This is a genomic window from Tolypothrix sp. FACHB-123, from assembly GCF_014697075.1.
Lineage (GTDB): Bacteria > Cyanobacteriota > Cyanobacteriia > Cyanobacteriales > Nostocaceae > Aulosira.
Genome location: NZ_JACJRE010000003.1, coordinates 1 through 115,343, shown reverse-complemented (window position 1 = coordinate 115,343; position 115,343 = coordinate 1). Strand labels below are relative to the sequence as shown.

Here is a 115,343-nt window from a genome sequence, read left to right as displayed (position 1 = left end):
AATCAAGAATTTAATCGACTTCCACCAGAAAATATCAAAGATCCCACTTGGTTACAATGGCGAGCTGATATTCTTTCTAATTTTTTAACCCGCTTCTACCGAGAAATTATTAATATCAAACCTGACTTAATTATTTCCATGTCTCCTAGCGTTTATCCTTGGGGTTATGAAAACTATCTCCAAGATTCTCAAGCTTGGGTTGACTTAGGATTAGTGGATTTAATTCATCCCCAGGTATATTGGAAAGATTTTGATACTTATAAGCGAGATATAGATAGATTTATCGCGAGTAATTTTACCAAGCAGCAATTACCCCAACTCGTTCCTGGTGTGCTCATAAAACAAGGCACATATCGAATTTCTCCAGAATATTTAGTCCAGGCGATCAAGTATAATCGTTCCGTTGGTTTGCAAGGAGAATTGTTATTTTTCTACGAAGGTTTACGAGAAGATAATAATGCTTTAGCAAAGTTGCTTAAATCTGAAGTTTACTCAAAGCCGCCTGGTAAATTTGACTCCAAAGAAATCAAAAATAATAGCTTTACCCATAGGCGGGTAAATACTCATTATATTACCAGAAATATCTCGCAAGAAATCATTCTTAAAGCTCAATTTGACTGGGTTGAACCCTTTTCTCAAGGTATCGCTGCTGTCAAAATGGGATATAAATACGCTTATATTAATCAAACGGGTAAACTACTAACTCGCTTTGACTTTGATATTGCTAAACCTTGCTCAGAAGGACTAGCACTAGTAAAATTCAAAAATTTATATGGCTATATCGATCCAACTGGTAACCTAAAAATTAAGCAACAATTCAATGATGCCAAATCATTCTCAGAAGGATTAGCAGCAGTTAAAAAAGCTGATAAGTGGGGTTATATTGGACAAGGATATATTGGAAACAATGTCCCCTTAGTTATTCCTGCCAACTTTGAAGATGCTAAATCATTTTCTGAAGATTTGGCAGCAGTAAAAATGGCAGATAAGTGGGGTTATATTGATAAACAGGGAAATGGTATTATTCAATTTAATTTTGATGATGCTAACAATTTTTTCCAAGGTTTAGCATTAATAAAATTTCAGGATAAATTAGGTTATATAGATAAAAACGGCAATTACGTTATTCCACCCCAGTTTGATGATGCTAATAATTTTTCAGAAGGTTTAGCTCCCGCGAAATTAGGAAATAAATGGGGATATATTAATCAGTATGCTGAATTTACCATTCCCCCAAATTTTGATAGTGCTAAACCTTTTGTTGATGGTATGGCATTAGTGAATGTTGGGGGTAAATGGGGATATATTCGGAAATTGTAAATATTGAATTCTTCAACAAAATTATCTCCCCAATACCCCATGACGCCAGTTTCTTCAAGTCGGCAAAGCCGCCCAACGCACTGGCTCCCCCATACCCAATACCAAATTCACTTCACTAAAACTTTATATATTTCTGTGCTGATTTTATAAAGAATTTATTTAATATCCGTTCTTATACTTAAATTTTGATTACATTAAGACATATAAATCACATTTAAAATAACAAAAACTTAATTCTATTCATAGATTGATAAGAATCATAGAGGGAGCATCACCAATTCACCACGCCCACAGACTAGAAACCTAGGGCGAATATTTTTGTATTCCTACCGACATTCACCAACTCAATCTGACAATGAATATTACTCATCTAAAATCAGCCAAAATCCTCAAAACTGAACCCTTCTGGCTTTTAAGCATTGCTGCTGGGTTAGCTGCAATTTGTCTTACCTTAGTTTGGAAAGCTCATGATGTCGGCCATTTAGGCATGAGTATTTTATTTTTCTTCGCTATTGGCTCGATATTGTGGGATAAACGCCATACATTTAACTTTGAAAGTGATGTTTTCTCTAGTATTCTCGGTTGGCTAATAATTAGTTGGGTATTATGGCAAAGTACAACTCATAATTTAGGATATGTTATTCGTCTTTTCCCCTTAGCTTCGGCTGTGGGTGTGGGTTTATTAGCTTCTGGCTTTAGGGGGTTAAAGCAATATTGGGAAGCATTTACTATTCTATTTTTTCTAGAAATACCTAGCGTACTTGCTGAGTTATTGTTAGATATTTCCCCTTTGAGTGCAAAATTTGCTAGCCTGCTTTTATGGTATTCAGGCTTTGATGTTACCCTGAAGGGGGTATATATTCATCTGCCAACAGGTAGTGTCAAAGTAGTTCCAAGTTGTTCTGGTATCGACACTATCAATTATCTCTTAGGTATATCAATTATTGCGTTGGTGATGTTCCCGATCGCTAAATACAAGCGAGTATTTGTGTCGCTGTTTGCGATGTTTTTAGGCTTTTTTCTCAATGCAATTAGAATTGCTATATTAGCCGTGATGGTAGGCACAAATGAGGCGGCTTTTCATAGTTGGCATGGTGGAAATGCTTCCTATTCTTTTGGTGTATTTGGCATTTTAATTTTTGGTGTAATCTATATGTTGATTTTGCGACAAGAAGAGCGACAAATGCAAAAGACGGAACAATCTTGATGGGGTTGACGGTTGACCCTTCGACTTCGCTCAGGGTTGACTGTTGACTGTTGACAGATAAATTTATTTTTTGGAGTTCTCTGAGTAGAAGCTTGCGGTGCATTGCGCTAGGCGACAACACCCCTACTCAAAGTCATACCAATTTGAAAAAAGAATAGGACAGATGGTAGTGGCATGGCAATGCCATGCCCTCTAGAATATAGTGATGTGCCGCTTGAGTGAAAATTAATTAAGCTCTTGCTAATAAGGGTGCAGCAGCTAATAAAGTTTTTGTATAAGGATGCTGAGGATTAGCAAATATTCGTTTTGTCGCACCTATTTCGACAATTTTACCGCCATTCATTACGGCAATGCGATCGCATAAAAATCTCGCTAACCACAAGTCATGGGTGATAAACAGATAGGTTAGCTCAAATTCTTGCTTTAACTGCAACATTAAATCCAGTACTTGTGACTGAACGCTAGCATCTAACATACTCACAGGTTCGTCACAGATTAATAGTTTAGGACGAGTAATCAAAGCACGAGCGATCGCAACTCGCTGCTGTTGTCCCCCAGATAAATCAGAAGGATAGCGCTGATAATAAACTTCTGCGGGTGTTAAACCGACTTTTTCTAACATCCACAATACTTCTTCTTTAGCTTTAGCCGCATCCGCGAGATTGTGAATTAATAAAGGATCGCCTATACTTTGCCCTACCGTCATAGCTGGGTTAAGACAAGCATGGGGATCTTGAAACACCATCTGCATTTGTCGCCGGGAAGAACGTATTTGTTGACGGGATAATTTAGTTAATTCCTGTCCTAAAAATTCGACTTTACCACCAGTAGGTTTAATTAATTGCAAAATTGTCCGTGAAAGGGTGCTTTTACCACAGCCAGATTCCCCCACTAATCCCAAGATTTCCCCAGGATACAATTCCAAATCAATTCCATCGACAGCTTTTATTGTTTGACTTTCTCTTTTAAATAATCGCTCAATAAAATTCGGTTCAATAGTGTAATGCTGCTTGAGTTCGCTGATACGCAAAATTGGCGATTCTGCTTCTGGGTTGGGAACTTGCTGCTGTTCATCATTAGCGAGAATTAATTCCCCGCTATCATCAACCGCTTGGATATGTAAAGCTGCTTGTAAAAGCGATCGCGTATATTCGTGTTCTGGATGACGAAATACCGTTTGCGTTGCCCCCATTTCCACCATTTTACCTTGGTACATCACGCCAATGCGATCGCAGTATTCCGCAACCATTGCTAAATCGTGGGAAATCAACAGCAAACCCATGTTTTCCTCCCCGCACAATCTAGTTAATTCCTGCAAGATTTGGGCGGAAACCGTAACATCTAAGCTGGTAGTCGGTTCATCAGCGACAATTAACTTGGGATTGAGAAGTAAAGCTAAAGCGATCGCTACCCTTTGCCGCATTCCCCCGCTAAACTCATGGGGATACTGATTCCACCGACTCGCCGGAATTTTTACCTTTTCTAAAGTTGCGATCGCTTTTTCCTTGGCTTGTGCTGCTGATAATTCTGGTGCGTGCGCTTGGAGTGTTTCAACACAATGTTTACCAATAGTCATCAATGGATCGAGGCGCGTCATCGGATCTTGGAAAATTAACGCCACCGCTTCCCCGCGAAACTTGCGCATTTCTGGCGGTGTTAAATCAAATACGTTCTTCCCCTGGAATCTTGCTGTCCCTTCAATCCTACTAGAGCCAGGTAGCAACCGCATGACAGCCCGCCCCAAGGTTGATTTCCCACAACCAGACTCCCCCACCAAGCCCATTCTTTCACCAGCTTGCAGTGTAAAAGATACATCATCTACAGCCCATTTAAGTTCTTCTCCACTCGGCTGAGGATAAGCAACGCGCAGATTTTCTACAGAAAATAAAGCTTCACTCATAGTTTTTTATCGGCTTGCGCCATGAGTTTTTATATTTGCAAATTTAGGCTAGTCTAGCAGATTAGTAAAACTCGTTTGCGGTTCATACTCTTCGGGTATTTTAAATTTCATAGTTGGGTTTCATCCGGTTCCAGCAATTCCAGAACCAGAGATGAAAAACTCAACTCATCACGAGAAAATCACACAACCAAGCATGAAAATTTCTCTCCCCCCTAGTCCTTAGTTCCTAGCCTCTTAAATTAGATTTCTTTGTCGGCTGGTTTAGTTTATTATCTCTTTCTGGTGCTAAAGTTTTGACTAACTCAGTCATGGACATAATTACCGTTGCGATTCCTCCTATACATAAGGAAGTTAAAATTGCTGTTGCGAGGATGATTTCAGTCGGGCTGTAACCGTCGCGCATCCAAGCAGAAGGTTTTTCTATTGTTGGGGAAGATGTGGTAATTAATTGTGAGGTTTGGGTAGATGGTTGAGAGTTGGTAGAAGTTTGTAAAGAAGTAGTCATGGCGTGAATCTCCGCTCGGTTAACTGTTTTTATGGTATTTCTGTCCTTAAAGCCGGAAATTCCTGACAAATAGAGATAAGGTAGAAATTAAGTAGAAGATAAGTAGAATCAACCTCTTTTCCGAATGCAAAATTTGCCCTCATCCCCCAACCCCTTCTCCCTCAGGGAGAAGGGGAGTGAATTTCAAAGTCCCTCTCCCAAGCTTGGGAGAGGGATTTAGGGTGAGGGCAAATTATTCGCACCAGAAGTCTAAATCAAGTAAAATTTTTCAGGCTGTCTATGCAATGGGATGAGTTTTTAAAACAAGAAGCTGCTACTCATGAGTTATCCCCAGAGCAAACAGCAGCCTTTTTAGCCAGGTTACAGGCTGAAAACTCAGGTAAAAGTGAAGCGAAACTCGCAAGCGAGATTAATATTGGTGCAGCTGCTTTCAAAAAGCGGATGACTGAGGTGTATGACAAGTTTGCTCAGAGTTGTGCTGAGTTAGCTAGCTCTAAACGTGGAAAGCTAGAAACATTAAAGGCTTACCTAACAGCAAAATATAACGGTAACGATATTCCCCGTGCTCAAACAACAAAAGAAATTCATCATAATATTCCCTTGAGTGGGGTAACAAAGTTTGTCGGACGAGAAACGGAATTGCAAAACCTCCATCGATTGTTGCAGGAAAATCAACAGGTAGCTATTGCGGCTATTGCAGGAATGGGTGGAGTCGGAAAAACAGAACTAGCACTGCAATATGCGAATTTGCACCGCGTCACTTATCAAGGCGGAATTTGCTGGTTGTCTGCATTACAGGATGTGGGGGTGCAATTGGTGCAGTTTGCGCGTAATCAACTGCAATTAAACCCCCCAGATGATTTAGATTTAGTTGGGAGAGTGCAACACTGTCTAGAAAAATGGCATCAGGGTGAGGTTTTACTGGTAATTGATAACGTTACAAACTATCGAGACGAAGTTAGGTGTTATTTAGAGTCTGTTCCTTCTCGGTTTAAGCAGTTAATTACCACGCGGGAGAAATTACAACCGCCAATAGTGCGATTAGATTTAGATGTGCTGACACCACTAGCGGCGATGCAGTTATTAAAATCTATAGTTGGTAGAGAAAGACTGCGGCGTGAGGCGTTAGTTGCGAGAAAACTTTGTAAATGGCTGGGATATTTACCCTTAGGTTTAGAATTAGTCGGGCGTTATTTGTTAGGTGATGAAGAATTAACCCTAGCAGAAATGCTGCAAGACTTGGAAAAAGAGCGTTTAAAGCATGAGGCTTTAGAAGAAGTTCCCCAAGAAATGGTTGTGAAGTTGGGTGTTGCGGCTGCTTTTGAGTTAAGTTGGCGACGGTTGCGAGAAAATGCTCAACATTTAGGCTGTCTTCTGAGTTTATTTGCTTTAGCTCCGATTCCTTGGGAATTGGTGGAGAGTGTAACAATAAATAATGCGGCTCAAGATTGGAAAAAAGCTAGACGAGATTTGTTACAGTTGCATTTACTCCAGCACAAAGGTGAGGGAATTTATCAACTACATCCCCTGCTGCGGGAGTTTTTCCAAGATAAGCTGACAGGTTTAGAACAAGCAGAGGAATTTAAGCAAAGTTTTTGCTGGGTAATGGTAGCAGTTGCTAAAGATATTCCTGACACTCCCACACTTCAGCAAATTAAGGATGTAGCCCCCGCTATACCTCACTTGGTAGAAGTAGCGGATAATCTCATTCAGTATGTAAGCGATGATGATTTAATTTGGGTATTCGTTGGCAACGCTCGATTTTATAATGGTCAAGGATTGTATGATCAAGCAGCACCTTGGTTTGAGCAGTGTCTAGAATCTACTAAAAAACGCTTGGGTGCAGAACATCCAGATGTTGCAACTAGCCTCAACAACCTAGCGTTACTCTACGCTTCCCAGGGACAATACAGCCAAGCCGAAGCGTTGAACATCCAAGCTTTGGAATTAATGCGACGCTTGCTCGGTGAAGAACATCCTGATGTTGCAACTAGCCTCAACAACCTAGCATCACTCTACGATTCTCAAGGAAAATACAGCCAAGCTGAAGCCTTGAACATCCAAGCTTTGGAATTAAGGCGACGCTTGCTCGGTGAAGAACATCCTGATGTTGCACAAAGCCTCAACACTCTAGGGGGACTGTACTCTTCCCAAGGAAAATACAGCGAAGCTGAACGCTTGTTTATCCAAGCTTTGGAATTAGTGCGACGCTTGCTAGGTGAAGAACATCCTAATGTTGCTATTACCCTCAACAACTTAGCGGGACTCTACCGTTTCCAAAGAAAATACAGCCAAGCTGAAGCTTTGTGCATCCAAGCTTTAGAATTAAAGCGACGCTTGCTAGGTGAAGAACATCCTAATGTTGCAACTAGCCTCAACAACCTAGCGGGACTTTACCGTTTCCAAAGAAAATACAGCCAAGCTGAAGCTTTGTGCATCCAAGCTTTAGAATTAAAGCGACGCTTGCTAGGTGAAGAACATCCTAATGTTGCAACTAGCCTCAACAACCTAGCGGGACTTTACCGTTTCCAAAGAAAATACAGCCAAGCTGAAGCTTTGTGCATCCAAGCTTTAGAATTAAAGCGACGCTTGCTAGGTGAAGAACATCCTAATGTTGCAACTAGCCTCAACAACCTAGCGTTACTCTACAATTCCCAAAGAAAATACAGCCAAGCTGAAGCGTTGAACATCCAAGCTTTAGAATTAAGGCGACGCTTGCTCGGTGAAGAACATCCTGATGTTGCACAAAGCCTCAACAACCAAGCGTTACTCTACGCTTCCCAAGAAAACTACAGCCAAGCTGAACCCTTGTTCATCCAAGCTTTAGATATTTGTGAGCAACGGTTAGGAGTAAATCATCCTAATACTGTAACTGTGCGTAAAAATTTAGCATATTTGCGCGACTCTTTGAAATCACAACAGTAAAATTCAAGTTCCGAACCTCATTATTCAAGCTTCTATCTCCAAGTTCCGAGTTCCGAACTCGAAGTTTCATGTTCTGAACTCAAAGTTTCGTGTTCCGAACTCGAATGTTCAGGTTCCAAACGAGAACGTTCTTGTTCTGAGGTGAAATCATGGTGTTCTGAAGGCGAAAGTTTGTGTTCTAAACGAGAACGTTCGTGTTCTAAGGGGGAATAATGATGTTCAGAGTGCGATCGCTCCTGTTCTGAGGGAGAATCATGGTGTTCAGAGTGCGATCGCTTTTGTTCTAAGGGAGAATCATGGTGTTCAGAGTGCGATCGCTTTTGTTCTGAGGGAGAATGATGGTGTTCAGAGTGCGATCGCTTTTGTTCTAAGGGAGAATCATGGTGTTCAGAGTGCGATCGCTTTTGTTGTGAAGTTAGAAAATGGGTAGGTTGGGTTGAGGAACGAAACCCAACAAGCCCTCGCAAATGTTGGGTTTCACTTCGTTTAACCCAACCTACTATTTATCTTTTCAAACATTCTCTAAGAATCAGAATTTGAACTTTGATTTTCTGAAGTTACTGTTGATTGTGCATCCTGATTTTTAACTTGATTTTGTAAAGCTTTACCAAGAACGTAAGAAGTACTGCTAATACCTAATAAACCTAAAATTTGATCGGGAATATTTGTCGGGAAAGCTGGTGGCTGACTGCTAGTAATAATTAGGACTAAACTCATGGAGATTACAAAAGTAAATATTAATAACTGAAAACGTGCGAGGCTAGCATCACCTGAACTGTCACTAATCAGATTATTCAGATTAATTCCTCTTTTTTTCTCAGCATTATAATTCCAAGTACCTTCCCAAATAAATATGAGAATGAAGACTTCTAAAACTACCAAAAAAAATGTCAGAGTAAAACCAATAACCAGCGCCAAAATTATAAAGTCTTTTTGCACCTCAAACACGCTCTGACCTCCGCTGTTTCAAAACTGTAGAGAACTTACTCCAAAGGTAGACAAAATTACTTCCTCCTAATGCAAACAAAAATTCTAAGGGGATTGGCGGCATAGTACAAGTTACATGCTTCAATTTGCAAATATTTACGCTATGCAATACATTCAACAGATAGTAAGCCGCAAATATCAAAGTAATTAACAATAGCTGCAATCTTTCTAGACTATATTGATTATTAGTTTTGTTAGCTAATATTTTTTTGAAATTAATCTTATTTTTGCATATAAAAAAACTAATTGAGGAAATTAATCCTAGCATAAACAGCCAAAATGCTAACTGAATCAACTGAGATAGAAAGTTGAATCCCCATTGAATTTCCAAAATAAACCTCTTCTAAATTGCTTTGAAGACAGTTAATCACGAAAAAATTTCACGACCAAACATGGAAATCTCGCTTTCCCATGCCCAATACCCAATGCCCATTTTCAAGCTAGTTAACATACTAAGGGCTGAATTATATTTTTATACAAAAGGTCAGATAAAATTTATTTTTAGATATAAAAGTTAGCTAACCTTAAAAATTATTCACTTAAACTTCTAGCAAAATAATAGCGATCGCATACCCAAGAAAACAACACTAAGGCTTAAATACTCTTATGCAAAGGTTTCTACAATTTCTCATATTTAGTTCCTGAAGATACATCTTGCAATATCTATTATGTATTAGCGTTTACATTACTTAAAAATTTGCTATGTAAAGTCTTAGAAATTACAGAATTCAACTATCATCAACAATCTTAGAAAGCGGTATTTTCGCAATTTTATCTGTGAATAAATCAGTGAATTGAGCAGTAATATTTACTTTATTACTCCCCTATTTCGCTTAAATATCAAAATAAATCAATCAGTGCTAATTTTTAACTAATCGTTAAAACCTATATTTATCAGTGTTTGTAGCTATAAAACAAGAATTACAAATAATTAATATTGTAATTTCTTATCATTATTTTATACCAATAGACATAGTCCAAAATCAGGAAATATTGCACAAAAGTCAGATATTTAGGCCAATTCTGCGCAAATTTGTCAGAATAGAATTTACCTGCAAAAGTACGTTTTGCAAGGAGTCTCATCTCTATTTCACTACAGAAAGGTAAAAGTATCATGCAGACAACTTTAGAAGTAGTTCAGGCTGCTGTGAATGCGCATCAAAATGGCACCAAAACCCTCGACCAAGCCATCAAAGAAGCTATTAATGAAGCGCGGACAACCTGCGATCGCACAGGCGATAATTCCCCTAATTGTGCTGTAGCATGGGAAATTGTGGAAGAATTGCAGGCTGAAAAAGCCCATCAACAGCAAGCCAAAAAACGCAAAACCGATTTAGAAAGCTACTGCGAACAGCATCCAGAAGCAGTTGAGTGCTTGATATACGATGTTTAATAGTTTGTTAATTTTCTCTCAAATTAGCGATCGCTGATTTAGTGATATGCTGAATTGCTTCTAAATTAGGCGATGGTGTTTCGCCATCCATTCTCAACCATAAAAGATACTCGATATTCCCCGCAGGCCCGGTAATTGGCGACCAAGTTAAACCTTGATATTTCCAGCCTAACGCTTCCGCCGCTTGCAAAACCTGGAAAATTGCGTCTGCATGGTCGTTTGGGTCGCGCACCACGCCTTTTTTACCAACGCGGGATTTACCAACTTCAAATTGTGGCTTGATTAATAATACTGCTTCCCGTGGTGCTTGGGTGAGTTGCCACAAAGCTGGCAAGATTTTCGTTAAGGAAATAAACGAAACATCAACCACTGCTAAATCGGGAATTGCATCGGTTCCGCCATACAATTGCTGTGGTTGTAGTTGGCGTAAGTTGGTACGTTCCCGCAAAATTACCCGCGAGTCATTGCGCAATCGCCAGTCAACTTGTCCGTAACCGACATCAATACCGTAAACTTGTTTAGCTCCAGCTTGTAGCAAACAATCGGTAAAACCACCTGTAGAAATCCCCCCATCTAGACAAATGCGTCCTTCTACAGGAATTGCAAAGTTTTCTACAGCTTTCGCCAGTTTTTCACCGCCTCTAGAAACAAAGCGCGATCGCTCTTTAAGCTGAATATCAGCAGTAATATCAACTTCTGTACCCGGTTTATCTACAACCTGTTGATTCACGCTGACTTCCCCCGCCTGAATGAGTCGCTGTGCTAAGGCGCGAGAAGTACATAAATTTCTTTCTACTAATAGTGTGTCGAGTCGTTGTTTAGCCAAATTAACTAGATTGTCATGAGCATTTTCTATTGTGCCGGATTTGGGACAATCGCAGTTATCTTCATCTGTGTTCCTTTAGGTTTCCCAGAAACGTCACTATAATGACAAGGCTAAGATATGGGGACAGAACATGGCTAAAACAAATTCCTTCGCGATTCTGGCACCTGTTCCGGAGATGCACTTGCTGTCTGCCTTGGAAACAATGGAAAAGCTAGAAAATGAACTCAACGATGAAACAATTAAAGTCGCTTTTGGTAGCATGGCTTTTGAAGTTTTTCGGAAGGCGGATGAATTACGTGGAGATAAAGAAGTAGAAGTATTAATTTATGCTTCTAACTGTGTTAATCAACCGCTAAACTCAGAAGCTGCTTGGCAAGGTTTATATATTGGTCATGGAAATTCGCGCAATGGGAGATATGCAGGTAAATCTCAGTTTCGTCCGCCATCGACTTTAACTGATAAACCGACTTGGGCAATTTTTTGGGAAGTCAAAGAGTTAAAACCTTTAAAATCACCCATCGCTGTAGCTGCTTTAAAAGCTTTAGGTAAAAAAACTAACTTTACCTCTCGATTCATTCCCGAAGGGCCGTTACTGATTGAATATTATTAATTTTTGTAACTAATTTTCCTCGCCACAATATTCACTCTTGGGGAATTCAAAATTTTACAATTCAAAATTGAAGACCCCCATTGATATTTTTTTATCAGCAAAATTGCTCATTGACAAAAGCAGATTAATTAGCAAATCTGCAAATGTTAATTTATGCTTTAATTTTTTAAATAAATCGCGGTTTTATGTATTACGAAAAAAGCGATCGCTCTTGCCAAAAGTTTTGTAGAGCGATCGCTATTGATATTATTAAGGGGTGGACAATTGCCCGCCCCAGAGAGTTAGATATCGGTTTCGCTTAATTCACGAGTGATATGGTCAAATGGCTCATCAACAAAGGCAGTATTAGCCACACCTGCTGCTGCCACTTGTGCCTTGACAATATCCTTCATAATTTGCACGCCACGCACTGTAGGGCCGATGGGTACGCCTAAAGAATTGTAAGTTTCGCGCAACCCTTGCAGTACCCGCTCATCCAATACATTGGTATTGCCAGCCACTAGCGCGTATGTAGCATAGCGCAAGTAGTAATCCATATCGCGCAGACAAGCTGCATAACGACGAGTTGTATAAGCGTTCCCGCTAGGGCGAATCAACTCTGGCAATTCTTCAAATAATTTAGCACCAGACTGCTTGACAATTGCAGCTGCGTTGGAATTGATCACTCCCGCAGCTTGAACTCGTGCAGTACCACTATCAAAGTAGGATTTAAGGCTGTCGAGCGCATTCCGGTCAAAATACCGTCCAACTACGTCATAATTCTTAATTAAAGTTGTTACTGCATCGCGCATTCTGGTTTCTCCCAATCATTAGTATCTATGGTTTGATATTTATCTGGCTGCTTTTATGCACAGTCATTTTTGTGCCAATTACAATATAGATTTCGGCACAAAACAATCTATCCGCTACTTAAGGATTCTATGCCAAAGTTGCCCCCTATGAGATGATATGTTTGAGTTTTGTACAGATGTTACAGAAAGGTTAAATAACTCCCAAACTAGAAGAACTGTAACAAAAACTACAAATTTTCATAATCTCCTATCCTTAGGATATTCCAGGTGTGTCACAATTGGGTTCAGCTCAGCAGGGTCAGCAAGCTTTGAAGATTCTAGATTGAGTTTATTTAATTGGCAGAGAAGGAGTAACAATGACAACCCCACAAGAAGTCTTGAAATTGATTCAAGACCAAAAGATTCAGATGATTGATCTGAAATTCATCGATGCACCAGGGACATGGCAGCACCTCACTGTGTACCACAACCAAATCGATGAAAGTTCATTCACTGATGGTGTACCTTTCGACGGTTCCAGTATTCGGGGTTGGAAAGGCATCGAAGAGTCAGACATGACAATGGTTCTCGATCCAAACACTGCCTGGATCGATCCATTCATGAAAGAGCCAACACTAAGTATAATTTGTAGCATTAAAGAACCTCGCACAGGCGAATGGTATAACCGCTGTCCCCGCGTTATTGCTCAAAAAGCCGTAGACTACTTAGTCTCTACAGGACTTGGTGACACAGCCTTCTTTGGCCCTGAAGCCGAATTTTTCATTTTTGATGATGTTCGTTATGACCAAACTGCTAACGAAGGCTACTACCATGTAGATTCTGTAGAAGGTCGTTGGAACACAGGTAGAAAGGAAAGTCCTAACCTAGGTTACAAAACACGCTTCAAAGAAGGCTACTTCCCAGTACCGCCAACTGATAGCTTCCAAGATATCCGTACAGAAATGCTGTTAACAATGGCAGCTTGCGGCGTACCCATTGAAAAGCAGCACCACGAAGTTGCCACCGGTGGTCAATGCGAACTGGGTTTCAGATTTGGTAAGCTAATCGAAGCTGCTGACTGGCTGATGACCTACAAATATGTCATCAAGAACGTCGCCAGAAAATATGGCAAAACCGTCACCTTTATGCCAAAACCAATTTTTGGTGATAACGGTTCGGGTATGCACTGTCACCAGTCTATCTGGAAAGATGGTAAACCCCTATTTGGCGGTGATAAGTATGCTGGTTTGAGCGACATGGCACTGTACTACATCGGTGGTATCCTCAAACACGCACCAGCATTATTGGCAATCACCAACCCCACCACCAACTCTTACAAGCGTCTAGTACCTGGTTATGAAGCACCAGTTAACTTGGCTTACTCCCAAGGTAACCGTTCTGCTTCTGTCCGCATTCCTTTGTCTGGTAGTAACCCTAAAGCTAAGCGTTTAGAGTTCCGTTGTCCAGACGCTACCTCTAACCCTTACTTAGCATTTGCTGCTATGCTTTGTGCTGGTATTGATGGTATCAAGAATAAAATCCATCCCGGTGAACCTTTAGATAAGAACATCTATGAACTATCTCCAGATGAACTGGCGAAGATTCCTTCAACTCCCGGTTCTCTAGACCTGGCCTTGTCAGCGCTGGAAAATGATCATGCTTTCTTAACAGACACTGGTGTATTCACAGAAGACTTTATCCAAAATTGGATTGAGTACAAGCTAGTTAATGAAGTTAAGCAGTTACAACTGCGTCCTCATCCTTACGAATTTTATTTGTACTACGATTGCTAATTTTGATAACTAGCATCAGTACGCACAAGGAAAGAAAACTGAAGAGATAAGTTTTCTACCTTTTGCACCTGAACATTTCTTGCTGCTAATTTTTAAGCCGCCCTCAGGGGTGGCTTTTTTTTGAAGTTAATCACTATCAGGATGCAAAACCCCCTTTCAAATAAAGGGGGTTTTTTATCAAAGCTGAGACACCTGATTTATCAGTCATGGTGTATTTTTTTCTCCTTCAACTCAGCTAAATTCCACTTGCAACCTAACTCATACCTGCGTGGCTGCTGCCATAAAGCGTACGGCTAGCTTGGTCTACCTTACCTTGAATGGGGTTCCAGTAGTGAGACATTTCTTCAGGAAGACCGAGTTCTTGTGCACTACGCATCAGCATGGATTGTTGACGTTTCTTGACTTCTTGATATTGACGCACCATAATTGCACGAGATTTTTCTTCAATAGACATAACCTAGTCCTCCTAGTGTTTAGTTATAAATAAATAATTTGGTTTCGTCTTTCTTTAATTAATATAGCAAACAATTCTGTAACAACAGCTACAAAATAGCTTTTAGCAATAAATCTTAACATAAAATATTACTTTGTCGGGGAAAAAAATCATCTTGACTCAGTCCCAAAAGCCTATTGTGCCTGAACATCTGGCTTGGGGATGTTCTCAAAAACAGATGTAGACCTGCCTTAAGAGCGATCGCTTATTCATTACACTTATTTATATTTGAGGGGTAAATTCTCAGAAAGCGCAAAACCGCCCTTATCCAGCTGTTCCTGGGGAGGAGATTTTTCTCAAGACTAAGATTGCATCGAAAGTTATCTTGATCCAGATCGCCGGTTTCTTGCCTCAGGTAACTAGGTTACCATCAAAAACAGATGAGAACGTATTTAACAAAAGTTAATAAACTATGACAGTCATTTACCCACGGAAATTTCAGAATGCGATGAGTGCGCGAGATATCCTCAAAAGGGTAGTAAGCGATCGCGAAGTTCATCTAATTGTCCTCAATCGCTACCGTTACAGCGAACAGCGCAGTTGTAAAGACTTGACTGATGTTATTGAACAACTAGATGGACAGCCCAAGGAACTGATTAAAGATTTATCGCACCATATATCTGATGAAGCGCGTCATGCTATGTGGTTGACCGATTTACTAGTAGATTTGGGGGCAAATATTGGCAAACCACCAGGTTCTTCCTATATCGATGAATTCGATCGGCTGATAGACCGAGACTACTTTAATACCAAAACTGACTTAGAAGACGCTGTAATTTCTGGGTTAGCAGCAATTAACATTACCGAAAAGCGTGGTTGTGAGTATTTCTCTGCTCACATCTATGCATTAAAGCAAGCACCACAAACTGAAGAAAATATTAAAATTCGTGAAACCATTGAAAAAATTCTCCCAGAAGAAGCCGGACATGTGCGCTGGGGTAACCGTTGGTTAGCACAAATAGCCGATAAAAGCCCAGAACATCGGCAAAAAGTTGAGCAAGCCAAGCGCAAGTATGCGGCTATTGAACAAGCGGCGTTTGAGTCTGGTATGGATATCACCCTTGGCGCAGAACTGCGGCGGGTTGCCAAATTAGTAGAGGTGGCTAATACTATGCCAGTGTGGCAACGTCCCCAATACCTAATGGAACGTTTACCCCAAACATTGCTAGCGCCTGAATTACAATTTACGAGAATTCAAGCAGCACAAAAGGCATGGGAGCGAGATCCGCAAGCATTTATGGAGAAATTTGTGCCCATGTTCCTCAATGGCATAGGGGCTAGGGGTTAGAGGCTAGGGGCTAGAGGCTAGGGAGGCGGAGAAATAATAATTTACCAATGCCCAATGCCCAATGCCCCATGCCCAAATATATATTAGCGGTGAGACTAAACCAGATGCAGCAATTTGTACTAGCCTAATACGTAAATTTAGCCAGTCTCCCCAAAAAATTGTCAGACTATCAGCTAGGAGAATTTGCAATTGCGAAGTTTTTAACCTTTTGCCTTTGAGTAGCAGTTGGGGAGAACTAACTTTTTTTAGTTATTTTTTAAACTTATTTTAAGTATTACTTAATATTTCTTTATATAGACTTAGCAAGTCTATATGATTGTAAAAATTGGCGTTTTTTGCAGTCAGGACTTCAGCCCGCAATCAAAGAGAATAGAGAAATTCCCATCAATAATGCTTCAACTTCGCAGCAGTTGAGCGTATTTGAATTATTGCTTTATGGCTGAGAATTATGTCGGGAATACGCAGCAATAAGCTGAATTTTAGTTACTTCAGCCTTAGTAAATATAACGAAAGAAAATAGTTGTACTTATCTGCAAACTTAGCTATAAACCTGCCTCTGAGATACTTTAAAAAAAATAAACAGTCTATGAATCTGGTCAAAAGACAAGATAAAGTTAGACGCAGTATACATCCTTCAATCAGGATTGAAGTAACTTTAGAAGAAAGTTTATGGAGATGTATAATTAGCGCGTCTCCTGTTTAATCACATATAAACATAAAGTTAAAGGCTGGCCGAATTTCTGTATTTCTGTACCCTGATAAGGAGCATATGTGGCAAAAAGAAAAACAAGATAGTGCAATAGTCCGTTTGGCATTACTGCTGACTTTGGGAACTATGCCTATGGCAGTAAATCTCTTAGTGCCAAAACAGATACTGGCACAATCTGCAACTGATGCTCCCGCTTTTCCCTTACCAACAACAGTGGAAAATGGGACTACAGTGCGGATTGATGGCTCAAGTGGCTTGAATGCAATCAACCAAAATCTCAAACAAAGTTTTGAGGAGCAGTTTTCTGGGGCGAAGGTGGAAATTCAAGCGAATGGTACTGAAGCGGCACTAAAAGGTTTACTAGATGGCAGTGTAGATATAGCAGCATTAGGTCGTGGCTTGACTAAAGAAGAACAAGCAAAGGGTTTAGAGCAAGTACGTTTGTACCGCGAAAAAATTGCAATTATTGTCGGTGCGGACAATCCTTTTAAAGGCGGCTTAACTAGTAGACAATTTGCGAGGATTTTCCGAGGAAGAATTACAGATTGGTCAGAATTGGGCGGCGCTAAGGGTAAAATCCGCGTCATTGATCGCCCGACAACTAGCGACACTCGCAATACTTTTCGGACTTATCCAGCCTTTAAGGCGGCTACCTTTGCTACAGGCTCTACAGCAACTCAAATCACTGATGATAATACTGTAGAAATCGTCAAACAATTAGGTAACGACGGAATTAGCTACGCTCTAGCCAATCAAGTATCGCAAATACCAGGTGTGCGAGTTATCCCCATAGATGAAGCTGCGCCCACAGATGGGAAATATCCTTTCTCTCAACCTTTAGTTTACGTCTACAAGAAAAGTCCCAGCATCGGGACGGCAGGATTTTTAGGCTTTGCGATCGCACCTCCAGGACAGCAAGCCATAGAAACAGCTAGAACATCAGAAGCAACCGCGATCGCCCAAGGCCAATTGCCAACATTGGCTAGCACTACTACCGCAATTTCCCCAGCATCGGCGGAGGCAACAGTTGCAACGAATACCTCACCCACATCGGAGACAAACGCCACTACTGCAACTGCCGATCCTAACGAGTCATCAACAAATTCTTCTGGTGGTGACAATGGTACTGTACCAATGGACACACCATTGTTGATACTATTGCCTTTGTTGGTGCTGGGTGGTTTAGGTGGATTGTTTTTCTTGTTCCGCAAGAAACGTACACCAGAAGTGGAGACAGCAGACAAAGATTTAGGATCGGTACCCACTGCGCCACCACAAGAACCGACAATATTAGCAACATCAACTGGCACTGCTGATACAGAATTAACTGATGAGGTTAGAAATAACGGTGATACTGCATGGGATACAGAAGCACCAGCCGCAGTTGTCAATACTTCTTATCCACACATACCAGAAGTACCAGCAACTAACAGTGATTTAGCCAAGGCTGAAGCACCGTCTACTACTACCGATAATTTAGTAACATCGGATAACCAAAATTGGGAAGCAGAAGCATCTCAGCCGGAATCTAACAATCCAGACAATATCACGACAATTGGCAGTGCAGCCTTAGGAGGTGCAGCTATAGCAGCCGGTGCGGCGGCTTGGTCTGCTACTACTGAGACAGCAACAAATTCTGAAGATAACAGCAGTCCCGTAGGAAATAGCAATTATTCTATATGGGATTCACCTGATGAAGAATTGCCAGTCAATGAGACAGCGGCGACAATTCCCGATTTACCAGAAGTTCCTGCGCAAACAGGGGATGGGGATTTACCCGTTATCGAAACAGCGGCGACAATTCCCGATTTAGCAGAAGTCCCTGTACAACCTGGAGATGGGGATTTACCCGTTATCGAAACAGCGGCGACAATTCCCGATTTACCAGAATTTCCTGCACAAACAGGGGATGGGGATTTACCTGTCATCGAAACAGCAGCGACAATTCCCGACTTACCAGAGTTTCCCGCACAAACAGGGGATGGGGATTTACCTGTCATCGAAACAGCGGCGACAATTCCCGACTTACCAGAGTTTCCCGCACAAACAGGGGATGGGGATTTACCAGTTATTGAGACAGTGACGATAACTCCAGACTTACCAGAGTTTCCCGCACAAACAGGGGATGGGGATTTACCCGTCATCGAAACAGCGGCGACAATTCCCGATTTACCAGAGGTTCAAGACTTAGCCTTAGATGCAGTCGCAGACGCAGCAGAATCATCTGTAGACGATACAGAAGAAGAAATCATCGAAATAGTCTCAAATCTGCCAGAACCGACAACTGAAGAATCCTCAAATGCGCCAGAAGATGTTTCTCTGGGTAACTTAGGTGCATTAGCTGGTGGTGCAGCAGTAGCCGCTGGCGCAGGAGTTGGTGCTTGGGCAACAATTTATGACAATAACGAAGATTCGGGAACAAATACCCATACCAATGATGCACCAGTAGAAGCAGCAGAAGTTACATCTGCCACAAATGACGACGAGCAAGATAGTGTGAACCTGAGACCCCACACACCCAAATGGGCTTACGCTGCGTGGAACATTTCCGACCATCAACAGCAAGCAATAGAAAATTCAGGTTCCCGATTAGCGCTGCGACTGTACGATGTGACTAATATCGACTTGAGTTATCAGACTCCCCAACTGGTGCAGCAGTACGAATGTGACGATACAGCACGCGATCGCTTTGTCGCGATCCCAGTTAGCGATCGCAACTATTTTGTGGAAATTGGCTATCTAACAGCAGGCGATCGCTGGGTGAAAATCGCCTATTCTCAGATTGTGCGTGTCTTTAGCAATCCTGCTATACCCGGTGAAGACACTGATGATTTATCAGACAATGTCCAAGACAGCATTAACTTCACACCCCAAAGTCCAAAATCGGCTGAAGTCTCATGGCAACTTTCTGATGTTAACCAGCAAGTATTGCAGGAAACAGGTTGTCAATTATTGCTGCGATTATATGATGCCACAGGAATCGACCTCAGTTACCAAACCCCGCAGTTCATCCAGCAATATGAATTCGATCCCGCAACAGAAAACAGCCTCATCGAAATTCCCGCCAGCGATCGCGACTACATTGCCGAAATTGGCTATGCTACAGATGGCGAACATTGGGTAGCAATCGCCCGTTCTGAAAGGGTGCGCGTTTTCAGCCAACCTGACACCGAAGATGCAGATCGTTCTGGTTTCATCCAGACAGACTTAGAAACAAATGATCTAGCCATTGAAAGCAACATTACGATCGCACCCCGCACAGCCAAATGGGCTTATGTGACTTGGTACTTTGCCGATGCAGAACAGGAACTATTGCATAATAGCGGTGTTTCCCAACTAACAATCAAGCTGTACGATGTCACCAATCTCGACCTCAGTTATCAAAATCCCCAGCTAGTGCAGCAGTATGACTGTGAGGTATTCTCAAGCGATCGCTTTGTCGCCATTCCCAACAGCGATCGCGACTACATTGTCGAAATTGGCTATCTCACAGAAGGCGATCGTTGGGAAGCACTCGCACGTTCAACCACCGTGCGCGTCTTTAGCCGTCCCTATCCAGACTTCTGGTTTGTCGCTGATGCGGAAATCATTATTCACGGTGCTACAGAACCAGATGCAACCGTCAACATCGCCGGACATCCCATTAAGCTAAAGCCAGACGGTACTTTCCATTTCCGCATACCCTACTCCGACAGCTTAATCGAATATCTCATGACAGCAACTTCTGCGAATGGACAGCAAACTAGAAGCATTCATAAGAAGTTCTCCCAAGACAACCCAGAAGCATAGCTGGGAAATAGTGTTGACTGTTGACTGAGAAAAGAGATTTTCATACTTGGTTGTGCTAAAACCTGGCGTGATTGATTAGTCTAAAGCAATATTTTCATTTTTCCCCACCAAACTTACAGACTTGGTGGGATTTTTATTTCTCAAAAATCTACTTTTTGGTACAACTACCCCCAACCAAACATTAAAACTCTCTTCCCATACCCAATACCCCATGCCCCATGCCCCATGCCTAATACCTAATATTCCCTTCAGCTTGGTTCAATATGGATGTACAATACAAATAAAGGTGAATAGACTGCTCAAGCGCTTCAGGCACAGTCCTCGGAACGCCTTGAATCTGCGTGTTCTGTGCAAAACTAACAGTCAGTTTGATTGGATAAATAGCAGTCTATCCATAAATATTGGGGAAATTTCGTTAAATCTATCTTCACACCAAGTCATAATTTTTAGATATTTCACTTGTAAATCTGCACTATCAGCAGAAATCAGGTTTATTAGCAGCAAGTAACAGCATGGTATTTCCTGTTAGGATAGCAAGTGCATAAATAAACCAATTTTGAGAAATATCTGAAAACCTGGCAAAAAGATAATTACGAATTACCCTGTAGATTCAGGATTTTACCAACCCTTGCGGGAAGTCATAACAAGACAACAACGCAAACTACCAAGATGGTAAATCCCTCACAAATTACGAATTCCTCACAGCATACTAGGCTAATCAATCAGTACCGAATCTTCACTGCTAATTTGCCCAAAGACCTTTTGTACTAAAGAATTTAGAGGTATCGGACAATGAATATTAATACATTTACCACAGAAAAAGATAAGGATAAACCTCTAAATGAGGGTATATCTTATAAAGATAAAAATTTCATCAATAATGAGCCAGAACTTTCCGAAATAAGAAAACCAAATTCTACAGTATCAAGCTTGCTATTTCAAGGCATTCATCGTGGGAGAGTAGCTATTTTTATTGATGGAATTAACTTATTTCATGCGGCTTTGCAAGTGGGTTTAGAAATTGATTATCTTAAATTACTCTGTCGATTAACAGAAAATTCGCGGCTATTGCGGGCTTTTTTCTACACTGGTATTGATATGTCCCGACCACCTGCAATTCGTCTGCGTTCCCAAGAAAAACAACAGGGTTTTCTGTTTTGGATGCGTCGTAATGGTTATCGTGTAGTCACTAAAGAATTCCAACCAGTAGAGAATTACAAAAAACCAAATTTGAATGTAGAAATTGCTGTAGATATGATTAATTTAGCACCCTACTACGATACAGCAGTTTTAGTAAGTGGCGATGGAGATTTAGCTTATGCAGTCAATGCTGTCACTAGCACAGGCGCTAGGGTAGAAGTTGTGAGTTTACGCGCAATGACCAGCGATATCTTAATTGATGTAGCTGACTATTTTATAGATTTAGATAGCATTAAACAATATATCCAAAAAGATGCTAAACCTGGATATAATTATCGCATTTTGTCTAATTCTGGCGTCTAATTTTCAAGATAAATAGTGCGAATAAATTGAGGACTAAAGTCCCAATCAAAAACTCTTGCCAGAGACATATTCAGCCAATATAAAAGACCATTCATCAATCTCAATCTTGAGGTAATCTCAGGCAATATGTCAGGATATTAGCTGAAAACTATAATTTCGGAATTACTCTGCGTATAATACTCTCTTAAATCGAGATGGATATTTTAATTGTTGAAGATGAAATAGAAATTGCTGAATTAATTCAATTAACTTTAGAAAAAGAAGGATTTATGTGTCGGATTAGCCGTGATGGTATAAATGCCTTACGGATGTTCCAAGAACAACCACCAGATTTAATCATTTTGGATTTAATGATTCCTAGTTTAGATGGGTTAGAAGTTTGTGCCAGAATTCGTCAAAAACCAGGTGCAAAAGATCCTTATATTTTAATGCTCACAGCTAAAGGTGAAGAAATCGATCGCGTGATTGGTTTATCTACTGGTGCTGATGACTACATGGTGAAACCCTTCAGCCCTAGAGAATTAGTTGCGAGAGTGCGCGCCTTATTAAGGCGTAGTCTCCGCCAAGGGGGACAACATCAAGTCAATCGCAGCCAACACTTTATTGTCGATATAGACCAACGCACCGCCAGTCGCCATTTAGATTCCCAACAAGCGGAAGTCTTAGACTTAACGACTCTAGAATTTAACTTGTTAAGTACCTTTGTCAGCAATCCTGGTAGAGTCTGGAACCGTAGCCAATTAATAGACAAACTTTGGGGTGATAACTTTTTTGGTGATGAGCGTGTAGTCGATACTCACATAGCTCGATTGCGGAAAAAAATTGAACCCGACCCATCTAATCCTACTTTTATTAAAACTGTAGTGGGAGTAGGCTATAAATTTGATGACTCCAGTATGGGTTAAACAAAATGAACAAGGACTGGCGTTGGACAAAGTCCTTAGCTTTAACATCGCGCCTATTATTTTCACACTTGGTAGTGATGATAGTAGGAGTTTTTAGTCTGGTAATCATTAGTAAAATTTCCTCTCCCCGTTTCTTTGTCCTCCACTTGGAACGATTAGAAAATGAGGGAGTAGATTTAATTGATATCCGCACCGAATTAGTGCAAGGATTTGAAATAGCTTGGCAGCGCAGCACTCTTTGGTCGGTGTTAGTTGGGACTACTGCGGCTGGTGGATTGAGTTACTGGGTATCTAGAAGAATTATGCAGGGATTGACCGATATGGAGCAAATTACCCGACAGTATGCTTCCGGTCATTTTGAAGCGAGATTACCCATATCTGATATTCCCGAAATTAACCAATTAGGTGCTAGTTTTAACCGCATGGCAGATAGTTTACAAGGAGTGGAAGCAAGAAGACGGGAATTAATTGGAGACATGACCCATGAACTACGAACACCGCTAACCGTTGTTCGCGGTTACTTAGAACAACTTGCTGATGGCGAAATTGAACCATCGGCTGATGTTTATCGACGGCTAGCCAAAGAAACTAAGCGTTTAGAGCGGTTGGTTAACGACCTACAAGAACTTTCTAAGGCGGAAGCTGGTTCTTTAGCGATTAATATACAGCGCGTCAATATTCGCCCTTTGTTAGAGTCATTAGTAGAAAAATTTACAGACCAATTATTAGAAGATGGCCCGATTTTGCTTTTAGAGTGCCCTGCTTCACTGCCTTTTGTATTAGCAGATTTAGATCGCACAGAACAAATACTAGTAAATTTGCTAGGCAATGCAGTTCGCTATACTACCAAAGGTTCTATTACCATCTATGTGAGAAGTGACTCCGGGCAACTTTGGATTGCAGTTGTAGACACAGGTATTGGTATTGCGCCGGAAGAATTACCTCATGTATTTGAGCGCTTTTGGCGTGCTGATTCATCGCGCGATCGCCATTCTGGAGGCACAGGTATTGGATTAACGATTTCTCAGCGTCTAGTTAAACTGCAAGGCGGCACAATTCACGTAGAAAGCAAGCAAGGATTTGGTAGTAAGTTTGAATTTTCTCTGCCATTAGCTTAGGCAACCGCATGGAAGCAGGGAGCAGGGAGCAGGGGAGAAAAACTTACCCAATGCCCAATGCCCCATGCCCAATGCCCAATGCCTCATGCCCAAATATAGTGTTACGCCTTCCACCTTTCTGGGAAAACTACTCTTATTAAGAAATTAGTATATTCCTAGACTGTTATGGTAATTCTTCTTTTTTCCAGGGATGCTAGGCGAACGGGTAGCGATGCGGAGTCAGCTGTTGAGAGTTTTAGCTATCACCTAGAGAATGCGGTCAATGTCCCACCTGCTGTAAATGAGGTATTTCATGTCCGCAGTTAACCTCAGAAGGATTCTGAATAGATCGCAGTTGCCGTCTTTGCTGCAAAACTTCGCTCATGAGTTCAACATAGCGATCGCAGTGGAACTAGTAGACGGCACACAAATCATCAGTGTGGGAGAGCATACTTGCGCAAACCGCTATCCCATCGAAGTATCTGGAGAAATCATCGGTTGGGTTGTGGGCGAACAACAAGCAACTTTACTTGCGAGTTTGCTCTCAGTGTTGGCAAAGCAGGAAGCTGAAAAGAAAGAACTCGCAAAAGAACTATTGGAGCGATATCAGGAAATTGATTTATTTGAGGATATCTCCACCCAGCTAACCACAAGTTTAGATCGACGGCAGATTGCTCAACTCGTGCTGCATGAAATGAGCCAATTAATGGAATCTTCAGCGGGAACAATCTTACTTTTGAATGCAGATGCTACAGCTTTTGAAATTCTGGCTGATTTTGGCGAATTTTTTGCCCAAAATCAGCCAGAACCGGGGAAAGGGATCATTGGGGATATTGTTCAGTCTGGTCGAGCAGAACTGATCAATGATGTTCAAGCCGATCCGCGATTATGGCAAGAAACAAGCATTAATTCCCTAATTTGCGTACCCTTGCGAGCTAAGGAGCGGATATTAGGCGCGATCGCTATTGGTGCGGCCAAAACCGATGCCTACAAGGCAGAACACCTCAAACTTGCCAGTATCTTTGGTTCCCAAACAGCGATCGCCATTGAAAAAGCCTCACTTTACGAACAAAGTACTCAAGCAACTGCCCAAGCTCAAGCCCAAACCGAAAAGCTTCAGCAAGCTCTCCAAGATTTGCAATTGGCACAAACCCAGTTAATTCAAAGTGAGAAAATGTCAAGTTTAGGGCAACTTATTGCCGGAGTAGCTCACGAAATTAACAACCCAGTAAATTTTATTTGTGGCAATTTAAGGTATGTTTCCGAATACGCTCAAGACCTATTGTACTTGCTGCAAGTGTATCAGAACTGTGTGACTCCACCGGATTTGGCATCAGAACTAGACAATATTGATTTGGAATTTATTATTGAGGATCTCCCTAAATTACTAGATTCAATGAAACTAGGGAGCGATCGCATTGTCGAAATTGTCCAATCTCTGAAAAACTTTTCTCGCCATGACGAATCCCAAATGAAAGCTGCCAACATCCATGATGGCATCGACGGAACGCTGATGATTCTTCGCCATCGCCTCAAAGCAGCTACTAACCGTCCAGAGATTGGAATTATCAAAGAATATGCAAAACTTCCCGCAATCGAATGCTATCTCGGACAGTTGAATCAGGTATTTATGAACATCCTAGCTAACGCGATTGATGCTTTAGAAGAGTTCATAGACCACAATCCCCAACAATTGACCCAACCCCAAATTACCATCCGCACCGAATTACTCAATTCTCAGTGGGTAGTGATTCGGATTGCTGACAACGGCCCGGGAATGGAAGAGGAGGTCATGCGACGCATTTATGACCCATTTTTTACTACCAAAGAACTGGGTAAAGGTACTGGCTTAGGGATGGCAATTAGCCACCAAATTGTCGTTGAAAAACACCAGGGAATTCTTAAATGTCGTTCTCAACCAGGTAAAGGTACAGAATTCTGGATTCAGATTCCTGTCAATCCGGCAATCGTAGAAGCTGTTGAGCAACAAAACAGTATAATTTCTGACCCAGTTATCTCAATAATTTCTCCAGATCAATCATCTCTCACCCCTGATGCCGAAGGCTTTATTCCCTCCACAACTCCCATACTCAAACCGACGGATCTGCTAACGCGCCATACCCAGCTGCTGCACCAACTTTCCCAACAGAATCCAGGCGTTGCAGCTGCAACACCGGAGCAGATTTATCAAATTTTCCAACGCCATCCCATTTCCTTAAAACTTTACGCCACCTTATTGTCTTGGTTATATTGCCCGAACCCTACCTATACCAACCATTAAGAAAACTACTATGTCTCATCAGCTATTAGAAAAATGTCCTCTGGGTTTGGTACTGTGCCGCATGAATGGGACGCTAATTTATATTAATCCCACTTATGCTGCCATTTTGGGGCGTACTGTCTCAGAAACTCTTAATTTTCCCTATCCCATTGAGCCAGCCATACTAGAAGAACTGAAACAAACTAGTCGTTACGGGCCTGTAGAACAGGAATTAATTCATCAAGATGGGCAGTTGGTGCCGGTGAGGGTTTCCGGACAGATAATTGAGCAGGATGGAGAGAAGCTAATTTGGTCGAGTGTAGAGAATATCAGCGACCTGAAGCCGCAAAAAAGCTTGAAACAGAGCGAAGCGAGATATCGCTCTTTAATTAAGACTAACACCCAAATAATTTGGGTTAGCTCCCCTGAAGGAATTTGCTTTGAACTGGAAGATTGGATCGCTTATACAGGACAAACTTTAGCCGAAGCAGAAAACGGCGGTTGGATTGAGGCTGTTCATCCTGACGATCGCGGCTACACCGCAGAAGCTTGGGGTACGGCTGTTGCCAACCTCAGCCAATATCAAATTGAATATCGCATCCGGGGTAAGGATGGTAATTATCGTTACTTTTGGGTCTGGGGCGCTCCTGTAATTGAAGAAGATGGCAGCGTACGTGAATGGATTGGCACCTGTACAAATATTCACGATCGCAAATTAGCAGAAGCCGAAAATCAAAGGCTAAAAGAAAGATATCGCTCTTTAGTCGCAGCTACCTCCCAAATTGTTTGGGGAACTACCCCGGAAGGATTGGGTATCAGTCGTGAAATGATGACTTGGATGGCTTACACAGGCCAAACGGAAGCAGAAGTTGCCGACTGGGGTTGGATCGATGCGGTTCACCCCGACGATCGCGCCCGTTCCTTTGACGCCTGGAGTAACGCTGTAGCCAAACGAGGTCTTTATGAAACCGAATATCGCCTACTGGGTAAAGATGGCAATTACCGCTATTTCTCAGTTTGTGGTGTCCCGGTCTTGGAAGCAGATGGCAGCATTCGCGAATGGATTGGCACCTGTACAGATATTCACGATCGCAAATTGACAGAAGCCGAAAATCAACGTTTATTAGATATGTTGAATCATTCCAGCGATGCGATTATTGTGCGTGACATGAGCGAGAAAATTTTGTACTGGAATCAAGGTGCAGAAACGCTCTACGGTTGGATGCGCGAGGAAATAATAGACCAATACATTTACCAATTTATCAAAAAAATCTTTCCCAAACCCAAAGAATTAATCGTAGCCGAGTTATTACAGCAAGGTAATTGGGAAGGAGAAGTAGAACACCTCACCCATGATGGTAAACATATTATTGTCCAAAGCCGATGGACATTGCAAAGAGATATCGATCGTCAACCCAGCGCCATCCTGGAAATTAATACCGATATTACTGCCCGTAAACAAGCAGAAATTGCGCTGCGGCAACTCAATCAAGAACTAGAAGCCAGAGTCGCAGAACGTACAGCAGCTCTGCAAAATACCTTAGCTGAAGCCCAAGGTTTAAATGCAATTTTGGATAACCTAGCTGATGCTTTACTAGTAACAGATATTACCGGACAAATCACTCATTTCAATCCTGCTTTTTTAGCCATGCATGGATTGACAGCCAGCCACCTCAATGGCCACTATCGAGAACTACCCATATCCGGGTTAGCAAATTTAATTGAACAAACCCAGTCTCATCCCCAAGAGGTATTTGCTGCGGAAATTGCCTTAGCCAAGGAAAAAATTGGGCAAGCAGTAGCCACCGCCATCTTCAAGAAAACAGTAGACAACGAACCTCCTACTTGCTTTGGTTCAGCTTTGCTAATTCGGGATATAACGGCAGAAAAGGAAATTGACAAGATGAAGACAGATTTCATCTCCACAGTTTCCCACGAACTGCGGACACCTTTAACTTCTGTCCTCGGTTTTGCCTCCATCATTAAGGAAAAGCTAGAAACCGATGTCTTCCCCATCCTGACTAACGAAGACCGCAAGTTGCAAAAAACTATCAAGCGAGTAGGTGATAACCTCAACATTATTGTATCGGAAGCCGAACGGCTGACATCGTTGATTAACGATGTTTTAGATATTGCCAAAATGGAAGCAGGTAAAGTGGAATGGCAAATGCAGCCTCTCGATCCTAGTGAATTACTAGATTGGGCAACCACTTCGACATCGGCATTATTTGAAACCAATGGCTTGCAGCTTATTACCGAAATGGCACCAGGACTGCCGCAAATCATAGGCGATCGCAATCGGCTGTTGCAAGTCTTGATCAACCTGATTTCCAACGCCGTTAAATTTACTAAATTTGGTGCTGTCACCTGTCGTATTAAACAACACAACGATGGTATATGTATCAGCGTCATTGATACAGGTATCGGTATTGCTCCAGAAGATCAGCCGAAAGTATTCGAGAAATTCCGTCAAGTTGGTGACACCCTCACCGATAAACCCAAAGGTACCGGTTTAGGGCTACCCATCTGCAAACAAATTGTTGAGCATCACGGTGGCAGAATTTGGGTAGAGAGTCAACCAGGCAAAGGCAGCAGTTTCTCATTCCTTATTCCCATTTATACCAACGAGCACAAAGCCAGTGCCAATCTGAACCTCGATGCATTGGTGAAACAACTCAAAGAACATGTCATCATCACCAATCCTGTATTGGAGCAAAACCGCAAAACTATTTTGGTAGTAGATGATGACATCAATATTCGCGAACTCCTGCGTCAACAACTAGAAAATGAAGGTTATAACGTTCGCGAAGCCAAAGACGGTATGGATGCGATTCAGCAAATCAAAATCAACCGTCCCGATTTAATTTTGCTGGATGTGATGATGCCGCAAATTAACGGCTTTGATGTCGCCGCCGTCCTCAAAAACGATCCGCATACAGCAGACATTCCCATTATTATTTTGTCAATTATCGAAAACAAAGAACGAGGTTACCACATTGGCATCGATCGCTATCTCACCAAGCCGATTAACACAGAGCAACTCCGCAGCGAGATTGGCTCACTACTATCTCAAGGTACTTCCAGTAAAAAGGTATTGGTTGTCGATCGCAATGCATCAACTTTAAAAACCATATCGGATGTACTGCAAACTCAAGGCTATAACGTAATTGAAGCCTCCAATCCCCAAGAATGCATTAACAAAGCCCTCTCAGTCAAACCTGACATGATTATCATCGATGCTCTCTTCTCCCAAGAAGCTGACTTGGTAAAAACTCTCAAATTTGAGAAGGAATTGGAAAATGTATTGTTCATCATGTTATGCGATCGCTAATTTTCACAGAAGACAAGGAAGATAAATATTCATCAATGCCCAATGCCCAATGCCCAATACCCAGAGAATATTATGATTCAGAAAATTTTAATTGTTGACGATGAACCCAATATCGTGACTTTGATGGAACAAGCTCTAGAAGCCTTAGAAGATGAAGGGGTGGAACTTCTAACCGCTAGAAATGGAGAAGAAGCGCTAGAAACTATTAAAACGGAAAAACCAAATCTAGTTTTTCTCGATGTGATGATGCCAAAAATGAATGGTTTAGAAGTTTGTCATACTGTAAAGCATGATTTACAAATGACTGATATTTATATCATCATGTTAACAGCTAAGGGACAGGAGTTTGATAAACAAAAAGGTATCGATGTTGGTGCCGATTTATATCTAACTAAACCATTTCGCCCCAAAGAGGTATTAGAAAAATCAATGCAAGTGTTGGGCTTTTAAATCAAGCTCTCAGTAGTTGGCGTTTGTCTTTTGTTTTCCACAGGTTACTGGTTAATTCCTGCCATCAAAAAGCTGATTAATAGCTGCTAAATTGAGAAAGCAGGATAATCTTGTAGAAGAATTGGCTGTTTTTATTAAAAATCACAAATATACTCATCAAATATCTAGCATTTCTGTGTTTACAAGATTCAGATGTAGTATCAGATATAGCATTTTTGGTTAATTTAGGGTAAAAAATGCTGCAAATACAATATATTGACACAAGGTAGTCATGACGGTGTCATATCGAATTGCTAGTTTAAGATTCAGGAAATACAGTTTTTAAATTAATTATGGATAGTTTAACATTAGACTTTTCTCTGGTGGTAAGTAAAAATTAACCTGTATCTGTATTCAATTAAAATCAGCAAATTTTTACTGTCTTTGTTAACCAACAGAATATTTCATCACAGTAAAAATTGGGTAATTACTAGAGAATTGCAACCAACTTATGATGAATATGTCCACCTTTATATTAGCTGCATTTTTGGTTAGCCTGTTAACTGCTTCTGGCTGTGCGGCGATCGCTTATCTGTTCCCGCACAATCATTCTCAAGAATAATTTAATCAAATTACTATTGCTTAAATACATGCGATCGCCAAAATTTTGATATTTTGGTCAACATCCAGCTTACTTTGCTTGGGTAGTTCCTAAACTGCGATATTATCGCTACCTTGCTGATTAATTACTAATCGCAATACTGACAAACCCAAAATTATTAAAAATAAAACTAATCCAATCGTGCAAGCATAACTAATTTCTAAATTACTAAATGCTTGCTCATATAAATAGTAAACAATTGTTTTTGACCGATTTAGTGGCCCGCCTTGGGTCATGATGTAAACTTCTTCAAATACTTTGGTAGCAGAAATTGCAGAAATTACCGCTACTAAAGCAAGATAAGGCTTCATTAAAGGAACAGTAATATCCCAATGTTTGCGGATACCATCTGAACCATCAATTGCTGCGGCTTCGTACACATCAGCGGGAATTGACTGTAAACCTGCTAAGTAAATCACCATGTAGTAACCTAAACCTTTCCACACAGTCACAGCCATCACGCTTGCTAAAGAAATAGGTACAATACCAAAAATTTTAATTGGGGGATTATTATCGGTTAACCAAGGAATACCTTCGGGAAAAATACCCACAGCTTTTAAAAACTGATTTAGTAAACCATTTTCAGCATACAGCCATTTCCAAGCGATTCCTGCAACTACCATTGAAATTATCACTGGCGTATAATACGCTGCTCTAAACCAATTCATTCCCCGTAGTTTCTGGTTCACTAAAATAGCTAAACCTAAAGGAGCAATTACTAAAATTGGCACTACACCGACAAGATAAATAAAAGTATTGGTCAAAGTTTGCCAAAAAACTTTATCTTTCCACAGCTTAAGAAAATTATTAATCCCTATCCATTGTGCTGGCTGAGCAATATCTTCATAACTTGTAAAACTGAGGTAAAATGCTTGCAATGCAGGCCAAAATACTGTTAAACCCAAAATTATTAAAGCAGGTAGCAAAAATAAATAAGGAGTTAGTCGCTGTTTAATTAACATCCAATCTTTAGCAGACAATTGATTCATAAAAGTAGATTTTGATTGTCAGTTTGGTTTTTTTGCGCCGACCAACTTAATATAAAATTTCTATATTACACAATAATTGTAGTTGAAAAGCTATTTTGAGATAAATTAATCATTTTTAGGAGAAGCAGAATTTTATGGAAGTTGCAACTGCTACCAATAGATGGATCGATACCATTGATTCTGAAAAACCAGAAATCATCCAAAAAGCGCAGAACTTGATTATCAATAATATTTACTGTACTTTATCAACTTGTTCCCCAGAGGGCGAACCTTGGGTATCGCCTGTATTTTTTGCTTATGATGAGCAGTGGCATATTTACTGGAGTTCGGCTATAGTATCACAGCATTCACAAAATATTTATCACAATTCTGGGCGGGTAGCGATCGCTATTTTTAATTCCAGCGTTGCTCAAGGTTCAGCAGCAGGTGTATATTTGTCTGGCTCTGCGGCTGAATTAGATGTAGAGAATATCGAAAAAACGATGAAACTACTAGAGAAGCGAGCTAATAAGCAACTTAATCGCACAGTAGCAGATTATTTAGATGATTCGCCCCGCCGCATCTATAAATTCCAACCTCAACAGGTTTGGCTGACAGGTAATCGTTTAGCAGTTGGTAATCAATTAGTAGACACAAAAATTCAAATTAACTTAGCTAGCTTTCTCAACTTGAAACCACATATATAGCAATCCTATTTCAGTTGCGAAAAATATCGGTTTTGGCTGTTGACTGTTGACTGTTAACCGTTCACAGTCAACAACCCTGCTTGTAATATTTCACAAATCACTTAGGATTGCTATATAAAAATTAGTAGAGTGGACAGCGCCCGCTCTACATATACTACTACTAATTACGAATTTGTACTGAGTGCAGCCGAAATATTACGAATTATAAATTACTTCCTTCGAGTAATTTGTGTGTTTTGGTGCTGGAACCATATAGTTCGACAAATCTTTTAAACAGCAACATTGTTTGATGGTTGGACGCTAAATTAACGTTAAATAAACGCTCAATATTTTTCTCGTAGAGATTGCGTAAATAAGGTAAGTCTTCAAACAAAGTTAAACAGGAAGCTAAATGCAATAAGATTTGCAGTATTGGTTTCGGCCAGTCTAGATCGCTGTAAATTTCTATAAATAGATAATGCTCTCTCTGGGATAGTGGTAATGCATAGAACATGACAGTGATTCTTTTACCATTGTAGACCGGAATACTGAGTTCAATGGTATAAGGAGTATGTAAAATTAAATCCACTTCAACTATCGGTTGTCGCCATATTCTTAAAGCGTTAAGTGGAGATTCTAATACGGTTTGAAATTTTAGCCTACCACCGTTAGCTGTAGGTTGGAAAGAGCTAATATTAATTACTCTTAAATTATTCAGACTAAATTTGTGGATTGTTTCTAAATGCTTTAAGTTCAGCAAATGATAAATTTGGCACAGATAAGGAAAAGGTAAAATATATTCCTGACTGATCATATGCCGTTTTTTCAACTCAAACCGATTATCTTGAGTAGGACAAAGATAACCTTCAGCATTTTTTAAATCCTGTTCTGGTCTTAAATACAGCCAACTCAAAAAGAAAAATGAAGCTGTAAATAGCTGGAATACTTCTAAGGAAGAGAAATAGCCATCAGCAAAAGCAGCTAAACTTCTATCGGTGATACCAAATAGCCAAGAAGGAATTCCCGCAAGCCAAACACCATTTTTGAGTTTAGTGATAAAAAGTGCAAGTTCTAATTCTAGAATTTGCGGATTATTTTTATTGACTTCAGTATCCTTTTGCAGGGAATTAATAGACATAATAATCTAAATTTTAGATATTGCTAGATTTAGCACTTAATATCTGTAATTGTTCCTATCCTAGATATATTTCCAGCGATCGCCCTCTATCTTTAGCTGGAAATGCAACAACAACTATTTCTAAAAACTAAAATTATATATTTGCTAAATTAACAATCATCAGAAGTATATCTATTAGCTATTTTTGAAATATTTAAGAGTAAATCTCAATACAATTTATGATAAAATTTGTGTAATAAAAGTGACAATATAAACAAAAAATTCCTGTAAAAGAGGGCTATATGTGCATGAATTTAAGCAGAAGAAGTATATAAATAAACAGAGAACAAGCTTAAGCGAGTAATTTGAGTGAAGCGATAAAATTGAGTGGTTAAGGTTGGTAATAGACAATTAGCAAGAGATGTTGGTAACAAAATTATTAACGATCGCTCTTTTTGAGGTAGCTCAAAAATTTATCTACTGCTAGCGGATGAATACCCAAGAGAGAGGAGATAGAGAAATATTCTCTGTTCTGGGCGATCGCTCAGCTTGCCACAGTTTTCTTGATTCGTTTATGGCTAAAATAGCGATCGCTATTCTGCTGGCATAGCCAACATCACCATTTCTACCCCAACCTATAGAATTACTCGCACTAAGGCTGTATGATTTTTAATTATTTTTGTAAAAATTCCTCTAAAAACAGCATCAATGACTATCCGCCATGCGACTGAAGTTGACTTACCTGCTATTGTGGCAATTTACAATGCTGCAATTCCTAGCCGCATGGCCAGCGCTGATTTAGAGCCAGTAACCGTAGAAAGTCGCCTGAATTGGTTCCGGGGGCGATCGCCTTCACAAAGACCGCTATGGGTGGTAGAAGAAGACGGTATAATTGCCGGATGGCTTAGTTTTCAATCTTTTTATGGGCGACCAGCCTACAGTAAAACTGCCGAAATTAGCATTTACATTCAGCCAGACTTTCAAAAGTGTGGTTTAGGACGAAAACTTTTAGGACAAGCAATTGAACAAAGCCCCAATTTAGGTTTAAAGACTTTAATTGGCTTCATTTTTGCCCATAATCAGCCCAGTTTAAAACTATTTACCACATTCGGCTTTAAACCTTGGGGACATTTGCCCAATATCGCAGAACTTGATGGTATTGAACGTGACTTAATGATTATGGGGTTGCGAGTTGGGGATTGAGGGGACGGGGGAGCAGGGAGCAGAGGAGCAGAGAGCAGGGAGCAGGGAGCAGGGGGTAGGGAGCAGGGAGCAGAGGGAGTAAATAAATACTCAATGCCCAATGCCCAATGCCCAATAACCAATGACAACTGACAACTAACGAAAGGAACTAAATATGTCATGGATAGAGTTAAGCCTCGACACGACAAATGAGGCGGTTGATTGGGTATGTACACTACTTGCTAAAAACAACGTGACTACTGATGTTCATATCAAGAGATATACAGAAGCAGACAGCGAGAAAATCACGCCAGACTGGGCGTTTACCATCAGCTTCTACATACCGGACGATATCTATGCAGATATACATGGATCGGAAATAGCCCAATTACTCGCACCATTGCAACGCACCGGACTGACTACCCATCTGGCGATGGCTGTAGTTGCAGACAAACCAACAGACACAGAACTCGCAAGCTCTCTCATCCACCGGATTGGGCAAAAGTTTGTTATTGTTTCTGCTGAGACAGCTTACAGTTCAACACCAGAGGAAATTATTTTAAGACTGAAAACCAGCCTCGCTTTTGGTAGCGGTTTACATCCAGCAACCATACTCAGCCTACAATTGCTTGAGCGTCATATTACCCCAGTGATGAATGTTCTAGATTTAGGTTCAGGTTCGGGTATTTTGAGTGTTGCGATCGCTAAATTGGGAGCAAATGTTTTAGCCTTAGATAATGACATCATTGCCGTAGAAGCAACTAAAGATGCGGTATATCGTAATGGTGTAGAGCAGCAAGTCACCGTTAAACAAGGTAGTTTAGGCTGTGGTAGCGACTTGGGACATTGGCTGGGTGGAGATTCTATTAGCAATGTGCCGAAAATTGATGTGCAAAATCAATTTAACTTAATTGTGGCTAATATCCCAGGTAGAATACATATTGCCCTGGCGGCGGATTATCAAAAAGCGCTACGTTCAACTGATAGCAATGGTGGATTAGTAATTTTAGCTGGATTTACCAATGATTATGAGGAAGATTTAGCTGTAGCATTCACCGAATTAGGATTTGAAAATGTCGATTGTGAGCGACAAAACGAATGGGTTGCACTAGCTTATCGCTTAAAATCAAAGTCATGCTGTGGGAATTAGTTGCACATCATCAGCTAAATTATTGAGTTGAACTGTTGTTTCGCCCAAATCTAGAATTAGTTGCTTTTGATTCTTACTTTTGTACGCGCCAAAATCTCCTCCTAAATTGTTGAGAACCCTGGTTAAATTAGTTAAGTCTTCTAAGTTCGTAACTCGCAGCGCCCCTAGATGTCCATAACGATTAGTCCGATCAAATCCACTATCAGTCCAAGCTTGCGCAACTGCGAAAATATTGTTGATATACAGTGCGTCATTTTGGGGATTAAAATCTGCGATCGCATCTTTACCGCCATCCCTACCATCGATATAAAAAACATCATTACCTAAACCGCCTGTGAGTTCATCATTGCCTTTACCACCCACTAGTAAATCGTTACCATTTTGACCAAATAGTTTGTCAGCACCATCACCGCCAATCAATACATCATCCTGATCTCCACCTTTTAATCTATTATTACTAATATCCCCAGAAATAAAGATACTAGATGTAAGTTTATTCGAGAAATTCTGATTACTAGCAACATCATTGATAACAATGTTGTAAATTCCTTGTTTAGCTGCTTCCGTAGCTAATTCGGGACTTGTAAAACGAGTCCAAAAATTATGATCGGCATAACTTAAATCTTCATTTCGCTGCAAATCTTGCCATACCAAATTGCCTAAATCAGTCAAAATTTCTGTGTTACTACCATTAAAATAATAAGCATGTCCTCCTATTCCAGAAGTTAAATCATTATTATCATTAGCTTTTCCTACCCAAGCAATCCGTCCAATCTCCCGTGATTGAGCAGCCAACATCATATTGACACTCGCTTGTGTAACATCTATTCCTATATTTTCAGAGCCGTATTCCCCAATCATGATCGGAATATTTTGAGCCTGGAGTTTATCAAAATAAGCACCAATATCTTTGTTGAGCCATTGGTCATAAATATGGAGTGAAAAGACTATATTTGCATTACCTGCCATAATATTTTGAGCATGACTAGCAATTGTCTGAGTATGATAGTCTTGCCCCCAGGCTTCGCCATCGACCACAATGACATTGTTAGCACCTTCGGCTCGAATTATGTCAATTAATTGACGGTGATAATCTACCCATTTTGCAGCTTGAGCTTGACTATTTCCCGGTTCATTATGTAAGTTAAACCAAACATAAGGATTATCTTTAAACTCTCGCGCCATTGCACGCCAATAGTCTTTCAGGATTTCCCATTGTTCCCCTTCATAATATCCACCAATGCGATCGTGAGCATCAAAAATGACTACTGCACCTTGACTCGTATAAATATCTACAATCTTGTGGTTTGTTTGGTAATTGTCCTCTACGGGGTGGGGTTGATTATAACTTCCTAATAAATAGTTAGGAACTCTAATAGTATTAAATCCCCAGTTTTTTAAATAAATATCATAATCCCGATCCCATGTAAAAGTATTGATTCCTTTAGCAATAAACTCTTGTCCATTGGGGTCATAGATTTTGTTCCCAATTATCTGGAAATTGGAAAATTTTAATGATGCTAACATCATATTGACATTAGCTTGCGTAAACTCTTCTCCTGGATTGTTATAGCTATATTCCCCAATCACAGTGGGAATATCCTGAGTTATACCCCGAACAACATAAGCTGGAAAATCTTTAGTTTTATCTAATCCTCCTGGAGATTCAAACATTACTACCGCATCTTGAAGCATATAAATATCTGCAATTTTATCGTCTATTTGATAATTATCTTTTGCAGATTCAGATTGAGAAATTTGTCCTAATACATAGTTGTGGTATCTAATAGCAGAAGTTCCCCAGATATCCAAATAAATATTAAAAATTTCATCCCAAGTAAATCCATAGACTCCTTTGGCAATAAATTCTTGTCCATTGAGACCATAAATTTTATTTTTAATTACCTGACTTTTTAACAAGTTTGAGTTAGTAGATGACATTTTTATGAAAAAAATGTAAATGACAACTTAATAGTTGCAGATTTAATAAGTCCGAACAATGTCAGATATACCTATATTATTTATTGATAAAATTAATGATATTTGCTGACACACTTATCTGAAAAGCTTGATATATTGTCCCTAATTAAATTCATCAAAAAATGAATATATAGACGGATATGTCCTATATTTATTGTCTTTCACAAGCAGAAAAAAAGTATTTCAATTAGTTTTAGCAAGATGAATGAATAATATCTAAGATATGGGTCAAAAAACAACAACTTTCGGACTAGCTCAAATAATAACTATCCAAAATTGTGGTTTTATTTTTTGACAGAGATAACGTTTGTAGTTTGTTCCGAGTTAAAGGAATTAAGAATGATACATTTTTAAAGAGCAAAATTTCTCAGACACAATAAATATTTATTACATTAAATATACGTATAAATACATAATAAACTTACATATATATAGCCTATACAACTATATATTTGAACATTAAAGCGGAAATAAGCTACCTCGTATTTGAGGTAAATTAAGTACATGAGTGAGCTATGACCTGATTTACCTCAGGAGTTAGTGGCTGAAAGCAAGGTAATACCAATAGCGTTTTTTGAGAGTTTCAACTGAAGCTAGATAAGTATGAATGCTCTTTTGCCATTCAGGAGTTCCATAAGTACGAAGTAATTCCAGTACAGTCTCTTCAATTTGATATACAGTTTTGGGACTGTTAATGGGGCGTTCAGGAGCATCTGGATTTGTAATTATCAAAGCTGCATCTAAGAATTGATGAACTGTTTGGCGGCGAACAGTCTCCCTTGTATTCGGTTTATATGTTTTGCCATAGTGCTGTGCCATAAATTCCATCATGGGTGTAATTCCCATTAAAGGAGATGCAGCAGCAGACCAAGGATTATTTTGCTTTAAGTCAAGTAGAGCTAGAGTTCGGTTAGTCTCTAAGTTAATCAACCTCCAGCTTGAAAAATCTGTTCGGCGGTTAAGTTCAATTCTGGAAAAGTTGGTGATTCGATGCGGTCTTGAGAGCGAAATTTCCTAATCTGATACTCACCTTCATCCAAACAGCAAACTAAGATGGTCGGTTCTTTTGGTTTACCAATGAACTCCCTACCACCTAAAGCAGCATAATCCACAATCCAATATTCAGGAATTCCCATTTCCTCATAATCGGCGTATTTTTTATGATAATCATCACGCCAATTGGTAAGGCAGTGCGTTGGACGGGTTTCCCGGCTTGAAGCAACTGCCGTACTCACTACCTCAATTACTAAAGGAATCGATGCTGCAAGGCTGACAGTAGATTCTTGCTTCCAGCGAGACTCATTTACTAAATTAGGTCGATTTAATATCAGCACATCTGGCGAGGATGCTGATTCATTTTTAATTGGTTTAACTAATGCTGTTTTTGGGATGAAATAGGGAAGATTTAAACGACTATATTCTAAAATGATTGTTGTGGTTAAAAATCCAACTACCTCTTCATGATCACCCAATGGCTGTGGCATTTCAACTACTACCCCATCATATAATTCGTAACGTTTCCCTGTGTTATTTGGATATTTAGCAACGAATTCATCAAATGTAACTATTTTGCGTAAGGTTTGACTCATAAATTATTGCCTCGCCTTTATCTAAAAGGACTTAAAATGTAGGGTGTCTTATGCCATAGGCTAACGCACCCTACACATCGCAATAAAGTGCTTACTACCCCAAAAACAGCTTGTAAGCAGGATTCTGATTTTCATCCCAATACTGATAACCTAGGGTATCTAAAAATGCTTGCCACTCTGCCATTTCCTGCGGTGGAACCTGAATACCAACAACAATTTTGCCGTAATCTGCGCCATTATTGCGGTAGTGAAACATACTGATATTCCAGTTGGGACTCATGGAACCAACGAATTTCATTAACGCACCTGGGCGTTCGGGAAACTCAAAACGGTAGAGTAATTCATGTTCTGCTAGGGGTGAATGTCCGCCTACCATGTGGCGCAGATGTAGTTTTGTCAGTTCATCATCGGTGAGGTCAATAGTTTTGAAACCGCAACCCTCAATAGTTTCTCGCATTTTTACCGCATCAGCGCGATTTTGAATTTGCAAACCGACAAAAATATGTGCTTCTTGTTCGCTGGCAATGCGGTAGTTAAACTCAGTTAAGTTACGATCGCCAATACATTCACAAAATTTCCGCAGACTTCCCCGTTTCTCAGGAATGGTGACAGCAAAGATGGCTTCTCGGCGTTCCCCAAGTTCGGCGCGTTCAGCGACAAAACGCAACCGGTCGAAGTTCATATTCGCACCGCAGGCTACAGCTATTAAGGTTTGTCCCTCAATTTGCTCCCGTTCCGCGTAGGCTTTAGCAGCTGCGATCGCTAATGCTCCCGCAGGTTCTAAAATAGATCGCGTATCTTCAAATACATCTTTAATCGCCGCGCAGGTATCATCGGTATCTACCAAAATGATTTCATCTACATATTGCTGACACAGGTGAAAGGTTTCCTCCCCCACTTCCCGCACCGCTACCCCATCCGCAAATAAACCCACCTGAGATAATCGCACCCGCTTTCCAGCTTTCAGCGATTGACTCATCGCGTCTGCATCCACCGGTTCCACACCAATAATCTTGATTTCTGGACGCAACCGCTTGACATAAGCTGCAATCCCCGCAATCAATCCCCCACCACCGATGGCGACAAAAATCGCATGGATGGGTTGTTGATATTGGCGTAAAATTTCCATGCCGATTGTACCCTGACCGGCAATTACATCCGGGTCATCAAAGGGATGAATAAACGTCAGTCCCTTTTCCGCTTCTAGTTGACGGGCATAAGCATAAGCATCATCGTAGGTATTACCATGTAAAACTACATGTCCCCCCCGTGCTTTGACAGCATCCACTTTTACCTGGGGTGTAGTCACCGGCATGACAATAATTGCTTGAGTTCCCAAACGACTGGCAGATAAAGCCACACCTTGAGCATGATTTCCAGCAGAGGCGGCAATTACTCCTTGCTTTAATAAATCCGGTGGCAAGTTTACCATCTTGTTATAAGCGCCACGCAGTTTAAAAGAAAATACTGATTGCATATCTTCCCGCTTTAGCAATAGCTTATTGTTCAGTCTGCGAGAAAGATTTGGAGCATATTCTAAGGGTGTTTCCTGGGCAACATCATATACACGGGCAGTGAGAATTTGAACCAGGTAGTCACAATACATGGGCGTTGAGGGGGTAGCAGATGCCGGATAGATGATAATTTTACGCTACTTTATGTACATATTGGGCATTCGGCATGGGGCATGGGGCATTCGGCATTGGGCATTGGGCATTGGGCATTCGGCATTGGGCATTCGGCATTGGGCATTGAGTATTTGTAATTAATGAGGCTTTTTGCTCCGTGAATGAGGCTTTTTGCTCCGTGAATGAGGCTTTTTGCTCCGTGAACGAGGCTTTTTGCTCCGTGAACGAGGCTTTTTGCTCCGTGAATGAGGCTTTTTGCTCCGTGAATGAGGCTTTTTGCTCCGTGAGCGAGGCTTTTTGCTCCGTGAATGAGGCTTTTTGCTCCGTGAGCGAGGCTTTTTGCTCCGTCAATGAATATTTAATTTGCTGCAAAGCAATCTCAGAGCTTCACTACCAAATATTTAGAACTACTTCTGGGCAGTGCATACCTGTCAAATTAACATAAAACCTATGTCAAGTCGTGACATTTGTCAGACAATAAGGTTTAGTTAAGGGACTTCCAAGTAAAAAAATATTCCATTGCTATTGTTCACAGTTGACGGTTGACTGTTAACTGTTAACTGTGAACCGTCAACTGTCAACAGTCAACGTTTAACGGAATAATTTATTTTTTGGAGTTCCCTAAGCACAGATGCAATCCCTCGTAGGGGCACGGCATCCACCATACGTGTCAACTTAAGCTAAAAATAGCCTCTGTACAAGCGCCATCCGCCTGAGAATGAATGAAGAGGCTAATAACCAAAGTAGGGGCGGGTTAAGGGAGATAGTCGTGAATTATTGAAGCATATCTGTGAACCCGCCCCTACTTCAGTAGACTCAAGATTTTGAAGATATTTAGTCATCTTGAGATGGCTTTGGCTATTAGCAAGGAAATGAAGTTCCTTGCGGTAAGCGGGTTTCACCTTAAGTTCCCTACAAAGATAGAAGATTAACTCCATGTTGAGAGTTTATGATTCGTTCTAAAAACTCAGTATGGCTTTTGATTATTCTTTGGACTTCCCAAATATCAATTTTCGCCAGCATCCTGAACTCTATCGCGTGGGGAAAGGCGAACAAGGTGTACTTTTGGTAGAACCTTACAAATCAGAAATTCTGCCTTATTGGCGATTTAAAAATCCTGATATTGCGAAAGAATCTAGCGAAAAAATCTATGGAATTTTTCTTACCTATTTAGAGCAAGATGATTTTGTTGGTGCAGATATGGCACGCAAGTTTTTACAAATGGGTTATACTCGCGCCCGCCGTTATGCTAATCATAAAAGCGGCAGAAAGTATAAAAAAACTCCACCAGATAACGGTGATAAAAAAGAAATTCTTCCTTATGAAGTAGATCCCATTAAAGCCGAATCAGCAGCGATATTTAAAGTTAAGTGGATACAAGCCAAGACAAACGAGAAATATCAAGCGCTTCTCGCCCAACATAAACAGATGTACGAACTAGATTAACAGGCTTGATATTCTTTGTTATCTAGCAGAAAGGCATAATCGTACTGTTAGTAAATTGATGATGGGATGTTGTTTGATGTCTCATTCCCTAACTGGAGTGACTTGAGTTTGTATTGGTGCGATCGCACTGAATTCTTTAGATACAATTAATCAGTGTCGATTTATACGATTTCCAGTTTTTAGAATAGTTATACTCATTTCTAGGTTCTACCTGGGAATTACGAAGTGGCTTTGCCACTTCTTTTTATTTAAATGGTAGCCTAAAAAATAATTAAAAACAAAATACGGTATTGATAGGGGCTAGGGGCTAGAGGCTAGGGGATGAGGGAGTAGTTACCAATAACAACTGACAACTGACAACTGACAACTGACTATTGACTTAATCATTCAAAGCATCTCGCCATTTATCTCTATTATCTCTGGGTTCTGGATCGCGGAGCGATCGCGCTTGTTGCCAAGTTCCCCAAGACAAAGCTGGCTGTCTTTCTAAATGATTGATGAACTGCATAATAGCCTGATCTGTCTTGACAGGTGTTCTAAAATCAAACTGAATTTTTTCAAAAATCTTGGCGTCAACTTTGAGAAAATCTTGACTTAAAACCTTACCTAGGGACAACACAACTCGATTGTATAATCTACCCAGAATTCCCTGACGTTTTTTAATCATCAATATAGTATGCCCTTCAGTCTTCCCGCCTGCAATTAGGCGTAGGGTTAACATAAAGTGCAAATGGAGAAAATTAGGCATGAATGTTACCATACTCGTACTGCCATACCAATAACAAACACTATAATTCAGGTCATTTTTATAAAAAGGACGAATGAGTTTGCTTAAATAATTACCTTTTCTACCTTGTGTATTATTGGTAAAGGCAATAGCATTTTGATTCAATTCTTGTGGTTCAAAAATATTTTCTACGGGTACTCTTTTAACTGTATTAAAATATTGAGTATCTATAGCATTAATTATCACTGCATGGGGATGACAGTTAGCTATAAACTGAGAAATAATAGTTACATCAAAATCCTGTGCTTCTAATTCTGGAATAAAAGGCAGAGGCTCTAGGGGAAATTCTCCAGTCCAAACCCAAATCATGCCATATTGTTCTGCGGTAGGCCAAGCTTTTAATTGAAGGGGAAGCAGTTCATCTAAACAAGGAATATCAACGCAAAATCCTTCACTATCAAATTTCCATTGATGGAAATAACAGCGCAGTCCATTACCTTCAACTTTACCATCTGCTAAATGAGCACCCATATGGGGACAGTAGGCATCAAAAGTAACAGCTTTTTTATCTTTACCGCGATAAATTACTAAGTCTCTACCTAATAAAGTGATAGCTTTTACTTCACCTACCCGCAAGCGATCGCTAGAAATTGCCCAATACCAACCTTCTATAAAACGTTCTGGGTTATTGAAGGTTTTAGATTTACGATTTGAGCTAAGATTCGGGGAGTTAAAATTCATTTTTAGATTTTTACGGACAGTGAAGGGCTTGATTATATAGTTCCTATTCAGCAGTCCGAAAAATGTAATGATAGTTACTCTTGATATTTTGCTATTAAATTAATTATGAGATTTTCTTTTATCGCTAAACATTTTTTACATTGGTCATACTTTAATTTAAGAATTGAGCAGATTAAAATCCTGATTTATCGCCTATTAGCAAATTAATTTTCAAAAAATTGAAAAAAACATGTGTCAATTTTATTTAATAAAATTCAGTAAGTCATGATTAAGATTTCCAACTATTTTAGTAGGGTGTGTTATCGCGTAGCGTAACGCACCTTTAATTATTCGTAGAGTCTTAGCCTACGTAATAACGTTTTTGGATGAAGATGCATATAGAGGACTTACGCAAACAAAATTTGTCATTGCGACCGAAAAGCATTGTAGCGAAGCAATCCCAGAATATCAGAACTTTTCTTAAATTTGTATAAATCTAGGTTATTGAGCTAAAAATTTTTCACGGTGCGTTAGCCTACGGCGTAACACACCCTACGATTTTTTGCAACATAATTGTCAATAACTAATCTGGTAATTGCATTCTTTTTAATATCCGACGGGCGACATTGAAAAGTAAAAATCCGAGAATAATTAGCATAAGAATGGCGAACCAAACGCCAGCCCAGCCAGTACCGCGCACGTAAGCATCGCGAGTGATTTCAATATAATAACGGGCGGGAATAATAGCGGAAAATAATGAGAGGGGGAAAGGAATATTACTCAGTGGATAAATAAAACCTGATAGTAGTAAAGCTGTTAAGAAACCTACTAAGGCGACAGCTTGCACAGCAGAATTTTGATTATTAACACGTACACCAATTAATAAGCCAAACATGACACTATCTATTAAAAATAGGAGTGTACCTAATAATAATGGTGTTGGCTCGACTACAAAGCCTAGTTGCCAAATGATAGCGCTCATGACTACGATTAATAAAGCTTCGCTGATGCCAATTAAAAGGTAAGCTAAGCCTTTTCCTAATAGTAGTTCTTCAGCGCTGAGGCTAGAAGCGTAAACTTGTAAGATTGTCCCTTTTTCTTTTTCGCGCACCATTGCGACTGCTGTTAATAATGAGGGATAAATCCAGAGGATAACTGCATAAATACCAGGTACGATATATAACGATTCTTTTCTCCCCGGATTAAACCAGAGGCGGATATGCGCCACAATTTTATCAAATGATGGTTGTAGCCCTGAATCTCTTAAAAAAAATCTTGTGGTTGCTTGAATACTATTTTTGATAATTCTGGCATTATTAACATCAGTCCCATCAACTAAAACTTGGATGTTGGTAGTTAAATCGGATTTAATGCGACGGCTGAAATCTGGAGGAATCACGATCGCAGCTTTTGCGAGTCCTTTATCTATCGCCTCTTGAGGATTGGAGATTTCATCTGGAGATTTATTGAGGGAAGTGAACAGGGGAAATTTAAAATTATGAATTGGTTCAAATTGATTAGTAGCAAATAAACGCTCAATATAGGCTCGACTGAGAGGACTGTTATCAAAATCTTGAATAAATATCGGAATATTTTTCGATTCTAGGCGAATTACAAAACCAAAAATAATTAAGGTAATCAATGGTAGGAGAAACGCCAGCGCTAAAGAAAGGCGATCGCGCCTAAATTGTGCTAACTCTTTACGACATTGGGATAATATTCTTTTCATTGGGCATTGGGTATTTGCTTTCTTTTCCCCCTACTAGTCTCTAGTCCCTTCTTCCGTGCGTTGGACTATGCCGATGAAAGCATCTTCGAGAGAAAAGGGGATTGAGCGAAGGGAGTGGATATTTATGCGATCTGTTTGCAAAATTGCGCTAATTCGGGGGATATCTGCGTCGGGATGATCGAGGACTAGGTGGAGGCGATCGCCAAAAATTGATACTCGCCAAGCAGCAAAATGTGTTTTAAGTAAATTAGAGGCATCTTGAGTTCTATCTGTGACTATTTCTATCAACTTGCCGGGTTGTGCGGCTTTAATTTCACTGGGGGAACCTTGAACTACCATTTCCCCGGCTACCATAAACCCCATGCGGTTACACTGTTCGGCTTCTTCTAAATAATGGGTGGTGACTAACACCGCTGTGCCGGTTCGTGCAAACTCGTTAATTAAGCGCCAAAATTGCCGCCGCGCTAAGGGATCTACTCCTGATGTCGGTTCATCGAGAAATAATATCTCTGGTTCATGCATTACGGAAGCACCAAAGGCTACTCGCTGTTTCCATCCCCCTGGTAGTTGTCCGGTGAGCATGTTTTCTCTGCCAACTAAGCCACAAGTTCTCAGTACCCAGTCGATTTTGCTGCGGCGTAATTGTCTCGCTACTCCATAAACACCACAATAAAATTCTAAGTTCTGAATAATAGTTAAATCATCGTAGAGTGTGAACTTTTGACTCATGTAACCAATGCGTTTTCTTAATGCACTGCTACGCAAATTCTGTGTTTCTCCTGCTAAAGAAATCTTGCCTGATGTCGGTTCTAGCAATCCACAGAGCATTTTAATGATTGTGGTCTTTCCTGCGCCATTCGCTCCTAATAATCCATAAATTTCACCATAGTGGATTTCTAAATCTACACCTTTAACTGCTGAAAAATCACCAAATATTTTGCTTAATTTATTAGCACCAATCGCCACAGATAAATTATTAACTATTTCTTCATCCCTATCCCTTGTTTTTGTGCGAGGAAAAGAAATAAATTCTGGGTCATTTCCCGATGCGCGCAGGTGAGAGACAAATACATTTTCTAAAGTTGCATCTGCTGTTTGAATGTTATTTAGTTGTAGTTGCTGCTGGGCAAAAATTTTCTCAACGGTGGCGGTAGCTGCTGCTGCATCTTTAACTAATACATCTAATCTATCGCCAAAGGTTTGGACATCGACTATTGATGTTTGAATATTATTGGTTGCATTGTGTAAAACTTGCTCTGCGGCTGCGATGTTATTGGTGCGAACTTCTAAACGCTGTAAACCTAAAGATTGGCGTAACTGGGTAAGAGTACCAATTTGCTGGATTTCGCCTTCATACATTAAAGCAATGCGATCGCATCTTTCTGCTTCATCTAAATAAGGTGTCGCCACAACTACCGTCACCCCCTCAGCCGCGATCGCCGCTAATACATCCCAAAATTCCCGCCGTGATACAGGATCTACACCTGTCGTGGGTTCATCCAATAACAAAATTTGCGGCTGGGAAATCAAAGCACAGCATAAAGCCAGCTTTTGTTTCATCCCCCCGGAGAGACGACCCGCCAAGCGATCGCCAAATTTCTCTAAACTCATCAAACGTAAGTATTTTTGGCGACGCTGGACAAAAACATCCTCAGGAACTTCACGTAAACCGGCACTATAGCGGAGATTTTCATCAATACTGAGGTCAAGATACAGAGAAAATTGCTGTGTCAGGTAACTAATAGATAAACGCGCATCGCGAGGAGGTTTACCTAATATCTGAATCTTCCCTGCTGACGCTTCCATTACCCCACCCAAAATGTGAAATGTGGTAGTTTTCCCCGCACCATCAGGGCCGATTAAGCCAAAAATTTCTCCTTGGTTGACGGTAAAATTAATTCCTTTCACGGCGACTAATTTACCGTAACGTTTATTTAAAGCCTCCACCCAAATTACAACGTTAGTCATTGGTGAGTAGTCAGTTGTCAGTTGTCAGTTGTTAGTAGGGGCGGGTTTATGCGAGATCTTCATGAATCAGTGAGGATATCTGTGAACCCGCCCGTACAGTTGTCAGTTGTAGGGGTGGGGTTTCCCCGCCCTTAACGACAATCCATAAGACAAAATCATGAATTGAATTGGTATAAGTTAGAAGTTTTATTTTCAAAGCCGCAACTTCCAAGCGCAAAGGTGCAACTTCCAAGCAAAAAGCCTCAACTTCCAAGCAAAAAGCCTCAACTTCCAAGTAAAAAGGTGCAACTTCCGAGTTCAAAGTCTCAACTTCCGAGTAAAAAGCCGCAACTTCCAAGCAAAAAGCCTCAACCTCCAAGCAAAAAGGCTCAACTTCCAAGCAAAAAGCCTCAACCTCCAAGCAAAAAGGCTCAAATAACATCCTTACTTCATCAAAAATCCTATTCTCCTCTGCTCCCTTGCTCCTCTGCTCCCCTGCTTCCCTGCCTCTTTGTCCTTTGTTGCCCTACTCCGCTGTAATATTAATCTCAGCATCTGCTGGCATTCCTGGTTTAGCAAATCCTCCTGGGTTGTCGATGGTAATTTTGACACCAAAAACTTGTCTAACTCGGTCTTGTTGAAAATAAATATTCTCAGGGGTAAAAGATGCTTGGGTATCAATGGCAGCAATTTTGCCACTTAGGGGTTGTTTGAGTGCTGAGTCTAAAAGTATCTTAGCTTCTTGACCAATACGAACTTTACCAATATTACCTTGGGGAATAAAAGCACGGAGATAAACTGTTTTCGGATCGATTAAGGTGAGCAAAGTTTTACCAGTGGTAACAACTACTCCTGGTTCTACATTCCGACTGATAACTACGCCGTTAATGGGACTAGTCACCGTGAGATCGGCAATTTTAGCTTTGATTTCTTGCAAAGCGGCTTTAGCATTGAGTACATCAGCTTGTGCTGTACCTAGTTTCAGGCGAGTTTGATCTAATTGGTTGTTTAATTGGGATAGTTGAGCGTTGCGGATAGAGGGATTTAATCCCGAACTTTTAGCTTGAGTTAATTGTCCTTGAGCAGAATTGACTAATTTTTGATAAGAAACTACTGCTGCTTGACGCGATCGCAGGTTAGCTAATGCACTTTCCCAGTTAGTTTGGGCTTGATCGAATTGTTGTCTAGTAACAGCGCCCTGTTTAACTAATTTAGCGTAGCGATCGCGGTTCATTTGCGCTAATTTCAACTCAGATTTGGCTTGTTCTACATTAGCGATCACTTGAGTTAGCTGGGCTTGGCTGGAAGCGAATGATGATTCCGCCTGAAAGATTCGCCCTTTTGCATCATCTACTGATTGTTGTAAGGTAATCCGATTTTCCAAAATCTGATTTTCTAAAAGACTGATTTGCAATCTTGCTTGTTCTTCCTGTTTTTGCATTGCATCTACACGCGCCGATGCACCTTGCAGTTGTGCTTGAATCTCTGCGTCATCTAAATTGACAATGACTTGTTTTTCACGCACTGTATCCCCTTCGCGTACAGCTACCGAGGTGATGCGTCCTGCTACTTTAGCACCAATATTAGTTTCATAGCCTTCAATGCGACCGCTAACTTTGAGGATGTTAGCTGCGGAACGCGATGATATTAAATAGGAAGTGAAAAGTCCGACACCTGTGAGTAATAAACCTAATGGGATTAATAAACGCGGTGAGAGTTTGCGTTTACTTTTAGTAGTTGCGGTAGTATCAAAAGGTTCTTGGGCTGGCGAAACTGGCTGAGCCATATTTTTTTGAGTTTAAAACTAAACTTAAACGGGAACTTACTGTTGTGCTTGCTCAGGGAATGAAACCTGAGTACCTACGTTATAGTATGTCTCTTGTGTGTTGCACAACCCAGATATGTCAAGGATATTAATATCGCAACTATTGTTTAATTTTGTAATTATTTCCATATTGAGCACAGCACCCGTCAATATTTAATCCGTTTATCTCGTGAAAATGGTAAGCGCCTGGGGTTACTTGCTTGAGTTGCTTTGTCTTCTTTGTCGCAGTTGCAATAATGCTGCCAACACATCAATATATTTTCCAGGGCACGGCATTGCCGTGCCCCTACCTATTTGTTATTTATTAGTAGTAGTTTGCTGAGGATTAGGTTGCAAGAGACTGTTTAAATCTTTTATGGTGATAGTTTGGCGATCGGATGCTGCGCCGATCAGATTTAAACCATCGGGACTAAGAACAGCATCATGTTTAAGTCCATCAACAGAGGAAATATATTTGTTATTCGTCCAATTCCATAGATTTGTAGAACAACAATCGTTAAAAATGATTGTTTGACTATCAGGAGTCACGGTTAAAGAAGTTAAGAATGTAGAATAACCAGGTAATGTTTTTAAGAGTTTTAAAGTTTGCGCATCCCAAACTTTCACCATCCAAATTGTACTTAAGTCTTGCCGATCAGAACCACCAGTGACAATAAATTTACCATCAGGACTGAGGGCGATTACCTCAACTTCACGAGAATGAGCCGCCCAGCTTTGGACAAATTTTTGTTGACGCAAATCCCAAATCTTTACACCGCCCAAGCTAGCAATATATAAATTCTGATTGTCTTTGCTAATTGCTAAAGCAAACACATAACCACGAGAATTAACTTTTTGCAGCAATTTACCATCTGCTAAATTCCAAACTTTTACAGTTGGATCGTTCTTACTTCCAGTGACTAAGGTTTGAGCATCAGCACTGATATTTAAAGCTTGAACTTCTCCTAAATGGGCGGGGTAAAAGGTTTTATCTAATGTAGCGCTTTTGTAATCCCATTTTTGAATTATGCCTGTAGATGTACCCACAACTAAAGTTTGATTATCAGGACTGACAGCAATAGATTGAATTTTGCCAGAAAATATATTCAAGGTTTGCTGTAAACTCTTTTTGTTGATATCCCAAACTTGAATTTTGTTTTCCCCACTTCCGCTGATAAGTGTTTGATTATCTGGCGCGATCGCTAAAACTCCAATATTTTCTGGTATCTTCCAAGCTGGGATAGCTGTTGTATTAGTCGAGATATCTTGTTTGGGAGTCTGTGGCTGTGAGTCAGCATAAATTTGCGGTATTTGCCAAAGCGGCGTCAGCATGTATAGCACCAGGAAGATGACTACATCGCCAATCAAAAACCACTTGCGATCGCGTGACTTTTTTACTAGTAGATTTGCTGGCTGTATCGTTTGATGGGCGCTAATAGCGGCGATAGTTTCCGCTAGTTGATTAGATATGTTTGTCGCCCCTTGGGATGTCAGTTTTAAATATATTTGCTCGCTAAATTGAATGATTCTAAATTCTAATGGAAGTTCTTGACGATGAGCGGAAATAAAACCCAACCCATGATAAAACTGTTTATCTCTCTGCCAACCAAGACAGTACATTGGTAAATTGATTTGCGGCTGAATTCGCGCTAATATCAACTTTGTCATTTCTTGAGGTTGATATTGTGCTTCGATATGTAAGTTAAATAATATGGAATAGTTATTGTATTTACCAAAGTGAATGTAACCTATTGGGCGCTTATCTTTCTCAATTAGTAACTCTTGCCACCTAAAAATAAAGCGATTCAAGATGAGGAAGAGAGAGATTAACCAAAACGCGATCGCAATTCCCGAAACTGGCAAATCTAATACAGAATAATCAAATTCAGCGAGCCATGTTAATCCTAGTAATTCTTTGATGATAATTCCAGTTAAACTAATTACTACAAAACTGCCGCCTGCTAGCAAAGCAATTATTGTGGCAATATAAATGAGAGACTTTCTAAATCTTTGTCGCTGCCAAAATGTTTGATAAATTTGCCATTGTTCTTGAAAATTTTGGCAAGGACGAATTAAAACCCCTGGTGGTAAAGGTAAATTTGTAGATTGCTGTTCGCTGATGGGAATTGGTGGTTGCAATAATACCATCGCTGGGAGTGGAGAAAACCGGAATTCTCTAGGCTTTTCGTCATTGGGGAGAGCGACAAACCCAAATCGTTCATAAAAGGATTTGAGATAAGGAATATAAATTAGATATACAGGTAAACTCAGATTTTCTAGACAATGCCAGAGTAATTGTGAACCAACACCTTGGCTGCGATGTTTCGGCTGAATATAAATGTTAGATAGGATATTATAGTTAGTTTTAACTACAATGAATGCCCAACCAACAATTTGCTTTTCATATTCAACAAACCATACTTTATCCTTGGTATAGCTGCGCGCCATTAAATATTCGGAAAGTTTGTATATAGCAAATACAAAGGCAACGGCACTGCCCATAGATAAAAACACAAGAAAATCACTTGGTTTGATGGCTGAAGAAAGTATTTGCCAATCAAAAAAGTGATTTGGTGGTTTGCCATATTCAAATAAATATGCTTTATGATTTATTTCTAATCGCTTGACAAAAGCCTCTAAAACTGTTCTGATACTGACAACTATCTCCAAGATAGATATTAAAATAATTACCCATTTAGAGTATTTAGAGTTGTGCGCTTGGAGTTCTGCAACAGTACCTTGACGGAATGAGTATCCTGACGGTGAATTTGCGGATGAAGACATCGATGAGTCAGCCTTTTAATAGTTGCACGCCTGGAAAAATATTTATGCGATCGCTCCCAGCTTTTCACGTAATTTAGAAAATAGAGAACCGCAATTACACCGAAAATCTCAATTCCCAATCTTTGACACGGGTTGGTGAGCGCAGTCGAACCAACCTCTGCCTTTATCTCAACATTTCTTAAAGAATTTCCAGAAAATCAATTATCCAATTTAAGAGAGATAATATTTTCCACCTCCCCCCTGCACCCTTTACCCTGCCCCCCTGCCAACAAAGCGATAGTATATTTTTTTAGTTGCAAATCCCCTAACTTGGAGCTTAAGTTAGCACCTTAACGCCTTTATCTTTACTGGTGGAGTTGGGAGAGTTTTCGGAAACTGTAGTTAGCAATGATGTAGCGATTAATTGCTCTACAAATATTTATTGGGGAACTCAATTTATGACTAGTTCAATTATCAACCCCGTTGAGCGTCCGGAAATTACGCAACAATTATCGGAAAATATTATTCTCACCACAGTTGACGATATCTACAACTGGGTAAAAATGTCCAGTCTGTATCCCTTGATGTTTGGTACAGCCTGTTGCTTTATGGAATTTATGGCTGCTTATGCGTCGCGCTTTGACTTAGAACGATATGGGATGATTCCCCGTGCGACTCCGCGACAAGCAGATCTGTTAATTACGGCTGGCACAATTACCATGAAGTACGCGCCGAATCTCGTGCGACTCTATGAACAAATGCCGGAACCTAAATATGTCATCGCGATGGGTGCTTGTACCATCACAGGGGGAATGTTTAGTGTCGATTCTCCTAGCGCAGTGCGGGGTGTAGATAAATTAATTCCAGTTGATATTTATATACCAGGATGCCCGCCTCGCCCGGAAGCTGTTATCGATGCAATTATTAAATTGCGGAAGAAAATTGCTAATGAAAGCATTCAAGAACGTCACCTAACCCAACAAACTCACCGCTATTACAGCATTACCCATCACCTCAAGCCTGTAGAACCTGTTAATGATGGAAAATATCTCAAAAGTGCCAGCAGGGAAGTGCCGCCACCAGAACTTGCTCTGGCTCCAGGGTTAGAATTACCTCTAGCATTACCAGAAACTCAAAATTCGCAAGTTATCCAAGACTAAATGACTTACATTAATCTGGCACAGTCTGATGCAGAAATTGAGCGTTGTTTTTCTACTATGCAACTGCTTCGTCCCCATCTTGTTGCTAATGAGTTTGTGACTCGCATTCGCAGACAAGAACAGCAAGGTTTTCACCTAGCTTATTTAGAAGATGGTGGAAGCATCAAGGCTGTAGCCGGATTTAGAATCGCTGAATCTTTATCTTGGGGTAAGTTTCTTTATGTGGATGATTTGGTAACTCAAGAGCGCAATCGCTCTGTTGGTTACGGTTCAAATCTCCTCAATTGGCTGATAGACTATGCTAAAGCTAATTCTTGCCAGCAATTACACCTGGATTCTGGGGTTCAGCGCTTCGCTGCTCATCGTTTTTACTTCAAGCACCGTCTAGAAATCAGAGCTTATCACTTTACTATCGACTTAAGTCAGATGTAGGTTGGGTTAAACCCAGTGAAACTCAACTAAGCCAAGGTTTTTTGGTGTTGGGTTTCGTTCCTCAACCCAACCTACTCCATGAAAAAGGTGATTAATTGAGCAGCGATGGAGATGATTTAAGCTTGGAACACGGAACTTCGAGTTCGGAACATGAAACTTTGAGTTCGGAACACGGAACTTCGAGTTCGGAACATGAAACTTCGAGTTCAGAACAAGGAACTTCGAGTTCAGAACACGGAACTTCGAGTTCGGAACATGGAACTTCGAGTTCAGAACACGGAACTTCGAGTTCAGAACCTAAAACTCCGAGTTCCAAGACGCTTTATTTGAGCTAGTAACACCAAAGCAGTTGCATAAAGCGTGGTATTTTAGGAATTTAAAGATATTTTGTGAGCTTCTTGCAGTAATTACCCTAAATATCTTCACAAAAAAGAGTTTTTAGCAGATTTAATCCGCCAAAATAGCTTTATCTTTCTTCTTTTTGTAATTTTGCCTTACCCTTGCGGAATCAAAATAACTGATCTTGTAGATGGAGATGTGGTGTTATCGGGCATTTTAGCAGTTCTGCACGCCTGACAAAGAGGAGGGGCTTGCAAACTCGACCTTTGAAACTAAGGAAATTTTCGGAAAATCATCAATTTACCTGTAAAAGAGTTAAGCGATCGCTAGACTATTTCAACCTTGTGCAGATCCGCAATATCTTAATCTGAAAGATATTGCTCATTTGTTAAAAGGTAAAAGCTAATGTCAGATCTAGGTTTTACTCATATCGCACTGGGAGTCAGCGACATCGATCAAAGCCTGTCGTTTTATGCAAAGTATGCCGCAATGCAAGTAGTGCATCGGCGCACTGATAAAACGAAGCACGTAGATGTGGCTTGGATTAGCGATTTAACTCGACCATTTGTGATTGTTTTAATTCAAGTTGCGGAACTAAAAAGCACCCTTGCGCCTGCATCCCATTTGGGAGTGGCTTGTCAAACTCGTGAGGAAGTAGACCGCCTTTGCCATGAGGCGCGTTTAGAAGGCGTGTTGATAGATGGGCCCCATGACTGGGGTTTTCCTGTCGGTTACTGGGCATTTTTCCGCGATCCTGATGGTCATACCCTAGAAGTTTCCTATGGTCAAGAAATTAATTTCACAGTTGAGCAAGCAATACATAAAGCTAATGACAATTTAACCATTGAAAAGTTTAGAAGATGAGGCGTTATGAATGAAACTAAGTTGCACTCCTTTGTCGGACAAGTAATTGCGGATATGGCTGCAAGTATGTCGGGGGTGATGACAAATATTGGTCATAAACTCGGCTTGTATCAAGCAATGGCGGGTGCTGGCCCTATGACAGCAATGGAATTAGGTTTAAAAACCGGGGTTCGTCAACGTTATATCCTGGAATGGCTGAATAACCAAGCCGCAGGCGGTTATGTAACTTACGATGCAGTTAATGATACCTACGAATTACCAGAAGAACACGCGATGGTATTAGCAAATCCCACCAGTCCCGTGTTTATGGTTCCGGGTTTTGATGTGATTTCAGCCATTTGGTTAGATGAGGATAAAGTGGCTGAGGCTTTTCGCACAGGTAACGGTATCGGTTGGCACGAACATCACCCGCGATTATTCTGTGGAACTGAGGCATTTTTCAGAACTGGTTACCGCACCTTTCTGACTACAGAATGGATTCCGGCGTTAGAAGGTGTGGAGGAGAAATTAAAAGCAGGTATCAAAGTTGCTGATGTGGGTTGCGGTCATGGTGCATCGACAATTATTATGGCGCAGATGTATCCCAACTCAACTTTTTGGGGTTTTGATTACCACGCAGGCTCAATTGAAGTTGCTCGTCAACGCGCCGAGGAAGCCGGGGTTGCAGACCGTGTAAAATTTACAGTGGCTCACGCTCATAATTTTCCAGGCTCGGAATATGCTCTAGTTTGTTTTATGGATTGTCTGCACGACATGGGCGATCCTGTAGGAGCCTTGAAACATGCTAAGGAAGTACTAGTAGATGATGGCACAGTGCTGTTAGTCGAACCTTTTGCGGGTAATGATATCGCAGAAAACCTCAATCCTGTAGGTCGTTTGTTTTACGCTGCTTCTTCCGCATTTTGTACGCCTAATTCTTTATCCCAAGAAGTTGGTTTAGGGTTAGGAGCGCAAGCTGGAGAGAAAAGACTAGGACAAGTAATGGTGCAAGCTGGGTTTAGTCAATTCCGCCGAGCGACGCAAACGCCATTTAACTTGATTTTGGAAGCGCGAATTTAACTCAAAAAAGCGATCGCATTACCCAAATTATGGGAGAGTCATCATGTGGAAAAAACTGCAACAATTCCAAGCCATGTTAGCTGCCAAAAATTCTGGCAACATGGGAGATTTCGCCTTACTGAAGTCTGATTTTCTCGGTGCAAAGGTTGCTCCAGAGGTGGCGGAGAAATTGCGATCGCTTGCGGGCTATTATCCAAGAATAGATTTAGAAAAACTCAGTCAATATCCTCCCGGTTCCTTTGGGCGAGAATATGCGGATCACATGCAGCTAAACAACCTCAAGCCATTGACGGTGAGTCCTGAACTGGATGAAGTTGCTAAACGCAATGTTTTTGCCCTGCGATACGTGATTACCCACGATATTTTTCATGTTTTGCTCGGTTTCGACACCAGCTATGCAGGAGAGATGGGCGTTCTAGCTTTTGCAGCTACCCAAAACTACAGTAATTCTTTAACAAACAGCCTTTGGATCGCAAGATTACTTTATCCCATATTCGCGCCCCAGCAAGCCAAAGCCATTTCTGCGAAAGAGCAAAAAGGAAAAGAGTTAGGTAAACAAGCTGCTTTCCTCCTAGCTTACCCCTTTGAAGACCATTGGCAAGAACCAATTAATGATGTGAGAAAGCATTTAGGTTTACCCGAAATTTCTCGCAGCCAATGAGGTTCACGTTCAGATAACCACTGACAACTGTACGGGCGAGTTCACAAATATCCTCAAATATCCATGACGATTTTCCATAAACCCGCCCCTACTGACTATTGACTAATAACTTAGCAATTGCGATCGCATCCACCGCACTCTCAACTATATACACATTATCCGGCGACAGCTTTTTAAAGAAGGCTTGGCTTTCGCTATCGTCAGTTAATAAAATTACTGGCTTATTTCCTTTGATAGCCAAAGCAATCTCCGAAGCCGTTCCCGCACCCATACCGCAAGCAATAACAACATTACTGGAGAGAACATTAATATTATTGCGTGCGCTTCCCATATCGGTGAAGATGGCAATATCTACATAGTTAGAGATGCTATTGCGATCGCATCCTGGAAGAATACCCAGCGTTAACCCATCCGCCGATTTTGCACTTTGATTTGCTGCATCCATCACCCCCGCATTTCTACCGCCAGTCAATAAAATCCAGCCTTGTTGAGCAATTAGACGACCTAATTCATCAGCATTATGCAAATCACGTGCTTTTGCTTGTTCTCCCGGCCCCATGATACCAATTATTATTTTTGTCATTGGTCAACAGTCAACAGTCAACAGTCAACATTATTCTTTACCACTGCTCACTCCAATAAACAATATCAGAGGTGGAACTATCAATAGCTACACCATAGCTATAACCATGATTCCATTTAAAGCCAGGTTTACCCCTATCTTGTACATCCAATACTAAGATTTCGTAGCTAGGGGGAAAAGAATCTGCTGATGTTTCGCTAGTATAAAAGAATGTGGTCGGTACTCCGTCAGGTTGGTTAACGTGGTCATTTGTATTACCACCCTTATAACGGTACTTAGCAACACTTTTATATTGGGAAAGTAATTGTTTTACCTTGTCTGGTGACTCTTTCAACCTGACTTGAAAAAAACTTCCACCCTGTAAAAACCCTGGTGAATAAGCAATTTTTACATCTTTTGAATTATTAGGAATGGTATCCGGAAAATGTTTTATTGGGTAGCTATAACCTATGAGTTCATTACGTATTGCTGCATAACGTGATGTATCGCTGACTATTTCCGGTACATTAGAACTGCTAAAAGCTTTTCTGAGCAGAAAACTCCCTCCAACCACACCAAGGCTACCAAGGGAGAATAAAACTATCATGGCGATTTTTACAAAATGCGATCGCTTCGTCAGTGTCGGGTACATAAGACATTCATCGTTATATATCCAACTACTAAACTAAAGCCGTAGAATTTCGGATATAAACACACAAACTTGATGAAAACTTTATTTATTATCTGTAAAAACTTTGTGTTTGTGAAATTCTCATGAAGCAATCTAAAGTAAATCTTCAAAGAATCCCTAGTCATACCAATTAATAATTCGTAATTTATAATTCGTAATTCGTAATTATTCAAGACTAGTTGGATATATATTTTCAAATATCCATTTGTAGGGACAGGATTTTTTCGTGCAAAAAAAAATTCATGATATGCAATCATGAATTAAATCAGTATTTAACAAAGAAATGGTGATGAATTTATACGCTAGACAGTATCTGCTGTAGGGGTTTAGCAATGCTAAACCCTAGAATTTCTTGAAAAATCATTACTAGTTACTTCTCCGTAAAACCCGTTAGGGTTTATTAATGAAAATTACACAAAACCTGCAATCATCCCTGCTAGTAATATAAAACCAATCCAGACATTTTGTCGGAACATTTCACCATAAATAGAGTTAGGTAAATCTGGCTGACTTAAACGTATTGATTGCCAAATCCAAGCTATTGTGGCAATTACTAGACTAATCCAAAAAACAATATGTAGATGGATGACAATACCTAAGTAAGTCAGTAAAGCAATTGTGCCAGCAAAGAATATACCAATAGCTAACGGGGCGTAATTACCAAAAAACAGGGCGCTAGAATTAATACCAATGCGTCGATCGTCTTCCTTGTCGCTCATGGCATAAACAGTATCAAATCCCAATGTCCATAATACAGTTGCACCCCAAAGCAGCCAAGTTGGTTGAGAGATGTTTTGTGTCACCGCACTCCAGCTAATTAATACCGCAAAACCCCAAGCAATAGACAGTACCAGTTGGGGTACGGGAAAAACTCGTTTCGCCCCTGGGTATAACAAAATGACTGGTACAGCCGCAGCAGATAACCAAAAAGTTAAGGGGTTGAGGTAAAACGCCAGAACAGCCGCACAAGCTAGCGCTACTATCCCCACCGCAATCCCGACTTTAATTGACAGTGTACGGGCTGCTAGGGGGCGATCGCGCGTTCTTTCCACCTCTGGATCGATATCCCGATCCCACAAATCATTGACGACACAACCAGCCGCACTTGTAGCGAGAGTACCCAAGATAATTACCCCTACTAAAGGTAAAGGTGGTTTACCTGCGGCTGCTAAAAATACAGCCCAAAGGGCAGGAATCATCAAAATTAACCGGCCTTCTGGTTTATGCCATCGCAAAAGCCGAATAATCACAAGCCATACCGGTTCGGTGTTGCTTAGGGGCGTTTTTACCATAGAAGTGAAGAAGAAATAAAGAAATTGCTTTGGCCAGATGAATTCACACATCTTTACATCTATAGAATATCTTTATTTGCTATTTGTAAAAACACAACCTAAACTTGCATCTTTAGATACCTCTAAAAGGTCAATTTAGTTGTGAGTACCATAGTAAATCTTCTGAAATCAGGTAAAGTTGCTAACCATGCAACTTTGATTCTCCTAAAACACCAGTTTTTAAAATTCTTCTTTAAAAGAGAGAAAATTAGATGCTCAGTTTAGTTTCCGCTAACTGCGTGAGCCTTCCGACTCAGACAGTGAAGCAAAACCGGATTATTGCGGCTATTGACTTAGGTACAAATTCTCTGCACATGGTAGTAGTAAAAATTGACGCTACACTACCGGCTTTTAGTATTATTGCCAGAGAAAAAGAAACGGTGAGATTAGGCGATCGCAATTTAGTCACCGGCGATCTCAAACCAGAGATCATAGAAAAAGCGATCGCGGCTTTAGGACGCTTTCAAAAAGTTGCCAAAACTTTCAACGCGGAAACGATAGTAGCTGTAGCCACCAGTGCTGTGCGTGAAGCACCCAACGGTAAAGATTTTCTTCACAAGGTAGTAGTTGATTTAGGTTTAAGCGTTGACTTGATTTCTGGACAAGAGGAAGCGCGACGCATCTACCTGGGTGTACTGTCGGGGATGGAATTTAACAACCAACCGCACATGATTGTCGATATTGGCGGTGGTTCCACAGAATTAATTTTGGGGGATAGCAACGAACCCCGCACCCTCACCAGCACAAAAATTGGTGCAGTGCGCTTAACTACCGAGTTAATCAAAACTGACCCCATCAGTAACACAGAGTTTCAGTACCTCCAAGCTTACGCCAGGGGAATGCTAGAACGTTCCGTAGAAGAAGTATTAGCAAACCTCAAATTTGGTGAAACACCGCGTTTAGTTGGTACATCCGGAACCATCGAAACCTTAGCCCTAATTAATGCTAGAGAAAAATTAGGTTTTGTCCCTTCCACACTCAACGGTTATCAATTAACCCTCAAAGATTTACGAGATTGGGTAAATCGCTTGCGGAGACTAACTAACATCGAACGCAGTGTCATACCTGGTATGCCAGAGAAGCGGTCAGAAGTTATACTGGCAGGCGCAGTAATATTACAGGAAGCTATGACGCTTTTGGGTGTAGAATCAGTGACAATTTGCGAACGGGCGCTGCGTGAAGGTGTAATCGTAGACTGGATGCTAGCCCACGGTTTAATTGAAGATAAACTGCGGTTTCAAAGTTCAATTCGCCAGAGGAGTGTACTCAAACACACCAATAAATACCAAATTAATTTAGAACATTGCGATCGCATTGCCAAATTTGCCCTCAGTTTATTTGACCAAACACAAAATAAATTACATTTCTGGGGCATAGAAGAACGACAATTACTATGGGCAGCAGCAATTTTACATAATTGCGGTCACTATGTCAGCCATTCATCTCACCACAAACACTCTTACTATCTAATTCGTAATAGTGAATTACTCGGTTATACCGAAACCGAAATTGAAATCATAGCCAACTTAGCCCGATATCATCGCAAATCACCACCCAAGAAAAAGCACGAAAATTTCCGCAACCTACTCACCAAACAGCAACGCCAAATCGTTAGCCAATTGAGTGCAATATTACGATTAGCAGTGGCCCTAGATCGGCGGCAAATTGGGGCAATTCAACGCATACAATGCGAATATTATCCCCATATCCAGGAAGTACAATTGCGTGTTTACCCCGCTCATCCTGACGATGATTGTGCCTTAGAACTCTGGAGCTTAGATTACAAAAAGCCTGTATTTGATGCAGAATTTAATGTCAAATTAATTACCATTTTAGAACCTTTTGCAGTTGCCGTTAGCTCATAGATTAGTCAGTTGATATTAACAGCAAAATGTGAATTTTACTCAAGAGTGCGTTAACCAGATTAATGCACTCTCTTCAGCGTATATTAAAATAATGAAATAAAGACCGTAAAATAGATGAATTATTGGCTAATGAAGTCCGAACCAGCAGTTTATAGCCTCAGTGATTTAGAAACACAAACAGAGACTATCTGGGACGGCGTTCGTAATTATCAGGCGCGTAACTTTCTCCGCCAAATGCAAATAGGAGACTTAGCATTTTTCTACCATTCAAATAGTAATCCTCCAGGGATTTTTGGGTTAATGCGTATTAGTAAAACAGATATTGTCGATCCAACGCAGTTTGAGCCAACCAGCAAATACTATGATCCAAAATCAACCCCTGAATCTCCTCGATGGCAAACAGTTAATGTAGAATTTGTGGAAAGTTTCACCCAGCCGATATCTCTAGCAACCCTGAAAGAAAAGTTTACGCCTGAAGAATTACTTTTAGTCAGAAATGGAAATCGCTTATCAGTAATGCCGGTTCCAGAAAACGTGGCTCAAAAGATTTTAGCAATCAAATACCCGACTTCTGCATAAAATCGGGTATCTGGTAGCGCAGCAAAATTCAGATTATCGTTGATTGTAGGGGCACTGGCACTGCCATGCCCCGAAGCGCGTACTTTTTAAACGCAAAGGAACGCGGAGGTTAGCGCAAAGTTTCGCAGAGTATTTCCCCAGCCAATTCGCTATGAATTAATGAAATTGTGTACTAAGTTGAGAATTATCTTGAATATCTTTCAGGAAATGTGTTATCGTCAGATGTAGATAAAGTTAAATCTAAAAACGCCTCAATTAATCTAGCTGACATGAAGTAGTCACAAAAAGTGTTGCCGAAACGCAACAGGGTCAAAAAATTTATCAAAAAATTAGCAAGTTAGCCAAATATCAGATTGTTGGGTATTCTGCTTTCTTCCTCTCTACAAATTTTTTTACCCCAAATTAGGCTGATCAATCCAGTAGGGTGTGTTATCACGCAGTGTAACGCACCGTATTCTCAAATCTAAGTATAAAAAGACTAATGATTTAACGAAACTTAACAAAATTTTGTTTATTTTATCTAGGGATAACTGATGATTTTCCCTGTTTTATGGTGTGTCATTACCATCTGTATATCCCTACTATTTCAACGTGCATTTGATTAGATGTTGCATAACTAAATTTTGAATTTATGATGCATAAAAATTCAATTTTATTAGCTGAGAATATCGGTTATAAACTCGGCTTAGATAGAACTCTATTTCAGGGAGTTCATCTCAATATCTGCATGGGAGAACAGATTGCTTTAGTTGGTTGTAATGGTGTAGGTAAATCCACTTTATTAAAGATACTTGCAGGTCAAATTAGTCCTAATCAAGGTTCGGTTTCCCGTCATGGTGTTGTTTACTATTTACCCCAAATCAGTACCATCAAACAAGCTATTACTACAGAGACAGTACTCAATTTTTTGAGTTCTACTTCAGATGAATGGTGGAATATTGAGGAAATTTTACAGACACAATTTCACACTAACCTTGATTTATCTTTACCAATTAATAATTTAAGTGGCGGCGAACTCACAAAACTATTTCTCGCGATTGGTTTAGCGCAAGAACCAAATTTACTCTTACTTGATGAACCAACAAACCACATGGATTTGTTGGCGCTAGAAAGTTTAAGTGTGTTTCTGCAAAATTTCCCTGGCGCTTATGTCATCGTTTCCCACAAGCCATTTTTCTTAGATCGGGTGACAAATGTTACCTGGGAACTTACGCCTGAGGGTGTGAAGGTGTACGGGGGTAATTATTCTGCATATCGCCAGCAAAAACAGATAGAGTTAGCAGCAGCCTTGCGATCTCATGAAGTAGCGAGAAAAGAACTCAAGCGCACTCAAACCACAGCGATGCAAGAACAGCAACGCGCCGCTCAATCCCACCGCAGTGGGCGTGCTAATTTCCTTAATGGTAGTATTGACCGCATGTCAGCAGGCTTGATTAAAACTAAAGCCGAGGCTTCAGCAGGGAATGCAAAAAAGAAACATGAAATAGCTGTAGCCAAAGCTACCGAAAAAGTAGCAGAAACTAAAGTAAAAACCACGAAAGCAACCAGCATCCAGTTAGCTGAAAAAGTTCAAAAGCGGCGTAATTTAATTGATATTCAAAATGCAAATCTTTGGGTATCAGAAAGGCTACTACTACAAAATATACAACTGCATGTGACATCAGGCGATCGCATCGCCATTGTGGGCGCGAACGGTTCAGGTAAATCGACTCTCGCCAAAGCCATCTTAGGAAGGGAAGCGCACACAGCAATTTTAGATTCTGGAGAGATTTTACTCGCACCAGCCATGAAAGCCGTCTACCTCGACCAAACCTATGAAATCGTCAACCGCCAGCAGACGATTCTGGAAAATATGCAAGCTGCAAATCCTAGCCTCAGCTATCAACTGCTGCGTCAACAGCTAGGACACTTTCTATTTAAATACGATGACGTTCACAAAAGCGCATCGGTATTGAGTGGGGGTGAATTAGCCAGATTAGCGATCGCCATTATTAGCATCTGTGAAATCGACCTGTTAATTCTCGATGAACCGACAAATAACTTGGATATTCAAACCGTTGACCAAATGGTCACAGGTATCAACGATTACCAAGGTGCCCTTTGGGTTATTTCCCACGATATAGATTTTCTCAGCCGCATCAACATTACTCAAAGTTTCAAGTTGAGCAACCAAGCTTTGCAAATGACAAATTATTTACCCAGTACACCAGAAGCTTACTATCGAGAATTACTGACACTGTAGTCAGGACTAAAATCCTCACTACGAATAGACAACTTTAATTTTTGCTAAATTCTAAAATCGCCCAGCCAATTTATATCTCCACAGTAGAAGCCGCAAAGCATACGAGCAAGTTATAATTCTCTTGCGGACAGACGTAACAAAAATTTATGAGTAACCCAATTTTGCAAGCCTTTTTTGTTGGTAGAGCTGTAGCTGAAGTAGTCAACGAACGCTTAGAAGTCGCTTTGACTGATGCTTTAAGCGAACTGGGCAAATTTGACGCCGAAGCTAGAGAACAATTACGCCAGTTTACAGATGAAGTTCTCGAAAGAGCAAATCGAGCCGCAGAGGCTGCTGGTACTGGTCAAACTACCACAGTACGCGGCCCCAGTGGATCTGAGCCTGTGGACTTGCAAGCAATGATCGATGAACTACGGGCAGAAATCGCCTTATTACGTACCGAATTGCAAAAGTATCGTAGTACTTCAGTCTAAGTGTTGAGTAAAATCCACTAGGAAGCATATTAATCATTGGTCATTGGTCATTGGTCATTGGTCATTGGTCAAAATTTATGTACAAATACCAAAAAACCCAAGACAAATGACATTAGATCGCAAACAGTTTAGGAATCAGAGTGTCTTTTCTTCCAAGTGATTCGGCTAAAAACCAACGGTACGCAAACAATATGGAAAAAGGTTATTCAGATAAGGCATACCGTTGGAATCGGGAAAATTATTCTAGTAGACGGCGCTTTATAGATATTTGGTCTTTTGTTTTGACCTTAATGTTCAAGCTTTGGCGTTATAACAAAGCTTGGAGTTATCCTGGCGGTATAACTGAGGCTAAACAAGCTGCAAGGCGGAAAGCACAAGCTATCTGGATTCGCAATACCCTACTCGACTTAGGGCCTACCTTTATCAAAGTTGGGCAGTTATTTTCTACTCGTGCTGATATATTTCCGGTTGAGTATGTAGAAGAACTGGCAAAGTTACAAGATAGAGTCCCAGCTTTTAGCTACGAACAAGTAGAAAAAATTATTGAGCAAGAATTAGGTAAGAAAATTCCGGAACTTTTCCAGAATTTTGACCCGATTCCTCTAGCTGCTGCGAGTTTGGGACAAGTCCACAAAGCTGTGCTGTATACTGGCGAAGCTGTAGTTGTCAAAGTGCAGCGTCCGGGACTAAAAAAATTATTTGAAATAGATTTACAAATTCTTAAGGGAATCGCCCGTTATTTTCAAAACCATCCCAAATGGGGACGGGGAAGAGATTGGATTGGCATTTATGAAGAATGCTGTCGGATTCTTTGGGAAGAAATTGATTACTTAAATGAAGGACGTAATGCTGATACTTTTCGGCGGAACTTTCGCGGCCATGATTGGGTGAAAGTACCGAGAGTTTATTGGCGTTACGCTTCGTCACGAGTACTGACCTTAGAATACCTCCCCGGTATTAAAATTAGCCAATACGAAGCTTTAGAAGCTGCGGGTTTAGATCGCAAGCTTATTGCTCGTTATGGTGCCCAAGCTTACCTAATTCAACTGCTAAATAATGGCTTTTTCCACGCCGATCCCCACCCCGGAAATATTGCTGTCGGCCCCAATGGCGATTTGATATTTTACGATTTTGGGATGATGGGGCGGATTAAATCGAACGTCCGGGAAGGCTTGATGCAAACGCTGTTTGGTATCGCCCAAAAAGATGGCGATCGCGTAGTCCAATCCCTGATCGATTTAGGCGCGATCGCTCCAGTCGATGATATGGGGCCTGTGCGGCGTTCTGTTCAGTACATGCTGGACAATTTTATGGATAAGCCCTTTGAAAACCAATCAGTGGCCGCCATCAGTGACGACCTGTACGAAATAGCGTATAATCAACCATTTAGATTTCCCGCAACCTTCACTTTTGTGATGCGAGCTTTTTCCACTCTTGAGGGAGTTGGCAAAGGCTTAGATCCAGAATTTAATTTTATGGAAGTTGCCAAACCTTATGCAATGCAGCTAATGACCAATATGAATGGTGCTGAAAGCAATAGCTTCCTCAATGAATTAAGTCGCCAAGCAGTACAAGTCAGTACTACTGCTTTTGGGTTACCACGGAGATTAGAAGATACACTAGAAAAACTAGAACGTGGCGATATGCGGATGCGCGTCCGTTCTCTGGAAACGGAACGCCTATTGAGAAGGCAAAGCAATATCCAAATTGGTATCAGCTATGCTTTACTGATCAGTGGATTTACGCTTTCAGCCACAATTTTATTGGTGAATAAATTTGTCTGGTTAGCAGTTTTCGCCGGTTTAATCGCCGCCGCGATCGCTTTTTTACTCATCCGCTTACTTTTACGCCTTGAACGTTCTGACCGTATGTATTAATCTTCCCAGTATCAATTGCAGTATAAATTTATGAAACTTAACTTCGCGGGTCTTAGCGATCCCGGACTTATTCGATCTAATAACCAGGATGCTTACTATATTGACCCAGAGAAGCGATTTTGCATCGTTGCTGATGGTATGGGTGGTCACGCCGGCGGAGAGCAAGCCAGTCGGATTGCAACTGAGGAAATTCAAGCCTATTTAACGGCTAATTGGGAATCTTCTCAGTCTTCTCAGGAACTACTAGTACAAGCTTTATGGCAAGCTAATGAAGCCATTTTGCAAGATCAGCAAAATCATCCCGAACGAGCTGATATGGGTACAACGGTGGTTGTGCTAATTTTTCGCGCTCCTGAGAGTCCCTGGTGCGCCCATGTGGGTGACTCCCGGCTTTATCGCTTACGAGGAGAGGAATTAGAACAAATCACAGAAGACCATACCTGGGTCGCTAGAGCCATTAAACTGGGTGATATTACTTTTGAAGAAGCACGGAATCATCCGTTCCGTCATGTTTTATCCCGCTGTTTGGGGCGAGAAGACTTACATCAAGTCGATGTTCAACCCCTAGATGTGAATGTAGGCGATCGCTTACTTTTATGTAGTGACGGTTTAACAGAAGAACTCATCGAGCCAAAAATCGCTGACTGTCTTCAAGACTCCGTTTTAGAAAAAGCCGCCGAATCTCTAGTTGAAGCAGCTAAAGCTCACGGTGGGCATGATAACATCACAGTTGCGATCGTCGCTGTTGCCGAAAATTAACAATTAATGGTTTTCAGCTAATGCTGCTAGCCACATCTGACTTGAATTCAGATGGGGTCATCATCGCTTGGCTATCCTACAGCCAAAAATAGTAACCTTTCCAGGGTATCCAAACATTGAAAAATATTTGCACAATCGAAAATTCTCTTATCTTCTAACTATTTTAGTAAATATACTCAGCAATTTGTTCAATCTGAGCATTTTTTCAATTTACAACTTGATAGAAATATTTCTAGCCTCCTATTTACCTGAAGGAGGCTAATTTTCTCTATTTTGTTAGATTGACTTCTTGCACTTAATGAGGTATAGAGAATATAATAATTTACCCACTTACTTCATCACTTCCTCTTAAGCAAATCTTAAGAGAAATTGGCATTCCCAAACCAGGCATCAACCCTCCTGGTTTAGCCAGCCATACAACTTAAAAAAACCTGTATTCCCAGACAGACTTCAGTTGTATATCAGTAGAGTGAGGCTTAACCTAAGCCAACTGGAAAATAACCCATAAGTAAGTGGGCAAAATTAATCCATAAGGATGTAGGCAAATTCGTCAAACTATTGTTATCTTTCTTAATACAGAGGAACAAAGGTCGAACGAATAGCAGTCCCAATACTATCCTTTTGGAACCTTAGTAACCTGAACCAAGATAACTTTTACACGTTGTTTTTTTCTGGAGTTAACTATGAACGGCCCAATCGAACTTTCCTTGGAACAGCAATTTAGCATCCGCTCCTTCGCTACTCAAGTGCAACATATGAGCCATGACCAAGCCAAAGACTTTTTAGTCAAGCTTTATGAGCAAATGGTCGTCCGCGAAGCAACTTACCAAGAACTACTCAAGCACCAATGGGGCTTAGATTCAGGCTCCACTTTGGCATAGATTCTATTCTAATGTCGCAGTGGGCGACCTCCTTCTCTTGCTTGGTTCCAAGGAGGAAATGAGCTGGGGATGCTGGGGCGTCAACTTCGATAGGCAATTACGCAAAATCGTCAATAAACAATCAAATTATCTATTGAATCATAGCCATTAGGCTAAATTCATTATTGCATCTAAGTATGACAGTCTACCTAAGTAAACATCTGAGTGTTAACTATATAGATAGTCAAACTGAGGCACAATTTACGCACAATCATTGAAGCTACTTCACTCAGTAATGAGTAGTTATTGTAGAAATTTCAACGGTTGCAGCTTCTATAAGTCTTACCGTAGCTAATTATATTTTTTATAAATACAAGTTACAACTAGATATAGTTTTTTATTAATAAAACTTAACTTTTTCGCCGACAAGGCTTGAATAATTCATAAGTAATGTAAACTACAACATAATACAAAAAAATCACGGAAGCCAAAAACCCTGATAGTTATGGGTTTGAGAATTGATTGATCTTAAGGCTGTTGACTGTTGACTGTCCACAGCCCTCACGATGGATTGTGCAACTTAAAAGCAGCTTATCCAGAAAGGTCAAATTGAGAATGAGTATTTACTCCTTCTAGCTTGGCTAAAATCTGGGGTTTCATTTTTTCATACTCTCGTTTGAGCAAACCTTTGCTCATTTGGGGTTCCGCAGCAGAAATCAAAACTTGACTACTTGTCGCCCATTCTTGTAGTTTTTGACATTGAGCCGCAGCGATAGTAGAACTTAAGACATGAGAACAGTTAGTTGGGGCTTCTCTGGAAAAGAATAATAGGCGATAGTGACCTGTTTGTCCTAGGAGATTAGTAATTTCTTGACCGAAACTAGTTTTGAGATCCAGGTAGTAAGGTAACCATTTAGGGCCATGCTTGCGGTTGTAAATCACCGTAATCCACAGCAGCATCGGGTGGGGAATAGTAATAAACATAAATTGGTTGTAGCGTTTACAAACCAAGCGCTTTTGTATTTCCTCTTGCGGTAGCATTATCCACAAAGATGGTATAGTGCCCCCATTAGTATTGATGATTTGGGGAAAAACAATATCCGCAATTGGTTTACCTTGCGGCCAAGAATAACTAGTAGTAATTTTCGGTTGAGAATCAGATGGTTTTGAGTCCACCTGAGGCTTTAGCGCTAACTCAGGTTTAACTCCAACGTCATTATTTTGGACTTTGCTTGGTGTTACAGTTAAACGTGTGTAGCAATGTTGTTCTATAGCAGCTAAACTATTGAGGATTTCACTGATCTTTTGCGGGCGATCGCCTGCATCTTTAGCAAGACAACTCAACACTAAATCTTCCAATTGCTTGGGTAATACCAAATGAGGCGCAGTTTCAGCAAAGGGAGTCGGTTGTTGATAACGATGTAATTTATACCATGCTCCAAAAGAGGAAGTTGTTGGTATTAATGGCATCGTACCTGTGAGCATCTCATACATCATCACGCCCAAACTATAAATATCAGAGCGATTGTCTAGTTCCTTACCCTCCATTTGTTCTGGCGAAGAATAAGCTAGAGTGCCTAAATAATAGCTAGTTACATTACCATCTGACTGGAGTAATTTAGCAATCCCAAAATCTAGAACCTTAACTAATTCTCCAAAACTGGGATCTTGAATTACCAACATATTGCTGGGCTTGATATCCCGATGGATAATGGGGTAAATTGTGCCATCAACAGGAATACCATCATGGGCAGACTGTAATCCCAGACAAATTTGACGCACCATACTCAAAAATCTGGGTACAGTCAAATTTTGCGCTCGAATTAGTTGACTTAAACTTTGGCCCTGCAAATATTCCATTACATAGAAGGGCGTGTTCTTTTCATCTACACCATAGTCCATTACTCTGACAATATGAATACTTTTTTGTCCGAGTAAAGCACAGGTTTTAGCTTCGCGCTCAAAACGTTCTTGCAAGCGCATTTTTTCATTCTGGATAGACAAAGCCAGAAACTTGACCGCGACAGGTACTCCTCCCAACAAAATATCCTTAGCACGATAAACTCGGCCCATTGCTCCCGTACCGATTAATTCTTGAAGCTGGTAGCGTTTGCTAAGTAAGCGACCAATGTTGGGATCTGACATAAAAATTTATTTGTTTTAAGTTGAAACAGTATAACTTCCAATTCCCAATTGGCGTAGTTATGCTAATAATGCCCAGTTTTATCAAAAAAAATATCGAAGTAGGAGTAAAAATTCTCTGACGGCTGTGACTAATTAATCAGCTAATGCGGGTCTAAATTGCATAAATAGTAATAAGGGCTGTTAATTGTTGACGGTTCACAGTTAACAGTCAACGATCAACAGTCAACAATAGCAATGAAATATTTTTTCACTTGCAAGATCCTAAACCCATGATGTTTGTTGTTGGGTTTGATTTCTCAACTCAACCTACCTGTCAATTTTTCACAGTTTATAGTAAGAAAGCGATTAGAGCGATCGCTTGGGGAAGGTTAACAATTTCCTTGTGATTGTTCGCAAGCGCCAATACTCACCCAACTACTAGAACCATCTTCACCATGTTCTTTTTTCCAAATCGGGGCGTTATGTTTCAGGGTATCAATAGCATAGCGACAAGCTTCAAAGGCTTCACTGCGATGGGGACAACCCACAGCTACCAACACGCTAATTTCCCCAACTTGCAATCTACCAATGCGATGATGGATCGCTACCCGATTGACATCAGGCCACAGGGAACGAATTTCGGCAGCGATTTGCGCAAATACCCGTAAGGCCATCGGTTCATAGGCTTGATACTCTAAAGAAACTACTGGCTTACCATCAGTTTGATTGCGAACCATACCACTCATTACTACTACTGCACCATTAGCTGGATCGTTAGCCTTGGTGTAGATTTCTTCCATAGACAAGGGTGCAAAAGTAATAGCAAAGCTATCTTCGGTTCTTTGGGTAACGCGCAAGTTTAGTGTGTTTGTCATAAAAGAGTTCATATACATCAATATACTTTGTTCATCCTATCGCTTCAGTGCTAGCAAACTACTGCCAGAACAATAGGAAAATTGTGGCAGAGAAAAGAGGCTCTCTGAATGCCAAAGTTTTCATCCCATATATGAAAGGAGGATGGTTGAAGGTTGACGCTTGAAGGTTGACTAATGACAAATGACTCTTTCCATCTCAAAACAACTTGCGTCCATGATCATGTCAAAAGTTCACAAAATATATGAGAATTGATCAAATTTGGATTTGAAATTTTCGCTGGAAATCGCTTGCTAGATATTTTTTGCACCAATCCATTTGTGACCACCATTGTTTAAATTTGTCTTAATCTATGGGATTACTGATGGAAAAGCAATAGGATTATTGAAGTAAATTTATATCAAATTGAAAGTTCGTAGTCATGTTTCTCAAGACACATTACTATAATTAAAGTAATTATAGTTGTTTGTGAAATTCATTAGATAATCGCCTATTCTGTGGCTTCATTTCCTGGAAATGTAAGTCTAGCTGGTATTTTCGGCAAAAATTTCCTAATTAATCCAAAAAATTAACAAATGTATATATTTTACTGGCAAGTAGGATCTCAGTAGGCAGTAATAAAATGCTGCCAGCTTTTCGTTTTCTCTGCTGGATGAATTTAAAAAATCGTGAGTAACACGAATCTATGTAATTCAATCGTAGTAGGAAAGTTGAATGAACTTTGTATTGTGTAACCCTGAATTAGCGCGGCTTGAAGCTCTGCGTAAGTATCAAATACTCGACACTGTTCCCGAACAAACATTTGACGATTTGGCGTTTTTAGCAGCGCAGATTTGTCAGACACCAATCGCCTTAATTAATTTTATTGATAGTCATCGCCAGTGGTTTAAGGCGAAAGTAGGGTTGGAGGTGGAGCAAATGTCGCGAGAATTAGGTTTTTGTCCAATATGTATCCAGCAATCCCAACCGCTAATAATTCCCGATACTTTGGCTGACGAACAGTATGCTACTTCTTTGGTGGTTACCTGTGAACCTCATGTAAGATTTTACGCTGGTGTACCTTTAATTGCACCGGGAGGAGAAGCGATCGGTACTATATGTATAGTAGATCGGGTACCGCGTCAAATCAGCGATCAGCAAATTGCATCGCTACAAGCTTTAAGTCGCTTGGTGGTTAGAGAGTTAGAAATCAGACGTAATTTGCTGGAATTAGCCAGTATTAAAGCTGAATTTAAACAGGCGCAACAAGCACAGTATCAAAGTGAAAGCACTCTCCGCAGTTTCTTCGATAGTGCGCCGATGATGATGGGAATTGTGGAGTTGGTAGATAATGATATCCGACATATTTCTGATAACCTGGCGACAGCAAAATTTTTGGGACTCACCCCCAGCGCTATGCAAAATCGCCAAGAGCGAGAGATGGGTGTAGCAGAGGAGAAAATAGTTAAGTGGCTAGGTTATTACCAACAAGCAGCAGCTAGCCAATCACCTGTGAAATTTGAATATGCTGAGGATCGTCCCCAAGGTAAAAGGTGGTTGTCAGCAACAGTCTCAGAAATTGCACAGAGTCCGACTAAGCGTCCACAATTTGCCTATGTGATTGAAGATATTAGCGAGCGTAAACAAGCCGAAGAAGAATTACGCTGGACAGAAGCACTGTTACGCTCGATGACTAGTGTTTCCCCTTTAGCATTTTATGTGGTAGATAACCGCACTGATGAGATACTGTATTTTAACGATCGCTTTTGTGAAATTTGGGGTATTAAACATCTCCAATCGCAGATGGCAACACAAAAGTTGAAGAATCGCGATATTATCCCCGATTGTGTGAAGTTGATTCTGGATATTCCGGCTTTTGCTGCTTCCTGCGCGCCGTTACAAAGTGAAGAGTACCGTTGCGTTGTGGAAGATGAGATTGCATTTAACGATGGACGAACCATCCGACGGTTCTCTACCCAAGTGCGCGATCGCGAAGATAAATATTTTGGTCGTTTATATATCTTTGAAGATATTACCACGCGCAAGCAAGTAGAACAACAAATGCGCGAGCAAGTTGCATTGCTTGATATCTCTACAGATGCAATTGTACTGCGGGATTTATCTAACAAAATTCTTTTATGGAATAAAAGTGCCGAACAGCTTTATGGCTGGACAGCCGCAGAAGCCATTCATACAAATGCTCATGAACTTTTTAGCAACGAACCTTTATCGCAATATTTAGAAATTTGCCAAACTGTAATTGCCCAAGGTTCTTGGCAAGGAGAATTAGAGAAAATTAGTAAATTGGGTAGAGAAATCATCGTTGAAAGCCGTTGGATGCTAGTACCAGACGAGCATTTACAACCTAAATCAATCTTGATTGTCGATACCGATATTACCCAGAAAAAACAATTGGAGAAGAAATTTTTACGCGCTCAACGCATGGAAAGTATTGGTACTTTGGCTAGTGGTATTGCCCATGATTTAAATAATGTGTTATCGCCCATTTTGATGTCAGTGCAACTGCTAAAAATTAAGTCTCCCGACCGACAAGTTGAGCAAATGTTGTCGATAGTAGAAAATAACGTCAAACGCGGCGCTAATTTAGTTAAACAAGTATTATCTTTTGTGCGGGGAATTGAAGGCGATCGCCGCGTAATTCAAGTTAAGCATATCATAGCTGAACTGCAACAAATTATTCAAGAAACATTCCCCAAAACAATTGAATTGACTACACAATTAGCCGCAGATTTATTTCCAGTCTACGGAGATGGCACCCAATTACATCAAGTCCTCATAAATTTATGTCTCAATGCTCGTGATGCCATGCCCGATGGTGGGACAATCACAATAGCAGCTAATAATATTTACATTGATGAAATCTACAGTCAGGTACATTTTGAAGCTCAAGTAGGGCATTACCTAGTTTTGACAATTACTGATACAGGATTTGGGATACCGAATGAACTATTAGATAAAATCTTTGAACCATTTTTTACTACTAAAGAATTTGGTTACGGTACAGGATTGGGTTTATCTACAGTTATCGGCATTATCAAAGGACATGGTGGTTTTATTAATGTATCCAGTTCCTTAGGAAAAGGGACAACATTTAAAGTTTACTTACCTGCGGTGAATACAGTGGCAATTCCAATGCCAGAAGATAGTGAAATGCCAAACGGAAATGGAGAATGGCTATTAGTTGTTGATGACGAAGCCGCAATTCGCGAAGTGACTAAAGCATCCCTAGAAAGCTATAACTATAATATTATCTCTGCTAATGATGGCATTGAAGCGATCGCACTTTATGCCCGGAATCAAGATAAAATTAAAGTGGTGATTATCGATATGATGATGCCCAAAATGGATGGCGCAACCACCATTACAACTTTGCATAGCATCAATCCAGAACTCCCTATTATTGCTGTCAGTGGATTAGCAACAAGCGAACAAGTGCCGATAGATAAAACATTTCAGCATACAGCATTTTTGCCTAAACCATATACTGTGCAGGAATTATTGAAAACTCTGTACTTGCTCTTGACGCAAAAATAATCAGGAAGTGATGCAACAGCAGCCAACTCATAATTTACCTTCCCCATGACATCTGAAATTTTAGCCGTTAATACAGCCTTTTATCGAGCTTTTGAAAAAAAAGATATTGAAGCCATGAGTGATGTCTGGTCGCAAGGAATTGGTATTACTTGCGTTCATCCCGGACGCAGTATACTGCGGGGTTGGAAGCAAGTTCGTGCTTCTTGGGAACAAATATTTAAAAGCACAGCCTACATAGAAATCAATCTAGATATTATGGCAACAGAAGTAGCTGATAATATCGCTTATGTTGTGCTGGTAGAAAATGTCTTGCAAGTTGTTAATGGTAGAAGGCTAGAAGCCCAATCAATCGCTACAAATGTGTTTCAACTGCTTGGGGGAAAATGGTATTTAGTACATCATCATGGTAGTCCGATTATGCGCTAATTTTATTAATTGTTGACTGTTGACTGACTTGAAAGGCTCTTATTGTCAGGATTTTATCTTAGCTTGATGTCCTAATTTATCTGGCTGCGGCTATATAACACACCCTACCAATTTAAAAAATCCAAAAAAATAAACCCGTTCAAACTCTAGTCGAACGGGTTTTATTGAAAATTAATTTGTAGAGTCTGGTGGATAAAATTTAATGTATCCATCAATATCTACTCTACAAATAACCTTGGAAGCGATGAATTTATCTCTGCTATGCAATTACAAATCAGGAGGTAAAATTACTTGATCGATTGCATGAATAACGCCATTGGAACCTCTAATATCTGCTTGAGTAACTTTGGCATCATTGACAGTTACGCCAGTAGCAGGATCAACTTTGACGTTAATAGCGCCACCTTCTACGCTTTTAACTTCGCCAGATTTTAAATCGCTAGATAAAACCTGACCAGATACGACATGGTAAGTTAATATCTTGACTAAAACTTCTTTATTCTCAGGCTTCAACAAATCTTTGACTGCATCTGGTGGTAATTTAGCAAATGCAGCATCAGTGGGTGCGAAAATTGTGAAATTATCTTTGCCAGCTAAAGTTTCTGTTAATCCAGCTGCTTTTAAAGCTTTGGTGAGAGTGCTAAAAGAAGCATTTGATTCAGCCAATGCTACCAAATTCTTGCCTTGGGTGTTATCGCTAGAACCACCAGCTGGTGCAGTTTGATTAGGTACGGGTGTTGCAGGTTTTGCAGGTGCTACAGGAGTTGCAGGCGCTTCTGTTGTTGGTTTGGTGGGTGTTGGTTCGGGGGTGGTGTTTGAGGTAGGTGCAACTTCAGCAGCAGGAGTACGGCTACTACGGTTGTAAGGAGGCTCATCAAAAATACTGGGTTGAGGATTGAGACCTCTGTTTTTAGGCTTCTGTGCTACTAAATTTCTGTTTGAAGTCGCACCTTTTGCTGCATCTTCTGTAGACTGAGCAGGTGCATAGTTAGCGTTAGCATTTATCCGTTGACTACGGTTGTAGGGTGCTTCAGCAAAAATAGTAGGGTTAGGATTTGTTGCCTCTTTTGCTTGAGATGGTAATGTAATCAAGAGGCTGCTTCCTGCGATTCCGACTATACCTGCTAGACTTGTCAGCAATTGGCTGTAATTTGCCTTCATAAATTTTATTTGTTTTAATTTTGCACAGGTTACATAAAGACTTATAACATTTTGCTACGCCAAAAATCTCACCTAAGAAGTAAGATGTTTTCGCCAAAATCATCGATTATTCTGGAAAATTGTGCTGCGTAGGGTTGACGGATTTAGGAAAAAATTATGGTATCAACAATTGCCAAGCATGTTGGAGATGTAAGCAATATCTATATAAATTAACTTATTATTTAACTTTCTTAAAGATTTTTGAATTTTTTTCAGGTGATTGTTTATACTGCAAATTGCGTGGATTTAAAGGCAGAACAATGATAATTATGGGTGCAAATTTAGTAGTAAGATGTTAGGTTAAGTTATGTATGACTGCCAAAACAATTTAATTATTTGATAATTGCATCATCAAATAAATCCTTTTTTGCTAAAAAAACAGATTTACTAAAAATTACCTAGAATTTTCAGGTTCTTAGCCATTACTTAGTCCACCATTAATTGAATTAGCAAAACGATAACTGAAACTAAAGATACAATTAGTAACATTGCTCAATTCACTAAATTATAGGGTATGCAAGATGTTGGAATTATACCAATGGGAATTATCTCAATATTCGGAAAAAGTGCGGTTAATTTTAGATTATAAAGGACTAAATTACCGCAAAATAGAGGTGACACCAGGAATTGGCCAGGTAGAATTATTTCGCCTGACTGGTCAAAAGCAAGTACCAGTATTGAAAGATGGTGGTAGATATATTGTTGATTCTACAGAAATTGCTAAGTATTTAGACTTAGAATATCCCGATCGCCCACTGATACCCACAGATCCGAAAAAAAGAGGTGCATGTTTATTAATAGAAGAATGGGCGGATGAATCAATCGGGATTAAAGGACGTAAAGCACTATTTGCGGCGATTAGTCAAGACCAAAATTTTCGCAAGTCTTTATTACCCACCTCGACACCAGATATCCTCAAAACTTTAATTGAAGGAGTACCCCGCGATTTCTTAACAGTGTTGGGTGTGGGTGTAGGTTATAGTCCAGATGTCATCAAGTCTGCGATCGCAGATTTAAAGCAAGACTTAGAAGCACTCACCCTACTATTAGCTGATAGTCCCTATTTATTAGGAGATGAACCGAGTTTAGCTGATTTAGCAGTTGCTGGTTTATCGATTATCTTAAAATTTCCCGAAGGGCCTTATCTAGATTTACCCGCCAGCTTACAAGGTAAAGGCGTCCCTGGATTAGCAGATAATCCCGATTATGCCCCATTCTTTGAATGGCGCGATCGCCTTTATAGCCAATTCCGTAAACCCTTAATCGGGACTTCACCATCAGCAAGCAGACCAACTTCGATTCAAATTGATTAATTAGTCATTGGTCAATAGTCAATGGTCAACAGTCAACAGATAATTGACTATTGACTCTGGACTTTGGACTATTGACCTTTGCCATTTTGTGCTAAAATTTCGTCGCAAGCTTGAACTCTACAACTAAAATGCAACATAAGTTCAGCCCAATATTGATATATCTAATCAGATGAATTCTGGACAACCTTTAGGTTCAGTTACCCAAGGCTCTCTCACTGGAGGGTTAGAAGTTAGATTACACCCGGATATTTCTGTAGAAGATATGCGGGTGGGGAAATTTTTAGTTGTGCAAGGGATGCGATCGCGCTTTTTCTGTATGCTAACAGATGTGGCGCTGGGAACTGCAAATGCACGCATTATCGCCGATCCGCCCCATTGGGAAGATACTTTTTTACGGGAAGTTTTAGCAGGGAGCGGTACCTACGGGACGATTAATCTCGCGCCAATGTTAATGTTTACCCCAGAAGAAGTAGCAGAATCTTTTTCGCCCACAAATGGTAAATCTGCTAATCCCTTTGCATCTTCAATGACTGGTTTGGCTTCATTTCAGCCACAAACCAGCACTTCAATGGAATTACTTCCAGTCAAAACCATCCCCAGTCACTTTAGCCAAGTTTACGAAGCCAGCGAGGAAGATTTTCGCCGCGTTTTTGGTTGGGAAGATGATACCCAGAGGAAAAATTTCTCCATCGGGAAACCTCTGGATATGGATGTACCTGTATGTATCGATTTAGATCGATTTGTTGAAAGAAGTAACGGAGTTTTTGGCAAATCGGGTACTGGTAAATCCTTCCTGACGCGCTTAGTTTTAGCCGGGATTGTCCGGAAAAACGCGGCGGTAAATTTAATATTTGATATGCATTCCGAGTATGGCTGGCAAGCTGTCTGTGAAGGTAAGCAATATAGTACAGTTAAAGGATTAAAACAGTTATTTCCGGGTAAAGTAGAAGTTTATACCCTAGATCCAGAATCTACTAAGCGCCGGGGTGTGCGCGACGCGCAAGAACTGTATCTCAGTTACGAGCAAATAGAAGTTGAAGATGTAAAATTATGCTCCCGCGATTTGGGACTATCGGATGCAGCTTTAGATAATGCCAATATTCTCTATGCAGAGTATGGCAAAGCTTGGATTCTTCAGTTGTTGAACATGACAAATGAAGAAATTAAGCTGTTTTGTGAAGAGAAGCGGGGACACCAAGGCTCAATTATGTCTTTGCAGCGCAAACTTCTGCGCTTAGATAATTTAAAGTATATGCGTGCCGCTTGCCCGCAGAATTATATTAATCAAATTTTGCGATCGCTCGAAGCAGGTAAGCATGTAGTTGTGGAATTTGGCTCCCAGTCGGATATGCTCTCATATATGTTGGTGACCAACATGATCACCAGACGTATTCATGGGCATTATGTCAACAAAGCCGAACGTTTCTTGCACAGTGGCAATGTAAGCGATCGCCCGACGCAACTTGTGATTACCATTGAAGAAGCCCACCGCTTCCTCGATCCCGCCATCGTTCAAAGTACCATCTTTGGCACCATCGCCAGAGAGATGCGGAAATATTTCGTAACACTTCTAGTAGTTGATCAACGCCCGTCGGGGATAGATAATGAAGTTATGTCCCAAATTGGGACTCGTATCACTGCCTTGCTCAATGATGAAAAAGACATTGACGCAATTTTTACGGGAGTCTCCGGTGCTGGTAGTTTGCGATCGGTATTAGCCAAATTAGATTCTAAGCAACAAGCATTGATTTTGGGTCACGCCGTACCGATGCCAGTAGTAGTCCGTACCCGTCCCTATGATGCAACTTTTTATGCAGAAATTGGCGATCCAGCTTGGGAAGAAAAACCAGACGCAGAATTATTTGCGGCGGCTGAACTAGCCAAAGCCGATTTGGGGTTTTAGTCAATGGTCAGTGGTTAGTGGTCAGGTGTCAGTTGTCAGTTGTCAGTGTCTCCCCTGCCCAATGACCCATGCCCCATGCCCATGTCGTAACTCCCACAAACAATCAGTTCGGTTATCTCCCTACACCTCGGCAACAGAAGCGGAGGTTTTGGCGTCACTATATATATAGTTAGCACTCTAAAGGAAGTTGATTTTTTTTGCCAAACAAACCACTATATCCTATAATTGAAAGATTTATCTGGACTACTTTACTATCTAAAACATTTGTCGTATACTAATAAAAGTAGAACTCATACTGACTTCATATTTTTACAGTTACCGCCAGTGACTGATACCAAGAAGAATTCTTGACAACCAGCCAGTGTATTTCTAAGAGAGTAGAGAATTTATCCAGGGTAGGGGAACCTATCTCCGGGGAGTACCGTCGTTTCAACGAATGTATAAATTGATTGCAGATGATAGCTTCCTATGTTCCGTGATAGATGTAGTCCCTTGCCCAATCTGACTTAATTATTAAAGATTCATTGTGTTTACGGAGTAGAGGACAACGCACCAATGCCTACTGTTAACACCCATACCGAAAACCTCAACACCAAATTCACGGCTGATATGGTGCGAACCTATCTGCGAGAAATTGGTCGTGTGCCCCTTTTAACCCGTGAGCAAGAGATTGTTTTCGGGAAGCAGGTGCAACAAATGATGACGCTAGTGGACGCCAAAGAGGCTTTGGCGAAGAAGTTGCACCACGAACCAAGTTTATCTGAATGGGCGGATCACGTTCACCTATCCGAAACTGAGGTGAAACAGACTGTAGCTCAAGGTAAACGGGCAAAGCAAAAGATGATTGAAGCGAACCTCCGTTTAGTAGTCGCTATTGCGAAAAAATATCAAAAGCGCAATATGGAGTTTCTGGATTTAATCCAAGAAGGAACTCTAGGCTTAGAACGGGGTGTAGAAAAATTTGACCCAATGAGGGGATATAAGTTTTCTACCTACGCTTACTGGTGGATTCGCCAAGCAATTACTAGAGCGATTGCCCAACAAGGACGGACAATCCGCTTACCGATCCATATTACCGAGAAGCTGAACAAAATCAAGAAAGTACAGCGGGAACTAGCGCAAAAATTAGGGCGATCGCCAAATCCGGCAGAAATTGCCCAAGAGCTAGAACTAGAGCCTTTGCAAATTCGCGAGTACTTAAACATGGCTCGTCAGCCAGTATCTTTGGATGTGCGCGTCGGTGACAACCAAGATACCGAGCTGCAAGAAATGCTAGAAGATGACGGCCCTTCTCCAGAGTATTACACCACTCAGGAATTCTTGCGCCAAGACTTGAACACTCTGTTGGCGGAACTCACACCCCAACAACGCGAAGTTCTAGCGCTACGCTTTGGATTAGAAGATGGTAACGAAATGTCTTTGGCGAAAGTAGGTGAAAGATTAAATCTCAGCCGCGAACGTGTTCGCCAGTTAGAGCATCAAGCACTAGCTCATCTACGTCGTCGTCGAGCCAATGTCAAAGAGTATGTTGCCAGCTAGCAGTCAACAGCTTTTAATTAAAAATTAGCCTCCTGATTGCAGGGGGCAATTTTTTTATTGGGCATGGGGCATGGGGCATTGGGTGTTGTATTTCGCCTCTACTTACCTCTGCTTCCTTGTGCTGTTTGTCTATTAAGAACTAGCCTGAGCATTATTAATAATTAAGTTGGTCATGGTATTAATTAAGCGATCGCTCTCCATCGGTAAAATATCTTTACCATGCAAGACATCTTGAACAATATGAAAATGCACTAATGAGCCTACAAGTATCCTAGCCAGTGCTTCTGGATCGTTGATTTTCAATTCGGGATGACTAGCAAGGTATTGAGTCAGAGTTTCTACCACTGGTTTAATCATGGCGCGGACACAAATCTGGGCTAACTCTGGAAAGCGACCAGATTCGCCAATTATCACGCGCATAAATGCTGAATGTTCTTGGTCTGTAGCCATCAGTTCTAATGCTTTGGTGGCTAACTGGCGCAGAACAATCGCTGGTTCTCCCTGTAGAGGTTCTGTACCAAAAATGGAGTTAAACTTCTGGCGTGACATCTGCTCAAACAGGACTTTAAATAATCCCTCTTTATCTTGAAAGTGGCTGTAAACTGTAGCTTTCGACACACCAGCAGCGACAGCTACCTTATCCATGCTTGTCCCAGCATAGCCATTTTTGAGGAACTCCTGCATCGCCCCTTGCAGAATTTGTTCCACTTTATCAACGGAATTCTCTTTTTCTACTTCGTCAACTTTGATCCGTGCCATGTGTTCATCAACTTTGCTTATAACCATCTTACTGGGGATTGAGGGAGAGGGGGGATAAGGGCGACAAGGAAGCAGAGGGGGAAAATTACATCAATACTCTCCCAATACCTCTTGACTAAACTACTCGGTTTAGTTTAGCATTATTTTGAACTGGACGGTTTAGTTTAAAAATGCCGCCCAAAAGAGGGGAATACTATGGCGCAAAACTGGAATTTATTAGGTTTTCGAGCTTCCCAAGGTATTTTTAAGTCACCTACCATCCTGGCAATAATTACAGCTTTGATTACAGCCGGAGCTAGTGTTTATACGGTAACTAAGTTTCAGGCGGAGTCTGGGAAAAAGCAAGAACTAGCAACGCCGATTCAACCAGTTGTCAAAACTGTTACTGCATTGGGACGCTTAGAACCCAATGGTGAAGTGATTAAACTGTCTGCACCGACGGCTAATGAAGGAAATCGGGTTGAGCAACTATTGGTGAAAGAAGGCGATCGCGTTAAAGTTGGACAAGTAATTGCAATCATGGATAGTCGCGATCGCTTACAAGCAAGTTTGGGTGAAGCCCAAAGACAAGTGGAAGTGGCTAAATCTCGTCTTAACCAGGTAAAAGCTGGTGCAAAGCAAGGAGAAATTGGGGCGCGTCAAGCTACTGTTAATCGTCTTTCCGTTGAATTAGCAGGAAGCATTAAAACCCAGCAAGCGACAATTAACCGTCTAGAAGCAGAATTGCAAGGACAACAACAAAGCTTACAAGCAACCGTCGCCCGTGTCGCCGCTGAAAAACGCAACGCCCAAGCTGACGTACAACGCTATGAGAGTTTATACAAAGAAGGCGCAATCTCCAATCAAGAAGTCGATCGCCGCAGATTAAGTGCGGAAACTTCTACACAGCAATTTATCGAAAGCCAAGCCACAAAAGCCAGAACTGTAGCCACTTTGGAACAACAAATTAACGAAGCCAAAGCCAACCGCGACAAAACCATCGCCACATTACAACAACAAATCAACGAAGCCAAAGCCACCCTGAATCAAACGGCGGAAGTTCGCCCTACAGATATCGCCAACGCCCAAGCGGAAGTAGATAGCGCCCAAGCTACCGTAGGGAAAATTCAAGCCCAACTTAATCAAGCATATATTCGCGCTCCCAAATCTGGACAAATTCTGAAGATTCATACCCGCGCTGGTGAAACCGTTGGTAATGACGGAATTGTCGAATTAGGTCAAACTGACCAAATGTATGCAGTAGCAGAAGTATACCAAAGTGATATTCATAAAGTAAAACCTGGTCAACCTGTCAAAGTTATTAGCGATTCTCTCCCTAGTGAATTGCAGGGAAGCGTCGATTGGATTGGGATGCAAGTACAACGGCAAAATGTAATTAACGCCGACCCCTCTAGTAATATTGATGCCAGAGTAGTAGAAGTTCATGTCAAGCTAGATTCTGCATCCAGCGCCAAAGCTGCCCAATTTACCAATTTGCAAGTCAAGGCGGTGATTGAACAATGATAGGATTTATCTCTCAACTACAGCGCCGCACCCCTCTGGGATGGTTGCAACTGAATAAGCAAAGGAGTCGTTTTGTAGTCGCACTATCAGGCGTGGCTTTTGCAGATTTACTGATGTTCATGCAGCTGGGCTTTCAGTCAGCATTATTTGACAGCGCCACCAGACTGCATCAAGTATTACGTGCAGATGTAGTAATTATCAGTAACCAAGCCCGTAACATTTCCTTTATGTCTTCCTTTCCCAGAAGACGACTGTATCAGGCTGCCGATGTACCTGGTGTAAAATCGGCAGAGGCTTTGTATACCAACAACGTTACGTGGAAAAATCCCCAAACTCGCCGTGAGACAGGGATGCTGATTATCGGCTTTAATCCTGACCAGCCAGCATTTAACTTACCAGAAGTTAACCGCCAATTATCGACAATTAAACTACCGGATACTGTATTATTTGATGCTGCTTCCAGAGGAGATTACAAAGAAGCGATCGCCCAAATTTCTCAAGGTAAACCTGTCACCACAGAAATAGACCGGCGGACAATTAGCATTAATGGCTTATTCTCAGTCGGAGCCTCTTTTGGTGCTGATGGTAGCTTGATCACCAGCGATCAGAACTTTTTACAACTATTTCCCAAACGACAAGCAGGTAGTGTCAGTATCGGTTTGATTCAGTTACAACCAGGCTACGACCCTAAACAAGTAGCCAGCGCTTTAAAATCTTACTTACCTAAAGATGATATCAAAGTTCTCACCCACGAAGAATTTATTGCCTTTGAGAAAAATTACTGGCAGACAAACACTGCGATCGGGTTTATCTTTACCTTAGGTGTATCGATGGGATTTGTAGTCGGGGTGATTATCGTCTATCAAGTCCTTTCCACCGATGTTAATGCCCACATGAAAGAATATGCCACATTTAAAGCGATGGGATATAACAATCTCTACTTGCTAGGTGTTGTGTTTGAGGAAGCTTTAATTCTGGCAATCTTAGGGTTTATTCCAGGGATGACAGTATCTTTAGGACTGTATGCCTTAACCCGTGGTGCTACAAATCTACCACTATATATGACCTTGGCGCGAGCTATTCAAGTGCTGACGCTAACTTTCGTCATGTGTATGATATCGGGCGCGATCGCCACTCGTAAAGTTCAATCAGCTGATCCCGCAGACATGTTTTAACCGTCAACCGTCAACCGTCAACTGTCAACCGTCATTATGAACCCAGTAATCTCTGTGCAAAATCTCGACCATTACTTTGGTCAAGGTCAACTGAAAAAGCAAGTTCTGTTTGATATTACCTTAACAATCAACGCTGGCGAAATTATCATTATGACCGGGCCTTCGGGTTCTGGTAAAACCACATTGCTAACTTTGGTAGGCGGTTTGCGTTCTGCGCAATCTGGTAGTTTGCAAGTATTAGGAACAGAACTCTGCGGTGCTAATGCAGCTCAACTTACCGCAGCACGGCGCAGTCATGGCTATATTTTCCAAGCACATAACTTGCATGGTAGTTTGACCGCACTGCAAAATGTGAGAATGGGCTTAGAATTACACAAAGATATTTCACCCCAAGAAATGAAAAATCGCTCAGCGGAAATGCTAGAGCAAGTAGGATTAGGACAGCGCCTCAATTATTATCCTGATGATTTATCTGGCGGACAAAAACAACGAGTTGCGATCGCGCGTGCTTTAGTCAGTCGTCCTAAAATTGTCTTAGCAGATGAACCTACTGCGGCGCTTGATAGTAAATCTGGTCGAGATGTAGTTAACTTGATGCAAAAACTCGCTAAAGAGCAAGGTTGTACTATTTTGATGGTGACTCACGACAACCGAATTTTAGATATTGCCGATCGCATTGTCCACATGGAAGATGGTAAATTAGCTCAGGATCGGGCTATAGTTTCTGCTCTATCGTAAATCACTTTTTCTGGCTGATAAAATTATGATTGTGATTTGTCAGCGAATATTAATTTTTATCCCTGAGTTGTGGGATTTTTTTGAGCGATCGCAATTACTAAAAATAAGAATTGAAGAGAAATAAAGTATAATTTCTACCCCCCTGAGATAATCGCTCTCATAAATAAACCCAAATATATTACAAAAAGTAAATAGGATTGAAACCCTGACAATGAGAAATTACAAATGACCAATGACAGCCCTTGTCAGTTATCTTTAAAAGCCCATCGACGTAAATCAAATTTACTTATTAGTAAAAAGCTCTTAATATCTAGTTGTAAAGTTATTAACAAAACTTGATAAGTTAAAGAGAGCGATCGCGGCAATTTCTCTTTAAGAAGATAATTTTTTGTAACTTATTAGCTTTTTTCTCCTCACAAGTTCCTCACATTTATTATCTAATTTTAATTACATAAAAGCTTTGACTCTCGAAATCAAAACCTTCATTACCTATATAGGTAATGAAGGCGAGATTTTTCTTAAATTTTGCTGCTACTGATATTTGGCGAGAGCCAGAGCATTTTTAAACATTTAATCAACACACATTAACTTGACAATATCACCGATTAACATCGCTGAACTCACCGCACACAAAGATAGGTGAAACCGATGTTTTCGTTGGTTTTGTTGTAGTTTTTTCGATGGTTTTCACCTGAACTACACAGGGGTTATCTACTATGGCTGTTGTACTAAATCCACTCTCTATTGATAAATTCACCAATCCATTACCAAATCTACTCGCTCCGGGATTCTTTATTGATGCTAGGCGTAAAGGTAAATATACAGTCTCTATGAGTCAAGGTACTCATGACTTTGGTTTGGGAAAAGGAATACCCCTAGCACAAACTTGGGGTTACCATAGCCGTTTCGCTCCGGCGTGGGATGCAGCTGGTTTAAATTACCTTGGCCCGACTATTGTCGCCCAAAAAGATACACCTATCACAATCAATTGGAAAAGCAAGCTTCCTAAACAACATTTACTGCCAGTAGATACGACAATACACTGGGCTTACACTGGCACCAAGTATAATATCAGCAAAAATGGTGTTCCAGTAGTCGCCCACCTGCATGGTGGACACACCAAATCCAAATATGATGGTCTTCCCGATGCTTGGTTCACATCTACCGGTAAAGCCGGAAAGTTAGCTATCAATAAAGGTGCGACCCAAGCTTATACCTACGACAACGATCAACAAGCTGCGAATATCTGGTATCATGACCACGCCCTAGGAATCACTCGCCTCAATGTCTATGCTGGCTTAGCAGGTTTTTACATCTTGCGAGATAAGTATGATACTGGCGTACCAGATAATCCAAAAACATCTCGAATCGAAAACTCTCTTCCAGGTAATTACATCAATTTCGATTATCAAGGTAATGGGCGAAAAGATCCTGATGTTTACTATGAATATCCGCTAGTTATTCAAGACAAGATATTTCAAGCAGATGACCCAACTACCCCCGGTATCAACGAAGCCGGTCAGTTATTTTATCCAGCCTCCCACGAAGATTTGCTTGCAGCAGGCGTACATGGGATGCTTCCTGAAAACGTACCCCATCCTACTATAATTCCAGAGTTTGGTTCTGGGAATGTCATTCTTGTGAATGGGAAAGCCTGGCCTGTATTAGATGTTGAGCCTCGTAAATACAGATTTCGCCTGCTGAATGGTTCTGACTCGCGCTTCTACAGCTTACAACTACCAACTGGTTTAAAATTTTACCAAATCGGCACAGATCTAGGTTTACTGAATGCGCCAGTGGAACTCAACCAACTGGATATTGCACCAGGTCAACGAGCTGATGTAGTTGTCGATTTTAAAGGATATAAAGGACAGACTTTGATTCTAAATAATATCGCTGGTGACCTTGAAAGCGAACCAGTTCCCAACAACCCAGAGACAACGGGTCAAATTATGGCTTTTAAAGTTGGGAATAAGGTAACCGTTGCTGATACTCCCTTACCAGAAACCTTACGCACCAATAACCCGAAAGATAAGAGTAAACCAGCTTGGATATCCTTACCGACGAGTGTCAGTCAGATAGATCGCTACGATCATACAAGTCCTGACTATGTAGGCTTCAATGGTTTTCGCAACCCTGTAGATTATGTTACTCCCACCGATCCAATTACAGGATTAGCGATCGCCAAACAACTAGCTCTATTTGAGAATTCCAACGGTAGTTTTGGACGCATGACACCCATGTTGGGTACGATTCGCGAAGGTGCTTTAATGTGGCACGATCCCATTACCGAGTATGTCAAACTTGGAGACACCGAAATTTGGGAAATTTACAATACTACCCCTGATTCTCATCCTATTCATTTGCATCAGACAGGGTTCCAACTCCTGAGCAGACAGGAATTTAGCGCGGAACAGAGAGATCCATTAACAGGAGCCGAATCAGAAACAGCACCATTAGTCAATATTGAATTTGAGGGAGCAGCAACTCCGGCTACACCTCAAGAAGCGGGTATACTCGACACTGTCACGATTGCGCCGGGGGAAGTTATCCGTGTTGTAGCTACCTACGACCTACCTGGAGAGTACGTCTGGCATTGTCATATTCTCTCTCACGAAGATAATGAGATGATGCGACCTTATGAAATCTTAGCTCCGGGTAAAAATCCGCTTCTAGGATCAATGGATCATTCTCAGACTTCTGTGCTCATTTAAACATAACTCGTAGTCAGGACTTCAACCCTGACTACGAACCTAACCTCTTGGCGTTGGTCTAATAGACTACTATAATTGCAAAAATCAACTAGAAATCTGATGAGATTGCGAAATGCGGTAAATTCAAGTTTTAGGTGTCTCTATTCTGGAAAAAGTAAGATTTAGCGATCGCGTAAAATTATAGTTATGAGCTTGAACATAGGATGACTAAGCACAAATTGACCGTAGTTACCTGTGTTGGTTGTTTATTGTTGGCGGTATGTGCAATAGCATTATATGGGAGCCAGCGGCGTGAATGTGCGATCGCATCTTGCAATGCACCTTTCCCACAGGCTGTCAGTGGGGAACCACCCCAACCGCAAACATCAACCGAAAACTTACGTTTGCAAGCTCAAGCTATTACTGTCAGAGTGATGTCACAAGAATTCTTAGGTTCTGGAATTCTTTGGCAACAACAAGACTCTATTTATACAGTTGTCACCAATGCTCATGTTCTCAGAGCAGGTGATGCTCCCTACCGCATTCAAACACCAGATGGTGAGATATATAGCGCTAACGTGCCAAAAAACTCCAAGTTTGGTACAAATGATTTAGCAATATTGCGGTTTTATAGTCCTAAAAAAATTTATCCAGTTTCATCTATTGGTTCTCAACCAATGGTAGGCGATGAAGTTTTTGCTAGTGGTTTTTATTCCGAAGAAGATGAAGAAAAAGAAACATTTAGCTTCACTACTGGTAAAGTTTCACTGTTACTACCTCAAGCTTTAGAAGGTGGTTATCAAATTGGTTACAACAATAAAATCCAAAAAGGAATGAGTGGCGGCCCGTTGTTAAATCGTCGCGGTGAACTAATTGGTGTGAATGGAATGCAAGCCAATCCTTTATGGGATGTACCTTCTGTATTTGTGGATGGTTCAGAAGCGGATAAAACCTTACACGAGCAAATTAATAGTCTGAGTTGGGCTGTACCCATAGAGACATTAGAAAAATTAGTACTTGATAATTCTTAATTCCTAATAAGACTTATATTTTATTTCCAAAATATATTTTAATTGTACAGTTTCTTTCAAAAAGAAAACAGTATTCTTATATTCTTTATTCTCTATTCCATAAATCAATACCGTTCAGTTAGCGCCAAAAACCTGAAAATGCGTAGGTTGGGTTGAGGAACGAAACCCAACATTTCCGGGGGTTTGTTGGGTTGCACTTCGTTCAACCCAACCTACAATTTATCCTTAACTGAACCGTATTGTTCTATAAACAATATTCTAATAACAACTATCTACCCATGTGCTGTTAACTAAAGTTGGATAGTTTAGAGCTTGGGTTATTTTATTTATTTCACTTGCTCTTTAGGAATGATATACGAGTAAAAAAAATAGCACGGCCATTGGAAATTTATGTATTTATTTTAACATGCTATAAGTCTGTATATTTCTTAGCGCAATTTGAAAAGCGATCGCTACAGATGTAAATTGGTTAAGGGACATAGACCCAATGCAGCTCCATCCAGGGTAAACCAATGGCTGAAAACCTTGTATATGATGAGTATGAGCGTATTCTAGCTAAACTCAGCATTTATCATATTTTTTTTAAAATTGCTATGACATTACAGATTTATAAATATCTCTTGCCATCAATATAAGTACATTATATGTTTTATTTGCATCCAAGGTGTTTAGTTAAGTTTTCGTAACATACGTATGATTTTTCATACTTAGCTACTTATAACGGAATAAGTGAAATGTACAACTCCTCCTTATTCCTACAAAAGACCATAGAACTATGAAACGTCTTGTGATTTGTTGTGATGGAACCTGGCAAAATTTAACCAGTCCTTATCCCAGCAACATTGTTAAGTTAGCTCAATCTGTCAAATCAATTGCTAGTGACGGGGTTCCACAGATTGTGTTTTACGACGAGGGTATTGGAACCGAAACCCAAAAAATATTAGGCGGCGCTACTGGATTAGGAATCGATCGAAATATAGAAGATGGCTACCGATTTCTGACTCTCAACTACATGCCTGGTGACGAAATCTATATGTTTGGTTTCAGTCGCGGTGCTTACACTGTCAGGAGTCTAGCGGGAATGATTTATTGTTCTGGACTATTAAATCGTCCCCACATCACTAAAGCACATGAAGCTTACGAGCTTTATCGCAAACGCGGTGTCAAGCCAAAAGATAAGGAAGCTGTAGACTACCGTGAAGCCTATGGCGATCGAGTTCCTATCACCTTGGTGGGTTGTTTTGATACCGTCGGTGCTCTTGGTATTCCAGGAATACCCGCCTTCAGCAAGCTGCACGACCAACTCAATCAGCGCTACAGATTCCATGACACTACTGTCAACAAATGTGTTCAAAATGCATTGCACGCTGTAGCCATCGATGAAATCCGCGAGCTCTTTGATGTCACTCCCATGACAAAGCATCCAGAATCAGAAAACCAACGAGTAATTCAAAAGTGGTTTCCTGGCGAGCATGGTTGCGTTGGTGGTGGTACAAAAGAACATAGTGGGCTATCGGATGCAGCCTTACAATGGATGATTGATTCTATCAGTGACCTAGGATTGGGATTAGACTTCGATACTAGTGTGATTCCCACAGGTGTCAATCCCAACTATGAATGTGACTTTAAGAACGATCCTGGATTCTTTAAATTGGGAGGAATCAAGCTGCGTAATGTCAGCGATGCTCTGGAAGACCTCCATGAAAGCACAATCAAACGCTTAAAAGCTCGCAAAGACTATCGACCCAAGAATCTCCAAAAGGTTATTACCAAACTAGATTAAGAGTTTTGATAAATTCCTCAGGGTCAGAATCCCGATTTCTTCAAGAAGTCGGGATTCTTGCAACCTTGCAAAATTAATGGGACAGACCATTAGATACAAAAAATTGACTAAACACAAAAATGAGAGGCATAGTATGACCAAAAGTAAAACAATTGTGGACGAATTAAAAGGTGTGGTAATGATGAAACTCCTCAACACACCACTTGCTCAACGCTTAATTGAGGAGAAAGCAGAAAAGAAAATTTCTCAATCCCGTGAAGAGAAACCAACTGCAAAGTTGCTTCCCAACTTAGGGAAGATGCATAAAGTTACAGGTCAGTTGGTTTTTAGCGATACCAAAAAGCCATTACACAATATTGGATTGGAACTGTGGGATAGAGATATTGGTACGCCTAGCGATTACTTAGCTCAAGGTTTAACTGACGAAAATGGTCGGTTTGAAATCTACTACGATCCGGAAAAAGCAGGCTTTAAAGATGCACCAGATTTGGAATTAAGAGTAATTGATAATCGCGTCACTTTTAATGCTAAAAATCAGCCAGTTTATATCAACCGTATTGCCTCCATTATTAAAGGTGGGGACAATGTTACTCAAAAAGAATATGATTTTGGCACTTTGACCGTTCCCTATTGGCCCTACAATCCCGATAGCCCTTTTGCGCGGATATTGCTTGTTGATCCCGAAGACACCCCTGATGATTATGCTGTTGGGCGGAAATTTCAAGCCTACGAAGCGGCTAATACTCTAGCTCCTATTAAGGCTAAACTGGTAATTTCTCACACCCTCAAACCGAATCAACTCTCTCTTGCAGAAATTCAATCGGCTTACCCGCCAAATTTAACAATAGAATTAGATAAAAAAAATCCAGGTTATACCAGAAGCGATGAATATTTTGTCTTGCGGGTTCTGAATGGGATGAATCCCTGCTTACTCAAGCGCCATAAAAATAATCCCAATCAGTACAAGGTAAGTTTCAATTGGGATAATTACGAAAAAGATCAAACCCACGATCTCAATAATGTCGAAGCTTTATTTGAATTGCAAGATGGCAAACTTCAACCCACCGCCATCACCGTTCAAAGTCGGTATCCTGACTCTTTTGCTCCCCATTCTCCTTTGAAAGATCCTGTAACTTATACACCCAAAGACGGGGAAAAATGGTCACAAGCAAAACGTATTTTCCGTACTAATTCCTTATTTGCAGGGGAAGTAATTGAACATTACGCTAAGTCTCATGTGCAGATGGAGCAATATGCTGTTGCTGTTTTCCGCAACTTGCGCAAAAATCCGATCCGTTTGATGTTAGTTCCCCACTTGAAAAGCTTGATTAACATCAACCGTCGTGGTGATGATTTATTAACATCACCAACTGTTGGTTTATTTACTACCAACGGCCCGTTGACTCATCAGTCATTCATCCAAATGTGTCAAGAAACGGTGGCGACTTATGATTGGAAAGGCTGGAAACCACGTCAGCCAATCTGTCAAGCTCATACTTATGCACAGGTAGCTAATCTCTATTGGCAAGTTTTAAGTGAGTATATTGATGCATATTTCCAGGAACACGAGCAGGAAATTATCCAAGAATGGGTGGAAATTCGCCGTTTATCTGAGGACTTGCTAGAGCATAGTATGGCATATCAACCAATCCAAGGTGTGATGGCGAATACAGATAATGATTACGATTGGTATGATAAAAACGAACTCGATCGACCAGATATTGAGAGAGCAAATATTAATGGTACGGTGAAGGTTGTTCGCCCCATTACCCTGACTGACGAACCCAGTGCAACAGATATCGACAACTTAAAAGAGTTTTGCCGCTATGTGATTTTCCATACCACTCTATGGCACACTTGGGTAAATGATTCTCAAACTGATGAGGGGGGAGAATTAGCCTATAATTCCCTAGCATTACGTAATGGTAGCTTTGGTAGTGAAAACGATCCAGCGATCGCACCTGATAATTTAGAAGCAACCAACCAACTTTATATTTTTAGTGTCTTAAATGGCATTAAGTACGGCTTAATTCTCAAGAATGAAGACGATGATGTTCCCGAAGTGTTGAGAACCACATTAGCACGTTACAAAGAAGACTTTACCAGGCTTAGTTATGAAGCTAGTAACATTAGAACATTGATCAATATTTAAGCTGTTGTCAGTTGTTCATTGTTGACTAGCGCTTTTCTATCTGTAGATATTGCTAATGTAAATTATGAATTAGCAATACAAAGTTAAAAATTACCAGCCCCAGGACTTTAATAGTTTTGGGGCTTTTCTGATTTTCATCTATGAATGTTTATACTAATGCAATTAATGATTGGGATATGTGGATTGTCGCCAAGGGCGGGAAAACCCCACCCCTACAAATCTATCCGTCTCATTCTGTTTTTAATTTGTATCAGTTGTGATGTTGCGCCTATTTCCTGTAATGTTTATGAGAAGGTAGAAAAAAACATATTATCTTCCTTGTGCCTCACTTCGACTACGCTCACTTCGACTACGCTCAGTGAGCGCATGTTCTCTGCCTTTGTTTCATCAACAATCAAACTCGATTCATCTATATGGTTTCTACATTCCAAACAAATCAAAACAAGATTGGCGTGGCGATTGTTGGTACAGGATTTGGTCAGAAAGTCCACATCCCTGGATTGCAAGCACATCCACAAACTGAGGTGGTGGCTATTTATCATCGAGATATCAATAAAGCTAGAGCGATCGCTAAATCCAATAATATCCCCCATGCCTGCGATACAATTGCAGATATCGTCAAATTACCCGAAGTGCAAGCAGTTACCATCGCTACCCCACCGTTTTTGCACTATGAAATGGCAAAAACAGTACTGCAAGCTGGGAAACATTTATTACTAGAAAAACCGATAGCTTTAAACGCAACTGAAGCGAAGGAACTTTATCAGTTAGCCCAAAAGCAAGGTGTAATTGCAACTATAGACTTTGAATTTCGCTTTGTCCCAGGATGGCAAAAGTTTGCTCAACTATTATCAGCAGATTATGTAGGTAACAAGCGGTTAATTAGAATTGATTGGTTAGGTTCTTCCCGTGCAGATGCTTCCCGCCCTTGGAATTGGTATTCTGCTCAAAATCAGGGAGGTGGTGCATTAGGTTCCTTAGGTTCCCACGCCTTTGATTATATTTATTGGTTATTTGGCCCGGTACGTCGGCTCAGCGCTCATTTAACTACCGCTATTCCCACACGCATTGACCCCGCTACAGGCGAAAGCAAGCCAGTGAATACAGATGATACCTGCGTGCTGACGTTAGAATTAGCCGATGGTACACCTTGCCAACTTACCATTAGTGCTGTAGTTCATGCACCGAGAACTCATTGGGTAGAAGTATATGGCGATCGCGGTACTTTAGTTTTAGGTAGTGAAAATCAAAAAGATTACATCCACGGTTTTCGGGTTTGGGGTTCCCAACCAGGTAAAGCCTTAAGTGAAATCGAAATTCCCTCCGAGTTGATGTTTCCCCAAAACCACGCCGATGGGCGAATTTCCGCATTTATTCGCGTAGTCGATCGATGGGTAAAAGGAATTTATAGCCAGCAACAAATAGTTCCATCACTGCGAGAAGGGGTTTACTCACAATTATTGATGGATTTATGTCATGAATCCCATAAAGCAGCAAGCTGGGTGGATGTACCTAGTTTGGAAAGCTTTGTTGACGGTTGACGCTTGATTAAATCATCGGTGACGAAATTCTACTTCTTTTTCCAGAATTTTGATATCATAGTTCTCAAAAAAATCGTGACCTAATAATCCGATCGCGGCTTTAGGTGCGATCGCTACTTCAATATTACTAGCTACAGCCGAGCCAACAGTAATATTCTGGACTTGGCTTGTGACAAATTGTACTTCAGTTCCATCGGCTATTTGGGCGTTGATTTTCCCTGTAGGCTGAAGTTTCAGGGCATTCGCCATTTTTTGAGTTATCAGGGTACTGCTAGCACCAGTATCCAAAATCATCTCAAAAGTATGTTGTTGATTGAAGGTGACATCAACAACCGGAGTTTTCCCCATCCGGCGCTTGATAGGAATGCGAAAAACTCTACTATCTACAGGTGTTGCACCGCAGAGGCTACCTAAACTGACAGTTTTCCCAGAAGAAGTTACCATAAAGCAACTTCCGGGATCTTCAGCCTTAGCTTGATGTAGGAATGCTAAAAATATTAACGTTGGCATTATTGCCATTACACCTAAGTTAAAAGTCATCCAACGCTTTTTAGCATTCTTCATAGGATAATCTGCTCCGCAATTCCTAATACCCTTTGTTATTAGATTACCCAATAGTTAGTAGTCAACAGTCAACCGTCAACAGTCAACCGTCAACCATCAATCATCATCTTCCGGCATAATTGCCTCTTGGAGATTAGCACCATCAAGTTTAGCGCCTCGGAGTTTAGCGCCTCGAAGATTTGCGCCGGCGAGGTTAGCACCTTTAAGGTTAGTCCATGATAAGTTTGCACCCCGCAAATCAGCTTCGCTGAGGTTGGCGCGAAACAGATATGCACCACTGAGGTGAGCTTTGGTGAGATTGGCTTTATAGAGGTTAGCTTTATAAAGATACCCTTCGATCATTTCTGCTTCGTGTAAGTTAGCTTCACTCAAATCAGCTGCAATCAAATTAGAACCCATCAGGTTAGCAAAACAAAGGTTAGCGCGAATGAGTTTAGCACCATCCAAATCAGCGTCTCTTAAGTCAGCATTACTTAAGTCTGCACCTATGAGATTAGCATTTGCGATCGCAGCATCTTTGAGATTTGCCCAACTCAAGTCACAGCCAATTAGGTTAGCATGGCTGAGATCCGCTTGTTTCAAGTTAGTACCGCTTAAGTTAGCAACACTAAAGTTAGCTGTACTCAAGTTTGCTTCAATTAACTTGGCTCTGTGGAGATTAGCACTACTCAAGTCAGCACCACTCAGGTTAGCTCGCACCAGCACAGCATAACTTAAATCTGTTCTGGTTAAATTTACCCCTTGCAGGTTAGCACCTCTGAGGTTCTCTCCGGAGAGATGTGCACTACTGATATCTGGTTCAATCTGGGGATTTTGATTTCTCCACTCAATCCATTGAACTGCACCAGCTGTCAGTAAAGCTAGATGCTCTCGATTCGCCATTGTCTCTCCTTTACTCCTGACGACCACTTTGGGGATTTGTCCGACCTGTAACATTTTCAATTGCTGTTAACGCTCCAGCTGCACCTGCAAGAATATCCCGTTCTTGTCCGCCTAAATACAGCCGTCCAAAGCTACCTACAGCTTGTACCTCCAGAATATTAATCGACGCTGCTTTTTCTGCTTCGTTTGCAGCTAATGCAGCATAAGCCGCAGGTTCAACTTCTAAAACATATAGAGTTTGTCCGGCTAATAATAACTGTCCCCGGCGGGTGCGATTAATTAATTGCGTCTGGTAAGCATCGATATTGCGGATAATTTGGCTGGAAACTACCCGTGGTTTGATACATTCTTCTCTTTTAACGCCTAAAGCTGCCAAAATCGCTTGACCAGCCGAGCGCGTTTCTCCTTGGGAGCTAGAATGAACTTCCAATAAACCATAAAGTCGTTCAACTACCTGTACACCCGGACGTACAGAGGCGGCTTTTAAAGCAATATCTGTAATTTTATTAATTTCAATGCCAGGAGAAATTTCAATCCATAGCGATGTATCCCCTGGTAATGGCAAGAAACCTTGAGCTACGGTTCCCATATATGCTGCATGTTGAGGTTGCAGATTGTCGAGAAATACGAAACTGCGTAGTTCTATTCCCAAGGTATTAATCTCCAGTCATGGGGCTAAACGTTATCGGTTGCAATATATGAGTGTAACCGATTGTTAGCCGTCATTAGTCATTGGTCATTTGTCCTTTGTCAGAGACGCGATAACCCTTGTCTGTACATTGATCTAGAAGATAACAAGGTTGTGAAACTTATTTAAACGTATAAAAAGCTACCATTTTTTAATTCTTATTGCCATAAGCAGTAAATACAGCACTGAAAAAAAATAAAACACCAATAATTAAATACCACAGCGTCAGCAGCTTACTTTTACTCCAACCGGGTTTCATTATGTCACCACCGTCGGCACCATGATACCAATTATCGGTAAAAAAGAAATCGATATATGCATTTGACCAGATGTTGGTATTACAATCTGCTATACAATTGTGACGAATTTTACAACCAGCCATAAAATAAGACAACACAATATTGGGCTGGTAGATTTACATGATCATTAATTGTTTTTGGAGAAAAATTTCTCTAGCTTTTTTTATCGCTACACTTGCTTTTTCTTGTGAATCAACTGAAACCAAAAAAATACAACAGACACAAGCAAATACTACTGTTAAGCCCACACCACAACCAAATATTAATTACGGTGAATTAATTATCAAAGAGCAATCAGAGTATTTGATGATTCCAGTTATTTCTACAGAACAGAGATCAGAGAAAAATACTAACTATAGCCTGTCCCGTAGTTATGAGAAATATAACTTAATCTATAATTTTATTTTTTATCACAAACAAGATCAGTCAACTCATCTTTTATTTAAGAAAAAAGTAATTATTAACTCTTTTGACTTTCTAGAAACAAAAGTAGCCGGGAAGACACCTACAAGATTGTGGTTATATCGAGTAATTGAACAAGATACAAACGGCGATAACAAGCTTAACTATGAAGACGCCTTAGTGGGCTATATATCTGATTTATCAGGTAAAAATCTGCTCCAAGTTACTCCTAATAATATACAAATTCAGAACTTTGTGATTATTCCCAGCCAAAATGCCTTGTTGCTGAGAATAATTAAAGACTCTGATAACGACAAAAAATTTACAGCCAAAGACAAAACAAATTTCCTGAGGATTAGTCTTGATAAACCCGCTATGGGTACGGAAATTATTAACGAGCAAATAGAGCAAGAAAGTAAATCTTATATCTCTAAATAAATTTAAAATAAGTCAGGTGGGCAATTCCCACCATAGATTGATTTCATGTATAGAAATGAGAGAAAATGCTACAGATGCTAGGAGCATGGCACTGCCATGCCCTCTAGAATATATTGATGTGCCCTCAATTGTGCTGTAATACCCAATCTCTTAAAAGTGAGTTTATGCGATCGGGTATTTCATCATGAGGACAATGACCCGCCGATAAAAAATGCTCTTCCAATTGTGGATAATATTGGCGAAACTTGCGAGAACGTTCTCTAGCATTCATCCAAGGATCGGCTTCTCCCCACAACAATAATAAAGGACAAGTTAATTGCTTGAGCAAGACATCAACTTTTTCACCTTGGGGTGTACTAAACACTGAGACAAATACATCAAATGCACCTGCATCATAAGCTGGACGATAAATTTCTTCGACTAATTGATCTGTAATTGCGCTTTTATCTAAATAAACTTTTTCTAAGGTTTGGCGAATTACCCAACGTTGACGCACGTATTGAAATAATAAAAACTGCGCTAAAGGTTGCTTAAACATCCACTTAACGCCATCACCTAATAACTTTTGTAATCCCGATTCTTGTTTGGGAGGTTGAATTTGTGTTTGTAATGCTTCTGGTTCTGCTGTTGGCTGTTCGTTAAAAGGGCCTGCACTATTTAGCAAGACTACACCAGCTGCACTATCAGGGTATTGTGCAGCAACAGACAAACAAGCATAACCACCAAGAGAATTACCTACTAAAACTGCTTTTTCACCAATGACTTCATTAATAAAATCGTGGAGTTGATCCCGCCACAAGTCGCCGCTATAGTCTAATTTAGGTTTGGCTGAACGTCCAAATCCTAATAAATCAATGGCAAATACTTGAAAATCTTGGCACAGTCCGGTGATATTCTTGCGCCAGTGGTCTGTAGAAGCACCAAATCCATGCACTAAAAGCAAAGACGGACGTTGCAGTTGTTTCTCTGTGGCTTTAACATAGTAAACTTTGTGCCCTCGCCACTGCCAGTATTGTCCGGGTATGGGGGTTGTAGAGGAGGCTGTGATTGCCTGCATGATTCTAAAGAAATGTGAAGTAGCTTTAATAATTGTACATTGGGCATTGGGCATTGGGCATTGGGCGTAGCTTTTCCTCTAATCTGTGACTAGGGGATAGCAGTCAGTGGGAAATAGAATAGCTTTTGCGATCGCATTTATAAAAAACGGGTTCACCCTCCCTCAGGGTATTACCCCTTAATTACTTAGTGAATAACGCTATATATTTAGCTCATTAATATTTTTTATTCCGCATATTTTCTGATTTGTTAAAAACATTACCTGAACTTTTTAAATATAAGATTAAATCTATTTTAACCTTATCTTAATAATTAATTAATCTAAAACATAGATTGTATTGAATACGAATAAATCGCAATTTTAATTTAGTGAAAAGCGACTTTTATGCCAGTTTAATACCAATTTAAATGAAATCGAAATAATAATTATTCTATCTAAAGCGGATTTGCTAACAATTTAAATTCTCAAATTATAAAAAACACTTAGACCTAATGTATAGATTTTTCTCTAAAGAAAATATATCCTAGATTGCATCTAAGAATATGGTCAAATCTGAAGAGATAACCACAACTGTTAGCCTGCATAACTCGCAGTATTATTTTAATCGCGAGCTAAGTTGGATAGAATTTAATCGGCGAGTTTTGCATGAAGCATTGGATCGGCGTACACCTTTATTAGAAAGGCTGAAGTTTACGGCTATCTTCAGTAGCAATTTAGATGAATATTTTATGGTGCGTGTAGCATTTCTTAAAGAGCAAGTAGAAGCGCAATTAAGTCAACGCACCCCAGATGGTCTAACTCCCGAACAACAATTAAAAGCGATCGCGCAAATTTTGCATCCAATGGTAACCCAGCAGCATCAACATTTTGAGCAGGTGCTGCGTCTAGAAATGGCATTTAATGGTATTCATATTCTTAATTACACAGACCTGAGTTTAGAACAGCGCGATTATCTGCAAAATATATTTATCCAGCGGATTTTTCCAGTACTTACACCCTTGGTAGTAGATCCCAGCCATCCCTTTCCCCGAATGGCGAATCTCAGTCTAAACTTAGGAGTAGTTGTCAAAGACCCAGTGACAGAAAAAGCCAAATTTGCCAAAGTTAAAGTACCAAATATTCTGCCACGATTTCTGGAAATACCTCAGGATTTACAAGCACAAACTAGCCAAGAAATCCACTGGATGGGTGTGCCAATAGAACAGGTAATAGCTCATAATTTAGAAGCTTTATTTCCGGGGATGATTGTGCAAGAATATCATTTATTTCGCCTCACCCGGAAAGCTGATTTAGCAGTAGCTAAAGCAGAAGCAGATGATTTGTTATTAGCAATTCAACAAGAGTTACGCAGAAGACATTTTCGCGGTTCTGTAGTCCGGTTAGAAATTCAACCATCAATGCCTGAGTCTGTGCGCCAAATATTATTATCAGAAATGGAGCTAACTGAAAGTGATATTTATGAACTAGATGGGTTGTTGAATTTAAAAGATTTAATGTCATTCCAGGATTTGCCATTACCAGAACTCAAAGATCCACCTTGGACACCAGTCATTCCACCTCAGCTACATGATTGTTCTCCAGCCATCCAAACCACTAAAGCAAATAAACTAGAAAAAACAGAGAATATTTTCGCCAAAATTCAGCAGAATGATTTGTTAGTACATCATCCTTACGAATCTTTTAGCGCTTCAGTAGAAGAATTTATCGCTCAAGCTGCTAGCGATCCCCATGTACTAGCCATTAAAATGACACTTTACCGTTCTTGTGGCGATGCGGAGATTTTTCAATCTCTAATGGCTGCGGCTGAAACTGGTAAGCAAGTTGCTGTAGTTGTCGAATTAAAAGCCCGTTTTGATGAAGAGAATAATATTAATTGGGCACAAAAATTAGAAAAATCGGGAATTCATGTAGTCTATGGCTTGTTAGGATTAAAAACTCACACAAAAATTGTGCTGGTGGTGCGGCGAGAAGGAGCAAGTATTCGTCGTTACGTGCATATTGGCACTGGTAACTACAATCCGCAAACAGCAAAGTTATACACCGATTTAGGACTTTTCAGTTGTCGAGAAAATTTAGGCGCTGATTTAACTGATTTATTCAATTATTTAACAGGCTATGCTTATCAGCCTTGTTACCGCAAGCTGTTGGTATCACCAGCAAATATGCGCGATCGCATTATCGCCTTAATTCGCCGCGAAATCGAACATTGTCACAACGGTAAACCAGGGCGAATTATTGCCAAAATGAATTCCCTAGTAGATCCGCAAATCGTTACCAGCCTCTACGCCGCATCGCAAGCTGGGGTAGAAATCAATCTCATTGTTCGCGGTATCTGCTGTTTGCGTCCGGGAGTGGCAGGAATTAGCGAAAATATCCGCGTAATTAGCATTATTGGCAGATTCTTAGAACATTCTCGCCTCTTCCACTTCCATAATCATGGACAAGATGAAGTTTACATTGGCAGTGCTGATTGGACACCCAGTAACTTAGACAGGCGTGTGGAAGCTGTGACACCAGTTGAAGATCCAAAGATTTCCCAAACTTTACAAGATATTCTCGAAATTATGCTCGCAGATAATCGCCAAGCTTGGGAGCTGCAAACAGATGGTACTTATATCCAACGCCATCCCCGCAAACATGAACCAGAACGTAGTAGCCAAAAGATATTAATGGAAATATGGCAATCGTTTAGGTAATTGGGCATTGGGCATTGGGCATTGGGCATTAAGTATTTATTTACCCGCTCTGCTTCCTCTACACCCCTGCTCCCTGCCCCCCTGCCTTTTTGTATTTCGACACCAAAGTTGTGGTAAATTTCCGAGTGGGAATCACTGACTGATAAATCAAGCATGTTGCAGATTACAGGCAAAACGAAACTTTTAGGAGTGATTGGGTATCCGGTGGAACATTCGCTGTCACCAGTGATGCACAATGCAGCGATCGCGCAATTGGGATTAGATTATGTTTATCTACCCTTTCCCATAGCACCAGAAAATTTAAAAAGTGCGATCGCAGGTTTTGCGGCTGTTGGGGTGGTTGGTTTTAGCGTCACAATCCCCCACAAGCAAGCAATTATGCCTTTTTTATCAGAAATTACTCCCATTGCCCAAGCAATCGGTGCGGTAAATACTGTCACTCGCCAAAATAATACTTGGGTAGGCACAAACACAGATATAGAAGGCTTTATTGCACCTTTGCAAACTACATATAAACAAGATTGGAGTCAGAAAGCAGCGGTAATTTTAGGTAATGGTGGCGCAGCTAGAGCAGTTGTTGCAGGTTGTCACCAGCTAGGCTTTGCCGAAATTCATGTAGTAGGGCGCAATCAGCAGAAATTACAAGAATTTTACGATAGTTGGCATGATTCTTCCCTAGCAATAAATTTACAGGTGCATACATGGGATAAATTAGCCAAACTCATTCCCCAAGCCAATTTATTAGTAAATACTACGCCAATTGGCATGTATCCAAAAGTTGATGCATCGCCTGTGAGTGCAGCGGAAATGGCTGATTTACCAACAGGAGCGCTCGCCTATGATTTAATATATATTCCTAAACCCACGCAATTTTTACAACTAGCTCAACAACAAGGTGCAATTGCCATTGATGGTTTAGAAATGCTCGTCCAACAAGGTGCAGCCGCATTAAAAATCTGGTTACAGCAAGAAACTGTACCAGTAGAAGTGATGCGTCAAGCGCTGCAAAATCACCTTGGTTTGAGCTAATACCAATTCAAGGACGCTGCAACAGCAGAATTTTTGGATTCTGATGATCGCGAGAGTTTGTAATTCCCGCTAAGAGTTTGCCATCAGGACTGACAACGAAAAGACTGAGAAGCTGTTTTTCCAGAATTGCTTCTAACTCAACTGTTTGCAAATTCCACAATGTCAGTCCTTTTGACGTACTACCAATAATTAGATTATGGCTGAGGGCAATATCAAATGGTCTAAATATCTTGCGAGAAAAGCGTTTCTGAGCCTTGAGTTTTCCTGTTGTTAAATCCGATACTTGCAGATAGAAATAGTATTTTCCTGCTCGCTTGATGCTAACTAGTGTCTGCCCATCTAAACTGATGCGTGCTAAGTTTGAAGGGCTAAAAGATTTTAGCAGGACTTTTTGTTGGTTTGTGGCGACATTCCACGCCATAAGTTTACTATCTGGTGAAGTAAAAAGCACGGTTTTACCATCTGGACTAATGTCATCGAAATGGGAATATGGCAATCTTGCTTTTTGCTCACCTGTGGCCATATCCCAGACTTTAATCTCTGGCAATTTACCCTGATCCAAACTAATAATAGTCTGACCATCAGCGGAAATATCAACATGAGTAACATTGCCAGAGTGACCTTTGAGTATCTTTTGCGGTCTATCTCTTGTAATATCCCAGATGCGAACTATGCCATCACCGCTACCACTGACAACAGTTTTGCCATCAGGAGAAATCGCTAGAGCATTAATTGCACCTGAATCACTCTGTAGTGTTTTTTTTAACTTTAGAGTTTGCAGTTCCCAGACTTTAATTGTTTTATCTTGACCGCCACTGACTAGAGTTTGACCATCCGCACTGATTACAAGGGCATTGGCTGTAGGATGTCCCTCTAAGGTGCCAACTACTCTGAAATTGCAGTAGGGAGATGTAATTGCATTATGGGAACAGTACTTCCCCCTGTATTGCAAAAAAGTGAAAAGGTCTTCAGGATCGCTACCGAGGAAACTTAAAATGATGGCTACCAGAATTAATAAGGCTTTGAGTTTCCATTTACCAGAAAAGAAATTTTTCATATTTCTTTTGATTAAATTTTTTCACTCGGTATTCTTCAAGATCACAGTTAACAATTCCGACATCTCCCACAAATCTTTATTCGGGTTCTCAAGAAAGGTAGAGGGCAGAGGGCAGGAGGCAGAAGGAGACTGCACTTTGTCCTCTGCCACGATCACCAATTTGAACAAAGAATACGACAGATGTTAGGGGTAAGGCATTGCCCTCTAGAAGATATTGATGTGTCGCAAACATTATTTGAATTGGTATGAGCAGTTTATGTGCAAAATCCAAAAATTAAGGTTCGCTGAAAATTCTCAGCGAACCTTACTTAAACTCGATTGTCTAAGTGTAACTGTAACAAAAGTTTTTAAGTTGGAATAACTTGAGCAATCAGCGATCGCTTATCAAGAGATTGAACTTTACCTGCTTCGCTGAGATCGTTAACAATACGGTCTAGTAGTTCTATAGCTTTTTCACGATATTGATGTTCTCGACCTCGTAACCGAATGGCAAACTTTACTGAATCGCCTTTTTTCAACCACCCCTGCGCTTGCTCGATGCGTAAGTTGTAATCCGCTGCACCTACATTAGGACGAAAGCGAACTTCTTTGACTGTCGGTCTAGCACTCTGGCCTTGACGCTTTTTCTTTTGATACTGTAGCTTGCCATAGTTCAAGATTTTAGCTACAGGAGCGTCTTTGCCTTCGGAGACTAAAACCAAGTCAAGTTCTAGGCTCTCGGCTAATTGTAGAGCTTCGTAGGTGTTTGTCAGACCACGATTGTTATTTTCATGGTCAATCAAGAAGACTTGAGGTGACTTGATTTGCGAGTTAATTAGTTGCTTTTGGACTACGATAACGGTTTCCTCTCAATTTTCAACACTTTGCCAATGCAAGTAATGCTAATCTAACACAATCTTTTGGTAAGTAACCTATACCTAGGAAACAATTGTTTATATAAAGTTATATAACGCTTTTGCAACATCTCTGCTAAAACTTGAGAGCTGCTGCCATAGTGGTAAGTGAGAGTTAATTCGGTGACCTCGTTTGTTTTTAGTATTTACAGGTTTTTTGTTTTTGGTATTTACAAACTTTTCTCCGAAATTTAAATCTCTACATGCTCATGATTTCGGAGACAATCTATGTCAGTTTACGTAGGCAACCTTTCTTACGACGTTACAGAAGAAGCGTTGAATGCCGTATTTGCAGAATATGGTTCTGTTAAAAGAGTTCAACTACCCACAGATAGAGAAACAGGTCGCGTACGTGGCTTTGGTTTTGTAGAAATGGGTACAGATGCAGAAGAAACTGCTGCAATTGAAGCTCTTGATGGTGCAGAATGGATGGGACGCGACCTCAAAGTAAATAAGGCTAAGCCTAGAGAAGATAGAGGTTCCTTTGGTGGAAACCGCAATAATTACGGTGGTGGTGGCGGTGGACGCAACCGCTATTAAGCTTTAGCTTGATAGATTTAATTCTTTGAATTAATCTTTTAGTCTAGTAAATTCATTGATGTATTCACAGCTCAGGCATTTTTGCTTGAGCTTTTTTGATTGGTAATTGCTAAACAGTCAATCAATTTTAGATTTTGGATTTTAGATTTTAGATTTTATATTAACTGCACCCATAAAGGGATGCAGCTTGGGGATGCAAGGATTTTAGATTTGTTCCGCCCACGTTCGCGTAGCCTCTCGGAGAGAGGGGCGGGGCTTGTACCAAAGAAATAATCCACCCATCCAAAATTTAAAATCTAAAATTGGCACGGTCAACGCTCAACTCAACCCCATCTTCAAATTACATCTGTGGAAATTGTGGATAACTGAAGCGATCATCTATTTTCCAATAATTTTGTAATTTGCTATCTGTGGAAAACTTGTGGAAAAACCCCGATATTTTTCCACAAGGTAAATATACTTATGTTAATTTTTTGCTAGAAAACTGTCACGTTTTCCCAAAAATTTTCCCCAAACAATAATTTTTTGCCCTATACTAATTAATTTTTAATATATTTTTATACTCGGCTTAATCTTGTGGCAAAATTTTTTGATTATCAAACTCAATAGCAATCCTTAGGGTTGTGGAAAACTGCTAGGTAATTATCAACTTGATGATTAGGAGCGGCTATTGATATTAATCCGATCGCTTAATTGACGGAGGGTATTTGCTACAGTGCGATCGCTATCTCGTAGTTGAGAAATCTTATCACAGCTGTAAATCACCGTTGTATGATCTTTACCACCAAACTCTTCGCCAATGCGCGGCAAACTCAAAGATGTGTGTTGACGCATGAGATACATACCAATTTGTCGCGCCCAGCTAATTTCTCGCCGTCGGGAATTACTTTTGAGGTCGTCAATGGAAATTTGATAAACATCGGCTATCACCTTTAAAATTACTTCCGGTGTTGCTGCTACTTTTTCGCTGGGAGTTTCTAAAACTGGGGAGATACTCGCAACTGACATCGGTAAACCCCAAATTGAGATATAAGCGATCGCTCTTGTTAACGCTCCTTCCAATTCGCGAATATTAGAAGTGTAATTAGAAGCAATATACTCAATCACATCTTTAGACAGGCGAATTTGTTCATACTCGGCTTTTTTTTGCAGAATCGCCATCCTAGTTTCTAAATCAGGCGGTTGAATATCAGCAATTAACCCCATCGAAAACCGCGAACATAATCTTTCTTGCAAGCGAGGAATTTGGTTTGGCGGGCGATCGGAAGCAATCACAACTTGCTTACCAGCCTCATGTAATGTATTGAAAGTATGAAAAAATTCCTCTTGGGTAGACTCGGTTCTCTCCAAAAATTGGATATCATCTACTAACAACACATCAGCAGCGCGATAATGCTCCCGGAAACTTTGCATACTATCCTGACGGATGGCTGTGATTAAATCATTAGTAAACTGCTCGGTGGAAACATAAAATATTTTAGAATCTGGGCGAATTTCCTGGCGGTAATGTCCAATAGCTTGCATCAAGTGCGTTTTACCTAAACCTACACCACCACATAAAAATAATGGATTAAACTCCCTTCCTGGAGATTCAGCCACAGCCAATGACGCCGCATGAGCCATGCGATTGTTAGCACCGACAACAAATCTAGAGAATACATACTTTACATTTAATTCGCTAGTTTTTTGTTGAGTTTGGGCGATCGCCACAGTAACAGTACTTTGGGCTGGTAATTTCCAAGGAACTTCTGACTCATCTAATTGCGAAACCTCATCACCTTTAGCCACAGTAATGTAAATTTCTACAGGATGACCTACAATATCTTGCACAACATGAGCAATAGTGTTGATGTAATATTTCTGTAACCAATTCCGCGCAAAAGGATTAGGAGTACATACCACCAAGCAATTGTTTTCTAATCGCTCTGCACTAGCAGTTTTAATCCAAGTTTCAAAGGTGGGACGGGATAATTCTTGCTGCAATCGCTCTAGTACCTGACTCCACAAATTTTCTAGGGGAATTTCCATTTTTAACACCTTTGCTGCTAATCGTCACAATCTAAATTACAAGCAAGCACTAAGTAAGGACTCATATACTCTAGGCCGGGAATGAGCTTTTAAGTTGTAATCATTTTGGGGTATACCCGGTAGGCAATATCCTACCACTCACTGACTAACACGGAGACGCAACGACACATGAAGATAAACACCTGGATTTGTGCAGCCCAAAATATTGTTACTCAAGGTTTACTCCCGCAACAGGGTAGAACCAATCTGATGGCGATGCTATTTAATGTCAGTTTTGTGGTGTACCTTGGGGGTTGCTCCCTGTTACCAGGAAAGAGTTTTGAGAGACAAAATAACGATTCCCAACCTCCGGTAATACCCCAAAACACCATTGCGCCCGCCCCAATTTTTTCTTCTTCTGGTGGCGATCCTAATTTTGTCGTGGGAGTGGTACAAAAGGTAGGTAGTGCTGTGGTGCGTATTGATTCTTCCAGAACCGTAACTTCCCAACCAGAAGAATTTGAAGATCCATTTTTCCGCCGATTTTTTGGCGATACCCCATCACAGCCCAGACAACGAGTAGAACGGGGTAGCGGTTCGGGATTTATCATTAACTCCACTGGTCAAATTTTGACTAATTCCCACGTAGTAGACGGTGCTGATGATGTAACAGTCACCCTCAAAGATGGTCGCACGTTTAACGGTAAGGTGCTGGGAGAAGATCCGGTTACTGATGTGGCTGTAATTAAAATTGATGCGAATAACCTACCAACCTTGGGAATCGGTAACTCCGACGCTTTGCAACCGGGAGAAGCTGTAATTGCAATTGGTAATCCTCTCGGTTTAAATAATACTGTAACATCGGGAATTATTAGTGCTACAGGTCGTTCTAGCAGTGATATTGGTGCTAGCGACAAGCGCGTAGATTATATTCAAACTGACGCAGCGATTAACCCCGGTAACTCTGGGGGGCCATTATTAAATGTTCGGGGTCAAGTAATTGGGATGAACACGGCGATTATTCGCGGCGCGCAAGGCTTAGGCTTTGCGATTCCCATCAACACCGCCCAAAGAATCGCCCAACAATTAATTACTAGCGGTAAAGTTGATCATCCTTATTTGGGGGTGCAAATGGTGACGCTCACTCCTGAACTCCGGGAAAGAATTAATAGTAGATTAGGCGATCGCATTACATTAAACACTGATAAAGGTGTTTTATTGGTGAATATTGTTCCTCGTTCTCCCGCTGCTGCTGCTGGCTTAAAAAGCGGCGATGTCATCCGCAGTATTAATAATCGCCCTGTGGACAAAATAGAAGATGTCCAAAGGCTGGTAGAAAATAGCAAAATTGGTGAACCTTTACAAATGCAGGTAGTCCGCAATGGACAAGTTAGTCAAGTAGCTGTCACCCCTGCGCCTTTACCAGTGCGGCGTGAAAGTTAAGCATGGGGTATTTTCAGGGTGATTGGGTATGGGCGATCCTTAATAAGCGATCGCCTTTTGGTGTCAGAATAAATATTGGATAAAAATAAGTATTAGCATCTAGGGCGTAATCAGCAGAAGCATTGATGATGATTTTCCCTAAATTTAGTTAAATTAGCGGTTTTATCAGTTGTGAACTTAATATACAATTTCTAAACTTGATTTACAAACTCTAAACTTGATTTACAAACTCTAAACTTGATTTTCGAGTTACAAAACTTGATTTACAATCTCTAAACTTAATTTACAAACTCTAAACTTGATTTTTGAGTTACAAAACTTGATTTACAAACTCTAAACTTGATTTTTGAGTTGCAAAACTTGATTTTTACTGACACAGCTAAATTAGCTGTGTTAGTCCAGTAGGGTGTGTTATCGCGTCAGCGTAACGCACCGTAAATCTCTGATGGTGCATTAGGACTAAAGTCCATAACGCACCCTACCAGATTCAAGCCTATGTCAATCGGGTTTTTCCGAGGAGTGTATACACCGTAGCGTTAAACCTTAGCCGCTGCTGGTGCGGGTAAATTTACTTTCAATCGCTTAAACATGGCTTCTCGTGCTTGCATTGCTAAGGTATCATCTAAAGGTTCTAGAGTAATTGGCTGTTGATACTTCAGCCGCAATGCTGTTTGCAATAACCAATCTGCAACAAAGGGATTTTTGGGTAACAAGGGGCCGTGAGAATAAGTAGCGATCGCATTTTGATAAAATGCTCCCTCAGTTCCATCCTCACCATTATTGCCCAAACCGTAAACGACTTTTCCTAAAGCTTCCACTTTCCCCAGCTTCGTACGTCCACCATGATTTTCAAAGCCGACTAAATAAGGCGTGCTACCTGTCATCGCTTTTAAATCTTGTGCTAAGCGGGAGGCTGTAACTTCAATTACCAAATTTCCGATGCAGCGTTTAGTATTTTCACCAGGATGAACAGAGACTAAATCTAAAATTCCTAAACCTTCAATCCGTTGTCCTAATCCGGGTTCATAATAATGTCCGAGTAACTGGGGCGAACCGCAGGTAAATACTCCTGGTGTCCCATTTTCTATTTTTTCACGCATAGCATCGGCTTTAACACCTTGCAAATCGCGCATAACAATTTCTTGCTGTCTATCTTGCGCACCACCACCGACAATCAAGTCTACAGATTTAATATCATCGGCAGTAGCATTTTGATCTAACGGTAAAACTTTTACGCTGTATCCCCGCCATTGAGCGCGGCGTTCTATAGTAATTACATTACCGCGATCGCCATAGGTACTCATCAGCGTCGGATATAACCAACCAATTGTAATTTCAAATTTTGGAGAAGTCATATAATTTGGGAAATGGGGCATTGATGTTAATACTCTGGTTGTGTGATGTAGCACATAACCATCTAACTAAAAAGTTTTTATGCTTAGTTATGTTTCTTGAATAATTGAATCATTCATATATTTTTCAATTTAGGATTGGCGAATCCGGTGTATATCTAGAGTTTGGGTAAGCATATCGCACATTTGATTTGATTGCTATGTTTATTCGTATTTTATGTAACAGTTTTGCGGTAACATTTTGCCGATAATCCCAAAAGAGTTATCAGGAAATTTCAAAAATTCAGTTTCACTTTTCCTGTTGAGTCGTAAGATTACAGATTGTCAAAGGTTTGTTTAACAACCTGAAATATTACTTTATGGATTGTAAAACTGCTACATTAGTCTACCAAACAGAGAATCATCTCGAAAAAATTCGCGATATTTTCCCCGAAGCATGGCAGTTCTTGGAAGAACAAGCTTTTGCTTATGTTCAAGGTAAGAAAGATAATTTTGATTCAGCTGTTAAAGATTTAGTAGGTGAAACCAATTTTAAATATAGAATGGTGCACCGTGATGATAAAGACCAACTCACCAAAGATTTGGGAGAATTATTAGGAGATATTACCTCCCGTTTACTTTTACAACAGCATTTTTCGCAATTAGTTGGTCAAAAAGTTTTCTTTAGTACAATTTGCTGTAGTAGCCATCTCACCGCTGACCATGAGATGACTTTAGAAGAAGTGTTACCAATTCAGCGCGCAGCTGTGAAGTTGCAGTAGTTTAGGGGCTAGGGAGCAGGGAGCAGGGAGCAGGGGAGAAAAACTTACCCAATGCCCAATGCCCCATGCCCAATTACAAAATCTTCCGCCCAGTTAAAACTTCACGTACACTCAACATGGCTGTATAGGTGGGTAAAATATGCAGGGTTTCGTTGTTGGGTGTACTTTCTAATGCTGTGTTAATGGCATCGCGTAAATCTTCTTCCACAATCAGATTAAAATTACTGTTAGGGTTAGGATTGCTGTAACGCAGACGTAAGGCCATGTCATAAGCGCGATCGCCACTCACAACTAAAGTACCTCCACGCTGGACTAATTTCTCTGTATCTACGTCCCATATCCAAGATACATCTTCACCATCTTGCACGCGATCGTTTAACACCAGCAATGTGGTTTTATCTGTGCTTTGAGTAACGACGCGAATGGTTTCATTCGTCCCCACAGGATTTTTTGATAATAAAATCCGTACCTTTTTGCCGTTAATTTCCAACTCTTCCGCCCGCCCAAAAGCGGCTTGGAAGTTGGGAATAGTATCGCGGATAGTCACCGCATCAACTCCTAATTCTTGGGCAGCGGTGGCAGCAGCTAAGGTATTGTATTTGTTATATAACCCCACCAAAATTTGCGGCCATTCGCTGCTGTTGAGGCTGGGTTGACTGCGACTAAAGCCACAATTACCACAACTATATTCGCCCATGTGCGACAGATAAACCCCTTCGTAGTTGAGAGCTTGTCCGCATCTGGGGCAATAGATAGAATCAACAGCATGGGGAATAGCTTCTAAATAATGTTCTGGTTCGCTCAAACCAAAAAACGAGACGCGCTGTTGAGTTAATTGTTGGCCGAGATAGCAAATAGTAGGATCATCAGCATTAGCAACTACGATAGTTTGGGGTGATAAAGTTGCGATCGCTTTACCCCAGCGTTTACTAATAGTATCGACTTCCCCGTACCTATCGAGTTGGTCGCGAAACAAGTTTAAACACAGAATCAACTTTGGCTGAATCGGCGCTAACACCTTGGGTAGGATATTCTCATCAATTTCTAAAATCGCGTAATCAACATCCAAGCTACCCGTTAAGCTAGCGTTATCCATCAGCGCCGTCATCAACCCATTTTCCAGATTCGCGCCTGTGGAGTTATGCGCCACACGATAGCCTTTGCGCTCTAAAATTTCTCGTAAAAGTAGGGATGTGGTAGTTTTACCATTAGTCCCAGCAATGAGAATTGTTCCTTGCTTTACCTGCTGACTCAATAATTGCAACAACTTCGGTTCAATTTTCCGCGCAATCGAGCCTGGTAATACACTAGCAGCACCAAGGCGGAGCGATCGCACCATCAAAGTTACGCTTTTCGCCACCGACACCGCCAAACCTAGTCTGAATCTATCTATAAGTTGTATTTTGTTTGTCACAGTAGTTAATAGCTTAATTAAATTTGTCAATAGTCAATAGTCAATGGTCAATAGTCAATAGTCAATAGTTAGTTGTCATTGGGCATGGGGCATTGGGCATTGGGTATTAAGTATTTATTTATTTACCCCCTCTGCTTCCTCTGCTTCCTCTGCACCCCAGCCCCTCCTTTTCCCTAGCCCCTAGCCTCTAGCCCCTAGCCCCTATATGGCGTTATCTTAAAAAATGGTGCAAGGACGTAATCATATATCCAGCGCTACTTGCTGACTTCAGCAAAAACTCACAAAATAGTAGCTCACAAGGTTTCTTTTGATGAATGGCTTAAAGTTTCCTTTTTTACAGAAAAAAACTCATTGGCAAAAATTGATTTCTAAAGCTTTGGTGCTGCTTGCGTGCTTGTTGATTATTAATGTCCAACCAGCATTTGCTGGTATTAAGGAAGACAATTATGAAGGCAACATTTTCGTAGTTTATGCTGGTAATGGTTCGCTCATTCCTCCTAGACAGACATTAGCACAGTCCCTACAAGAGCATAAACCGACCTTTTTGGCTTTTTATGTTGATGACAGCAAAGATTGTAAGGAATATGCCATTACAATTTCGCGGGTACAGGAATTTTACGGTAAAGTTGCAGAAATTATCCCCCTTAGTGTAGATACTTTCTCATCTCAAAAAACTGACGACCCTACCGATCCTAGATATTATTATTCTGGGTCAGTACCTCAAGTTGTCGTCTTTGATCAATCAGGTAAAGTAGTTTTAAATAAACAAGGTCAAGTACCTTTTGAAGAAATAGACGATCGCTTTCGTGAAGTGTTTGATTTATTACCTCGTTCCGAGTCGGTACAGTTAAAGCGGCGTTCTTTCAATGAATTCAGTAGTGAGTTAAGTAAGTAAGCTTGGGGGTAGACCAAATTGGTCTGCCCTAATTTTTAGTCATATCTGATACTACATTGTCAATTTCGTCAAGAGATAATCTGGAAATAATCTGATTTAACAAAAAAACTTAATTCATCGTCTATAGTTCAATGGCACACTAATTAAGATGGCACAAAGATGGGGAAAAATTAATAACCGACAACTGACAACTGACAACTGACAACTGACAACTAACTAATTAGAGTGTGTTCTGATGTTAAAGGTTTATACTACCGAAGAACTCATCCAAATTTTGGCAGCCGAACGTCAAGCTTGCTTGAAGGGAGAACGCCTAAAGTTAGAAGTAACAGTTTCTGGTAATCCGATAATTGACCAGTTTATCAGAACTGATGGACTGCAAAAGTTTACTGCCTATCAAGATTTTAAAGCTGCTATTCACGACTATCAAAGAGAAAATCAAGTATCAGGCATCATTTGGCATGAAGTGAATGTCAAAGGAAAAACTGTGCATTATCCTAAAATAGATAGTGAATTAATCGCTTTAAATAATGATTTAAAAATATTACAATCTGCCAAAAATTCTATCTTGGAATTTTGGTATGAAGTCACTTCAGGTATGGATTTGTACTTAAGTTTTAATAACAGCAAACAACACGAACAAATTCATAAAATTGATGTCGAAAGAATTGCCCAAAGAACAGAATGGGCTAGTTTATGGAAGTGGGAAAATTCTAACTTTTTAGAAATAATTTTGCAGTTAGGCTGGGGTCAACCACAAGAAGCCTATTATAAGCGCGGACGACCGCATTCTGGTAGCGAGTATATTCATGCGGTAAACCCAGGTAATCGTCCGATTGGTTAAATTCAAACTAAGTAAATCGGTGCAAGAAACCAAACTAGTATAAATTTGAGGATTCATTTCGTAGTCAGGACTTCAGTGCTTATTTTGAGGACTAAAGTCCTCTCTTCTCTACGAGATGCCCTTGCTGGTATCGTTAATTAACGTGCCAGAAAAGATTGAAACAACCAATATGCGATCGTCCCGAAAATAATCATTAAAGATACAGGGAGAAACCAAATGCCTAAATTAGGCGTTTCTGTATTTGCTAAGTAAAAAATCTGCCACTCAATATAAGCAAATAACCAAACCATTTCGGTTTTCAACCAATTTAGCATTGAGCAAGCAATTTGATACTGTCGTAGTGCATTTTCTTCTGTGATTTGCACTGCATAATTAAATGTTTGGGGATAGCGACTGACAACTGTCAGCATCCCATAAATTAAGAAACAGACCACCGGGAACAGCCAGAGAAAGTTTTTACTCCCCCAGCCGTTGGCTTTACCATCAAATCCAAAATGGATGGGTATAGTCTCTGGTAATGCAAACCAAGCATGAATTGCAGTCCCAAACAATGCAACTATTCCTGCGATCGCAATCCAATTGAGCATTTTTGCTTGCTGAGTCTGGGTAGGAAAAAATACAGGTCTTTGATAAGTCATTATAGCTCCATTGTTTCGGCTGATTGTGATTATAATTTAGCTTTTGATTGGAGCTTAGGGCTTGGGTTTGTTACAGAGATTTAAGCTACCTATATTATTCTCTTATGAGAGGGATTTTTTAGGGCGATCCGCATAAACCTTCACTATAGGTAAACCTCTTTGAGGAATGCTGGTAAAAAATTGTTGTTTTAAGTTATCAATAAAATATGAACCAAGCAAACTGATGATTGATAAAATTGTGGCGACTAGGGTAAATTTGGCGGGTATACCTATTATAATTAAAGCCAAAGCTAATAGTGCTAATAATCCTGTCAATCGCTGCAAAATTGTGTATATCTTATCAAGAAAAATCACCGAACGGCGACAATTAGGACAAAATTTTGTATGTCTATGCCATCTGTCATAAAGTTGTTCATTATTGATATCTTTGACAGTGGTTCCTATATTATCTTGCCAATTAGGTGCGCCGCCAGCAAATTCATCAAGCCATTTTCTAAAAGTAACAATACCTAAATCAGCAGGAGAAGGCATAAAATATGCTTTCTGCCATTTTTCATTTAGAGAAGCTTCAATCATTTCTTGGGAATGCATGACTGTTAAATCTTGATCGCTTAATTTATATGTTAATAAATGCTTTAAACCGATTTGTAAATAGTTTGGCAGCAAAGACGACCAAGATTTTTTCTTAACTGTATTACCTTCAGTAATAAACTTACCAATATGTCTACATTGACCGGGTTTGGTAGGTACAAAATACAACTGAAATATATGATTTTTACCATTAGCGTAACGGTAAATTGTTGTATTTGCACAAGGGGGTAGAAAATTCCTGTTGGCTTCCATATCTTTATTGAGAAGATTATAGCCAGAATGTTTGAGATGAAAACCTGCATCGGCCGATATTTCACCTACTAATGAGAACTCTTTGATAGGTACTGCTTTTTCTGGTGAAAAATAACCGCTTCCTTCATGTAAATATTGCGCATGTGAAGGATCAAAAGTACTTTCAACTGAGACAGTGTAACCAACTGGAACTTCTGTCATGTGCCAATCCATAAATGATTTATCAGGGTCGCATTCTGGGATGGTGGCTGGATTTTTTAATTTACAATCTTCAAAGGCTGTGGCGCTATCATCAGGCCAGATCCATAATAAACCTTGCAGCTAGGGGAAACGCATCTTATTTCCTAATAAAAACTAAGAGAGATTTCAAAATGACATTGATAATTGTAAAAATTCCGGCAATGATAAATAAAACAAATAAAA

93 protein-coding genes and 1 pseudogene (1 of these 94 running past the window's edge) are annotated in these 115,343 nt (G+C 40.5%); 54 read left to right on the top strand and 40 right to left on the bottom strand.

Annotated features, from left to right (window positions below; all coding sequences use genetic code 11):
* Positions 1-1,320, top strand: the 3' portion of a protein-coding gene (locus tag H6G41_RS03030) for a WG repeat-containing protein (RefSeq protein ID WP_199316008.1). 540 nt of this gene lie to the left of the window's left edge; 1,320 of the gene's 1,860 nt are visible here — the last part of the coding sequence; the start codon falls outside the window, past its left edge; its stop codon occupies positions 1,318-1,320.
* A gap of 355 nt (positions 1,321-1,675) precedes the next feature.
* Positions 1,676-2,527 carry a cyanoexosortase A gene (gene crtA / locus H6G41_RS03025; RefSeq protein WP_190743494.1) on the top strand — a complete coding sequence of 284 codons (852 nt, stop codon included), beginning with the start codon at positions 1,676-1,678 and terminating at the stop codon, positions 2,525-2,527.
* A gap of 229 nt (positions 2,528-2,756) precedes the next feature.
* Here the strand turns inward: crtA and H6G41_RS03020 are convergent, their stop codons facing one another.
* Together H6G41_RS03020 and H6G41_RS03015 are read right to left on the bottom strand one after the other, a co-directional pair.
* Positions 2,757-4,427 carry an ABC transporter ATP-binding protein gene (locus H6G41_RS03020; protein ID WP_190743492.1) on the bottom strand — a complete coding sequence of 557 codons (1,671 nt, stop codon included), beginning with the start codon at positions 4,425-4,427 and terminating at the stop codon, positions 2,757-2,759.
* A 226-nt stretch (positions 4,428-4,653) separates the two neighbouring features.
* Positions 4,654-4,932 (bottom strand): hypothetical protein, encoded by a 279-nt coding sequence (locus tag H6G41_RS03015; RefSeq protein WP_190743490.1) that lies wholly within the window; start codon positions 4,930-4,932, stop codon positions 4,654-4,656.
* A 279-nt stretch (positions 4,933-5,211) separates the two neighbouring features.
* On the opposite strand from H6G41_RS03015, the gene H6G41_RS03010 reads away from it, so the two are divergent.
* Positions 5,212-7,857 (top strand): tetratricopeptide repeat protein, encoded by a 2,646-nt coding sequence (locus H6G41_RS03010; protein ID WP_190743488.1) that lies wholly within the window; start codon positions 5,212-5,214, stop codon positions 7,855-7,857.
* Between the two features lie 32 nt (positions 7,858-7,889).
* On the opposite strand, the gene H6G41_RS03005 is transcribed toward H6G41_RS03010, so the two are convergent.
* Together H6G41_RS03005 and H6G41_RS03000 are read right to left on the bottom strand one after the other, a co-directional pair.
* A complete protein-coding gene (locus tag H6G41_RS03005; protein WP_190743486.1) occupies positions 7,890-8,324 on the bottom strand; it encodes a hypothetical protein in 435 nt (144 codons plus the stop codon).
* 55 nt (positions 8,325-8,379) lie between these two features.
* The gene (locus tag H6G41_RS03000; protein WP_190743484.1) at positions 8,380-8,805 is read right to left on the bottom strand and encodes a hypothetical protein; all 426 of its coding nucleotides are present in this window, start codon (positions 8,803-8,805) and stop codon (positions 8,380-8,382) included.
* Positions 8,806-9,958: 1,153 nt separating this feature from the next.
* Between H6G41_RS03000 and H6G41_RS02995 the strand changes: the two genes are divergently transcribed.
* Positions 9,959-10,237 carry a Calvin cycle protein CP12 gene (locus tag H6G41_RS02995; protein ID WP_190743482.1) on the top strand — a complete coding sequence of 93 codons (279 nt, stop codon included), beginning with the start codon at positions 9,959-9,961 and terminating at the stop codon, positions 10,235-10,237.
* A 7-nt stretch (positions 10,238-10,244) separates the two neighbouring features.
* On the opposite strand, the gene H6G41_RS02990 is transcribed toward H6G41_RS02995, so the two are convergent.
* A complete protein-coding gene (locus tag H6G41_RS02990) occupies positions 10,245-11,063 on the bottom strand; it encodes a TlyA family RNA methyltransferase (protein ID WP_190743480.1) in 819 nt (272 codons plus the stop codon).
* Positions 11,064-11,193: 130 nt separating this feature from the next.
* Here H6G41_RS02990 and H6G41_RS02985 point away from each other — a divergent pair, with 130 nt between their 5' ends.
* On the top strand, positions 11,194-11,673 hold the full coding sequence (locus H6G41_RS02985; RefSeq protein ID WP_190743478.1) for a hypothetical protein: 480 nt from the start codon (positions 11,194-11,196) through the stop codon (positions 11,671-11,673).
* Positions 11,674-11,954: 281 nt separating this feature from the next.
* Here the strand turns inward: H6G41_RS02985 and apcB are convergent, their stop codons facing one another.
* A complete protein-coding gene (apcB, locus tag H6G41_RS02980) occupies positions 11,955-12,464 on the bottom strand; it encodes an allophycocyanin subunit beta (RefSeq protein ID WP_190743476.1) in 510 nt (169 codons plus the stop codon).
* A gap of 356 nt (positions 12,465-12,820) precedes the next feature.
* Between apcB and glnA the strand changes: the two genes are divergently transcribed.
* Positions 12,821-14,236: a type I glutamate--ammonia ligase gene (gene glnA, locus H6G41_RS02975; RefSeq protein ID WP_190743474.1), complete on the top strand. Its 1,416-nt coding sequence runs from the start codon at positions 12,821-12,823 to the stop codon at positions 14,234-14,236.
* A gap of 253 nt (positions 14,237-14,489) precedes the next feature.
* On the opposite strand, the gene H6G41_RS02970 is transcribed toward glnA, so the two are convergent.
* Positions 14,490-14,690, bottom strand: coding sequence for a hypothetical protein (locus H6G41_RS02970; protein WP_096642359.1), 201 nt, complete (start codon positions 14,688-14,690; stop codon positions 14,490-14,492).
* A gap of 451 nt (positions 14,691-15,141) precedes the next feature.
* On the opposite strand from H6G41_RS02970, the gene H6G41_RS02965 reads away from it, so the two are divergent.
* On the top strand, positions 15,142-16,017 hold the full coding sequence (locus tag H6G41_RS02965) for a ferritin-like domain-containing protein (RefSeq protein WP_190743472.1): 876 nt from the start codon (positions 15,142-15,144) through the stop codon (positions 16,015-16,017).
* A gap of 57 nt (positions 16,018-16,074) precedes the next feature.
* On the opposite strand, the pseudogene H6G41_RS34935 reads toward H6G41_RS02965, so the two are convergent.
* A pseudogene (locus H6G41_RS34935) lies at positions 16,075-16,242 on the bottom strand (ABC transporter permease); the annotation flags it as partial.
* A gap of 544 nt (positions 16,243-16,786) precedes the next feature.
* Between H6G41_RS34935 and H6G41_RS34930 the strand changes: the two are divergent.
* Positions 16,787-20,515 (top strand): DUF4912 domain-containing protein, encoded by a 3,729-nt coding sequence (locus tag H6G41_RS34930; RefSeq protein WP_190743468.1) that lies wholly within the window; start codon positions 16,787-16,789, stop codon positions 20,513-20,515.
* A 75-nt stretch (positions 20,516-20,590) separates the two neighbouring features.
* Here H6G41_RS34930 and H6G41_RS34775 read toward each other — a convergent pair whose 3' ends face one another.
* Positions 20,591-20,728, bottom strand: a complete 138-nt coding sequence (locus H6G41_RS34775; protein ID WP_206756937.1) for a hypothetical protein — start codon at positions 20,726-20,728, stop codon at positions 20,591-20,593.
* A gap of 579 nt (positions 20,729-21,307) precedes the next feature.
* On the opposite strand from H6G41_RS34775, the gene H6G41_RS02950 reads away from it, so the two are divergent.
* The 7 genes from H6G41_RS02950 (at position 21,308) to H6G41_RS02925 (ending at position 30,061) form a co-directional block, all read left to right on the top strand.
* A complete protein-coding gene (locus H6G41_RS02950) occupies positions 21,308-22,018 on the top strand; it encodes an NYN domain-containing protein (protein WP_190743466.1) in 711 nt (236 codons plus the stop codon).
* 194 nt (positions 22,019-22,212) lie between these two features.
* Complete coding sequence (locus H6G41_RS02945; RefSeq protein ID WP_190743464.1) at positions 22,213-22,923, top strand: response regulator transcription factor; 711 nt, start codon at positions 22,213-22,215, stop codon at positions 22,921-22,923.
* A gap of 5 nt (positions 22,924-22,928) precedes the next feature.
* The gene (locus tag H6G41_RS02940) at positions 22,929-24,041 is read left to right on the top strand and encodes a cell wall metabolism sensor histidine kinase WalK (RefSeq protein WP_190743462.1); all 1,113 of its coding nucleotides are present in this window, start codon (positions 22,929-22,931) and stop codon (positions 24,039-24,041) included.
* A 165-nt stretch (positions 24,042-24,206) separates the two neighbouring features.
* A complete protein-coding gene (locus H6G41_RS34770; RefSeq protein WP_206756936.1) occupies positions 24,207-24,347 on the top strand; it encodes a hypothetical protein in 141 nt (46 codons plus the stop codon).
* Entirely contained in the window at positions 24,334-26,301 is a 1,968-nt protein-coding gene (locus H6G41_RS02935; RefSeq protein ID WP_190743460.1) for an ATP-binding protein, read from the top strand. Before H6G41_RS34770 ends, H6G41_RS02935 begins: the two co-directional genes overlap by 14 nt.
* A gap of 10 nt (positions 26,302-26,311) precedes the next feature.
* Positions 26,312-29,611 carry a PAS domain S-box protein gene (locus H6G41_RS02930; protein ID WP_190743458.1) on the top strand — a complete coding sequence of 1,100 codons (3,300 nt, stop codon included), beginning with the start codon at positions 26,312-26,314 and terminating at the stop codon, positions 29,609-29,611.
* 72 nt (positions 29,612-29,683) lie between these two features.
* Positions 29,684-30,061 (top strand): response regulator transcription factor, encoded by a 378-nt coding sequence (locus H6G41_RS02925; RefSeq protein ID WP_190743747.1) that lies wholly within the window; start codon positions 29,684-29,686, stop codon positions 30,059-30,061.
* Positions 30,062-30,751: 690 nt separating this feature from the next.
* Here H6G41_RS02925 and H6G41_RS02920 read toward each other — a convergent pair.
* Positions 30,752-31,690: a carbohydrate ABC transporter permease gene (locus H6G41_RS02920; protein WP_190743456.1), complete on the bottom strand. Its 939-nt coding sequence runs from the start codon at positions 31,688-31,690 to the stop codon at positions 30,752-30,754.
* Positions 31,691-31,824: 134 nt separating this feature from the next.
* Between H6G41_RS02920 and H6G41_RS02915 the strand changes: the two genes are divergently transcribed.
* Positions 31,825-32,376: a pyridoxamine 5'-phosphate oxidase family protein gene (locus H6G41_RS02915; protein WP_190743454.1), complete on the top strand. Its 552-nt coding sequence runs from the start codon at positions 31,825-31,827 to the stop codon at positions 32,374-32,376.
* Positions 32,377-32,578: 202 nt separating this feature from the next.
* Here H6G41_RS02915 and H6G41_RS02910 read toward each other — a convergent pair whose 3' ends face one another.
* A complete protein-coding gene (locus H6G41_RS02910; RefSeq protein ID WP_190743452.1) occupies positions 32,579-33,493 on the bottom strand; it encodes a hypothetical protein in 915 nt (304 codons plus the stop codon).
* Positions 33,494-34,180: 687 nt separating this feature from the next.
* On the opposite strand from H6G41_RS02910, the gene H6G41_RS02905 reads away from it, so the two are divergent.
* Complete coding sequence (locus H6G41_RS02905; protein WP_190743450.1) at positions 34,181-34,675, top strand: GNAT family N-acetyltransferase; 495 nt, start codon at positions 34,181-34,183, stop codon at positions 34,673-34,675.
* A 154-nt stretch (positions 34,676-34,829) separates the two neighbouring features.
* Complete coding sequence (locus tag H6G41_RS02900) at positions 34,830-35,804, top strand: 50S ribosomal protein L11 methyltransferase (RefSeq protein WP_190743448.1); 975 nt, start codon at positions 34,830-34,832, stop codon at positions 35,802-35,804.
* Here the strand turns inward: H6G41_RS02900 and H6G41_RS35640 are convergent.
* From H6G41_RS35640 to H6G41_RS02875, 5 genes are all read right to left on the bottom strand, one after another.
* Positions 35,787-37,745, bottom strand: a complete 1,959-nt coding sequence (locus tag H6G41_RS35640) for a cellulase family glycosylhydrolase (protein ID WP_277878010.1) — start codon at positions 37,743-37,745, stop codon at positions 35,787-35,789. The two genes, H6G41_RS02900 and H6G41_RS35640, sit on opposite strands and share 18 nt — an antisense overlap.
* Before the next feature lie 576 nt (positions 37,746-38,321).
* Entirely contained in the window at positions 38,322-38,714 is a 393-nt protein-coding gene (locus H6G41_RS02890) for a hypothetical protein (RefSeq protein ID WP_199316007.1), read from the bottom strand.
* Positions 38,711-39,373 (bottom strand): Uma2 family endonuclease, encoded by a 663-nt coding sequence (locus tag H6G41_RS02885; RefSeq protein WP_190743446.1) that lies wholly within the window; start codon positions 39,371-39,373, stop codon positions 38,711-38,713. Before H6G41_RS02885 ends, H6G41_RS02890 begins: the two co-directional genes overlap by 4 nt.
* A 94-nt stretch (positions 39,374-39,467) precedes the next feature.
* Positions 39,468-41,012 (bottom strand): threonine ammonia-lyase, biosynthetic, encoded by a 1,545-nt coding sequence (gene ilvA / locus H6G41_RS02880; protein WP_308795904.1) that lies wholly within the window; start codon positions 41,010-41,012, stop codon positions 39,468-39,470.
* A gap of 7 nt (positions 41,013-41,019) precedes the next feature.
* Positions 41,020-41,373 carry a hypothetical protein gene (locus H6G41_RS02875; RefSeq protein ID WP_190743443.1) on the bottom strand — a complete coding sequence of 118 codons (354 nt, stop codon included), beginning with the start codon at positions 41,371-41,373 and terminating at the stop codon, positions 41,020-41,022.
* A 600-nt stretch (positions 41,374-41,973) separates the two neighbouring features.
* Here H6G41_RS02875 and H6G41_RS02870 point away from each other — a divergent pair.
* The gene (locus H6G41_RS02870; RefSeq protein ID WP_190743441.1) at positions 41,974-42,447 is read left to right on the top strand and encodes a DUF4385 domain-containing protein; all 474 of its coding nucleotides are present in this window, start codon (positions 41,974-41,976) and stop codon (positions 42,445-42,447) included.
* A gap of 379 nt (positions 42,448-42,826) precedes the next feature.
* Here the strand turns inward: H6G41_RS02870 and H6G41_RS02865 are convergent, their stop codons facing one another.
* The 6 genes from H6G41_RS02865 to H6G41_RS02840 all read right to left on the bottom strand — a co-directional run bounded on the left by H6G41_RS02865 (position 42,827) and on the right by H6G41_RS02840 (position 52,158).
* A complete protein-coding gene (locus H6G41_RS02865) occupies positions 42,827-43,915 on the bottom strand; it encodes an aromatic ring-hydroxylating dioxygenase subunit alpha (RefSeq protein WP_190743440.1) in 1,089 nt (362 codons plus the stop codon).
* A gap of 562 nt (positions 43,916-44,477) precedes the next feature.
* Complete coding sequence (locus H6G41_RS02860) at positions 44,478-45,623, bottom strand: ABC transporter permease (RefSeq protein ID WP_190743439.1); 1,146 nt, start codon at positions 45,621-45,623, stop codon at positions 44,478-44,480.
* 33 nt (positions 45,624-45,656) lie between these two features.
* Positions 45,657-47,591 carry an ATP-binding cassette domain-containing protein gene (locus tag H6G41_RS02855; RefSeq protein WP_190743438.1) on the bottom strand — a complete coding sequence of 645 codons (1,935 nt, stop codon included), beginning with the start codon at positions 47,589-47,591 and terminating at the stop codon, positions 45,657-45,659.
* Between the two features lie 46 nt (positions 47,592-47,637).
* Positions 47,638-48,012, bottom strand: a complete 375-nt coding sequence (locus H6G41_RS02850; protein WP_190743437.1) for a hypothetical protein — start codon at positions 48,010-48,012, stop codon at positions 47,638-47,640.
* 84 nt (positions 48,013-48,096) lie between these two features.
* Positions 48,097-49,356, bottom strand: a complete 1,260-nt coding sequence (locus H6G41_RS02845) for an HlyD family secretion protein (RefSeq protein WP_190743436.1) — start codon at positions 49,354-49,356, stop codon at positions 48,097-48,099.
* Between the two features lie 336 nt (positions 49,357-49,692).
* A complete protein-coding gene (locus H6G41_RS02840; RefSeq protein WP_190743434.1) occupies positions 49,693-52,158 on the bottom strand; it encodes a GNAT family N-acetyltransferase in 2,466 nt (821 codons plus the stop codon).
* Between the two features lie 437 nt (positions 52,159-52,595).
* On the opposite strand from H6G41_RS02840, the gene nuoB reads away from it, so the two are divergent.
* From nuoB to H6G41_RS02810, 6 genes are all read left to right on the top strand, one after another.
* Positions 52,596-53,297: an NADH-quinone oxidoreductase subunit NuoB gene (nuoB, locus tag H6G41_RS02835; protein WP_190743432.1), complete on the top strand. Its 702-nt coding sequence runs from the start codon at positions 52,596-52,598 to the stop codon at positions 53,295-53,297.
* A complete protein-coding gene (locus H6G41_RS02830) occupies positions 53,298-53,729 on the top strand; it encodes a GNAT family N-acetyltransferase (RefSeq protein ID WP_190743430.1) in 432 nt (143 codons plus the stop codon). It begins immediately after the preceding gene.
* Between the two features lie 95 nt (positions 53,730-53,824).
* Positions 53,825-54,064, top strand: coding sequence for a hypothetical protein (locus H6G41_RS02825; RefSeq protein ID WP_190743428.1), 240 nt, complete (start codon positions 53,825-53,827; stop codon positions 54,062-54,064).
* A 409-nt stretch (positions 54,065-54,473) separates the two neighbouring features.
* Positions 54,474-54,932 (top strand): VOC family protein, encoded by a 459-nt coding sequence (locus H6G41_RS02820; protein WP_190743426.1) that lies wholly within the window; start codon positions 54,474-54,476, stop codon positions 54,930-54,932.
* A gap of 6 nt (positions 54,933-54,938) precedes the next feature.
* Positions 54,939-55,991 carry a class I SAM-dependent methyltransferase gene (locus H6G41_RS02815; protein WP_190743424.1) on the top strand — a complete coding sequence of 351 codons (1,053 nt, stop codon included), beginning with the start codon at positions 54,939-54,941 and terminating at the stop codon, positions 55,989-55,991.
* Between the two features lie 43 nt (positions 55,992-56,034).
* Complete coding sequence (locus H6G41_RS02810) at positions 56,035-56,652, top strand: Coq4 family protein (protein WP_190743422.1); 618 nt, start codon at positions 56,035-56,037, stop codon at positions 56,650-56,652.
* A gap of 88 nt (positions 56,653-56,740) precedes the next feature.
* Here H6G41_RS02810 and H6G41_RS02805 read toward each other — a convergent pair whose 3' ends face one another.
* The 3 genes from H6G41_RS02805 to H6G41_RS02795 all read right to left on the bottom strand — a co-directional run bounded on the left by H6G41_RS02805 (position 56,741) and on the right by H6G41_RS02795 (position 59,197).
* Entirely contained in the window at positions 56,741-57,235 is a 495-nt protein-coding gene (locus tag H6G41_RS02805; RefSeq protein ID WP_190743420.1) for a TIGR00725 family protein, read from the bottom strand.
* A gap of 37 nt (positions 57,236-57,272) precedes the next feature.
* Entirely contained in the window at positions 57,273-57,866 is a 594-nt protein-coding gene (locus tag H6G41_RS02800; protein WP_242037788.1) for a hypothetical protein, read from the bottom strand.
* 449 nt (positions 57,867-58,315) lie between these two features.
* Positions 58,316-59,197, bottom strand: a complete 882-nt coding sequence (locus tag H6G41_RS02795; RefSeq protein ID WP_190743418.1) for a 4-hydroxybenzoate solanesyltransferase — start codon at positions 59,195-59,197, stop codon at positions 58,316-58,318.
* A gap of 251 nt (positions 59,198-59,448) precedes the next feature.
* On the opposite strand from H6G41_RS02795, the gene H6G41_RS02790 reads away from it, so the two are divergent.
* The 7 genes from H6G41_RS02790 (at position 59,449) to H6G41_RS02760 (ending at position 67,912) form a co-directional block, all read left to right on the top strand.
* Complete coding sequence (locus H6G41_RS02790; protein ID WP_190743416.1) at positions 59,449-61,101, top strand: Ppx/GppA phosphatase family protein; 1,653 nt, start codon at positions 59,449-59,451, stop codon at positions 61,099-61,101.
* A gap of 114 nt (positions 61,102-61,215) precedes the next feature.
* Positions 61,216-61,680, top strand: a complete 465-nt coding sequence (locus H6G41_RS02785; protein WP_190743414.1) for an EVE domain-containing protein — start codon at positions 61,216-61,218, stop codon at positions 61,678-61,680.
* Between the two features lie 631 nt (positions 61,681-62,311).
* Positions 62,312-63,922: a ribosomal protection-like ABC-F family protein gene (gene abc-f, locus H6G41_RS02780; protein ID WP_242037787.1), complete on the top strand. Its 1,611-nt coding sequence runs from the start codon at positions 62,312-62,314 to the stop codon at positions 63,920-63,922.
* A gap of 146 nt (positions 63,923-64,068) precedes the next feature.
* Positions 64,069-64,395: a DUF6825 family protein gene (locus H6G41_RS02775; RefSeq protein ID WP_190743412.1), complete on the top strand. Its 327-nt coding sequence runs from the start codon at positions 64,069-64,071 to the stop codon at positions 64,393-64,395.
* Positions 64,396-64,586: 191 nt separating this feature from the next.
* Complete coding sequence (locus H6G41_RS02770; RefSeq protein ID WP_190743410.1) at positions 64,587-66,272, top strand: AarF/ABC1/UbiB kinase family protein; 1,686 nt, start codon at positions 64,587-64,589, stop codon at positions 66,270-66,272.
* A gap of 30 nt (positions 66,273-66,302) precedes the next feature.
* Positions 66,303-67,031: a Stp1/IreP family PP2C-type Ser/Thr phosphatase gene (locus H6G41_RS02765; RefSeq protein ID WP_190743408.1), complete on the top strand. Its 729-nt coding sequence runs from the start codon at positions 66,303-66,305 to the stop codon at positions 67,029-67,031.
* Between the two features lie 683 nt (positions 67,032-67,714).
* The gene (locus H6G41_RS02760; RefSeq protein ID WP_096588324.1) at positions 67,715-67,912 is read left to right on the top strand and encodes an NblA/ycf18 family protein; all 198 of its coding nucleotides are present in this window, start codon (positions 67,715-67,717) and stop codon (positions 67,910-67,912) included.
* Between the two features lie 570 nt (positions 67,913-68,482).
* On the opposite strand, the gene H6G41_RS02755 is transcribed toward H6G41_RS02760, so the two are convergent.
* Positions 68,483-70,036 (bottom strand): serine/threonine-protein kinase, encoded by a 1,554-nt coding sequence (locus tag H6G41_RS02755; RefSeq protein ID WP_190743406.1) that lies wholly within the window; start codon positions 70,034-70,036, stop codon positions 68,483-68,485.
* A 368-nt stretch (positions 70,037-70,404) separates the two neighbouring features.
* Positions 70,405-70,890, bottom strand: coding sequence for a molybdenum cofactor biosynthesis protein MoaE (locus H6G41_RS02750; RefSeq protein ID WP_190743404.1), 486 nt, complete (start codon positions 70,888-70,890; stop codon positions 70,405-70,407).
* Between the two features lie 712 nt (positions 70,891-71,602).
* Between H6G41_RS02750 and H6G41_RS02745 the strand changes: the two genes are divergently transcribed.
* Both H6G41_RS02745 and H6G41_RS02740 read left to right on the top strand, forming a co-directional pair.
* A complete protein-coding gene (locus H6G41_RS02745) occupies positions 71,603-74,422 on the top strand; it encodes a PAS domain S-box protein (RefSeq protein ID WP_190743402.1) in 2,820 nt (939 codons plus the stop codon).
* 45 nt (positions 74,423-74,467) lie between these two features.
* A complete protein-coding gene (locus H6G41_RS02740) occupies positions 74,468-74,848 on the top strand; it encodes a nuclear transport factor 2 family protein (protein ID WP_190743400.1) in 381 nt (126 codons plus the stop codon).
* A 267-nt stretch (positions 74,849-75,115) separates the two neighbouring features.
* On the opposite strand, the gene H6G41_RS02735 is transcribed toward H6G41_RS02740, so the two are convergent.
* Positions 75,116-76,009, bottom strand: a complete 894-nt coding sequence (locus H6G41_RS02735; protein WP_190743398.1) for a fasciclin domain-containing protein — start codon at positions 76,007-76,009, stop codon at positions 75,116-75,118.
* 560 nt (positions 76,010-76,569) lie between these two features.
* Between H6G41_RS02735 and H6G41_RS02730 the strand changes: the two genes are divergently transcribed.
* The 3 genes from H6G41_RS02730 (at position 76,570) to H6G41_RS02720 (ending at position 80,803) form a co-directional block, all read left to right on the top strand.
* Positions 76,570-77,361, top strand: a complete 792-nt coding sequence (locus H6G41_RS02730) for a glutathione S-transferase family protein (RefSeq protein ID WP_190743396.1) — start codon at positions 76,570-76,572, stop codon at positions 77,359-77,361.
* A gap of 169 nt (positions 77,362-77,530) precedes the next feature.
* Positions 77,531-79,264: an ATP-binding protein gene (locus H6G41_RS02725; protein WP_096642650.1), complete on the top strand. Its 1,734-nt coding sequence runs from the start codon at positions 77,531-77,533 to the stop codon at positions 79,262-79,264.
* Positions 79,265-79,819: 555 nt separating this feature from the next.
* The gene (locus H6G41_RS02720; RefSeq protein ID WP_190743394.1) at positions 79,820-80,803 is read left to right on the top strand and encodes an RNA polymerase sigma factor, RpoD/SigA family; all 984 of its coding nucleotides are present in this window, start codon (positions 79,820-79,822) and stop codon (positions 80,801-80,803) included.
* A 132-nt stretch (positions 80,804-80,935) separates the two neighbouring features.
* Here H6G41_RS02720 and H6G41_RS02715 read toward each other — a convergent pair whose 3' ends face one another.
* The gene (locus tag H6G41_RS02715) at positions 80,936-81,562 is read right to left on the bottom strand and encodes a TetR/AcrR family transcriptional regulator (protein WP_190743735.1); all 627 of its coding nucleotides are present in this window, start codon (positions 81,560-81,562) and stop codon (positions 80,936-80,938) included.
* Positions 81,563-81,757: 195 nt separating this feature from the next.
* On the opposite strand from H6G41_RS02715, the gene H6G41_RS02710 reads away from it, so the two are divergent.
* The 8 genes from H6G41_RS02710 (at position 81,758) to H6G41_RS02675 (ending at position 94,178) form a co-directional block, all read left to right on the top strand.
* Positions 81,758-83,065 carry an ABC exporter membrane fusion protein gene (locus tag H6G41_RS02710; RefSeq protein WP_190743392.1) on the top strand — a complete coding sequence of 436 codons (1,308 nt, stop codon included), beginning with the start codon at positions 81,758-81,760 and terminating at the stop codon, positions 83,063-83,065.
* On the top strand, positions 83,062-84,240 hold the full coding sequence (gene devC, locus H6G41_RS02705) for an ABC transporter permease DevC (RefSeq protein ID WP_190743390.1): 1,179 nt from the start codon (positions 83,062-83,064) through the stop codon (positions 84,238-84,240). The genes H6G41_RS02710 and devC overlap by 4 nt, the downstream gene beginning before the upstream one ends.
* 36 nt (positions 84,241-84,276) lie before the next feature.
* On the top strand, positions 84,277-84,978 hold the full coding sequence (locus H6G41_RS02700) for a DevA family ABC transporter ATP-binding protein (protein WP_190743389.1): 702 nt from the start codon (positions 84,277-84,279) through the stop codon (positions 84,976-84,978).
* Between the two features lie 716 nt (positions 84,979-85,694).
* Positions 85,695-87,692, top strand: a complete 1,998-nt coding sequence (locus tag H6G41_RS02695; RefSeq protein ID WP_190743386.1) for a multicopper oxidase family protein — start codon at positions 85,695-85,697, stop codon at positions 87,690-87,692.
* A 203-nt stretch (positions 87,693-87,895) separates the two neighbouring features.
* On the top strand, positions 87,896-88,702 hold the full coding sequence (locus tag H6G41_RS02690; protein WP_190743384.1) for a serine protease: 807 nt from the start codon (positions 87,896-87,898) through the stop codon (positions 88,700-88,702).
* Positions 88,703-89,477: 775 nt separating this feature from the next.
* Positions 89,478-90,485: a DUF2235 domain-containing protein gene (locus tag H6G41_RS02685; protein WP_190743382.1), complete on the top strand. Its 1,008-nt coding sequence runs from the start codon at positions 89,478-89,480 to the stop codon at positions 90,483-90,485.
* Positions 90,486-90,618: 133 nt separating this feature from the next.
* Positions 90,619-92,637 (top strand): lipoxygenase family protein, encoded by a 2,019-nt coding sequence (locus H6G41_RS02680; RefSeq protein WP_190743380.1) that lies wholly within the window; start codon positions 90,619-90,621, stop codon positions 92,635-92,637.
* A gap of 413 nt (positions 92,638-93,050) precedes the next feature.
* Complete coding sequence (locus tag H6G41_RS02675; protein WP_190743378.1) at positions 93,051-94,178, top strand: Gfo/Idh/MocA family protein; 1,128 nt, start codon at positions 93,051-93,053, stop codon at positions 94,176-94,178.
* A 12-nt stretch (positions 94,179-94,190) separates the two neighbouring features.
* Here H6G41_RS02675 and H6G41_RS02670 read toward each other — a convergent pair whose 3' ends face one another.
* The 3 genes from H6G41_RS02670 to H6G41_RS02660 all read right to left on the bottom strand — a co-directional run bounded on the left by H6G41_RS02670 (position 94,191) and on the right by H6G41_RS02660 (position 96,276).
* The gene (locus tag H6G41_RS02670; protein ID WP_190743376.1) at positions 94,191-94,742 is read right to left on the bottom strand and encodes a TIGR02281 family clan AA aspartic protease; all 552 of its coding nucleotides are present in this window, start codon (positions 94,740-94,742) and stop codon (positions 94,191-94,193) included.
* A gap of 96 nt (positions 94,743-94,838) precedes the next feature.
* Positions 94,839-95,624 carry a pentapeptide repeat-containing protein gene (locus H6G41_RS02665; RefSeq protein WP_190743374.1) on the bottom strand — a complete coding sequence of 262 codons (786 nt, stop codon included), beginning with the start codon at positions 95,622-95,624 and terminating at the stop codon, positions 94,839-94,841.
* 10 nt (positions 95,625-95,634) lie between these two features.
* Positions 95,635-96,276, bottom strand: coding sequence for a hypothetical protein (locus H6G41_RS02660; RefSeq protein ID WP_190743372.1), 642 nt, complete (start codon positions 96,274-96,276; stop codon positions 95,635-95,637).
* Positions 96,277-96,731: 455 nt separating this feature from the next.
* Between H6G41_RS02660 and H6G41_RS02655 the strand changes: the two genes are divergently transcribed.
* The gene (locus H6G41_RS02655; protein WP_190743370.1) at positions 96,732-97,451 is read left to right on the top strand and encodes a hypothetical protein; all 720 of its coding nucleotides are present in this window, start codon (positions 96,732-96,734) and stop codon (positions 97,449-97,451) included.
* Between the two features lie 124 nt (positions 97,452-97,575).
* Here H6G41_RS02655 and H6G41_RS02650 read toward each other — a convergent pair whose 3' ends face one another.
* Positions 97,576-98,508, bottom strand: a complete 933-nt coding sequence (locus H6G41_RS02650; protein WP_190743732.1) for an alpha/beta fold hydrolase — start codon at positions 98,506-98,508, stop codon at positions 97,576-97,578.
* Between the two features lie 542 nt (positions 98,509-99,050).
* On the opposite strand from H6G41_RS02650, the gene ppk1 reads away from it, so the two are divergent.
* Positions 99,051-101,204 carry a polyphosphate kinase 1 gene (gene ppk1, locus H6G41_RS02645; protein ID WP_190743368.1) on the top strand — a complete coding sequence of 718 codons (2,154 nt, stop codon included), beginning with the start codon at positions 99,051-99,053 and terminating at the stop codon, positions 101,202-101,204.
* Between the two features lie 153 nt (positions 101,205-101,357).
* Entirely contained in the window at positions 101,358-102,233 is an 876-nt protein-coding gene (locus H6G41_RS02640) for a shikimate dehydrogenase (protein WP_190743366.1), read from the top strand.
* Positions 102,234-102,240: 7 nt separating this feature from the next.
* Here the strand turns inward: H6G41_RS02640 and H6G41_RS02635 are convergent, their stop codons facing one another.
* Positions 102,241-103,290 (bottom strand): WD40 repeat domain-containing protein, encoded by a 1,050-nt coding sequence (locus tag H6G41_RS02635; RefSeq protein WP_190743364.1) that lies wholly within the window; start codon positions 103,288-103,290, stop codon positions 102,241-102,243.
* Between the two features lie 347 nt (positions 103,291-103,637).
* Positions 103,638-104,105 (bottom strand): translation initiation factor IF-3, encoded by a 468-nt coding sequence (infC, locus tag H6G41_RS02630; protein WP_308795902.1) that lies wholly within the window; start codon positions 104,103-104,105, stop codon positions 103,638-103,640.
* A 306-nt stretch (positions 104,106-104,411) separates the two neighbouring features.
* Between infC and H6G41_RS02625 the strand changes: the two genes are divergently transcribed.
* Positions 104,412-104,723, top strand: a complete 312-nt coding sequence (locus H6G41_RS02625) for an RNA-binding protein (RefSeq protein WP_190743362.1) — start codon at positions 104,412-104,414, stop codon at positions 104,721-104,723.
* A 657-nt stretch (positions 104,724-105,380) separates the two neighbouring features.
* Here the strand turns inward: H6G41_RS02625 and dnaA are convergent.
* Complete coding sequence (dnaA, locus tag H6G41_RS02620; RefSeq protein ID WP_190743360.1) at positions 105,381-106,751, bottom strand: chromosomal replication initiator protein DnaA; 1,371 nt, start codon at positions 106,749-106,751, stop codon at positions 105,381-105,383.
* Positions 106,752-107,000: 249 nt separating this feature from the next.
* Between dnaA and H6G41_RS02615 the strand changes: the two genes are divergently transcribed.
* Positions 107,001-108,173, top strand: coding sequence for an HhoA/HhoB/HtrA family serine endopeptidase (locus H6G41_RS02615; protein WP_242037792.1), 1,173 nt, complete (start codon positions 107,001-107,003; stop codon positions 108,171-108,173).
* 536 nt (positions 108,174-108,709) lie between these two features.
* On the opposite strand, the gene H6G41_RS02610 is transcribed toward H6G41_RS02615, so the two are convergent.
* Complete coding sequence (locus tag H6G41_RS02610; protein WP_190743356.1) at positions 108,710-109,528, bottom strand: type 1 glutamine amidotransferase; 819 nt, start codon at positions 109,526-109,528, stop codon at positions 108,710-108,712.
* Positions 109,529-109,884: 356 nt separating this feature from the next.
* On the opposite strand from H6G41_RS02610, the gene H6G41_RS02605 reads away from it, so the two are divergent.
* Positions 109,885-110,286: a hypothetical protein gene (locus H6G41_RS02605; protein ID WP_190743354.1), complete on the top strand. Its 402-nt coding sequence runs from the start codon at positions 109,885-109,887 to the stop codon at positions 110,284-110,286.
* 73 nt (positions 110,287-110,359) lie between these two features.
* On the opposite strand, the gene H6G41_RS02600 is transcribed toward H6G41_RS02605, so the two are convergent.
* Positions 110,360-111,700, bottom strand: a complete 1,341-nt coding sequence (locus H6G41_RS02600; protein ID WP_190743728.1) for a MurT ligase domain-containing protein — start codon at positions 111,698-111,700, stop codon at positions 110,360-110,362.
* 310 nt (positions 111,701-112,010) lie between these two features.
* On the opposite strand from H6G41_RS02600, the gene H6G41_RS02595 reads away from it, so the two are divergent.
* Together H6G41_RS02595 and H6G41_RS02590 are read left to right on the top strand one after the other, a co-directional pair.
* Positions 112,011-112,595 (top strand): thylakoid membrane photosystem I accumulation factor, encoded by a 585-nt coding sequence (locus H6G41_RS02595; protein ID WP_190743352.1) that lies wholly within the window; start codon positions 112,011-112,013, stop codon positions 112,593-112,595.
* 235 nt (positions 112,596-112,830) lie between these two features.
* Positions 112,831-113,439, top strand: a complete 609-nt coding sequence (locus H6G41_RS02590) for a hypothetical protein (RefSeq protein WP_190743350.1) — start codon at positions 112,831-112,833, stop codon at positions 113,437-113,439.
* Between the two features lie 137 nt (positions 113,440-113,576).
* Here the strand turns inward: H6G41_RS02590 and H6G41_RS02585 are convergent, their stop codons facing one another.
* Together H6G41_RS02585 and H6G41_RS02580 are read right to left on the bottom strand one after the other, a co-directional pair.
* Positions 113,577-114,077, bottom strand: coding sequence for a DUF1648 domain-containing protein (locus tag H6G41_RS02585; RefSeq protein ID WP_190743349.1), 501 nt, complete (start codon positions 114,075-114,077; stop codon positions 113,577-113,579).
* Positions 114,078-114,179: 102 nt separating this feature from the next.
* Positions 114,180-115,133 (bottom strand): hypothetical protein, encoded by a 954-nt coding sequence (locus tag H6G41_RS02580; RefSeq protein ID WP_242037786.1) that lies wholly within the window; start codon positions 115,131-115,133, stop codon positions 114,180-114,182.
* A gap of 2 nt (positions 115,134-115,135) precedes the next feature.
* Between H6G41_RS02580 and H6G41_RS34915 the strand changes: the two genes are divergently transcribed.
* The coding region (locus H6G41_RS34915) for a hypothetical protein (protein WP_242037785.1) at positions 115,136-115,343 on the top strand (208 nt) is incomplete at its 3' end.

Coding starts and splice junctions, on each gene's coding strand:
- crtA (WP_190743494.1), top strand. CDS start 1,676: ATGAATATTACTCATCTAAAATCAGCCAAAATCCTCAAAACTGAACCC.
- H6G41_RS03020 (WP_190743492.1), bottom strand. CDS start 4,427: ATGAGTGAAGCTTTATTTTCTGTAGAAAATCTGCGCGTTGCTTATCCT.
- H6G41_RS03015 (WP_190743490.1), bottom strand. CDS start 4,932: ATGACTACTTCTTTACAAACTTCTACCAACTCTCAACCATCTACCCAA.
- H6G41_RS03010 (WP_190743488.1), top strand. CDS start 5,212: ATGCAATGGGATGAGTTTTTAAAACAAGAAGCTGCTACTCATGAGTTA.
- H6G41_RS02995 (WP_190743482.1), top strand. CDS start 9,959: ATGCAGACAACTTTAGAAGTAGTTCAGGCTGCTGTGAATGCGCATCAA.
- H6G41_RS02985 (WP_190743478.1), top strand. CDS start 11,194: ATGGCTAAAACAAATTCCTTCGCGATTCTGGCACCTGTTCCGGAGATG.
- apcB (WP_190743476.1), bottom strand. CDS start 12,464: ATGCGCGATGCAGTAACAACTTTAATTAAGAATTATGACGTAGTTGGA.
- glnA (WP_190743474.1), top strand. CDS start 12,821: ATGACAACCCCACAAGAAGTCTTGAAATTGATTCAAGACCAAAAGATT.
- H6G41_RS02970 (WP_096642359.1), bottom strand. CDS start 14,690: ATGTCTATTGAAGAAAAATCTCGTGCAATTATGGTGCGTCAATATCAA.
- H6G41_RS02965 (WP_190743472.1), top strand. CDS start 15,142: ATGACAGTCATTTACCCACGGAAATTTCAGAATGCGATGAGTGCGCGA.
- H6G41_RS34930 (WP_190743468.1), top strand. CDS start 16,787: ATGTGGCAAAAAGAAAAACAAGATAGTGCAATAGTCCGTTTGGCATTA.
- H6G41_RS34775 (WP_206756937.1), bottom strand. CDS start 20,728: ATGGGGTATTGGGTATGGGAAGAGAGTTTTAATGTTTGGTTGGGGGTA.
- H6G41_RS02950 (WP_190743466.1), top strand. CDS start 21,308: ATGAATATTAATACATTTACCACAGAAAAAGATAAGGATAAACCTCTA.
- H6G41_RS02945 (WP_190743464.1), top strand. CDS start 22,213: ATGGATATTTTAATTGTTGAAGATGAAATAGAAATTGCTGAATTAATT.
- H6G41_RS02940 (WP_190743462.1), top strand. CDS start 22,929: ATGAACAAGGACTGGCGTTGGACAAAGTCCTTAGCTTTAACATCGCGC.
- H6G41_RS34770 (WP_206756936.1), top strand. CDS start 24,207: ATGGTAATTCTTCTTTTTTCCAGGGATGCTAGGCGAACGGGTAGCGAT.
- H6G41_RS02935 (WP_190743460.1), top strand. CDS start 24,334: ATGTCCGCAGTTAACCTCAGAAGGATTCTGAATAGATCGCAGTTGCCG.
- H6G41_RS02930 (WP_190743458.1), top strand. CDS start 26,312: ATGTCTCATCAGCTATTAGAAAAATGTCCTCTGGGTTTGGTACTGTGC.
- H6G41_RS02925 (WP_190743747.1), top strand. CDS start 29,684: ATGATTCAGAAAATTTTAATTGTTGACGATGAACCCAATATCGTGACT.
- H6G41_RS02920 (WP_190743456.1), bottom strand. CDS start 31,690: ATGAATCAATTGTCTGCTAAAGATTGGATGTTAATTAAACAGCGACTA.
- H6G41_RS02915 (WP_190743454.1), top strand. CDS start 31,825: ATGGAAGTTGCAACTGCTACCAATAGATGGATCGATACCATTGATTCT.
- H6G41_RS02910 (WP_190743452.1), bottom strand. CDS start 33,493: ATGTCTATTAATTCCCTGCAAAAGGATACTGAAGTCAATAAAAATAAT.
- H6G41_RS02905 (WP_190743450.1), top strand. CDS start 34,181: ATGACTATCCGCCATGCGACTGAAGTTGACTTACCTGCTATTGTGGCA.
- H6G41_RS02900 (WP_190743448.1), top strand. CDS start 34,830: ATGTCATGGATAGAGTTAAGCCTCGACACGACAAATGAGGCGGTTGAT.
- H6G41_RS35640 (WP_277878010.1), bottom strand. CDS start 37,745: ATGTCATCTACTAACTCAAACTTGTTAAAAAGTCAGGTAATTAAAAAT.
- H6G41_RS02885 (WP_190743446.1), bottom strand. CDS start 39,373: ATGAGTCAAACCTTACGCAAAATAGTTACATTTGATGAATTCGTTGCT.
- H6G41_RS02870 (WP_190743441.1), top strand. CDS start 41,974: ATGGCTTTTGATTATTCTTTGGACTTCCCAAATATCAATTTTCGCCAG.
- H6G41_RS02865 (WP_190743440.1), bottom strand. CDS start 43,915: ATGAATTTTAACTCCCCGAATCTTAGCTCAAATCGTAAATCTAAAACC.
- H6G41_RS02860 (WP_190743439.1), bottom strand. CDS start 45,623: ATGAAAAGAATATTATCCCAATGTCGTAAAGAGTTAGCACAATTTAGG.
- H6G41_RS02855 (WP_190743438.1), bottom strand. CDS start 47,591: ATGACTAACGTTGTAATTTGGGTGGAGGCTTTAAATAAACGTTACGGT.
- H6G41_RS02850 (WP_190743437.1), bottom strand. CDS start 48,012: ATGTTATTTGAGCCTTTTTGCTTGGAGGTTGAGGCTTTTTGCTTGGAA.
- H6G41_RS02845 (WP_190743436.1), bottom strand. CDS start 49,356: ATGGCTCAGCCAGTTTCGCCAGCCCAAGAACCTTTTGATACTACCGCA.
- H6G41_RS02840 (WP_190743434.1), bottom strand. CDS start 52,158: ATGTCTTCATCCGCAAATTCACCGTCAGGATACTCATTCCGTCAAGGT.
- nuoB (WP_190743432.1), top strand. CDS start 52,596: ATGACTAGTTCAATTATCAACCCCGTTGAGCGTCCGGAAATTACGCAA.
- H6G41_RS02830 (WP_190743430.1), top strand. CDS start 53,298: ATGACTTACATTAATCTGGCACAGTCTGATGCAGAAATTGAGCGTTGT.
- H6G41_RS02820 (WP_190743426.1), top strand. CDS start 54,474: ATGTCAGATCTAGGTTTTACTCATATCGCACTGGGAGTCAGCGACATC.
- H6G41_RS02815 (WP_190743424.1), top strand. CDS start 54,939: ATGAATGAAACTAAGTTGCACTCCTTTGTCGGACAAGTAATTGCGGAT.
- H6G41_RS02810 (WP_190743422.1), top strand. CDS start 56,035: ATGTGGAAAAAACTGCAACAATTCCAAGCCATGTTAGCTGCCAAAAAT.
- H6G41_RS02805 (WP_190743420.1), bottom strand. CDS start 57,235: ATGACAAAAATAATAATTGGTATCATGGGGCCGGGAGAACAAGCAAAA.
- H6G41_RS02800 (WP_242037788.1), bottom strand. CDS start 57,866: ATGTACCCGACACTGACGAAGCGATCGCATTTTGTAAAAATCGCCATG.
- H6G41_RS02795 (WP_190743418.1), bottom strand. CDS start 59,197: ATGGTAAAAACGCCCCTAAGCAACACCGAACCGGTATGGCTTGTGATT.
- H6G41_RS02790 (WP_190743416.1), top strand. CDS start 59,449: ATGCTCAGTTTAGTTTCCGCTAACTGCGTGAGCCTTCCGACTCAGACA.
- H6G41_RS02785 (WP_190743414.1), top strand. CDS start 61,216: ATGAATTATTGGCTAATGAAGTCCGAACCAGCAGTTTATAGCCTCAGT.
- abc-f (WP_242037787.1), top strand. CDS start 62,312: ATGATGCATAAAAATTCAATTTTATTAGCTGAGAATATCGGTTATAAA.
- H6G41_RS02775 (WP_190743412.1), top strand. CDS start 64,069: ATGAGTAACCCAATTTTGCAAGCCTTTTTTGTTGGTAGAGCTGTAGCT.
- H6G41_RS02770 (WP_190743410.1), top strand. CDS start 64,587: ATGGAAAAAGGTTATTCAGATAAGGCATACCGTTGGAATCGGGAAAAT.
- H6G41_RS02765 (WP_190743408.1), top strand. CDS start 66,303: ATGAAACTTAACTTCGCGGGTCTTAGCGATCCCGGACTTATTCGATCT.
- H6G41_RS02760 (WP_096588324.1), top strand. CDS start 67,715: ATGAACGGCCCAATCGAACTTTCCTTGGAACAGCAATTTAGCATCCGC.
- H6G41_RS02755 (WP_190743406.1), bottom strand. CDS start 70,036: ATGTCAGATCCCAACATTGGTCGCTTACTTAGCAAACGCTACCAGCTT.
- H6G41_RS02750 (WP_190743404.1), bottom strand. CDS start 70,890: ATGACAAACACACTAAACTTGCGCGTTACCCAAAGAACCGAAGATAGC.
- H6G41_RS02745 (WP_190743402.1), top strand. CDS start 71,603: ATGAACTTTGTATTGTGTAACCCTGAATTAGCGCGGCTTGAAGCTCTG.
- H6G41_RS02740 (WP_190743400.1), top strand. CDS start 74,468: ATGACATCTGAAATTTTAGCCGTTAATACAGCCTTTTATCGAGCTTTT.
- H6G41_RS02735 (WP_190743398.1), bottom strand. CDS start 76,009: ATGAAGGCAAATTACAGCCAATTGCTGACAAGTCTAGCAGGTATAGTC.
- H6G41_RS02730 (WP_190743396.1), top strand. CDS start 76,570: ATGTTGGAATTATACCAATGGGAATTATCTCAATATTCGGAAAAAGTG.
- H6G41_RS02725 (WP_096642650.1), top strand. CDS start 77,531: ATGAATTCTGGACAACCTTTAGGTTCAGTTACCCAAGGCTCTCTCACT.
- H6G41_RS02720 (WP_190743394.1), top strand. CDS start 79,820: ATGCCTACTGTTAACACCCATACCGAAAACCTCAACACCAAATTCACG.
- H6G41_RS02715 (WP_190743735.1), bottom strand. CDS start 81,562: ATGGCACGGATCAAAGTTGACGAAGTAGAAAAAGAGAATTCCGTTGAT.
- H6G41_RS02710 (WP_190743392.1), top strand. CDS start 81,758: ATGGCGCAAAACTGGAATTTATTAGGTTTTCGAGCTTCCCAAGGTATT.
- devC (WP_190743390.1), top strand. CDS start 83,062: ATGATAGGATTTATCTCTCAACTACAGCGCCGCACCCCTCTGGGATGG.
- H6G41_RS02700 (WP_190743389.1), top strand. CDS start 84,277: ATGAACCCAGTAATCTCTGTGCAAAATCTCGACCATTACTTTGGTCAA.
- H6G41_RS02695 (WP_190743386.1), top strand. CDS start 85,695: ATGGCTGTTGTACTAAATCCACTCTCTATTGATAAATTCACCAATCCA.
- H6G41_RS02690 (WP_190743384.1), top strand. CDS start 87,896: ATGACTAAGCACAAATTGACCGTAGTTACCTGTGTTGGTTGTTTATTG.
- H6G41_RS02685 (WP_190743382.1), top strand. CDS start 89,478: ATGAAACGTCTTGTGATTTGTTGTGATGGAACCTGGCAAAATTTAACC.
- H6G41_RS02680 (WP_190743380.1), top strand. CDS start 90,619: ATGACCAAAAGTAAAACAATTGTGGACGAATTAAAAGGTGTGGTAATG.
- H6G41_RS02675 (WP_190743378.1), top strand. CDS start 93,051: ATGGTTTCTACATTCCAAACAAATCAAAACAAGATTGGCGTGGCGATT.
- H6G41_RS02670 (WP_190743376.1), bottom strand. CDS start 94,742: ATGAAGAATGCTAAAAAGCGTTGGATGACTTTTAACTTAGGTGTAATG.
- H6G41_RS02665 (WP_190743374.1), bottom strand. CDS start 95,624: ATGGCGAATCGAGAGCATCTAGCTTTACTGACAGCTGGTGCAGTTCAA.
- H6G41_RS02655 (WP_190743370.1), top strand. CDS start 96,732: ATGATCATTAATTGTTTTTGGAGAAAAATTTCTCTAGCTTTTTTTATC.
- H6G41_RS02650 (WP_190743732.1), bottom strand. CDS start 98,508: ATGCAGGCAATCACAGCCTCCTCTACAACCCCCATACCCGGACAATAC.
- ppk1 (WP_190743368.1), top strand. CDS start 99,051: ATGGTCAAATCTGAAGAGATAACCACAACTGTTAGCCTGCATAACTCG.
- H6G41_RS02640 (WP_190743366.1), top strand. CDS start 101,358: ATGTTGCAGATTACAGGCAAAACGAAACTTTTAGGAGTGATTGGGTAT.
- H6G41_RS02635 (WP_190743364.1), bottom strand. CDS start 103,290: ATGAAAAATTTCTTTTCTGGTAAATGGAAACTCAAAGCCTTATTAATT.
- H6G41_RS02625 (WP_190743362.1), top strand. CDS start 104,412: ATGTCAGTTTACGTAGGCAACCTTTCTTACGACGTTACAGAAGAAGCG.
- dnaA (WP_190743360.1), bottom strand. CDS start 106,751: ATGGAAATTCCCCTAGAAAATTTGTGGAGTCAGGTACTAGAGCGATTG.
- H6G41_RS02615 (WP_242037792.1), top strand. CDS start 107,001: ATGGCGATGCTATTTAATGTCAGTTTTGTGGTGTACCTTGGGGGTTGC.
- H6G41_RS02610 (WP_190743356.1), bottom strand. CDS start 109,528: ATGACTTCTCCAAAATTTGAAATTACAATTGGTTGGTTATATCCGACG.
- H6G41_RS02605 (WP_190743354.1), top strand. CDS start 109,885: ATGGATTGTAAAACTGCTACATTAGTCTACCAAACAGAGAATCATCTC.
- H6G41_RS02595 (WP_190743352.1), top strand. CDS start 112,011: ATGAATGGCTTAAAGTTTCCTTTTTTACAGAAAAAAACTCATTGGCAA.
- H6G41_RS02590 (WP_190743350.1), top strand. CDS start 112,831: ATGTTAAAGGTTTATACTACCGAAGAACTCATCCAAATTTTGGCAGCC.
- H6G41_RS02585 (WP_190743349.1), bottom strand. CDS start 114,077: ATGACTTATCAAAGACCTGTATTTTTTCCTACCCAGACTCAGCAAGCA.
- H6G41_RS02580 (WP_242037786.1), bottom strand. CDS start 115,133: ATGGATTGGCACATGACAGAAGTTCCAGTTGGTTACACTGTCTCAGTT.